General features: G+C 64.5%; 120 protein-coding genes and 2 tRNA genes (2 of these 122 only partly in view). 89 read left to right on the forward strand and 33 right to left on the reverse strand.

Annotated features, from left to right (window positions below; genetic code table 11):
• The 4 genes from ACTIEZ_RS04575 to ACTIEZ_RS04590 form a co-directional block, all read right to left on the reverse strand.
• A protein-coding gene (locus tag ACTIEZ_RS04575) for a TadE/TadG family type IV pilus assembly protein (RefSeq protein WP_439545473.1) crosses the window boundary here: on the reverse strand, positions 1-65 show its start. Its footprint begins 343 nt before the window's first position; only the first 65 of its 408 coding nucleotides appear in the window; the start codon lies at positions 63-65; its stop codon lies off the left edge, out of view.
• Positions 62-517 (reverse strand): TadE/TadG family type IV pilus assembly protein, encoded by a 456-nt coding sequence (locus ACTIEZ_RS04580; protein ID WP_439545474.1) that lies wholly within the window; start codon positions 515-517, stop codon positions 62-64. Before ACTIEZ_RS04580 ends, ACTIEZ_RS04575 begins: the two co-directional genes overlap by 4 nt.
• On the reverse strand, positions 517-1,809 hold the full coding sequence (locus tag ACTIEZ_RS04585) for a pilus assembly protein TadG-related protein (RefSeq protein WP_439545475.1): 1,293 nt from the start codon (positions 1,807-1,809) through the stop codon (positions 517-519). Before ACTIEZ_RS04585 ends, ACTIEZ_RS04580 begins: the two co-directional genes overlap by 1 nt.
• A 96-nt stretch (positions 1,810-1,905) precedes the next feature.
• Complete coding sequence (locus ACTIEZ_RS04590) at positions 1,906-3,294, reverse strand: M20/M25/M40 family metallo-hydrolase (RefSeq protein ID WP_439545476.1); 1,389 nt, start codon at positions 3,292-3,294, stop codon at positions 1,906-1,908.
• Positions 3,295-3,375: 81 nt separating this feature from the next.
• Between ACTIEZ_RS04590 and ACTIEZ_RS04595 the strand changes: the two genes are divergently transcribed.
• From ACTIEZ_RS04595 to ACTIEZ_RS04605, 3 genes are read left to right on the forward strand one after another with little or no spacing between them, the layout of a single operon-like run.
• Positions 3,376-4,650 (forward strand): dicarboxylate/amino acid:cation symporter, encoded by a 1,275-nt coding sequence (locus tag ACTIEZ_RS04595; protein WP_439545477.1) that lies wholly within the window; start codon positions 3,376-3,378, stop codon positions 4,648-4,650.
• 33 nt (positions 4,651-4,683) lie between these two features.
• Positions 4,684-4,971 carry a type II toxin-antitoxin system Phd/YefM family antitoxin gene (locus ACTIEZ_RS04600; protein ID WP_439545478.1) on the forward strand — a complete coding sequence of 96 codons (288 nt, stop codon included), beginning with the start codon at positions 4,684-4,686 and terminating at the stop codon, positions 4,969-4,971.
• The gene (locus ACTIEZ_RS04605; protein ID WP_439545479.1) at positions 4,968-5,375 is read left to right on the forward strand and encodes a type II toxin-antitoxin system VapC family toxin; all 408 of its coding nucleotides are present in this window, start codon (positions 4,968-4,970) and stop codon (positions 5,373-5,375) included. The genes ACTIEZ_RS04600 and ACTIEZ_RS04605 overlap by 4 nt, the downstream gene beginning before the upstream one ends.
• Before the next feature lie 111 nt (positions 5,376-5,486).
• Here the strand turns inward: ACTIEZ_RS04605 and ACTIEZ_RS04610 are convergent, their stop codons facing one another.
• Positions 5,487-6,995, reverse strand: coding sequence for a YifB family Mg chelatase-like AAA ATPase (locus ACTIEZ_RS04610; RefSeq protein ID WP_439545595.1), 1,509 nt, complete (start codon positions 6,993-6,995; stop codon positions 5,487-5,489).
• Positions 6,996-7,122: 127 nt separating this feature from the next.
• On the opposite strand from ACTIEZ_RS04610, the gene ACTIEZ_RS04615 reads away from it, so the two are divergent.
• From ACTIEZ_RS04615 to ACTIEZ_RS04625, 3 genes are all read left to right on the forward strand, one after another.
• Positions 7,123-7,503, forward strand: coding sequence for a hypothetical protein (locus tag ACTIEZ_RS04615; RefSeq protein WP_439545480.1), 381 nt, complete (start codon positions 7,123-7,125; stop codon positions 7,501-7,503).
• A gap of 41 nt (positions 7,504-7,544) precedes the next feature.
• Positions 7,545-10,274, forward strand: coding sequence for a preprotein translocase subunit SecA (gene secA, locus ACTIEZ_RS04620; protein ID WP_439545481.1), 2,730 nt, complete (start codon positions 7,545-7,547; stop codon positions 10,272-10,274).
• 88 nt (positions 10,275-10,362) lie between these two features.
• Positions 10,363-12,303 (forward strand): hypothetical protein, encoded by a 1,941-nt coding sequence (locus ACTIEZ_RS04625; protein ID WP_439545482.1) that lies wholly within the window; start codon positions 10,363-10,365, stop codon positions 12,301-12,303.
• Here ACTIEZ_RS04625 and ACTIEZ_RS04630 read toward each other — a convergent pair.
• A complete protein-coding gene (locus ACTIEZ_RS04630) occupies positions 12,278-13,111 on the reverse strand; it encodes an enoyl-CoA hydratase/isomerase family protein (RefSeq protein WP_439545483.1) in 834 nt (277 codons plus the stop codon). The two genes, ACTIEZ_RS04625 and ACTIEZ_RS04630, sit on opposite strands and share 26 nt — an antisense overlap.
• A 123-nt stretch (positions 13,112-13,234) precedes the next feature.
• Here ACTIEZ_RS04630 and ACTIEZ_RS04635 point away from each other — a divergent pair, with 123 nt between their 5' ends.
• The 39 genes from ACTIEZ_RS04635 to ACTIEZ_RS04825 all read left to right on the forward strand — a co-directional run bounded on the left by ACTIEZ_RS04635 (position 13,235) and on the right by ACTIEZ_RS04825 (position 39,341).
• A complete protein-coding gene (locus tag ACTIEZ_RS04635; RefSeq protein ID WP_439545484.1) occupies positions 13,235-14,086 on the forward strand; it encodes a TauD/TfdA dioxygenase family protein in 852 nt (283 codons plus the stop codon).
• A gap of 218 nt (positions 14,087-14,304) precedes the next feature.
• Positions 14,305-14,946 (forward strand): hypothetical protein, encoded by a 642-nt coding sequence (locus ACTIEZ_RS04640; protein ID WP_439545485.1) that lies wholly within the window; start codon positions 14,305-14,307, stop codon positions 14,944-14,946.
• Positions 14,947-14,949: 3 nt separating this feature from the next.
• The gene (locus ACTIEZ_RS04645; RefSeq protein WP_439545486.1) at positions 14,950-15,333 is read left to right on the forward strand and encodes a hypothetical protein; all 384 of its coding nucleotides are present in this window, start codon (positions 14,950-14,952) and stop codon (positions 15,331-15,333) included.
• 42 nt (positions 15,334-15,375) lie between these two features.
• A complete protein-coding gene (locus ACTIEZ_RS04650; RefSeq protein ID WP_439545487.1) occupies positions 15,376-15,831 on the forward strand; it encodes a hypothetical protein in 456 nt (151 codons plus the stop codon).
• Positions 15,832-16,199: 368 nt separating this feature from the next.
• Entirely contained in the window at positions 16,200-16,571 is a 372-nt protein-coding gene (gene rpsL / locus ACTIEZ_RS04655; RefSeq protein ID WP_017666954.1) for a 30S ribosomal protein S12, read from the forward strand.
• A 14-nt stretch (positions 16,572-16,585) separates the two neighbouring features.
• On the forward strand, positions 16,586-17,056 hold the full coding sequence (gene rpsG, locus ACTIEZ_RS04660) for a 30S ribosomal protein S7 (protein WP_353199445.1): 471 nt from the start codon (positions 16,586-16,588) through the stop codon (positions 17,054-17,056).
• A 66-nt stretch (positions 17,057-17,122) separates the two neighbouring features.
• Positions 17,123-19,216: an elongation factor G gene (gene fusA, locus ACTIEZ_RS04665; RefSeq protein WP_439545488.1), complete on the forward strand. Its 2,094-nt coding sequence runs from the start codon at positions 17,123-17,125 to the stop codon at positions 19,214-19,216.
• A 149-nt stretch (positions 19,217-19,365) separates the two neighbouring features.
• On the forward strand, positions 19,366-20,556 hold the full coding sequence (gene tuf, locus ACTIEZ_RS04670; RefSeq protein WP_439545489.1) for an elongation factor Tu: 1,191 nt from the start codon (positions 19,366-19,368) through the stop codon (positions 20,554-20,556).
• 216 nt (positions 20,557-20,772) lie between these two features.
• On the forward strand, positions 20,773-21,087 hold the full coding sequence (gene rpsJ, locus ACTIEZ_RS04675) for a 30S ribosomal protein S10 (RefSeq protein WP_017666958.1): 315 nt from the start codon (positions 20,773-20,775) through the stop codon (positions 21,085-21,087).
• A gap of 107 nt (positions 21,088-21,194) precedes the next feature.
• On the forward strand, positions 21,195-21,950 hold the full coding sequence (gene rplC, locus ACTIEZ_RS04680) for a 50S ribosomal protein L3 (RefSeq protein ID WP_439545490.1): 756 nt from the start codon (positions 21,195-21,197) through the stop codon (positions 21,948-21,950).
• A 2-nt stretch (positions 21,951-21,952) separates the two neighbouring features.
• Positions 21,953-22,576 (forward strand): 50S ribosomal protein L4, encoded by a 624-nt coding sequence (rplD, locus tag ACTIEZ_RS04685; protein WP_439545491.1) that lies wholly within the window; start codon positions 21,953-21,955, stop codon positions 22,574-22,576.
• The gene (locus ACTIEZ_RS04690) at positions 22,569-22,868 is read left to right on the forward strand and encodes a 50S ribosomal protein L23 (protein WP_439545492.1); all 300 of its coding nucleotides are present in this window, start codon (positions 22,569-22,571) and stop codon (positions 22,866-22,868) included. Before rplD ends, ACTIEZ_RS04690 begins: the two co-directional genes overlap by 8 nt.
• A 16-nt stretch (positions 22,869-22,884) precedes the next feature.
• Positions 22,885-23,727 (forward strand): 50S ribosomal protein L2, encoded by an 843-nt coding sequence (rplB, locus tag ACTIEZ_RS04695; protein WP_439545493.1) that lies wholly within the window; start codon positions 22,885-22,887, stop codon positions 23,725-23,727.
• A gap of 6 nt (positions 23,728-23,733) precedes the next feature.
• The gene (gene rpsS, locus ACTIEZ_RS04700) at positions 23,734-24,009 is read left to right on the forward strand and encodes a 30S ribosomal protein S19 (protein WP_439545494.1); all 276 of its coding nucleotides are present in this window, start codon (positions 23,734-23,736) and stop codon (positions 24,007-24,009) included.
• Positions 24,009-24,398, forward strand: a complete 390-nt coding sequence (rplV, locus tag ACTIEZ_RS04705; protein ID WP_439545495.1) for a 50S ribosomal protein L22 — start codon at positions 24,009-24,011, stop codon at positions 24,396-24,398. The genes rpsS and rplV overlap by 1 nt, the downstream gene beginning before the upstream one ends.
• Positions 24,398-25,093, forward strand: a complete 696-nt coding sequence (gene rpsC / locus ACTIEZ_RS04710) for a 30S ribosomal protein S3 (protein ID WP_439545496.1) — start codon at positions 24,398-24,400, stop codon at positions 25,091-25,093. Before rplV ends, rpsC begins: the two co-directional genes overlap by 1 nt.
• Before the next feature lie 13 nt (positions 25,094-25,106).
• Positions 25,107-25,535 (forward strand): 50S ribosomal protein L16, encoded by a 429-nt coding sequence (gene rplP / locus ACTIEZ_RS04715; RefSeq protein ID WP_439545497.1) that lies wholly within the window; start codon positions 25,107-25,109, stop codon positions 25,533-25,535.
• A gap of 5 nt (positions 25,536-25,540) precedes the next feature.
• Complete coding sequence (gene rpmC, locus ACTIEZ_RS04720; protein WP_439545498.1) at positions 25,541-25,753, forward strand: 50S ribosomal protein L29; 213 nt, start codon at positions 25,541-25,543, stop codon at positions 25,751-25,753.
• A 3-nt stretch (positions 25,754-25,756) separates the two neighbouring features.
• Positions 25,757-25,993 (forward strand): 30S ribosomal protein S17, encoded by a 237-nt coding sequence (rpsQ, locus tag ACTIEZ_RS04725; protein ID WP_439545499.1) that lies wholly within the window; start codon positions 25,757-25,759, stop codon positions 25,991-25,993.
• A 114-nt stretch (positions 25,994-26,107) separates the two neighbouring features.
• Positions 26,108-26,476, forward strand: coding sequence for a 50S ribosomal protein L14 (rplN, locus tag ACTIEZ_RS04730; protein WP_353199432.1), 369 nt, complete (start codon positions 26,108-26,110; stop codon positions 26,474-26,476).
• Complete coding sequence (gene rplX, locus ACTIEZ_RS04735; protein WP_439545500.1) at positions 26,476-26,796, forward strand: 50S ribosomal protein L24; 321 nt, start codon at positions 26,476-26,478, stop codon at positions 26,794-26,796. Before rplN ends, rplX begins: the two co-directional genes overlap by 1 nt.
• Entirely contained in the window at positions 26,789-27,373 is a 585-nt protein-coding gene (gene rplE, locus ACTIEZ_RS04740; RefSeq protein WP_439545501.1) for a 50S ribosomal protein L5, read from the forward strand. Before rplX ends, rplE begins: the two co-directional genes overlap by 8 nt.
• A 3-nt stretch (positions 27,374-27,376) precedes the next feature.
• Entirely contained in the window at positions 27,377-27,682 is a 306-nt protein-coding gene (rpsN, locus tag ACTIEZ_RS04745) for a 30S ribosomal protein S14 (protein ID WP_439545502.1), read from the forward strand.
• Positions 27,683-27,692: 10 nt separating this feature from the next.
• On the forward strand, positions 27,693-28,088 hold the full coding sequence (gene rpsH, locus ACTIEZ_RS04750; protein ID WP_439545503.1) for a 30S ribosomal protein S8: 396 nt from the start codon (positions 27,693-27,695) through the stop codon (positions 28,086-28,088).
• A gap of 1 nt (position 28,089) precedes the next feature.
• Positions 28,090-28,623: a 50S ribosomal protein L6 gene (gene rplF / locus ACTIEZ_RS04755; RefSeq protein ID WP_439545504.1), complete on the forward strand. Its 534-nt coding sequence runs from the start codon at positions 28,090-28,092 to the stop codon at positions 28,621-28,623.
• Positions 28,620-28,973, forward strand: a complete 354-nt coding sequence (gene rplR / locus ACTIEZ_RS04760; RefSeq protein ID WP_439545505.1) for a 50S ribosomal protein L18 — start codon at positions 28,620-28,622, stop codon at positions 28,971-28,973. The genes rplF and rplR overlap by 4 nt, the downstream gene beginning before the upstream one ends.
• 1 nt (position 28,974) lies before the next feature.
• On the forward strand, positions 28,975-29,697 hold the full coding sequence (gene rpsE, locus ACTIEZ_RS04765; RefSeq protein ID WP_439545506.1) for a 30S ribosomal protein S5: 723 nt from the start codon (positions 28,975-28,977) through the stop codon (positions 29,695-29,697).
• Between the two features lie 11 nt (positions 29,698-29,708).
• Positions 29,709-29,891 (forward strand): 50S ribosomal protein L30, encoded by a 183-nt coding sequence (gene rpmD / locus ACTIEZ_RS04770; protein WP_439545507.1) that lies wholly within the window; start codon positions 29,709-29,711, stop codon positions 29,889-29,891.
• Positions 29,892-29,943: 52 nt separating this feature from the next.
• On the forward strand, positions 29,944-30,483 hold the full coding sequence (gene rplO, locus ACTIEZ_RS04775) for a 50S ribosomal protein L15 (RefSeq protein ID WP_439545508.1): 540 nt from the start codon (positions 29,944-29,946) through the stop codon (positions 30,481-30,483).
• Between the two features lie 109 nt (positions 30,484-30,592).
• Positions 30,593-31,945 carry a preprotein translocase subunit SecY gene (secY, locus tag ACTIEZ_RS04780; RefSeq protein WP_439545509.1) on the forward strand — a complete coding sequence of 451 codons (1,353 nt, stop codon included), beginning with the start codon at positions 30,593-30,595 and terminating at the stop codon, positions 31,943-31,945.
• Positions 31,942-32,601, forward strand: coding sequence for an adenylate kinase (locus tag ACTIEZ_RS04785; protein WP_439545510.1), 660 nt, complete (start codon positions 31,942-31,944; stop codon positions 32,599-32,601). The genes secY and ACTIEZ_RS04785 overlap by 4 nt, the downstream gene beginning before the upstream one ends.
• Positions 32,602-32,765: 164 nt before the next feature.
• Complete coding sequence (gene rpsM / locus ACTIEZ_RS04790; protein ID WP_439545511.1) at positions 32,766-33,134, forward strand: 30S ribosomal protein S13; 369 nt, start codon at positions 32,766-32,768, stop codon at positions 33,132-33,134.
• A 49-nt stretch (positions 33,135-33,183) separates the two neighbouring features.
• Positions 33,184-33,573, forward strand: a complete 390-nt coding sequence (gene rpsK / locus ACTIEZ_RS04795; protein ID WP_156254317.1) for a 30S ribosomal protein S11 — start codon at positions 33,184-33,186, stop codon at positions 33,571-33,573.
• Positions 33,574-33,680: 107 nt separating this feature from the next.
• Positions 33,681-34,730 (forward strand): DNA-directed RNA polymerase subunit alpha, encoded by a 1,050-nt coding sequence (locus ACTIEZ_RS04800; protein ID WP_439545512.1) that lies wholly within the window; start codon positions 33,681-33,683, stop codon positions 34,728-34,730.
• Between the two features lie 113 nt (positions 34,731-34,843).
• Positions 34,844-35,257: a 50S ribosomal protein L17 gene (gene rplQ / locus ACTIEZ_RS04805; protein ID WP_439545513.1), complete on the forward strand. Its 414-nt coding sequence runs from the start codon at positions 34,844-34,846 to the stop codon at positions 35,255-35,257.
• Between the two features lie 53 nt (positions 35,258-35,310).
• Positions 35,311-35,814, forward strand: a complete 504-nt coding sequence (secB, locus tag ACTIEZ_RS04810; RefSeq protein ID WP_439545514.1) for a protein-export chaperone SecB — start codon at positions 35,311-35,313, stop codon at positions 35,812-35,814.
• 157 nt (positions 35,815-35,971) lie between these two features.
• On the forward strand, positions 35,972-37,543 hold the full coding sequence (gene murJ / locus ACTIEZ_RS04815; RefSeq protein WP_439545515.1) for a murein biosynthesis integral membrane protein MurJ: 1,572 nt from the start codon (positions 35,972-35,974) through the stop codon (positions 37,541-37,543).
• Positions 37,540-38,535, forward strand: coding sequence for a tryptophan--tRNA ligase (trpS, locus tag ACTIEZ_RS04820; RefSeq protein WP_439545516.1), 996 nt, complete (start codon positions 37,540-37,542; stop codon positions 38,533-38,535). Before murJ ends, trpS begins: the two co-directional genes overlap by 4 nt.
• 98 nt (positions 38,536-38,633) lie before the next feature.
• A complete protein-coding gene (locus ACTIEZ_RS04825) occupies positions 38,634-39,341 on the forward strand; it encodes a DUF4136 domain-containing protein (RefSeq protein ID WP_439545517.1) in 708 nt (235 codons plus the stop codon).
• Between the two features lie 64 nt (positions 39,342-39,405).
• Here ACTIEZ_RS04825 and ACTIEZ_RS04830 read toward each other — a convergent pair whose 3' ends face one another.
• The 6 genes from ACTIEZ_RS04830 to ACTIEZ_RS04855 form a co-directional block, all read right to left on the reverse strand.
• Positions 39,406-39,909 (reverse strand): hypothetical protein, encoded by a 504-nt coding sequence (locus ACTIEZ_RS04830; RefSeq protein ID WP_439545518.1) that lies wholly within the window; start codon positions 39,907-39,909, stop codon positions 39,406-39,408.
• Between the two features lie 88 nt (positions 39,910-39,997).
• Positions 39,998-40,267, reverse strand: coding sequence for an ATP synthase F1 subunit epsilon (locus ACTIEZ_RS04835; RefSeq protein ID WP_439545519.1), 270 nt, complete (start codon positions 40,265-40,267; stop codon positions 39,998-40,000).
• Between the two features lie 124 nt (positions 40,268-40,391).
• Entirely contained in the window at positions 40,392-41,840 is a 1,449-nt protein-coding gene (gene atpD, locus ACTIEZ_RS04840) for a F0F1 ATP synthase subunit beta (RefSeq protein ID WP_439545520.1), read from the reverse strand.
• Between the two features lie 12 nt (positions 41,841-41,852).
• The gene (locus ACTIEZ_RS04845) at positions 41,853-42,734 is read right to left on the reverse strand and encodes a F0F1 ATP synthase subunit gamma (RefSeq protein ID WP_439545521.1); all 882 of its coding nucleotides are present in this window, start codon (positions 42,732-42,734) and stop codon (positions 41,853-41,855) included.
• Between the two features lie 108 nt (positions 42,735-42,842).
• On the reverse strand, positions 42,843-44,372 hold the full coding sequence (gene atpA / locus ACTIEZ_RS04850) for a F0F1 ATP synthase subunit alpha (protein ID WP_439545522.1): 1,530 nt from the start codon (positions 44,370-44,372) through the stop codon (positions 42,843-42,845).
• Between the two features lie 29 nt (positions 44,373-44,401).
• Entirely contained in the window at positions 44,402-44,962 is a 561-nt protein-coding gene (locus ACTIEZ_RS04855) for a F0F1 ATP synthase subunit delta (RefSeq protein WP_439545523.1), read from the reverse strand.
• A gap of 189 nt (positions 44,963-45,151) precedes the next feature.
• Here ACTIEZ_RS04855 and ACTIEZ_RS04860 point away from each other — a divergent pair, with 189 nt between their 5' ends.
• On the forward strand, positions 45,152-45,892 hold the full coding sequence (locus tag ACTIEZ_RS04860; protein WP_439545524.1) for a hypothetical protein: 741 nt from the start codon (positions 45,152-45,154) through the stop codon (positions 45,890-45,892).
• Here the strand turns inward: ACTIEZ_RS04860 and ACTIEZ_RS04865 are convergent, their stop codons facing one another.
• A complete protein-coding gene (locus tag ACTIEZ_RS04865) occupies positions 45,893-48,190 on the reverse strand; it encodes a patatin-like protein (protein WP_439545525.1) in 2,298 nt (765 codons plus the stop codon).
• Positions 48,191-48,307: 117 nt separating this feature from the next.
• Complete coding sequence (locus tag ACTIEZ_RS04870) at positions 48,308-49,546, reverse strand: M20/M25/M40 family metallo-hydrolase (RefSeq protein ID WP_439545526.1); 1,239 nt, start codon at positions 49,544-49,546, stop codon at positions 48,308-48,310.
• 104 nt (positions 49,547-49,650) lie between these two features.
• Between ACTIEZ_RS04870 and radA the strand changes: the two genes are divergently transcribed.
• From radA to ACTIEZ_RS04915, 9 genes are all read left to right on the forward strand, one after another.
• Positions 49,651-51,030, forward strand: a complete 1,380-nt coding sequence (radA, locus tag ACTIEZ_RS04875) for a DNA repair protein RadA (protein WP_439545527.1) — start codon at positions 49,651-49,653, stop codon at positions 51,028-51,030.
• 39 nt (positions 51,031-51,069) lie between these two features.
• On the forward strand, positions 51,070-51,750 hold the full coding sequence (locus ACTIEZ_RS04880) for a CvpA family protein (protein ID WP_439545528.1): 681 nt from the start codon (positions 51,070-51,072) through the stop codon (positions 51,748-51,750).
• Positions 51,747-53,093, forward strand: a complete 1,347-nt coding sequence (gene cysS, locus ACTIEZ_RS04885) for a cysteine--tRNA ligase (RefSeq protein ID WP_439545529.1) — start codon at positions 51,747-51,749, stop codon at positions 53,091-53,093. Before ACTIEZ_RS04880 ends, cysS begins: the two co-directional genes overlap by 4 nt.
• Positions 53,094-53,140: 47 nt before the next feature.
• The gene (locus ACTIEZ_RS04890) at positions 53,141-53,374 is read left to right on the forward strand and encodes a DUF433 domain-containing protein (protein WP_439545530.1); all 234 of its coding nucleotides are present in this window, start codon (positions 53,141-53,143) and stop codon (positions 53,372-53,374) included.
• Positions 53,375-53,385: 11 nt separating this feature from the next.
• Positions 53,386-53,757: a DUF5615 family PIN-like protein gene (locus ACTIEZ_RS04895; protein ID WP_439545596.1), complete on the forward strand. Its 372-nt coding sequence runs from the start codon at positions 53,386-53,388 to the stop codon at positions 53,755-53,757.
• 10 nt (positions 53,758-53,767) lie between these two features.
• Positions 53,768-54,199: an iron-sulfur cluster assembly scaffold protein gene (locus tag ACTIEZ_RS04900; RefSeq protein ID WP_439545597.1), complete on the forward strand. Its 432-nt coding sequence runs from the start codon at positions 53,768-53,770 to the stop codon at positions 54,197-54,199.
• A complete protein-coding gene (locus ACTIEZ_RS04905; RefSeq protein ID WP_439545531.1) occupies positions 54,196-55,983 on the forward strand; it encodes a monovalent cation:proton antiporter-2 (CPA2) family protein in 1,788 nt (595 codons plus the stop codon). The genes ACTIEZ_RS04900 and ACTIEZ_RS04905 overlap by 4 nt, the downstream gene beginning before the upstream one ends.
• 482 nt (positions 55,984-56,465) lie before the next feature.
• Positions 56,466-57,518, forward strand: a complete 1,053-nt coding sequence (locus ACTIEZ_RS04910) for a phosphotransferase family protein (protein ID WP_439545532.1) — start codon at positions 56,466-56,468, stop codon at positions 57,516-57,518.
• Position 57,519: 1 nt separating this feature from the next.
• Entirely contained in the window at positions 57,520-58,590 is a 1,071-nt protein-coding gene (locus tag ACTIEZ_RS04915) for a hypothetical protein (RefSeq protein WP_439545533.1), read from the forward strand.
• A gap of 9 nt (positions 58,591-58,599) precedes the next feature.
• On the opposite strand, the gene ACTIEZ_RS04920 is transcribed toward ACTIEZ_RS04915, so the two are convergent.
• Positions 58,600-59,370, reverse strand: coding sequence for a molybdopterin-dependent oxidoreductase (locus tag ACTIEZ_RS04920; RefSeq protein ID WP_439545534.1), 771 nt, complete (start codon positions 59,368-59,370; stop codon positions 58,600-58,602).
• The gene (locus ACTIEZ_RS04925; RefSeq protein ID WP_439545535.1) at positions 59,367-60,170 is read right to left on the reverse strand and encodes a cytochrome b/b6 domain-containing protein; all 804 of its coding nucleotides are present in this window, start codon (positions 60,168-60,170) and stop codon (positions 59,367-59,369) included. Before ACTIEZ_RS04925 ends, ACTIEZ_RS04920 begins: the two co-directional genes overlap by 4 nt.
• A 155-nt stretch (positions 60,171-60,325) precedes the next feature.
• On the opposite strand from ACTIEZ_RS04925, the gene ACTIEZ_RS04930 reads away from it, so the two are divergent.
• Positions 60,326-61,300 carry a magnesium transporter CorA family protein gene (locus ACTIEZ_RS04930; RefSeq protein WP_439545536.1) on the forward strand — a complete coding sequence of 325 codons (975 nt, stop codon included), beginning with the start codon at positions 60,326-60,328 and terminating at the stop codon, positions 61,298-61,300.
• A gap of 3 nt (positions 61,301-61,303) precedes the next feature.
• On the opposite strand, the gene ACTIEZ_RS04935 is transcribed toward ACTIEZ_RS04930, so the two are convergent.
• The gene (locus tag ACTIEZ_RS04935) at positions 61,304-61,681 is read right to left on the reverse strand and encodes a hypothetical protein (RefSeq protein WP_439545537.1); all 378 of its coding nucleotides are present in this window, start codon (positions 61,679-61,681) and stop codon (positions 61,304-61,306) included.
• Positions 61,682-61,726: 45 nt separating this feature from the next.
• Here ACTIEZ_RS04935 and ACTIEZ_RS04940 point away from each other — a divergent pair, with 45 nt between their 5' ends.
• From ACTIEZ_RS04940 to ACTIEZ_RS04980, 9 genes are all read left to right on the forward strand, one after another.
• Positions 61,727-62,809: a serine hydrolase domain-containing protein gene (locus ACTIEZ_RS04940; protein WP_439545538.1), complete on the forward strand. Its 1,083-nt coding sequence runs from the start codon at positions 61,727-61,729 to the stop codon at positions 62,807-62,809.
• A complete protein-coding gene (locus ACTIEZ_RS04945; protein WP_439545539.1) occupies positions 62,806-63,294 on the forward strand; it encodes a UPF0262 family protein in 489 nt (162 codons plus the stop codon). Before ACTIEZ_RS04940 ends, ACTIEZ_RS04945 begins: the two co-directional genes overlap by 4 nt.
• Positions 63,294-63,848 (forward strand): dCTP deaminase, encoded by a 555-nt coding sequence (gene dcd, locus ACTIEZ_RS04950; protein WP_439545540.1) that lies wholly within the window; start codon positions 63,294-63,296, stop codon positions 63,846-63,848. Before ACTIEZ_RS04945 ends, dcd begins: the two co-directional genes overlap by 1 nt.
• 34 nt (positions 63,849-63,882) lie before the next feature.
• The gene (locus ACTIEZ_RS04955; RefSeq protein ID WP_439545541.1) at positions 63,883-64,152 is read left to right on the forward strand and encodes a type II toxin-antitoxin system Phd/YefM family antitoxin; all 270 of its coding nucleotides are present in this window, start codon (positions 63,883-63,885) and stop codon (positions 64,150-64,152) included.
• Positions 64,153-64,158: 6 nt separating this feature from the next.
• A complete protein-coding gene (locus tag ACTIEZ_RS04960; protein ID WP_439545542.1) occupies positions 64,159-64,590 on the forward strand; it encodes a type II toxin-antitoxin system VapC family toxin in 432 nt (143 codons plus the stop codon).
• Between the two features lie 43 nt (positions 64,591-64,633).
• The gene (rarD, locus tag ACTIEZ_RS04965; RefSeq protein WP_439545543.1) at positions 64,634-65,524 is read left to right on the forward strand and encodes an EamA family transporter RarD; all 891 of its coding nucleotides are present in this window, start codon (positions 64,634-64,636) and stop codon (positions 65,522-65,524) included.
• Between the two features lie 68 nt (positions 65,525-65,592).
• Positions 65,593-66,408, forward strand: a complete 816-nt coding sequence (locus ACTIEZ_RS04970; protein WP_439545544.1) for an enoyl-CoA hydratase — start codon at positions 65,593-65,595, stop codon at positions 66,406-66,408.
• 40 nt (positions 66,409-66,448) lie between these two features.
• The gene (murA, locus tag ACTIEZ_RS04975) at positions 66,449-67,732 is read left to right on the forward strand and encodes a UDP-N-acetylglucosamine 1-carboxyvinyltransferase (protein ID WP_439545545.1); all 1,284 of its coding nucleotides are present in this window, start codon (positions 66,449-66,451) and stop codon (positions 67,730-67,732) included.
• Complete coding sequence (locus ACTIEZ_RS04980; RefSeq protein ID WP_439545546.1) at positions 67,725-68,147, forward strand: DUF2948 family protein; 423 nt, start codon at positions 67,725-67,727, stop codon at positions 68,145-68,147. Before murA ends, ACTIEZ_RS04980 begins: the two co-directional genes overlap by 8 nt.
• Here the strand turns inward: ACTIEZ_RS04980 and ACTIEZ_RS04985 are convergent, their stop codons facing one another.
• The 8 genes from ACTIEZ_RS04985 to ACTIEZ_RS05020 all read right to left on the reverse strand — a co-directional run bounded on the left by ACTIEZ_RS04985 (position 68,148) and on the right by ACTIEZ_RS05020 (position 75,253).
• The gene (locus ACTIEZ_RS04985; protein WP_439545547.1) at positions 68,148-68,651 is read right to left on the reverse strand and encodes a biotin transporter BioY; all 504 of its coding nucleotides are present in this window, start codon (positions 68,649-68,651) and stop codon (positions 68,148-68,150) included. It lies immediately after the preceding gene.
• Positions 68,651-69,085, reverse strand: coding sequence for a cytochrome c maturation protein CcmE (gene ccmE / locus ACTIEZ_RS04990; RefSeq protein ID WP_439545548.1), 435 nt, complete (start codon positions 69,083-69,085; stop codon positions 68,651-68,653). Before ccmE ends, ACTIEZ_RS04985 begins: the two co-directional genes overlap by 1 nt.
• Positions 69,082-69,234, reverse strand: a complete 153-nt coding sequence (locus tag ACTIEZ_RS04995; RefSeq protein ID WP_439545549.1) for a heme exporter protein CcmD — start codon at positions 69,232-69,234, stop codon at positions 69,082-69,084. Before ACTIEZ_RS04995 ends, ccmE begins: the two co-directional genes overlap by 4 nt.
• Positions 69,234-69,962, reverse strand: a complete 729-nt coding sequence (locus tag ACTIEZ_RS05000) for a heme ABC transporter permease (RefSeq protein ID WP_439545550.1) — start codon at positions 69,960-69,962, stop codon at positions 69,234-69,236. The genes ACTIEZ_RS04995 and ACTIEZ_RS05000 overlap by 1 nt, the downstream gene beginning before the upstream one ends.
• A 53-nt stretch (positions 69,963-70,015) precedes the next feature.
• Positions 70,016-71,458 carry a serine hydrolase domain-containing protein gene (locus ACTIEZ_RS05005; RefSeq protein WP_439545551.1) on the reverse strand — a complete coding sequence of 481 codons (1,443 nt, stop codon included), beginning with the start codon at positions 71,456-71,458 and terminating at the stop codon, positions 70,016-70,018.
• 152 nt (positions 71,459-71,610) lie between these two features.
• Positions 71,611-74,232, reverse strand: a complete 2,622-nt coding sequence (locus tag ACTIEZ_RS05010) for a valine--tRNA ligase (RefSeq protein WP_439545552.1) — start codon at positions 74,230-74,232, stop codon at positions 71,611-71,613.
• Between the two features lie 42 nt (positions 74,233-74,274).
• A complete protein-coding gene (locus ACTIEZ_RS05015) occupies positions 74,275-74,568 on the reverse strand; it encodes a PopZ family protein (protein WP_439545553.1) in 294 nt (97 codons plus the stop codon).
• A 52-nt stretch (positions 74,569-74,620) separates the two neighbouring features.
• Complete coding sequence (locus ACTIEZ_RS05020; RefSeq protein WP_439545554.1) at positions 74,621-75,253, reverse strand: protein-L-isoaspartate O-methyltransferase family protein; 633 nt, start codon at positions 75,251-75,253, stop codon at positions 74,621-74,623.
• A 159-nt stretch (positions 75,254-75,412) separates the two neighbouring features.
• Here ACTIEZ_RS05020 and ACTIEZ_RS05025 point away from each other — a divergent pair.
• A tRNA-Cys gene (locus ACTIEZ_RS05025) sits at positions 75,413-75,486 on the forward strand.
• A gap of 39 nt (positions 75,487-75,525) precedes the next feature.
• Here the strand turns inward: ACTIEZ_RS05025 and ACTIEZ_RS05030 are convergent.
• Both ACTIEZ_RS05030 and ACTIEZ_RS05035 read right to left on the reverse strand, forming a co-directional pair.
• Positions 75,526-76,833, reverse strand: a complete 1,308-nt coding sequence (locus ACTIEZ_RS05030) for a M28 family peptidase (protein WP_439545555.1) — start codon at positions 76,831-76,833, stop codon at positions 75,526-75,528.
• 17 nt (positions 76,834-76,850) lie between these two features.
• Positions 76,851-77,162, reverse strand: coding sequence for a hypothetical protein (locus ACTIEZ_RS05035; RefSeq protein WP_439545556.1), 312 nt, complete (start codon positions 77,160-77,162; stop codon positions 76,851-76,853).
• A 76-nt stretch (positions 77,163-77,238) separates the two neighbouring features.
• Here ACTIEZ_RS05035 and dgcA point away from each other — a divergent pair, with 76 nt between their 5' ends.
• Positions 77,239-78,228, forward strand: a complete 990-nt coding sequence (dgcA, locus tag ACTIEZ_RS05040; protein WP_439545557.1) for an N-acetyl-D-Glu racemase DgcA — start codon at positions 77,239-77,241, stop codon at positions 78,226-78,228.
• 37 nt (positions 78,229-78,265) lie between these two features.
• The gene (locus ACTIEZ_RS05045) at positions 78,266-81,070 is read left to right on the forward strand and encodes a [protein-PII] uridylyltransferase (RefSeq protein ID WP_439545558.1); all 2,805 of its coding nucleotides are present in this window, start codon (positions 78,266-78,268) and stop codon (positions 81,068-81,070) included.
• A 1-nt stretch (position 81,071) separates the two neighbouring features.
• Here ACTIEZ_RS05045 and ACTIEZ_RS05050 read toward each other — a convergent pair whose 3' ends face one another.
• Positions 81,072-81,278, reverse strand: a complete 207-nt coding sequence (locus ACTIEZ_RS05050) for a hypothetical protein (RefSeq protein ID WP_439545559.1) — start codon at positions 81,276-81,278, stop codon at positions 81,072-81,074.
• A 169-nt stretch (positions 81,279-81,447) separates the two neighbouring features.
• Here ACTIEZ_RS05050 and scpA point away from each other — a divergent pair, with 169 nt between their 5' ends.
• From scpA to ACTIEZ_RS05070, 4 genes are read left to right on the forward strand one after another with little or no spacing between them, the layout of a single operon-like run.
• Complete coding sequence (gene scpA / locus ACTIEZ_RS05055) at positions 81,448-83,553, forward strand: methylmalonyl-CoA mutase (RefSeq protein ID WP_439545560.1); 2,106 nt, start codon at positions 81,448-81,450, stop codon at positions 83,551-83,553.
• 39 nt (positions 83,554-83,592) lie between these two features.
• Entirely contained in the window at positions 83,593-83,847 is a 255-nt protein-coding gene (locus ACTIEZ_RS05060) for a type II toxin-antitoxin system HicA family toxin (RefSeq protein ID WP_439545561.1), read from the forward strand.
• Positions 83,844-84,179, forward strand: coding sequence for a type II toxin-antitoxin system HicB family antitoxin (locus ACTIEZ_RS05065; protein WP_439545562.1), 336 nt, complete (start codon positions 83,844-83,846; stop codon positions 84,177-84,179). The genes ACTIEZ_RS05060 and ACTIEZ_RS05065 overlap by 4 nt, the downstream gene beginning before the upstream one ends.
• Before the next feature lie 4 nt (positions 84,180-84,183).
• Positions 84,184-85,017, forward strand: a complete 834-nt coding sequence (locus tag ACTIEZ_RS05070; RefSeq protein ID WP_439545563.1) for a TauD/TfdA dioxygenase family protein — start codon at positions 84,184-84,186, stop codon at positions 85,015-85,017.
• A 7-nt stretch (positions 85,018-85,024) separates the two neighbouring features.
• On the opposite strand, the gene ACTIEZ_RS05075 is transcribed toward ACTIEZ_RS05070, so the two are convergent.
• Positions 85,025-85,873 (reverse strand): SDR family NAD(P)-dependent oxidoreductase, encoded by an 849-nt coding sequence (locus tag ACTIEZ_RS05075; RefSeq protein ID WP_439545564.1) that lies wholly within the window; start codon positions 85,871-85,873, stop codon positions 85,025-85,027.
• 132 nt (positions 85,874-86,005) lie between these two features.
• Between ACTIEZ_RS05075 and ACTIEZ_RS05080 the strand changes: the two genes are divergently transcribed.
• The 8 genes from ACTIEZ_RS05080 to ACTIEZ_RS05115 all read left to right on the forward strand — a co-directional run bounded on the left by ACTIEZ_RS05080 (position 86,006) and on the right by ACTIEZ_RS05115 (position 91,816).
• Complete coding sequence (locus ACTIEZ_RS05080; RefSeq protein ID WP_439545565.1) at positions 86,006-86,233, forward strand: AbrB/MazE/SpoVT family DNA-binding domain-containing protein; 228 nt, start codon at positions 86,006-86,008, stop codon at positions 86,231-86,233.
• A 6-nt stretch (positions 86,234-86,239) separates the two neighbouring features.
• On the forward strand, positions 86,240-86,635 hold the full coding sequence (locus ACTIEZ_RS05085; protein WP_439545566.1) for a type II toxin-antitoxin system death-on-curing family toxin: 396 nt from the start codon (positions 86,240-86,242) through the stop codon (positions 86,633-86,635).
• Between the two features lie 238 nt (positions 86,636-86,873).
• Positions 86,874-87,737: an ice-binding family protein gene (locus ACTIEZ_RS05090; RefSeq protein WP_439545567.1), complete on the forward strand. Its 864-nt coding sequence runs from the start codon at positions 86,874-86,876 to the stop codon at positions 87,735-87,737.
• A 232-nt stretch (positions 87,738-87,969) separates the two neighbouring features.
• On the forward strand, positions 87,970-88,830 hold the full coding sequence (locus tag ACTIEZ_RS05095; protein WP_439545568.1) for a pirin family protein: 861 nt from the start codon (positions 87,970-87,972) through the stop codon (positions 88,828-88,830).
• Between the two features lie 31 nt (positions 88,831-88,861).
• Positions 88,862-89,287, forward strand: coding sequence for a TIGR01244 family sulfur transferase (locus tag ACTIEZ_RS05100; RefSeq protein WP_439545569.1), 426 nt, complete (start codon positions 88,862-88,864; stop codon positions 89,285-89,287).
• Positions 89,284-89,667 carry a hypothetical protein gene (locus ACTIEZ_RS05105; RefSeq protein WP_439545570.1) on the forward strand — a complete coding sequence of 128 codons (384 nt, stop codon included), beginning with the start codon at positions 89,284-89,286 and terminating at the stop codon, positions 89,665-89,667. Before ACTIEZ_RS05100 ends, ACTIEZ_RS05105 begins: the two co-directional genes overlap by 4 nt.
• 8 nt (positions 89,668-89,675) lie before the next feature.
• A complete protein-coding gene (locus tag ACTIEZ_RS05110; protein WP_439545598.1) occupies positions 89,676-90,599 on the forward strand; it encodes a sterol desaturase family protein in 924 nt (307 codons plus the stop codon).
• Positions 90,596-91,816, forward strand: coding sequence for a hypothetical protein (locus ACTIEZ_RS05115; RefSeq protein WP_439545571.1), 1,221 nt, complete (start codon positions 90,596-90,598; stop codon positions 91,814-91,816). The genes ACTIEZ_RS05110 and ACTIEZ_RS05115 overlap by 4 nt, the downstream gene beginning before the upstream one ends.
• Positions 91,817-91,825: 9 nt before the next feature.
• Here the strand turns inward: ACTIEZ_RS05115 and ACTIEZ_RS05120 are convergent, their stop codons facing one another.
• The 3 genes from ACTIEZ_RS05120 to ACTIEZ_RS05130 all read right to left on the reverse strand — a co-directional run bounded on the left by ACTIEZ_RS05120 (position 91,826) and on the right by ACTIEZ_RS05130 (position 97,284).
• Entirely contained in the window at positions 91,826-93,433 is a 1,608-nt protein-coding gene (locus ACTIEZ_RS05120; RefSeq protein WP_439545572.1) for a DEAD/DEAH box helicase, read from the reverse strand.
• Between the two features lie 160 nt (positions 93,434-93,593).
• Complete coding sequence (locus ACTIEZ_RS05125) at positions 93,594-96,515, reverse strand: TonB-dependent receptor (RefSeq protein ID WP_439545573.1); 2,922 nt, start codon at positions 96,513-96,515, stop codon at positions 93,594-93,596.
• Positions 96,516-96,738: 223 nt separating this feature from the next.
• A complete protein-coding gene (locus ACTIEZ_RS05130; RefSeq protein WP_439545574.1) occupies positions 96,739-97,284 on the reverse strand; it encodes a hypothetical protein in 546 nt (181 codons plus the stop codon).
• A 199-nt stretch (positions 97,285-97,483) separates the two neighbouring features.
• Here ACTIEZ_RS05130 and ACTIEZ_RS05135 point away from each other — a divergent pair, with 199 nt between their 5' ends.
• From ACTIEZ_RS05135 to ACTIEZ_RS05145, 3 genes are all read left to right on the forward strand, one after another.
• Entirely contained in the window at positions 97,484-98,899 is a 1,416-nt protein-coding gene (locus ACTIEZ_RS05135) for an FAD-binding oxidoreductase (protein ID WP_439545575.1), read from the forward strand.
• A 114-nt stretch (positions 98,900-99,013) separates the two neighbouring features.
• Positions 99,014-99,772 carry a SapC family protein gene (locus tag ACTIEZ_RS05140; protein WP_439545576.1) on the forward strand — a complete coding sequence of 253 codons (759 nt, stop codon included), beginning with the start codon at positions 99,014-99,016 and terminating at the stop codon, positions 99,770-99,772.
• Between the two features lie 155 nt (positions 99,773-99,927).
• The gene (locus tag ACTIEZ_RS05145; protein WP_439545577.1) at positions 99,928-102,039 is read left to right on the forward strand and encodes a TonB-dependent receptor; all 2,112 of its coding nucleotides are present in this window, start codon (positions 99,928-99,930) and stop codon (positions 102,037-102,039) included.
• 184 nt (positions 102,040-102,223) lie between these two features.
• On the opposite strand, the gene ACTIEZ_RS05150 is transcribed toward ACTIEZ_RS05145, so the two are convergent.
• Positions 102,224-103,096, reverse strand: a complete 873-nt coding sequence (locus ACTIEZ_RS05150) for an N-formylglutamate amidohydrolase (protein WP_439545578.1) — start codon at positions 103,094-103,096, stop codon at positions 102,224-102,226.
• Between the two features lie 118 nt (positions 103,097-103,214).
• Here ACTIEZ_RS05150 and ACTIEZ_RS05155 point away from each other — a divergent pair.
• From ACTIEZ_RS05155 to ACTIEZ_RS05180, 6 genes are all read left to right on the forward strand, one after another.
• A tRNA-Val gene (locus tag ACTIEZ_RS05155) sits at positions 103,215-103,289 on the forward strand.
• Positions 103,290-103,481: 192 nt separating this feature from the next.
• Positions 103,482-104,456: an alpha/beta fold hydrolase gene (locus ACTIEZ_RS05160; RefSeq protein WP_439545579.1), complete on the forward strand. Its 975-nt coding sequence runs from the start codon at positions 103,482-103,484 to the stop codon at positions 104,454-104,456.
• Between the two features lie 604 nt (positions 104,457-105,060).
• On the forward strand, positions 105,061-105,912 hold the full coding sequence (locus ACTIEZ_RS05165; RefSeq protein ID WP_439545580.1) for a phosphodiesterase: 852 nt from the start codon (positions 105,061-105,063) through the stop codon (positions 105,910-105,912).
• Positions 105,905-106,351 carry a hypothetical protein gene (locus ACTIEZ_RS05170; protein ID WP_439545581.1) on the forward strand — a complete coding sequence of 149 codons (447 nt, stop codon included), beginning with the start codon at positions 105,905-105,907 and terminating at the stop codon, positions 106,349-106,351. Before ACTIEZ_RS05165 ends, ACTIEZ_RS05170 begins: the two co-directional genes overlap by 8 nt.
• On the forward strand, positions 106,348-108,642 hold the full coding sequence (locus ACTIEZ_RS05175; RefSeq protein ID WP_439545582.1) for a GAF domain-containing protein: 2,295 nt from the start codon (positions 106,348-106,350) through the stop codon (positions 108,640-108,642). Before ACTIEZ_RS05170 ends, ACTIEZ_RS05175 begins: the two co-directional genes overlap by 4 nt.
• A 399-nt stretch (positions 108,643-109,041) precedes the next feature.
• Positions 109,042-110,057, forward strand: the beginning of a protein-coding gene (locus tag ACTIEZ_RS05180) for a CHAT domain-containing protein (RefSeq protein ID WP_439545583.1). It continues 1,894 nt past the right edge of the window; the window shows 1,016 of its 2,910 coding nt (coding positions 1-1,016); its start codon is at positions 109,042-109,044; its stop codon lies off the right edge, out of view.

Here is a 110,057-nt window from a genome sequence, read left to right on the forward strand (position 1 = left end):
AGTTCGGCCAGGGTGGCTCCCCTGCGGTCACGGCGCAGATCAGTCAGGCGGCGGCGCAGCATCATTGCACGCGCACCGTGGCATCGCCGGTGAGATTGAAGCCGCCGTTGCGATTGCCGGAGATGATCCGGCCCCAGCCAAAGGTCGGCTGGAAATCAGCGCTGATGCGCACCGAGACATAACGTGCCCGCTGTGCGCCAGCGCAATTGGCGGTCGTGCTGCTCTGCCGCGTGCCGCCGCATTCCAGCCAACTGTCCACCACGGCCGACGTGAAGGGCTTGCCCCAGGCCGCCACCGCTTCGTCGCGGATATAATCATAATTGGCGGCGACGCCCTTGCGGACGGCAGCCAATTCGACGCTGCGTTGCGCGACCTGTTCAAGTGCCAAGCGCATCGCCCAGGCGTTGGAGAAATCCATGGCAACCATGATCAGGCCGCCAATCACCGGCGCGATGATCGCCAGTTCCAGCGCAGCCGCGCCGTCGCGGGCCCGGAGAATGTCGGCAAGGCGGCGCATCAGTTCAGCAGCCTGACGATGTTGCCGCGAAAGGCGCCGGCGTTGGACATGGCCGGGCAGACATTGGTGATCCTGCTGTTGCCGGTGAAGGTGAGGCGATAGCCGATCAATTGCAGGCAGTTGGTGTTCATGCCGGTGGTGCCGTTCATCAGGATTTCGTTGCGCGGCGCATAAATGGCGCCCTGCAGCGTGGAGGCGCTGTTGCCGTTGATCTGCAGCGTGTCGCCCATCGCAGGTGCCCGGCGGTCCTGATAGATCAGCACGCCGCGATAGGTGCCAGATGTCGGCGCGGTCAGATTTATTGTGGCGCCGCCGTTGATCCTCAACCCGGCGAATGTTCCACCGACGGCGGGGTTGGACGAGGTGAGGATAATCGTAACACCGCTGCCGGTGACCGTGGCCTGCGATCCGATCGAAAGGCCGCCATTGTTCGGATTGCCACCGCCATTGCGTGCACCATCAATATAATAGATGCCGGGCTGCAGCACGGCATTGCCCTGGATGTTCATGCCGCGATAATTGCCCGGTGTCAGGGTTCGGGTCTGGTTGGATCGGACGTCGCCGTTGTTGGGTGAGCCGTTGATGCTCAGATCAGGGAGGTCGGCAAACGGGTCCCGTTGCGAGACGCTGTAGGGCTGGAACACCGTGCCGGCGCGGAAGGCACCGCTTTGGTTGTCGACATTGCCCACCGCCGAAACCGGCGAAGCGATGATGTCGGCGCTGCCCTGGCCGTTGATGGCCGGTTCACCCGAACTGTTGCTGTGCATGCCGCACGCGGCATCGACCGTGGTGTTGCCGCTGTTGGTGATGCCGAGCGAATTGCTTTCGTCGAGCGCGAGGATGCAATATTCGCCGTCCTGCTGCAGGCCGGCAGTGGCCTCCACACTGATCGCGGTGGCGCGGCCCAGGAAGGCGCCGGTGAAGGGCAGGCGCGCGTCGGCCACGATGCGCACGCGCACGGCGCCTGGGTCGCCGGCAAATGGCCCGGCGGTGGGGGCGTTTTCGATCACGGGCGCACTGGCGAGCGGGAAATTGCTGTTCTTGGCCAGATCGGCGGTCACGGTGCTGGTGACGTCGCGGTTCTGGGTGAGGGCATAGGCGCCTGAAAGCGCCGCCGAATCGGCCTGGCGCTGCAGCGATCGGCGCACCAGCGTCCATTGCATCGTGTCGCTGGCCAAGCCGGCCGCGCCGATCAGCAGCGGAATCAACATCGCTGTCATGGCGGCGATGCTCCCGCGCCGATCAAGACGCAGACGATCAAGACGCAGAAGACGGCGCGGCTTCCCGCTCATCAATTTTTAACCTCTCGTTACAAAATCCTTTTGCTTTGAATGGTTTACAGTTAATGGCGGGAAAATCAAGATATGGCATGGTAAACGCCAATTTACCTATCTTGCCAGGCGATTCAGAATGATTTCCCAGTGCTGAAGCGCTGGCGCAATTGCGCTGGTGGGGATGCGTTCATCAAGGCCATGGATGAACACATCCTCTGCCCGCATGAACAGGCCGGACACGCCGTAGGACGGGATGCCGAGCGCGCGCCAGAACACGCTGTCGGTGGCGCCGGCGTCCATGCCGGGCGTTGCCTTCAGGCCGGGCGAACGGGCGGAAACAGCGGCTTGCACGGCGGCCGTGACGTCGGCGCGCAGCGGGGAGGGCGGGGTGACCGGCCAATCGACGCCGGTGGCAAAGCTGATGCCGGGATCCTCGGCAATGCGCGCCAGTTCGGTTTGTACGGCCGCGATGCTGGTGCCCGGAAAGATGCGGCAGTTGACGGTGAGCGCGACCTTTTGCGGCAGGGCGTTCGGCGCGTGGCCGCCGGTGACCATGGTGGGGACGCAGGTGGTCGCAATCTGGCCGATCGTGCCCGGATTGGCGCGCAATATGGCCACCGCGCCGGCATCGCGCGCGTCGGCGGCAAAGCGCGTCATCGCCTGGCCCAGTTCGTCGGGGCGCTGGCGGCCGGCATCGGCCAGGGCGGCGCGGGTGATGTCGTTGATCTGGGCCGGCCAGCGGTGCGCGGCGATGCGCGCCGCCACCAGCCCGGCCCGCGCAATGGCGTTGCTGGCGCCCGGCGCGCTGCTGTGGCCGCCGGGATCGGTGATGGTCATGGTGAAATCGGCATAGGATTTCTCGGCGGCCTGCAATTTGTAGAAATAGGGCTTGCCGGCCGCATCCAGCCCGCCGCCGCCGCCATCGCTGTTCAGCATCAGCTCGATGCCCAGCGCCTGCGCCTGCTTCGCCTGGGCGGCGCTGGTGATGCCGTCGGTTTCCTCGTCGCCAGACAGGAACAGGTGGATGTCGCGCTTCGGCTGGAAACCGGCGGCCTTCAGCCTGGCGAAGGTGGCGAGCAGCGCCGCGATGTCGAACTTGTTGTCGTGCACGCCGCGGCCGAAGATGAAGCCGCCCTCCTCCACCGCCACGAACGGATCGCGGGTCCAGTCCTTGGGATCGGCCTCCACCACATCGAGATGCCCGGTGAACGCGATCGGCCTGGCGGTGGCTTTTGCAGCCCGCCACACCATGTGGAAGGTGGCGGTGTCGGCCATGTCCGCGACGGTTATGTCTGCCGCCGCGAAACCGGCCTGCACCAGCCAGTCACGATAAAACCGCGCCAGTTTCGGCGTTTCGCCGCGGCCCTTCACCGATGCGATGCCGACACTGTCCATCAACAGACGTTTGGCGTCGGCGGCGTCACCGGGGGCAGCAAGGGCGGGGGCTGCCAGCAGGGTGGCAGCGAGAAGGGCGGCCTGGACACGGGAAATTGCGTTTTTCATGCCGCAACTTTGCCGGGCACGGAACCGGCAAGCAAGCGAAACACTTGACGCCACCGCGGCACTGTCCGAACCATGCCGGCCATGAATCCCCCCAACAAGCTGACCCGCTATATCCTCATCGGCCTGTTCGCTGGCCTGGCCGTCGGCTGGTTGGTCAACACCAACACGCCGGCGGCGCAGGCCAAGGAAATCGCCAATTATCTGTCGATCGTCACCGATGTGTTCCTGCGGCTGATCAAGATGATCATCGCGCCGCTGGTGCTGGCGACGCTGACGGTGGGCATCGCCCACATGGGTTCGGGCGGCGCAGTGGGGCGCACGTTCGGGCGCACGCTGGCCTGGTTCATCACCGCCAGCATCTTCAGCCTGGGGCTGGGCATCTTGATGGTCAATCTGCTGGCGCCGGGGGTGGGGGTGGGCCTGGCCTTGCCGGCGGCAGATGCCGTGTCGGGCGTGGCCGCCAAGTCCTTCGATCTGAAGGAATTCGTCGCCCATATCTTCCCCAAGTCGATCATCGAGGCGATGGCCGTCAACGAAGTGTTGCAGATCGTGGTGTTCAGCCTGTTCGCCGGCGTCGCGCTGATCCAATTGGGGCCGGAACGCGCCGGGCCGATCAACCGCGGGCTGGATTCGCTGATGCACATGATGCTGGTCATCACTGGCTATGTGATGAAGCTGGCGCCGTTCGCGGTCTTCGCCGCCATCGCGAGTTCGATCGCCGTCGAGGGCCTGGGCATCATCATCACCTTCGGCAAGTTCGTCGGCGGTTTCTATCTCGGGCTGGCGGTGTTGTGGCTGTTCCTGCTCGGCGCCGGCGCGGTGGTGCTGGGCGTGGGTGAGGTCAAGCGGCTGATCCCGGCCATCCGCGAGCCGTTCCTGATCACCTTTGCCACCGCCTCCTCCGAAGCCGCCTACCCGAAATTGCTGGATGCGCTGGAACGTTATGGCGTGCCGACCCGCATCGCGTCGTTCGTGCTGCCGCTGGGCTACAGCTTCAATCTTGATGGCTCGATGATGTACTGTGCCTTCGCCAGCATCTTCATCGCGCAGGCGTACGGCATCGATCTGACGATCTGGCAGGAACTGGCGATGCTCGGCCTGCTGATGATCACCTCCAAAGGCATCGCCGGCGTGCCGCGCGCGTCGCTGGTGGTGATCGCGGCCACCCTGCCCTATTTCAACATCCCCGAAGCCGGCCTGCTGCTCATCCTGGCGGTCGATCATTTCCTCGACATGGGCCGCAGCGCGACCAACGTGATCGGTAATGCGGTGGCCACGGCGGTGATCGCGAAATGGGATGCGGCAGAGGCGCCGGCCCCGGTTGCGGCCACGGTGGACGGACGGGCAAAATTATGACCATATGTTGGTCAGATTTTGCGGAGTCGGGTGATGGGCGAGTGGCCGGTGCATGATGCCAAGGCGCGGTTCAGCGCACTGATCGACTGCGCCGCAAACGAAGGTCCGCAGCGGGTTACGCGGCACGGCAAGCCAGTGGCGGTGGTGATGGCCGAGGATGAATATCGTCGGTTGCTGGCCGGCGGACCGGAACGGCGCAATGGCATGACCTTTGGCGAGTTTCTGTTGAGCGCGCCCAAGACCGACCTGGATTTCGATGAACTCTTTGGGCGCGAAGGGTTGGAATTGCGTGACGTCGATTTTGGTCTTGATGCTGAGTGAGTTGGCTGCTTGATACCAATGTCGTTTCGGCCAGTTTCCAGCCAGGCCGGCACCCCGACGTATTGCGCTGGTTGCACCTGCACGCAGAGAAATCGTTCTTGAGTGTCGTGACGCTGGGTGAACTTGAACGGGGCGTTGCAAGCGTGTCCGGCAAGGACCCAATGTTCGGGAGCCGCTTGCGAACCTGGCAAAACAGTTTGGAGTCCGAGTGGGCTGATCGTGTTCTGCCCTGCACGCTGGAAATTGCGCGCCTATGGGGCAGACTGTCTGCGAAATTGGCGCGCAAGGATGTCGACCTGCTCATCGCCGCCACTGCGATCGCTGGCAATCTGACGGTCGTCACCCGCAACGTCCAGCATTTTGCTCCGACGGGTGTAGCGTTGTTTAACCCATGGGGTGATTGACGGACTGGCTTTTGCGTTGAAGGCCGCTGCAGCACCCCTCGCCCTGGGCCGCGTGCGGCGTATTTCGCCCTCTTCCCGGATCAAGTCGGGGGCAGGCCTGGGGAGAGGGGTTCAGTTCACCGGTGGCCGTCTCCGGTAGCTGAGCGCCTCGGCGATATGCACCCGTGTCACGTGCTGCGCGCCGGCCAGGTCGGCGATGGTGCGCGCGACACGCAAGACGCGGGCGTAGCCGCGGGCGGAGAGGCGCAGCGTGTCGGCGGCCTGGGTGAGGAGGCGGGCGCCTTCTGCATCGGGGGCGGCGTGCGTGTTGAGCAGTTCGCCGTCGGCTTCGGCATTGGTGCGGGTGGGGGTGCCGGCGTAGCGGGCGGTTTGGCGGGCACGGGCGGTGGCGACGCGGGCCGCTACGGCGGCGCTGTTTTCGGCTGGCGGCGGCAAGGAGAGATCGGCGGCTGAGAGTGCCGGCACATCGACGTGCAGGTCGATGCGATCGAGCAGTGGCCCGGAGAGTTTGCTCTGATAATCGGCGGCACAGCGCGGTGCGCGGGAACAGGCCTGGGCGGGATCGGAGAGGTAGCCGCAGCGGCAGGGGTTCATCGCGGCGATCAATTGCACGCGCGCCGGGTAGGTGACGTGGGCGGCAGCGCGGGCGACCTGGACCTGGCCGGTTTCCAGCGGCTGTCGCAAGCTGTCGAGCACGCCGCGCTGATACTCGGGCAGCTCATCCAGAAACAGCACACCAAGATGGGCGAGGGACACTTCGCCGGGCTTCGCCTTGGTGCCGCCGCCGACCAGCGCCGCCATCGAAGCGCTGTGGTGCGGGCTGCGGAACGGCCGGCTGCGTTTCAATTTGCCGCCTTCCAGTTGGCCGGCGATGGAGGCGACCATCGAGACTTCCAGCGCCTCGGCGGGCGTCAGGTCGGGCAATATGCCGGCCAGTGCGGCGGCGAGCAGGGATTTGCCTGACCCCGGCGGGCCACTCATCAGCAGATTATGGCCACCGGCCGCAGCGATCTCCACGGCGCGTTTCGGGGTTTCTTGGCCCTTGATGCCGGCCATGTCGGGGCCGCGCCGCGAAATTTCGGCTTCGGCGCGCAACGGCGGGGGCAGGATGATCGTTCCTTTCAGATGATTGATCAGGGACAAGAGATCGGGGGCGGCGAGCACCGCCACTTCGCCGGCCCAGGCGGCTTCGGGCCCTTGCGCGGCGGGGCAGATCAGGCCCTGTTCGTTGGCACCGGCATGCAGCGCGGCGAGCAGCACACCGGGCACGGGCAGGATCGCGCCATCCAGACCGAGCTCACCGACCGCGACATATTCATCGAGCGCATCCTGGGGCAGCACGCCAAGCGCCGCCAGCAGCCCGAGCGCAATCGGCAAATCATAATGCGAACCTTCCTTGGGCAGATCGGCGGGCGACAGATTGACGATCACCCGGCGCGGCGGCAGCGACAGGCCAATGGCGTGCAAGGCGGCGGCGACACGTTCGCGGCTTTCCTTCACTGCCTTGTCGGGCAGGCCCACCGTGACGAAGCTGACCTGGCCGGACGAAATCTGCACCTGCACATCGACGCTGCGCGCTTCGAGCCCCAGAAATGCCACCGTGCCGACATGGGCCACCATCTCCCGCTGCTCCTGCATCTGGGAATAAATCGTGACCCTAATGCAACGCTTAGGAAACTTCGTGAGGCCGTGCAATTGCCGCCTTATCATCGCCACAGCCGGGCCGTAGCGCGATGTATGAGGTGACATGAGTCGGACTGCTTTCCTTGACACGCTGGTGCGTTCGGAACCCTTTCGGGTGTTCCAGATCCTGCTCGGGCTGCTGCTGCTGCCGGTGGCGCTGCTGATTGGCGTCGTGTCGCCGGCGCCGATCGGGATTTTCGTGGCCGGGGCGGGGTTGACGCTGGTGCTGCGCAACTCGCGCTGGGCGCGGCGGCGTTATCTGCTGCACACGCGGCGCCACCCGCGGGTGAGGAAGGCGATGGACCTGGGTCTGATGCGCGGGCGGGCGCGCAAGCGGCGGCGGCTGGCGGCGGCGGCAGCAGCGGCGACGGTTGCTGCTGGGGCGGCCAGTTCATTGACGAAGGCGGCGACTGACCCTACATCCCCGGCAATTCCTCAGGCGTGAGGGGACCCATCTTCGCGCGCACATGACAGGTCAGGATTTCCATGCTCGCTCTGGGCAATATCGCCAAAACCATCTTCGGTTCCAGCAACGAGCGCTATCTGAAATCGCTGCGGCCGTTGGTGAAGCGCATCAATGATCTGGAACCGCAGATCGCCGCGCTGTCCGATGAAGCCCTGGTTGCGCAGACGCCCAAGCTGAAGGCCGAACTGGCCGCCGGCAAGACGCTGGACGACATATTGGTCGAAGCCTTTGCCACGGTGCGCGAAGCATCGAAGCGGGTGCTGGGCATGCGGCATTTCGATGTGCAGATGATCGGCGGCATCGTGCTGCATCGCGGTGAAATCGCCGAAATGCGCACCGGTGAAGGCAAGACGCTGGTGGCGACGCTGGCGGTGTATCTGAACGCGCTGGCCGGCAAGGGCGTGCACGTGATCACCGTGAATGATTATCTCGCCAGCCGCGATGCGCAGTGGATGGGCCAGGTCTATCGCTTTCTGGGCCTGACGGTGGGCGTGATCGTGCCCAATCTGGATGATGCGACCCGGCGCGCGGCCTATGCGGCCGACATCACCTATGGCACCAACAATGAATTCGGTTTCGATTATCTGCGCGACAACATGAAATACAGCCGTGAGCAGATGGTGCAGCGGCCATTCAATTTTGCGGTGGTCGATGAGGTCGACTCCGTGCTGATCGACGAAGCGCGCACCCCGCTGATCATCTCCGGGCCGACCGACGACAAGAGCGCGCTCTACACGTCGGTGAATGCCGTGGTGAAGGAGCTGGAGCGCGAGGATGTCGAGGTTGATGAGAAGCAGAAATCGGTGATCCTGACCGAGGCCGGCACCGAGAAGGTGGAGCGGATGCTGTCCGCCGCCGGGTTGCTGGAAGGCGAAAATCTCTATGATTTCGAAAACACGCAGGTGGTGCATCACCTGAACCAGGCGCTGCGCGCCATCGTGATCTTCCGCCGCGATACCGATTATATCGTGCGCGACGACAAGGTGGTGATCATCGATGAATTCACCGGCCGCATGATGGACGGGCGGCGTTGGTCCGAAGGGCTGCACCAGGCGGTGGAGGCCAAGGAAGGCGTCAAGATCCTGCCGGAAAACCAGACGCTGGCCAGCATCACCTTCCAGAATTATTTCCGCATGTATCCCAAGCTTGGCGGCATGACCGGCACCGCCGCGACCGAAGCAGCGGAATTTTTCGATATCTACAAATTGAACGTGGTGGAAATCCCGACCAACGTGCCCGTGCAGCGCCGCGACGTGGACGATGAATTCTACAAGAGCGGGGAAGACAAGTACAAGGCGATCGTGAAATCGGTGCGCGAGGCGCAATCACGCGGGCAGCCGGTGCTGGTCGGCACCGTGTCGATCGAAAAGAGCGAGATGCTCTCCGATTACCTCAAGAAGGAAGGTGTCGAGCATGTCGTGCTCAACGCCCGCTATCACGAGCAGGAAGCCGTCATCGTCGAACAGGCCGGCCGCATCGGCGCGGTGACCATTGCCACCAACATGGCCGGCCGCGGCACCGACATCAAACTGGGCGGCAACGAAGAAGCCCGCATCGCGCGCGAGCTGGGCGCCATGCCGGCCGGGCCGGAACGCGAAGCAGCCGAAGCGCGTATCAAGACCGAAGTCGCCGAGGAGCGGCTGAAGGTGCTGGCCGCCGGCGGGCTATTCGTGCTGGGCACCGAACGCCACGAAAGCCGCCGCATCGACAACCAGTTGCGCGGCCGTTCCGGGCGGCAGGGCGATCCCGGCCTGTCGCGTTTCTATCTCAGCCTCGATGATGATCTGCTGCGCATCTTCGGCCAGCAGAACATGCTGTCCCGCCTGATGAACTCCGGCCTGGAGGAAGGCGAGGCGATCATCCACCCGTGGATTTCCAAGGCGATCGAAACCGCCCAGAAAAAGGTGGAAGCCCGCAATTACGATATCCGCAAGCAGTTGCTGCAATACGACGACGTGATGAACGACCAGCGCAAGGTGGTTTATGAACAGCGCGCCGACATCATGGATTCGGAAACGGTCGGCGATGTCGTCGTCGATATGCGTCACGAGACGGTGAACGCCATCGTGGCGGCGCGCTGCCCGCTGGGCTCCTACCCCGAACAATGGGATGTGGCGGGGCTGCAGGAAGATGTGGTCGGCACGCTGGGCCTGTCGATCGATGTCGAAGGCTGGGCACGCGAAGAGGGCATCGATCCCGAAACCATCGTCGATCGCCTGATCGAACAAAGCGATGCGATGGTCGCCGCCAAGGCCGCCGAACTGCCCAGCGAAACCTGGGTGAGCATCGAGAAGAGCTTCCTGCTGCAGGCGCTCGATCACCATTGGAAGGAGCATCTGGCAACGCTGGATTCGCTGCGGTCGGTGATCCACCTGCGGGCCTATGCCCAAAAAACGCCGATCAACGAATATAAGCGCGAGGCGTTTGCGCTGTTCGAACGCATGCTCGGCCAGGTGCGCCAGGATGTGACGCGGATGCTGGCGGGCGCGCAGTTCAGCCTGCAGGCGGATGAACCTGCAGAGGCGCTGCCGTCGTTCGTGACAACGGCGGCACCGTCGGCGCCATCGGTGGGCTTCGATGCGTTCGGATCGGCGCTGCCGGCCGGCATGCTGGCCGCGGCGCAAAGTGCCACCGAGATGCTGGATATCGATCCCGAGGATATCGAGGAATGGCACCGATCGGTCAGCCGCAACGCGGAATGCCCGTGCGGGTCTGGCCGCAAGTTCAAGCATTGCCACGGGGCGCTGTAGGCCAGGGTTAGCCTTGCCGGCCTGCCGGCGGACTTGCACTTTTCACTGAACCGCCTTTAGTTCCTTACAGCAATGTAATGGAGCCATCATGCGCCTGGTGTATCTGCTGGCATGTCTGGGGCTGATACTGTCGGTGCCGGTCGCTGCGCAGGTGCAGACCGATGAGCACCTGACCCTCCCCGCCGATGAGCCGTTCGGTGCCTGGGTCAACGGCCTGCCGGTGGCACTGGCCATCACCACTGCGACGATCGATCATGTCATCCTGAACGACCCGGTGGTGCAGCAGGTGCAGTTGGTGGCTGCACCGCGCGACCGGATTGCCAATCTGGTGATCGGCGGTGTGGTGGCGCGCCCCGGCCGTCACGGCAAGGCGCTGGTGGTGCTGGCCGACCGGCTGGCGCGGCAGGAGATATTCTGGTTTCCGGACGCTTCGCCCACGCCGGCCGATGGCAGCATCGGGCCATTTGCCTTGCCGGCAGCAACCGTGACGGTGCGCTGGGGACATGCCGAAACGACGCAATATGCGTGGCCGCTGATGGGCAGCATCGATCGCGCCGCCTATGGCGTTGCGGCTTTGGGTGAGCGCCTGTTCGTGCTGGGCGCCGATGTGCGGATGCGGCGGCCGTTGCCGGTGGTGAGCGCCTCCACCGGCGCCGATCTCGTTGATGTGCTGGGCGGCAGGCTGGTGGGCCCGGTCTGGCAGGAAGAGATCATGCTGGGCATCCGCCGTCCGGTGCGCCGGCTCCAGCTCGATCGGCCGCTGGTGATCGGGCCGCTGTCGTTCGATGCGGTCGCGGTGCGGGTTGGCGGGCCGCGCGACGGCACGATGTGGCTCTCCCCCAGGCAGCAGCCGTTGCCCGATGCGGATGCCGATCCCGCCGAAACCCTGGTGCGCGGGCGCACGGCCGCGCGGCGCGGCGTCGCGCGCATGATCGTACTGTCGCGCAACCATCTCGAAGCGGGCGGATGCGTGGCGCTGACCGTGGCCAAGCGCGCGCAGCGCTTCATCCTGCAATGCAAGGAGCCCGGGCCGGCGGTGGCGGCTGAAGCGAACACAGCGCCGGTGCCGCTGCTGCCGCCGGCGGTGCCGATCAATCGCGCGGTGCCGGGGCCGGTGATGACGGCGGACGGCTGGCTGAACATTGCCGCCGATACCCCGCTTGCGGCCCGCATCTTCGATCAACCATTGACCCTGCTGCCCGACAGCGGCCTGCCGCCGGCCGTGTTCCTGAACGAGGCGACGGTGGCCCGATTGCCCATCGTGCAGGCCGATCTGGCCGGCGAGATCAGGCGGGGTGTGGGCGCCGTGCCGATGATGGCCGTGACCGGCATCGGCACCCATGTCGCCGGACGCACCACCCCGCAAATGCTGGCCTGGGCACCGGGGCCCGGTGCAACCGGTGACAATCTGTTCGATGGCATCATCGATCTGGCGGCGCTGCCCCACCGCCGGGTGCGGGTGCGGTTGCCGTTCTCCGCACAGGCGCCGGTACAGGCGCCAATGCCGTTGGGCCTGCCGATGGTCCTGCCACTCACCCGCCCGGAGCGCTTCAAGGCGGCGGGCGGTGATGTGCGCCTGCCCGATGTCGGCCGCTTCGTGCTGCACGCCCGCCTGCGCGAGGAATTGCCGCTGCCTGTGGCGACGCCGGCACTGGCAGAAAGGCTGGCGGCGCGGCTGGGCGGCCAGTTCGACGGCATGGCCGAGCCGGCGGTGCTGCCGTTCGGCATCCGCACCTGGCTGCGGACGCTGCGGTTGGCGCAGCCGCTGGTGATCGGGCCGCTGCGCTTCGATGCGGTGGCGGTGGAAACGGATGCCATGGGCATGATCCCGAAACCGCCGCGCGGCGCCGATGTGCAGCGGCCTTATCGGGCGCTGGAGCTGTCGCGCCGACAACTGGCCGAGCAGGGCTGCACCAGCCTCGCCATCGACCGGGAGGCGTGGCAGTGGCAGATCGACTGCGCCGGCCCGGCGCCGCCGGCTGCCACAGACCGGCAGCCCGATATCAGTGCTGCGCCACCGCCCCGCTGATTTCGGCCACCTGCAACTCGCCTTCCCGCGTCTGCCCGCCCAGTTCCAGAAAGCGGCGCATGGCGTGGCGGGCAGGGTCGCTGAACAACAGGGTCTGGAACAGCGCGGCTTCGCGTGCGCAGCCCTCGGCGACAGGCGCTTCGGCGCCATCGATGGCCTGCTTGGCCAGGCGCACGGCCTCGGGCGGGAAGCTGGCGATGCGGCGGGCCAGCGTGGCGACATGGGCGTCGATCGCGTCGGCCGGCAGCGCGCGGTTGAGCCAGCCCCAGCGTTCCGCCGTTTCGGCGTCGATATCGATGCCGCCCAGGATGATCTCCATGGCACGGGCGCGGCCAACCAGGCGGGGCAGATTCTGGGTGCCGGTGCCGCCGGGCAAGATGCCGATCGGCACCTCCATCTGGTTGATGATGGTCTTGCCCAGCACGCCGAAACGCATGTCGAAATTCATCGCCAGTTCGGCGCCGCCGCCGCCGACGCGGCCTTCGATCTGGGCAATCGTCACCTTGTCCATGGTGCGAAAGGCGTGGCACATGGCGTGATAGGCGTTGGCTTCTTCCGATGGCGGCTGCGGCGCGTCGGCCATGGCGATCAACGCCGCGACATCGAAATGCGCCAGGAAGAAATCCGGGTCGGCGCTTTTCAGCACGAACACCAGCGCGGCCGGATCGGCCTGCAGTTCGGTGGCCAACTGTGCCAGCTCGCCAAACAGCGTCATGGTGATCAGATTGATCGGCGGGTTGCTGATGGTGGCGGTAACGATCGGGCCATCCTGCTGCACCGCCAGCAGCGTGTAACGGTCATAGGCCATGGTGGTCTCTCCCCTTTTGGCGGCAGGATAGGGCCGGCGCTGCAACAAGGCCAGACCGGGGCTTGCATGCTGCGCCTTCACCATCGATAGTTTCCGATACGTCACGCCGTTGGGGAGGACAGGATGGCCAGCATTGCCACGCGCACCACGCTCGAGATCAGGTCGCTGACACCGGCGATCGGTGCGGAAATCTTTGGCGTCGATCTGGGCGCGCCCGATATTGCCGATCATGTGCCGGCGATCCGGTCGGCGCTGCTGGCGCACAAGGTGATCTTCTTCCGCGATCAACACATCAGCGCCGCCCAGCATATCGCGTTTGCCCGCCATTTCGGCGATCTGGAAATCCACCCGGCCACGCCCAAGGACCAGCCCAATCCCGAAATCCTGCGCATCGCGCACGGGCCGGACAGCCGCGGCAGCGAAAACAACTGGCACAGCGACGTGACCTGGCGGGAACGGCCGTCGCTGGGCTCCATCCTGCGCGCTATCGAGGTGCCGGACGTGGGCGGCGACACGCTGTTTGCCGACATGCATCTGGCCTTCCTGTCCCTCAGCCCGGAAATGCAGCGCATCGCGCGCAGCCTGACCGCGGTGCACGATATCGCCCGGGTGTTTGCCAAGCGGCTGGGCAAGATGCCGGAGGAGCTGCACGCCAAATATCCGCCGCAGCGCCATCCCGTGGTGCGCACCCACCCGGAAACCGGCGCACCGACCCTGTTCGTCAACAACGGCTTCACCAGCCATATCGAGGGCCTGAGCCCGCTGGAAAGCGAGCGGTTGCTGGCGCATTTCTATGCCACCGCGTCCAACCCCGAAATCCAGTGCCGTTTCCGCTGGCGCCCGGGCAGCGTCGCCTTCTGGGACAATCGCGCCACCCAGCATTTCGCCGCCAGCGACTATTACCCCGCTCGCCGCGTGATGGAGCGGGTGACCATTTCGGGCTGCAACCCGTATCACGATCCGGCGCGCGGGTGAACGGGCCCCGCGCCCTGGCACGGATGCAATTGCGCAGATTGCCCCCCAGTTCCGAAATACAGTCGCGGCGCGCTGTATCCCGCATGCAGCAATAATCCGTGTCTTTGGTCGTCCAAAAGGGGCGGGTCGTCACGCCGCAAACATTGTCTGTGCCTAGCTTTCGTTGACTCGGGGTGTAATTCGGGAGACCATATCGGTCCGTCTAGCAGGGGCATGCCATGGCGCCACTTCCAAAACCGATCGGCATCGATGCGACCTTGGTGGATATTGCCGCTGGTATCGGCGAGGCGGCAAGGCTGTTGCCGACATTGTCTCGATCGGAGATCGGCGCGGTCGCGGTGAAGACCGCCAAGGTGCGCATCGAATTCGAAATGGCGCGGGCGTCGGCCAGAACCGGCAGCGATGTCGAATTGGGGCTGCGCACCTTTGGTGTGGGCGCCAGCCAGAGCCGCACGGCATCCACATCCACGAGCCGCAACATCGGCAGCATCGAGCTGGAAATCGTGGCGATTGCCGATGCCGATCCGCCGCCGCCGCCCAAGCCGGTGAAACCGGTAAAGCCGAAGCCTGTTGTGGAGGGGCCGGCGCTCGACACCCCGACCCCAACACCATCCCCGGTCGCGCCGGTGCCGGATTCGCCCGATCCACGGCGCGTGGCGCTGGATCGCGCGCTGGCCATGCTGAAGATGCCGCAAGCGACGGCCGGGCTGACGGCGCGGGTCAAGCGGCTGGTGGCGACCGCGGTCGGCAAGGTGGAGGCAGCGGTGCGGGCCGGTGATCTGGACAAGGCCGCCGAATTGCTGGCGGCGATCCCGGCGCTGCTGCCGGCGAACCATTTTCTGAACAGGCCGGAGCGCTGATCGATGGCCAAGGTGAAGATCAACCTGAAGGATCTGCTCGACGAGCATGTGAAGCCCGTGGCGAGGTCGCTGCCGGGCGGCGAGTTTGCCTACAACGGCCTGATGGGCATTATTGGCGGCGCGCTCGACCGGGATTTCGAGATCACCGTCCCCGATTTGCCGGGGCTGCCGTCGGCGCCCGTCGCTCCTTCAATCACGCCAATCGATCCGGCCCGCGCGCTGAACGATATCGCCAAGGCCATCAAGCAGGCGGAAACGACGCTGCTCGGCGAAAATCTGTCGATCCGCAATGCATCGGTGGATGTGGAATTGACTGTTGCCGTGGCAGGCGCCGCCGGTGCCACGGCCAAATTCAACCTGGAGATTGGACCGGCGCCGAGCGATTGATCGGCATGACCAGCAGCACGACAAACCCAAAGGAGTGGTGACATGGCAGTTTCAGCAGCGGTATCGGTGGGATCCTTTTCGGTGGTGTTGGCGCAGAGCTTTGCCGCTGTCGCTGCATCAAGCCTGGTGCCTGCCACCTTCCTGACCCTGGTGCGCGCCGCCAAGGGCGTCACCACGGGCGGCGGCAGCGCACTGGCCAGCACCGAAACCACCAGCAGCATCAACGACATGCTCGGCTCCGACAAATTGAGCAAGGCCTTGAACGAAGCGGCGAAGGCGGTGACCGACATCGATCTGCTGGTGCCCAAGACGGCCAAGATCACCGCCGATTTCGAATTCGAAGCAACAGACGCCGTCAGTGCGTCCGCCTCGGTGGGTGGGCTCGTGAAGGTCGTTTCGGTCAGCGCCGGCTTTTCGGCGCTCTACACCTCCACGTCGAAAAACAAGATTCACCTCGAAGTCGACTTTGTCTCGGTCAACTATGTGATCGATCCGTGATCTGCGGACCAGGCCTGCCCTGGCATGCTGTGCAACCCGTGCTGCAGCGCCGGCGTTCGCCCGCACAATTGCCCTGTGCGCGCCGCACGGCGAGGCCGAACATGGCGCCGGCGGGCCTCATGATCTTCCAGCAGGGAACGCCAGCATTGCGCCCCCGATGGTTGACCGCAAGGGCGGTAGTCGCTAAAGGCGCGCATCTCTGATTGGCGGCAACGTCGGCCGGGGGATACGACAGACGGCACCGTGCGTGGGTGGCCTTCCGGGTTCGGAAGGCCTTTCGTGCTTATGTGATGGAAACATCAACGGGGCAGGGCTGGAGTAAGCGGACGGCCATGGTGGCGGCCCGCTGAAGCGATAGAAGAGAGACGATGCCAACGATCAACCAGTTGATCCGCAAGGGTCGCACGCCGCAAAAGGCGCGCAACAAGGTGCCGGCCATGGAGGCCAACCCGCAGAAGCGCGGCGTTTGCACCCGCGTTTACACCACCACCCCCAAGAAGCCGAACTCGGCGCTCCGCAAGGTGGCCAAGATCCGTCTGACCAATGGCTTTGAAGTCATCGGCTATATTCCGGGTGAAGGCCACAATCTGCAGGAGCACTCGGTTGTGCTGATTCGCGGCGGCCGCGTGAAGGATCTTCCCGGCGTGCGCTACCACATCGTGCGCGGTGTGCTGGACACGCAAGGCGTGAAGAACCGCAAGCAGAGCCGTTCGAAGTACGGCGCCAAGCGTCCGAAGTAAGGGGGATATAAGATATGTCACGTCGTCGTCGCCCCGAGAAGCGCGTCATCCTGCCGGATCCCAAGTTCGGCGATCAGGTGCTGTCGAAATTCATGAACCTCGTCATGCTGCAGGGCAAGAAATCGGTGGCCGAATCCATCGTCTATTCCGCCCTGGAAGTGATCGAGACCAAGAGCCGCCGCGAGCCGCTGGGTGTGTTCCACGATGCGCTGGCCAATGTGCGCCCGGGCATCGAAGTGCGCAGCCGCCGCGTTGGTGGTGCCACCTATCAGGTGCCGGTTGAAGTCCGTCCGGAACGTGGCCAGGCCCTGGCCATCCGCTGGATCATCTCGGCCGCGCGCAAGCGCAGCGAGCATACGATGGCCGCCCGGCTGTCGTCGGAATTGATGGACGCTGCCGCCAACCGCGGTTCGGCCGTCAAGAAGCGTGAAGACACGCACCGGATGGCGGAAGCCAACCGCGCGTTCAGCCACTACCGCTGGTAATCCAGTTTCGGCCCGGCGCATCCCGCCGGGCCGACCCTATTTTTTCCTAACCCGAGGCCCAGTCCCATGCCCCGCAGTCATCCGCTCGAGCGTTATCGCAATATCGGCATCATGGCCCACATCGATGCCGGCAAGACGACCACGACGGAGCGTATCCTCTATTACACCGGCAAGTCCTACAAGATCGGCGAAGTGCATGAAGGCACCGCGACGATGGATTGGATGGAGCAGGAGCAGGAGCGCGGCATCACCATCACGTCGGCAGCCACCACCTGCCAATGGCGTGCGGATGACGGCAAGGGCGAAGAGCATCGCATCAACATCATCGATACCCCCGGCCACGTCGATTTCACCATCGAAGTGGAACGCAGCTTGCGTGTGCTCGATGGCGCCGTGGCCTGTTTCGATGGCGTCGCCGGCGTGGAGCCGCAATCCGAAACCGTGTGGCGCCAGGCGGACAAGTATCGCGTGCCGCGCATGTGCTTCGTCAACAAGCTGGATCGCACCGGCGCGAACTTCAATCGCTGCGTGGAGATGATCAAGGATCGTCTGGGCGCGCGCCCGGCGGTGCTGTATCTGCCGATCGGGCTGGAAAGCGATTTCATCGGACTCGTCGATCTGGTGCAGAATCGCGCCATCGTCTGGCTGGAAGAATCGCTCGGCGCCAAGTTCGAGTACAAGGAAATTCCGGCTGAAATGGCCGAAGCCGCTGCAGTCGCGCGGTCCGAGCTGATCGAAATGGCCGTCGAGCAGGACGACGACGTGATGACGGCGTATCTGGAAGGCAATGAGCCCGATACGGCGACGCTGAAGCGCCTGATCCGCAAGGGCACGCTGAATTTCGATTTCGTGCCGGTGCTGTGCGGTTCGGCGTTCAAGAACAAGGGCGTGCAGCCGCTGCTCGATGCCGTGGTCGATTATCTGCCGAGCCCGCTCGACATTCCGCCGGTGGAAGGCATCAATCTGAAGGACGTGGCCGAAACCCGCGCTGCTTCGGATGACGAGCCGTTCTCGGCACTGGCGTTCAAGATCATGACCGATCCGTTCGTTGGCACGCTGACCTTTGCGCGCATCTATTCCGGCAAGCTGGAAGCCGCAACGACCGTGCTGAACAGCGTGAAGGACAAGCGCGAGAAGATCGGCCGCATGTTGCTGATGCACGCCAACAACCGCGAAGACATCAAGGAAGCCATGGCCGGCGACATCATCGCGCTGGTCGGCCTGAAGGATGTGACCACCGGTGATACGTTGTGCGCGCCGCTGAAGCCGATCATCCTTGAGCGCATGGAATTCCCTGAGCCGGTGATCGAAGTCGCCGTGGAACCCAAGACCAAGGCCGACCAGGAAAAGATGGGCATCGCGCTCAATCGTCTGGCCCAGGAAGATCCGTCGTTCCGCGTGTCTTCGGACAATGAAAGCGGCCAGACGATCATCAAGGGCATGGGCGAACTGCACCTGGAAATCCTGGTTGATCGCATGAAGCGCGAATTCAAGGTGGAAGCCAATGTCGGCGCGCCGCAGGTGGCGTATCGTGAAAGCCTCGCCCGCAAGGTCGATGTGGACTATACCCACAAGAAGCAGTCGGGTGGTTCGGGCCAGTTCGGGCGCATCAAGTTTACCGTCGAACCCGGTGAGCGTGGTTCGGGCGTATTGTTCGTCGATGAAGTGAAGGGCGGCAACGTTCCGCGTGAATATATTCCGGCCGTGGAAAAGGGCATTCGCGAAGTCGCTTCGTCGGGCCATCTGATCGGTTTCCCGCTGATCGATTTCAAGGCGACGCTGTATGACGGCGCCTATCATGATGTCGATTCGTCGGCGCTGGCGTTCGAAATCACCGGTCGTGGCGGCATGCGTGAAGCTGCCGACAAGGCCGGGATCAAGATCCTGGAGCCAGTGATGAAGGTCGAAGTGGTGACGCCGGAAGATTATCTGGGCGACGTCATCGGCGATCTGAACAGCCGTCGTGGCCAGATCCAGGGCACCGACACCCGCGGCAACGCACAGGTGATCGAGGCCATGGTGCCGCTGGCCAACATGTTCGGTTATGTGAACAACCTGCGGTCCATGTCGCAGGGCCGGGCACAATATTCGATGCAATTCAGCCACTATGACGAGGTGCCGTCGAACGTGGCCGAGGAAATCAAGCTCAAGCTGGCTTGATTTTTCGGGAAAGCCGGCTAGTCACCGCGCCTCTAGGGCGCGCTGATTCGGTCGGTATCCCACGGACACCACCGCCAAGGCGCTTCTCACAGAAACGTCCCGGTATCATTGAACGCCTCACGATGTGAGCAAGGAAGAAGGTTACGGCCATGGGCAAAGCAAAGTTCGAGCGGAACAAGCCGCACTGCAACATCGGGACCATCGGTCACGTCGACCATGGCAAGACCTCGCTGACCGCTGCCATCACCAAGGTGCTGGCTGAAACCGGTGGCGCCACCTTCACGGCCTATGACCAGATCGACAAGGCCCCGGAAGAGCGTGAGCGCGGCATCACCATCTCGACCGCGCACGTCGAGTATGAGACGCTGAACCGCCACTATGCGCACGTCGATTGCCCCGGCCACGCCGATTATGTGAAAAACATGATCACCGGTGCCGCGCAGATGGACGGCGCCATCCTGGTTGTGTCGGCCACCGATGGCCCGATGCCGCAGACCAAGGAGCACATCCTGCTCGCCAAGCAGGTCGGCGTGCCGCAGATGGTCGTGTTCATGAACAAGGTCGATCTGGTGGACGATCCGGAAATCCTGGAACTCGTCGAGCTGGAAATCCGCGAACTTCTGTCCAAGTATGATTTCGACGGCGACAATATTCCGATCATTGCCGGTTCGGCCGTGAAGGCGCTGGATGGCACCAACGAAGAGATCGGCCGCGCTGCCGTGCTCAAGCTGATGGCCGCGGTTGACGAGTGGATCCCGCAGCCGGAGCGTCCGCTGGACAAGCCGTTCCTGATGCCGATCGAAGACGTGTTCTCGATCTCGGGCCGCGGCACCGTGGTGACCGGCCGTGTCGAAACCGGCATCGTCAAGGTTGGCGAAGAACTGGAAATCGTCGGCATCAACGACACCCGCAAGACGGTGTGCACCGGCGTCGAAATGTTCCGCAAGCTGCTCGATCAGGGCCAGGCTGGCGACAACATCGGTGCGCTGCTGCGCGGCGTGGGCCGTGAAGAAGTCGAGCGCGGCCAAGTGCTTTGCAAGCCCGGCTCGATCAAGCCGCACACCGAGTTCACCGCCGAAGTCTATGTGCTGTCGAAGGATGAAGGTGGCCGTCACACGCCGTTCTTCGCCAACTATCGCCCGCAGTTCTACTTCCGCACCACCGATGTCACCGGCACCGTCGAGTTGCCGGAAGGCACCGAAATGGTGATGCCGGGTGACAACGTGCAGCTGAAGGTCAAGCTGATCGCGCCGATCGCCATGGAACAGGGCCTGCGTTTCGCCATTCGCGAAGGCGGCCGTACTGTTGGCGCCGGCGTGGTTGCATCCATCATCAAGTGAGTGTAAAGGCCCGGTTCCCTTGGGAGCCGGGCCTGATTCGTTGACGCACTTACAGAGCGTCAAGCCGGCGAAGGGCCGCAATGGAGTGATCCGGCGCAGCCAGACCTGGGGCAGAGTTTCAAGCGGCCGGTGCAACCCCGACCTTGTGTTCGGGGTTGCACCGGTCCGCTTTTTTTCCATGCCGCAAGGCATGGGCTGACAGACAAGATTGGTAACATGGACGCTCAGAACATCCGCATCCGCCTGAAGGCTTTTGACCACCGTGTGCTCGATTTGGCCACCGGTGAGATTGCCGACACCGCAAAGCGGACCGGTGCTGCCATCCGTGGCCCGATTCCGCTGCCGACGCGTTTCGAGAAGTTCACTGTGAACCGCTCGCCGCACGTCGACAAGAAGAGCCGTGAACAGTTCGAGGTGCGCACCTACAAGCGTCTCCTCGATATTGTTGACCCGACCCCGCAGACGGTGGACGCGCTGATGAAGCTCGATCTTGCCGCAGGTGTGGACGTGGAAATCAAACTCGGCAAGTAACCACCCGACCAAATACGCGGAGCGACTTTGGAAGGGTCACGCCCCTTTCCCGGTGCAAGCCGGGGACCTGGAGACAGGAGTTGGGCCTCTGATGAAAGGAATGGATCATGCGCACTGGCGTGATCGCGAAGAAAATGGGGATGACGCGGATCTTCCGCGATGACGGTCGGCATGTGCCGGTGACTGTCCTCGCCCTCGAGAATAACCAGGTCATCGCGGTGAAGACCGACGAGACCGATGGCTACACCGCCGTGCAGCTTGGCGCCGGCGTGAAGAAGGCCAAGAACACCAGCAAGCCGGAACGCGGCCATTTCGGCAAGGCCGAAGTGGAGCCCAAGGCTAAGGTTGCCGAATTCCGCGTGGCGGATGACGCCGTGCTGGAAACCGGTGCCACCATCAGCGCTGATCACTTCATCCCGGGCCAGCTCGTTGATGTCACCGGCATCACCCAGGGCAAGGGCTTTGCCGGCGTCATGAAGCGCTGGAACTTCGGCGGCTTGCGCGCCACCCACGGTGTGTCGGTGTCCCACCGCTCGCACGGCTCGACTGGCCAACGCCAGGATCCGGGCAAGGTGTTCAAGGGCAAGAAGATGGCCGGCCACATGGGCGCCAAGCAGCGCACCCAGCAAAACTTGGAGATCGTGTCGACCGACGTCGAGCGCGGCCTGCTGTTCGTGATGGGCTCGGTGCCCGGCTCGAAGGGCGGCTGGCTGCTCATCAAGGATGCCGTGAAGGTGCCGCGCAAGGCGGAGGTGCCTTATCCGGCCTCGCTGCGTGTGGTCGCCAACGATGTCGCCAATGATGCCGCTCCGGTCGAGGCTGATGCCGCACCGGTTGCCGCTGACGAAACCACGGAGTCCTGATCATGAAGGTTCAGGTAATGACCCTGACCGCAGCGGAAGCTGGCGAGTTGGAACTGTCGGACGCCGTGTTCGGCAAGGAGCCGCGGCTCGACATCCTGCACCGCGTGGTGACTTGGCAGCTCGAAAAGCGCCGGGGCACTGCCCGCAAGGCGCGTGAGCGCAGCGAAGTGTCGCGCACCGGCAAGAAGCTGGGCAACCAGAAGGGTGGCGGTCGTGCCCGTCACGGCAACCGTGCCGCGCCGCAGTTCATCGGCGGCGGCAAGGCTCATGGCCCGCGCGTGCGTGATTTTGATCCGTCGCTGAACAAGAAGATCCGCCGTCTCGGCCTGGCGACTGCGCTTTCGGTGAAGGCCCAGGAAGGCAAGCTGATCGTCGTTGAAGACCTGAACCTTGGCGAAGCCAAGACCAAGGCCTTCATCGCATCGATGACGGCGCTGGGCATCACGTCCGGCCTGTTCATCGACGGTGCGGCTGTGGACACCGGGTTCGCGCGGGCTTCGGCCAACGTGCCCCACATCGACGTGCTGCCGGCGATCGGCGCCAACGTCTATGACATCCTCAATCACGACACGCTGGTGCTGACCCGCGCTGCCGTTTCGGCACTGGAGGCCCGGGTCAATGGCTAACATCGACATCAAGCATTACGACGTGGTCGTGAAGCCGGTGATCACCGAAAAGTCGACCCTGGTGTCCGAGTATAACCAGGTCGTCTTCCAGGTCGCTCGCGATGCCACCAAGCCGCAAATCAAGGCCGCGATCGAAGCGCTGTATGGCGTGAAGGTGCTGGCCGTGAACACCATGGTTGCCAAGGGCAAGACCAAGCGGTGGCGCGGCCAGGAATATCGCCGGTCGGACGTGAAGAAGGCCGTCGTGACGGTCGCCGATGGCGATCGCATCGATGTGACCACCAGCATCTGAGGGCGGGAACAGAAACATGGCACTCAAGAGCTATAATCCGACCAGCCCGGGCCAACGCGGCCTGATCCTGGTTGACCGTTCGGCACTGTTCAAGGGCCGTCCGCTCAAGACTCTCACCGAAGGTCTGAAGAAGACCGGCGGCCGCAACAACAAGGGCCACGCCACCGCGCGCGGCATTGGTGGCGGTCACAAGCGCCTGTATCGCGTCGTCGATTTCAAGCGCCGCCTGTGGGATGTCGCCGCGACCGTGGAACGGCTGGAGTATGATCCCAATCGTTCGGCCTTCATCGCGCTGGTGAAATATGCCGACAAGGACGGCACTCAGGCCTATATCATCGCGCCGCAGCGCCTGAGCGTTGGCGACAGCGTGATCGCTGGCAAGAAGGTCGACGTGAAGCCGGGCAACGCCATGGAAATCGGCCAGATGCCGGTTGGCACCATCGTCCACAATGTCGAGCTGAAGCCCGGCAAGGGTGGCCAGATGGCCCGCGCCGCTGGCACCTTCGTGCAGGTCGTCGGCCGCGACAAGGGCATGGTGATCATCCGCCTGAACAGCGGTGAGCAGCGTTATGTCCGGTCCGAGTGCATGGCCACGGTTGGCGCGGTGTCGAACCCCGACAACAGCAACACCAATCTCGGCAAGGCTGGCCGCAACCGCTGGCTGGGCTATCGTCCGCTGACCCGCGGTGTGGCCAAGAACCCGGTCGATCACCCGCACGGCGGTGGTGAAGGCCGGACCTCGGGCGGTCGCCATCCGGTGACGCCATGGGGCAAGCCGACCAAGGGCATGAAGACGCGTTCGAACAAGGCGACGGATCACATGATCATCCGCTCGCGCCACGCCAAGAAGAAGAGGTAAGCGCGCATGAGCCGCTCCGTCTGGAAGGGTCCGTTCGTGGACCTGTCATTGCTGAAGAAAGCCGAAACCGCCCAGGCTTCGGGTGTGCGTTCGCCGATCAAGACCTGGTCGCGCCGCTCCACCATCCTGCCGCAGTTCGTCGGACTGACCTTCAGTGTCTATAACGGCCGCAAGCATATTCCGGTCATGGTCAATGAAGACATGGTCGGCATGAAGCTTGGTGAATTCGCGCCGACGCGCTTCTTCCCCGGCCACGCTGCTGACAAGAAGGGCAAGCGCTGATGTCCAAGCCCAAGTCCCCCCGCAAGGTTGGCGACCGCGAGGCGCTGGCCATTGCCACCACCATCCGCGGCTCGGCCTACAAGCTGAACCTGGTTGCCGGCCTGATCCGTGGCCGCAAGGCTGCCGACGCGCTCAACATCCTCACCTTCTCCAGCAAGGCGATGGCAGTTGATGTGCGCAAGGTGCTGGCTTCGGCCGTTGCCAACGCCGAGAACAACCATAATCTCGATGTCGATGCGCTTTATGTAAAAGAAGCCAGCGTCGGCAAGGCGATCACCATGAAGCGTTTCACGCCGCGTGCGCGTGGTCGTGCCGCTTCCATCACCAAGCCGTTCAGCCGTCTGCGCGTTGTCGTGCGCGAGATGGACGAAAGCGGGAGCGCCGAATAATGGGTCACAAGACTTCCCCCATCGGTCTGCGCCTGCAGATCAACCGCACCTGGGACAGCCGCTGGTTCGCCAAGGGCGACGAATATGGCAATCTGCTGCTGGAAGATCTGCGCATCCGCGAGTTCATCCTGAAGCATCACGGCCAGGCCGCCATCTCCAAGGTGGTGATCGAGCGTCCGGCCAAGCTGTGCCGCGTGTCGATCTTTGCTGCACGCCCCGGCGTGATCATCGGCAAGAAGGGCGCTGACATCGAGAAGCTGAAGAAGCAGATCGGCCAGATGACCCGCAGCGACGTCAGCTTGAACATCGTCGAAATCCGCAAGCCGGAAATCGATGCCAAGCTGGTGGCCGCCGGTGTCGCCGATCAGTTGGAGCGCCGCATCGCGTTCCGCCGCGCCATGAAGCGGGCCGTGCAATCGGCGCTGCGTCTGGGCGCCGAGGGCATCCGCATCACCTGCTCGGGTCGTCTTGGCGGCGCCGAAATCGCCCGCACCGAATGGTATCGCGAAGGCCGGGTGCCGTTGCACACGCTGCGCGGCAACGTTGATTATGCCGAGCACCAGGCTCACACCGCCTATGGCGTGTGCGGCGTGAAGGTGTGGATTTTCAAGGGTGAAATCCTTGGCCACGATCCGATGGCCCAGGACCGCCTGATGATGGAAGCCCAGACCTCTGGCGTCCGTCCGGCGCGCTGAGGAGTAGATAGACATGCTGTCACCAAAGCGCACAAAGTTCCGCAAGGCCTTCAAGGGCCGCATCCATGGCACCGCCAAGGGTGGCACGGCGCTGAATTTCGGTGCCTTCGGCCTGAAGGCCATGGAACCGGAACGTATCACTGCCCGCCAGATTGAAGCGGCCCGCCGCGCGATCTCGCGTCACATCAAGCGTCAGGGCCGGTTGTGGATCCGCATTTTCCCCGATCTGCCGGTGTCGTCCAAGCCTGCCGAAGTCCGCATGGGCTCGGGCAAGGGTTCGCCGGAATATTGGGTGGCGCGCGTCAAGCCGGGCCGCATCATGTTCGAACTTGATGGCGTTCCGCACGATGTGGCCGCCGGTGCGTTCGAACGCGCCGCTGCCAAGCTGCCGATCAAGACCAAGATGGTGGTCCGCCTCGGCGAACCCACCACCCAGGATTAAGTGTCATGGCCAACAAGATGTTCAGCGACATGAAGGTCGCTTCCGATGATCAGCTCGCCACCCAGCTCGCCGAGCTGAAGCGCGAGCAGTTCAACCTGCGGTTCCAGGCGGCCACCGGCCAGCTGGAGCGGCCGGGCCGTGTGCGGGAGGTGCGTCGGAGCATCGCTCGTATCAAGACCCTGCAATCGGGCCGCAAGGCCGTGCAGGCAGGAGCATAAGCGATGCCGAAACGTGTACTCCAGGGCACCGTGGTGTCCGACAAGGGCGACAAGACGGTCGTCGTGCTGGTGGAGCGCAAGGTCGCGCACCCCGTGTATGGCAAGATCATCCGCCGTTCGAAGAAGTATCACGCCCATGACGAGGGCAATGTGATCAAGGCTGGTGACACGGTGCGCATCGAAGAATGTGCGCCCATGTCCAAGCTGAAGACGTGGTTGGTTCTTGAAAAGGTCGTCTGAGGCGACCTTTTCGGGGACTGTGCTCGAAAAGGTCGGTTGATCCGAACTTTACGGGATTTTCTAGAGGCGTCTGCCGGTCGGAATCGGCAGACTTTTGAGTGAAGGATCGAAAACATGATCCAGATGCAGACGAACCTCGATGTGGCGGACAATAGTGGCGCCAAGCGGGTGATGTGCATCAAGGTCCTGGGCGGCTCCAAGCGTCGCTTTGCCGGCGTGGGCGACATCATTGTCGTGTCGGTGAAGGAAGCGCAGCCCAAGGGCAAGGTGAAGAAGGGTGATGTGCACCGCGCTGTCGTGGTGCGCACCGCCAAGGACATCCGCCGCGCCGATGGCTCGGTGATCCGTTTCGACAGCAATGCTGCCGTGTTGATCAACAAGAACGAGGAGCCGATCGGCACCCGCATCTTTGGGCCGGTGGTGCGTGAACTGCGCGCGTCGGGCCACATGAAGATCATCAGCCTGGCGCCGGAGGTGCTGTAATGAGTGCTTTGAAGATCAAGAAGGGTGACACGGTCATCGTCCTGTCCGGCAAGGACAAGGGCAAGGAAGGCACCGTGACCCGCAACCTGCCGCGTGATGGCAAGCTGGTGGTGTCGGGTGTCAACCTGATCACCAAGCACAACAAGCCGTCGCAGTCGAACCCCAACGGCGGCATCGAGCGTATCGAAGCGCCGATGGCGGCCAGCAAGGTGGCGATCAAGGACCCGACCACGGGTCAGCCGACCCGCGTCGGTTTCGAGATGGTGGACGGCAAGAAAGTGCGCGTCGCCAAGAAGTCGGGAGCCCGGATCGATGGCTGAGAACCCAACCACGCTGCCGCGCATGCAGACGCTGTATGCCGACACCATCCGTGCGAAGATGACGGAGCTGTTCGGCTACAAGAACGTCATGGAAGTGCCGCGCGTCGACAAGATCGTGCTCAACATGGGTGTCGGTGAAGCCACCCAGGACAAGAAGAAGGTCGAGCAGGCCGCCGGTGAAATGGCGCTGATCGCAGGGCAGCGCCCGGTGATCTGCCGCGCCAAGAAGTCGGTCGCGCAGTTCAAGCTGCGTGAAGGCATGCCGATCGGCTGCAAGGTCACGCTGCGCCGTGAGCGCATGTATGAATTCCTGGACCGGTTCGTCACGATCGCGCTGCCGCGCGTGAAGGATTTCCGTGGCCTGTCGGCCAAGTCGTTCGATGGCCGCGGCAACTATGCCTGCGGGATCAAGGAACAGCTGATTTTCCCGGAAATCAACTATGACCGGATCGACACGATCCGCGGCATGGACATCATCGTGACGACCACCGCGAAGACCGACGAGGAAGCCCGCGCGCTGCTCTCGCTCTTCGGGTTCCCGTTCGTTGGCTACACTCTTGAAAAGCAGGCGGCCTGAACCATGGCAAAGCTGTCGATGATCAACAAGAATGAGCACCGCAAGGCGCTCGTGGTGAAGTACGCCGGCAAATATGCCGTGCTGAAGGCGATTGCCAATGATACCAACCGTCCCGACGAGGAGCGGTTGATGGCGCGCCTGAAGATGGCGGAACTGCCGCGCAACGCGAACCCGACCCGGGTGCGCAACCGTTGCGAACTCACCGGGCGCCCGCGCGCCTATTACCGCAAGTTCAAGCTTTCGCGCATCATGCTGCGGGAACTGGCCAACAAGGGCCTGATCCCCGGTGTGACCAAGTCGAGCTGGTAAGGATAGACCCATGTCAATGTCTGATCCGCTGGGCGACATGCTCACCCGAATCCGGAACGGCCAGCAGGCCCGCAAGGATTCCATTTTGACGCCGGCGTCCCGCCTGCGTGCCCGCGTGCTCGATGTGCTGCAGCGCGAAGGCTATATCCGCGGCTATTCCTCGGTGCTCGATGGCGTGCACCAGAATCTGCGCATCGACCTGAAATATTTCGAAGGTCGTCCCGCCATCCAGCATGTTGCCCGTGTGTCGAAGCCCGGCCGCCGCGTTTACAGCGGCGCCACCGAGCTGCCGCGCATCCGCAACGGGCTGGGCATTGTCATCGTTTCGACGCCACAGGGCGTTCTGTCGGATGCGGAAGCACGCGACCAGAATGTTGGCGGCGAAATCCTCTGCCAGGTGTTCTGATATGTCGCGCATCGGAAAAAAGGCCGTCGCCATTCCGGCCGGCGTTACCGCCACCATCAACGACCGGATCCTGTCGGTGAAGGGGCCCAAGGGCGAGATGTCGATGCCGCTGGTGGACGACATCAGCTACACCATCGATGCCGGCCTGATCGCCGTGCAGCCGGCCAGCGATACCAAGCGCGCCCGTGCCTTCTGGGGCATGCAGCGTACTTTGGTGTCCAATCTGGTGACCGGTGTTTCGGCCGGCTTCACCAAGGTGCTGCTGATCACCGGCGTTGGCTATCGTGCATCGGTACAGGGCTCCAACCTCAAGCTGCAGCTCGGCTACAGCCATGATGTCGATTTCGCGATCCCGGAAGGGATCACGATCAAGACGCCCGATCAGACCACGGTGGAAATCAGCGGGTCCGACAAGCAGCGTGTTGGTCAGGTTGCCGCCGAAATCCGCCGCTGGCGCAAGCCGGAGCCCTACAAGGGCAAGGGCATCAAGTATCGCGGCGAGTTTATCTTCCGCAAGGAAGGGAAGAAGAAATGAGCAAGCTCACCCCTTTCAACCAGCGTCGACGCCGGGTGCGCACCGCCATCCGCCTCAAGAGCGGTGGCCGTCCGCGCCTGTCCATCCATCGTTCTTCGCAGCATATCTATGCGCAGGTCATCGACGACACCAAGGGCATCACCCTGGCGGCCGCATCGAGCCTGGAGAAGGACATGCGCGATGCGTCGGGCGCCACCACCACCGCAGCAGCGGACGTTGGCAAGCGCCTGGCCGAGCGGGCCAAGGCGGCTGGCGTGTCGGCGGTCGTGTTCGATCGTGGCGGTTTCCTGTTCCATGGCCGCGTGAAGGCGCTCGCCGAGGGAGCCCGCGAAGGCGGGCTGGAGTTCTGAGATGGCTGATGAAATCGAAGTGACCGGCGCTCCGCCGGAAGCCGAAAACCGCGGACCTGGTGGTGGTCGGGGCAATCGGGGTCGTGGTCCCGGCGGCGGTGACAATCGTGGCCGTGGTGGCGGTGATCGCCGTGGTGGCCCCAATGATCGCAACAAGCGTGGCCGTGACAACAGCGGTGAACCGCCGGGCGAAGAGCTGATCGAAAAGCTGGTCCACATCAACCGCGTGTCGAAGACCGTCAAGGGCGGCAAGCGCTTCGGCTTTGCGGCACTGGTCGTGGTCGGCGACGGCAAGGGCCGGGTCGGTTTTGGTCATGGCAAGGCGCGCGAAGTGCCGGAAGCCATCGCCAAGGCGACGGCGGCCGCCAAGAAGGCGATGATCCGCGTCTCGCTGCGCGAAGGCCGCACCCTGCACCATGATGGCTATGGCCATTTCGGCGCCGGCAAGGTCTATGTGCGCTCGGCAACGCAGGGCACCGGCATCATCGCTGGTGGTCCGATGCGTGCGGTGTTCGAATCGCTGGGCGTGGCCGACGTGGTCACCAAGTCGGTGGGCACCAACAATCCCTACAACATGATCCGCGCCACTTTTGCGGCGCTGTCCGGCCAGGTCAGCCCGAAGAGCGTGGCCCAGCGCCGCGGCAAGAAGGTGGTGGATCTGCTGGCTCGGCGCGGCGATGTTTCGGCCAAGGCGGCCGAAGCTGAAGCCGAAGCTGTGGCTTGAGGAGCGATATCATGGCCAAGCTGAAAGTCACCCAGATCGGTTCGCCGATCCGCCGCACGCCCATTCAGGAAAAGAACCTGATCGGGCTGGGCCTCAACAAGATGCATCGTTCACGCGAGCACACCGACACGCCGGAAATTCGCGGCATGATCGCACGCGTGGCGCATCTGTTGAAGGTTGAAGAAGTCGCCTGACTCTTCACCCCATTATTGAAATCAAGCGCGTAAGCGAAAGCGAGTGCATCACATGACGACGAAACTCAGCGACCTTCACGACAATCCCGGCGCCCGCAAGAAGCGCGTGCGCGTTGGCCGCGGCATCGGCTCGGGCGTCGGCAAGACCTCGGGGCGCGGCCAGAAGGGCCAGACCAGCCGGTCCGGCGTTGCCATCAAGGGCTTCGAAGGCGGCCAGATGCCGCTGCACATGCGTATCCCGAAGCGTGGCTTCAACAATATCTTCCGCAAGGATTATGCGGTGCTCAACCTGGGCACGCTGCAGTCGGCGATCGATGCCGAGCGCATTGATCCTGGCCAGGTGATCGACGCGCAGGCGCTGGTCGATGGCGGCATCATCACCCACGCCCGCGACGGCGTGCGCCTGCTGGGCGTCGGCACGCTGACCGCCAAGGTCAATCTCAAGCTGGCCGGTGCTTCGGCCACGGCCAAGGCGGCGGTCGAAGCGGCTGGCGGCTCGATCGAGTTGCCGGCACCGGCACCGGCGCCGCTGACCAAGGACGAAGCCAGGGCCGCGCGCGCTGCCGCTCGTGCCGCAAAGACCGCGAAGTAAGAACAAGTCCGGGTCAACAGACCCCATGGCAATTGCGCCGCGTGTCGCCTACATGGAATGGCACGCGGCGCTTCGCCGTTTACGGACCAGCATGATCGGGTAAGGTGCCATGGCGTCAGCCGCCGAACAAATGTCCGCGAACCTGTCGTTCGCCAACTTCTCCAAGGCCACCGAGCTGAAGAACCGGATCTGGTTCACGCTCGGCGCGCTGGTGGTGTTCCGCCTGATCAGCTTCGTGCCCTTGCCCGGTATCGATCCGCTGGCGCTGTCGACCCTGTTCGATCAGACGCGCGGCGGCGTGCTCGATTTCTTCAACATGTTTTCCGGTGGCGCACTTGAGCGCATGAGCCTGATTGCATTGGGCGTTACCCCCTACATCACCGCTTCCATCGTGGTGCAGTTGCTCGGCTCGCTGTTGCCCAGCTTCATCGCGCTGAAAAAGGAAGGTGAGGCCGGCCGCAAGACGCTGAATCAATATACGCGCTATGGCACCGTGTTCCTCACCATCGTGCAGGGCTATGGCATTGCCGTGGGCCTGGAAAGCTGGGGTGCCGGCACTGGCGCGTCGGCCGTGCTCGATCCGGGCTGGTTCTTCCGTATCTCGATCGTCATCTCGCTGCTTGGTGGCACCATGTTCCTGATGTGGCTGGGCGAACAGATCACCAGCCGCGGCATCGGCAATGGCATTTCGCTGATCATCATGGCCGGCATCGTGGCGCAATTGCCCTCGGCGCTGGGCACGATGTTTGAACAGGGCCGCACTGGCGCGATTTCGGGCGGCTTCGTGCTGCTGGTGGCGGTGCTGGCGCTGGCGACGATTGCCTTCATCTGCCTGATGGAGCGCGCGCAGCGCAAGATCCTGATCCAGTATCCCAAGCGCCAGACCGGCAACCGCACTTTCCAGGGTGACAGCAGCCACCTGCCGCTGAAAATCAACACCGCCGGCGTGATCCCGCCGATCTTTGCCAGCTCGCTGCTGCTGATGCCGCTCACCGTGGCGCAATTCTTCAGCCAGCAGGGCCAGTTGCCGGAATGGATGACCACGGTCACCACCGCCCTGCAGCACGGCGCGCCGCTCTATATGTTCCTCTATGCCGCCGGCATCATCTTCTTCAGCTTCTTCTACACCGCGGTGGTGTTCAACCCGGAAGAGACGGCGGAAAATCTGAAGAAATATGGCGGCTTTGTGCCCGGCATCCGTCCGGGTGCGCGCACGGCGGATTATCTCGATTATGTGCTCACCCGGTTGACGGTCGTGGGCGCCGCCTACCTCACCCTCATCTGCCTGTTGCCGGAATTCCTGATCAGCGAGCTGGCCGTGCCCTTCTATTTCGGCGGCACTTCGCTATTGATCGTGGTGAACGTGACGATGGACACGGTCGCGCAAATCCAGAGCCACATGCTGGCCCATCAATATGAGGGACTCATCAAGAAGTCCAAACTCAGGGGGAATCGCCGTTGAACTTGATCTTGTTGGGCCCGCCGGGAGCGGGCAAGGGGACCCAGGCCAGCCGCCTCGTCAAGGAACGCGGCCTTGTGCAGCTTTCCACGGGTGACATGCTGCGCGCGGCCGTTGTCGCCGGGACCCCGGTGGGCCTAGCCGCCAAAGCGGTGATGAACAGCGGCGGCCTGGTGTCGGATGAGATCGTCAACGGCATCTTGTCGGAACGACTGGATCAACCCGACGCACGCGCCGGTTTCATCCTCGATGGCTATCCGCGCACCGATGTGCAGGCCGATGCGCTGGACGCGATGCTGGCCGCCAAGGGCCTGCGCCTCGATCATGTCATCGAACTGGTGGTGGACGAGGATGTGCTGGTCGATCGCGTGACCGGGCGCTTCACTTGCGCCAACTGCGGCGAAGGCTATCATGATCGGTATAAATTGCCGGCCACCGAAGGCGTTTGCGATGCGTGCGGCAGCACGGAGTTCAAGCGCCGCGCCGATGATAACGAAGGCACAGTGCGCCAGCGCATGGCCGAGTATCGTGCCAAGACGGCGCCGATCATCCCGCATTATGCCGGTCGGGGCATCGTCAGCCGGGTGGATGGCATGGCCAGCATGGACGATGTTGCAGTGAGCATCGACGCGATCGTGGACGCCCAATCGGGGGTTTGACGTCCGGCCTGGTAAACAGGCTTGACAATGGCGCGACTCCTGCTTAGGCCGCTCACTTCCGCATGGACGGACGTGAACCGGCGGCCCGCCTGGGTGGTCGGCACGTTGCTTTGAGATGGTGGTTCCCTGCCCCGAACCGCCGTGGAGCATGAAAGGATCAATTTGTGGCACGTATTGCGGGTGTTAACATCCCGACCAACAAGCGCGTTGAAATCGCCTTGACCTATATTCATGGCATCGGCCGGACCACCGCCAGCCGTCTGGCCTCGGAACTCGGCTTCCCGCCGGAGCGCCGCGTTCAGGACCTGACCGACGCCGAAGTGTTGCTGATCCGCGAAAAGATCGATCGCGAACTGACCGTCGAAGGGGATCTTCGTCGTCAGAATTCGATGAACATCAAGCGGTTGATGGATCTGGCCTGCTATCGCGGTCTGCGCCATCGCAAGGGCCTGCCGGTCCGCGGCCAGCGCACCCACACCAACGCCCGCACCCGCAAGGGCAAGGCCAAGCCGATCGCCGGCAAGAAGAAGTAAGCGCGGTTTCGCTGCTCTTCTTCATCACAGGCTTTAAGGGAAATTTGAAATGGCTCGCGAAGTAGCTCGCATCAAGCGCCGGGAGCGCAAGAACATCACCAGCGGCGTGGCGCATGTCAACGCCAGCTTCAACAACACCATGATCACCATCACCGATGCGCAGGGCAATGCGATTGCCTGGTCGTCGGCCGGGACCATGGGGTTCAAGGGCAGCCGCAAATCGACGCCGTTCGCGGCGCAGATGGCGGCCGAAGATGCCGGCAAGAAGGCCGCCGAACACGGCGTCCGCACGCTGGAAGTCGAAGTGCGTGGCCCCGGGTCGGGCCGCGAATCGGCATTGCGCGCGCTGCAGGCGGTGGGTTTCACCATCACCGCGATCCGCGACGTGACGCCGATCCCGCACAATGGCGTGCGCCCGCCCAAGCGCCGCCGCGTCTGAACCGTCTGCCCTGGCGCCGGGGCCCCGACGGCGCTTGCGTTCCATACCCAACGTACAACGGGACGAGCGGGTGACGATCCGCCCCTTCCAAGACCGAGGTGAACACTGTGGCAGTCATCGCCAAGAACTGGACTGAACTCAAGAAGCCCAACCGCCTGGAGCAGCGCGCGACCGGCGACGGCAAGCACAAGGCGGCCTTCGTCGCCGAACCGCTGGAGCGTGGCTTTGGCCTGACGCTGGGCAATGCCCTGCGCCGGGTGCTGCTGTCCTCGCTGCAGGGCGCCGCCGTCACCGCGATCAAGATCGACGGCGTGTTGCACGAATTTTCCAGCCTGACCGGTGTGCGTGAAGACGTTACCGACATCGTGCTGAACATCAAGCAGGTGGCGATTCGCATGGCCGGTGATCAGGCCAAGCGCGTTTACCTGAACGCCACTGGCCCCGGCCCGGTCACCGCTGGCCAGATTGCCGTCACCGGCGACATGGAAGTGATGAACAAGGGCCTGGTGATCTGCACGCTGGACGAAGGCGCCACGCTGAACATGGAACTGACGGTGGAAACCGGCAAGGGCTATGTTCCGGCCAGCGCCAACCGCCCGGCGGATGCGCCGATCGGCCTGGTGCCGGTCGATGCGCTCTATTCGCCGGTGCGCCAGGTCAGCTACAAGGTGGACAACACCCGCGTCGGCCAGGAACTGGATTACGACAAGCTGACGATCACGGTGGAAACCGATGGCAGCCTGTCGCCGGACGATGCGCTGGCCTATGGTGCCAAGATCCTGCAGGATCAGCTGCAGTTGTTCGTGAACTTCGAAGATGCCGTAGTGGTGGCGCCAGTGGCGCATGCAACGACCGGCGGCGTGGTCGAAGTCGACGACAGTGCCAGCATCAACCGCTATCTGCTCAAGAAGGTCGATGAACTGGAATTGTCGGTGCGGTCGGCGAACTGCCTGAAGAACGACAATATCATCTACATCGGCGATCTGGTGCAGAAGACCGAGAGCGAAATGTTGCGCACCCCGAACTTCGGCCGCAAGTCGCTTAACGAGATCAAGGAAGTCCTGTCCCAGATGGGCCTGCGCCTTGGCATGGAAATCGCCGGTTGGCCGCCGGAGAATATCGAGGAAATGGCTAAGAAGCTCGAGCAAGAGTTCTGAGGTTCGGCCGTCCGGCAACGGGCGGCCGGATTTCAACAGGGGCGTCTGGCTGACCCCATCATCAGCCTGGATCAGGGTACCTGATACGGCCCGGATACGAACGGAGAAGACCAATGCGCCACGGCGTCGCCCACCGCAAACTCGGCCGTACCAGTGCGCATCGCATCGCGATGCTGCGCAACATGTCGGCCAGCCTGATCAAGCATGAGCAGATCAAGACGACTCTGCCCAAGGCCAAGGAATTGCGCCCCTACATCGAAAAGCTGGTGACGCTGGCCAAGCATGGTGGCCTCTCCAACCGCCGTCTTGCCCAGGCCCGGCTGGGCGATGAAACCCAGCTTGCGAAGCTGTTCGACGAACTGGCTGCGCGCTACGCCAGCCGGGAAGGCGGCTATATCCGCGTCGTCAAGGCCGGCGTGCGCCGGTCGGACGCGACGCCGATGGCGATCATCGAGTTCGTGGACCGCAATGTCGATGCCAAGGGCCAGGATTCGGGCCCGATCCAGGAATTTGGTGACGACGACTGAGCTGTTGGCCGCTAAAGCCAGCCCAAGCGTTTTTGCCACAAGGACCTGCCAGCATGACCGACGAAATCGATCTGGGCGCATCGCCTGAAAATGGCTTTGAAAATGAAGGATTCGGGGGGGAACCGCTGCCGCAGGTGGCGATCATCACCCAATATGTGAAGGATCTGTCGTTCGAAAATCCGAATGCGCCGGGCAGCTTGCAGATGCAGGGCCAGCCGCGCATCGACGTGAATGTCGGCGTCAACGCCCGCAAGGCCGCTGACAATGTCTTCGAAGTCGAGCTGAAGATCACTGCCAAGGCCGATGTGGATGGCACTGCCACCTTCCTCGTTGATTTGCTCTATGCCGGCCTGTTCGGCCTGCAGAATGTGCCGGAAGAAGCGCTGGAGCCGTTCTGCATCATCGAAGCCCCGCGCATCCTGTTCCCGTTTGCCCGTCGCATCATTGCCGATGCGGTGCGTGATGGTGGCTTCCCGCCGCTGATGCTCGATCCGATCGATTTCGGCGCGCTGTATCTGGCCCAACAGGGCGGCAACGGCCAAATCGGCAACGCGTAGCGCGGCGCGTGGCCAGCGCTCCGCGCTGGACACCGACTCGCGCAAGCGCGGCCGGCGAGGCGGTCAGCCCTCAGGCTGACCGAGCTCGTTCGACGTCACGACGCGGCTTTGCCGCGGCGCCTTGCACTATTGCCGGCAACACGTCATCCCCAGCGCGATGAACCTCGTCCGCGCCACTGCCACCATCGGCAGCTTCACCCTGCTGTCCCGCATCGCCGGCTTCGTCCGCGATGTTCTGCAGGCGACCTTGCTCGGTGCCGGCATGGCCGCTGACGCTTTCCTGATCGCCCAGCGCCTGCCCAATTTGTTCCGTGCGCTGTTTGCCGAGGGCGCATTGGCTGCGGCCTTCGTGCCGATGCTCAACCAGCGGATCGGCGCCGAAGACGGCAGGCTGGACGGCGCCCGCCGCTTCGCCGAAGCCGTACTGGCAGTGCTGCTGCCGTTCCTGCTGCTGTTCACGGTCGTGATGGTGGTGGGTGCCGCGCCGGTGGTGTGGGCGCTCACCGGCGGCTTTCCCGACGCGTCGCCGGACAAATTCGCGCTCACCGTCCACTTCACGCGGCTGACCTTCCCCTATCTGATGCTGATCAGCCTCGTGTCGCTCTTGGGCGGCCTGCTCAATGCGGTCGGGCGCTTTGCGGTGAATGCTGCCGCGCCGATCCTGCTCAACCTGGTGCTGATCACCGGCTTGTTGTTGTCGGCTGGCGACGATGCGGCGGCGGTGGCCGGCGTGCAGGCGCTGTGTGTGACGCTGGGCGGGGTGGCGCAATTGATCTGGCTGATGTGGTCGTGCAATCGCGCCGGCCTCGGCCTGCGCTTGCGCTGGCCGCGCCTGACCCCCGAGGTGAAGACCCTGCTGCAATTGATCCTGCCCGCCGCGCTGGGGGCCGGGGCCGTGCAGATCAACCTGCTGATCTCCACAGCGCTCGCCGCGCGCTTCCTGGGTGAAGGTGCGGTCAGTTGGCTCTATTATGCGGATCGCCTCAACCAGCTTCCGCTCGGCATCATCGGCATCGGCGTCGGCACGGCCTTGCTGCCGGCCATGTCACGCCTGCTCGCCGCCGGTGACGCCAGCGCCGCGCTGGCCCAGCAGAACCGCGCGATCGAATTGGTGCTGCTGCTCACATTGCCGGCCGCGGCGGGCCTGGCGCTGGTGGCCGGCCCGATCATCAGCGTGCTGTTCCAGCATGGCGCCTTCACCGCGCTCGACACGCGGCAGACCGCCGCCGCGCTGGCCGCGTTTGCGCTCGGGCTGCCGGCTTATGTGCTGATCAAGGTGCTCACCCCCGGCTTCCACGCGCGCAGCGATACCCGCACGCCGGTGCGGGTGGCGCTGGGCGCGATGTTGGTCAATCTGGTGGCGAATCTGGTGCTGGTGTGGCCGCTCGGCCATGTCGGCATCGCGCTGGGCACGGCGATCGCCGCCTGGGGCAATGCCGGCGTGCTGTGGTGGCTGCTGATGCGGCGCGGGCAGTTCGCGCTGGATGAACGCGCCCGGCGCAGCCTGCCGCGGTTGGTGCTGGCCACACTGGCGATGCTGGCGGTGCTTTGGCTGGCAGAGCAGGGCATCGGCAGGCTTACGACTGCCGATGATGGACTGGCGCTCAGGATTGCCGCACTGGCACTGTTGCTTGGGTTGGGCGGCCTCGCCTATGTGGGCGCGGCGCGCGCGCTTGGCCTGTTCACGCTGTCAGGGCTGCGGTCGCAATTGAAACGGAAACGCACATGAAACGGGTTTTTTCGGGCATTCAGCCCACCGGCAATCTGCATCTGGGCAATTATCTCGGCGCGATCCGCAATTGGGTGCGGCTGCAGGACGAGGCCGAGTGCATCTTCTGTGTCGTCGATCTGCATGCCATCACCGTGGCGCAGGATCCGGCCACGCTGCGCCGCGGCATCCAGGAAATGGTCGCCGCGCTGATTGCTGCTGGTCTCGATCCCGAACGCTGCATCCTGTTTCCGCAAAGCCGGGTGCGCGTGCATGCCGAACTGGCCTGGGTGCTGATGTGCACGGCGCGCGTCGGCTGGCTGAACCGTATGACCCAGTTCAAGGAAAAGAGCGGCAAGGACCGCGAAGGTGCTTCGGTGGGCCTCTATACCTACCCGGTGCTGCAGGCCGCCGACATTCTGGCCTATCGCGCCACCCATGTGCCGGTGGGCGAAGATCAGAAACAGCATCTGGAGCTGGCGCGCGACATCGCCATCAAGTTCAACAATGATTATGGTGTCGAGCTGTTCCCGCCGCCCGAGCCGGTGATCGAAGGCCCGGCCACCCGCGTGATGAGCTTGCGCGATGGCAGCGCCAAGATGTCGAAGAGCGATCCCAGCGACCAGAGCCGCATCAACCTGACCGACGATGCCGACACCATCGCCGCCAAGATCAAGCGTGCCAAGACCGACCCGGAAGCGCTGCCATCCGAAGCAGCCGGGCTGGTGGGGCGGCCGGAGGCGGCGAATCTGGTCAACCTGATGGCGGCCTTGACCGACAGCAATGTGGCGCAGGTGCTGGCCGAACACGGCGGCAAGGGCTTTGGTGCGTTCAAGCCGGCATTGGCCGACGTGATGGTCGCGAAACTGGCGCCGATCACCGCACGTTTCAACGCGTTGAAGGACGACGCCAGCGCCATCGAAGCCATCTGCGCCCGCGGTGCGGACCGCGCCCGCGCCATTGCCGAGCCGGTGCTGGCCGATGTGCACCGGGCCGTAGGGTTTGTGGCGTAATGCCGCAGCTCACATTACCGGTCGTTCATGTGGCAGTCAGTTGCGTTGCACGATTGTTGGCGCATAACGCTGCTATAACTTTGCCCAAGGCTGCACAGATGAAACCCGTCCGTTTTTCCACTCGCATTGTCACCCCGTTGCTCGCGGCACTGGCGCTCAGCGCCTGTGTGGCGCCGTTCGAAGCCCGCGTGGCGCGCTTCCAGCAACTGCCGGCCCCCGCCGGCAACAGCTTCGTGATCGAACCGCGCGACAAGACGCTGGAAGGCGGGCTGGAATTCGGCACCTATGCCGAACTGGTCCGGCAAAAGCTGGTGGCTGCCGGTTATCAGCAAGCGGCAAACGCTGATTCTGCGGCGCTGGTCGTTCAGTTGGATTATCACGTCACCGCACCGCGCGAGAAGGTTCGGTCAGCGCCAGGGATCGGCTGGGGCGGTGGCTGGGGCGGTGGCTGGGGCGGTTGGGGCGGCGGCTTTGGCGGCTGGGGTGGCTTTGGCGGCTGGGGTCCCTATTGGGGACCGGGCTGGGGCGGCTTTGGGGGCTTTGGTGGCGGCTTCGGCAACGAGGTCTATTCGGTCACCCAATATAATACGGTGGTGGCGATGCGCATCAACCGCGCCGCCGACAAGCGCAGTGTGTTCGAAGGCCGCGCCGAAACCGTGAGCAGCAGCAACAACCTGACGCGGCTGGTGCCAAATCTGGTGACAGCGATCTTCACCAACTTCCCCGGCAACAGCGGCGAAACGGTCAGCGTGCGCTTCAACCCGGCCAAGCCGGACGTGCCGCCGACAGTCAAATCGGTCGGCTGATCCGGTTTGCGAATGAAAAAGGGGCGCTGCGGATCACCGCAGCGCCCCTTTTTGTTGCCGCCGCTCAGTTGCGCGGCGTTGGTTCGCTGTAGCCCATGCGATTGGTGCGGTCTTGCGCCCAGGCTTCGACCTGGCGGCGATCGCAGCCGGTGAAGCCGGCCGGGCCAACGGCGCTGCAACTGCCGATGCTGTTGCCGGCGCCGCCGGTGCCATCACCCAGCAGCAGGGATCGGTTCTGGGTCAGCACGCTCTGGCGGTTCTCGGCGCGGCGCAGGGGTTCGGGAATGCGATAGATTTCCGATTCCGGCAGCCGCGCGCACACCACCACTTCATCGGCAGAGGTCGGCTGCGGGCATTCTTCATTGCCGAACACTGTCACCATGCGCTGGCGCGGCTTGGTGCCGTCGCCGGACGGGATATCGGCGGGTTTCAGCATGGTCGGCCGCGGCGGCGCCGTCGTCGGGTTGGCCGGGGCTTGCTGGGCAGCGGCAGGCAGCGACAGCGCCAGGACGACAAGGGCAAGCAAACGGCGCATCAGATCAGGCTCCAGCATCGGATAACCGCGCAAGATTAGGCGGTTTTGCCGGCCGGGGAAACCAGCAATCCAAAAGGGAATGTGCCGGGGCGGGGCTGTCTCTCGGCTGAACCGACCAGCCTCAGCCGATCTTTTCGGCCAGGATGGTCAGGCCCTGCGGCGTGACTTCGGCAAAGCCGCCTTCGATCTCATAGCGCTCGGTGGGCGCGCTGCCTTCCGTGGCATAAACCTCGATGGTGCCGGGGCGGATGGTGCTCATCATCGGCGCATGGCCGGGCAGCACGCCAAAATCGCCTTCACTGCCGGGCACGACGACCATCGCCACCTTGGCCTTGGCGATGCGGCGTTCCGGGGAGACGAGTTCGAAATCGAGAAGATCAGCCATTTTCATCCTCTTCTCCCCTCCCCTTGAGGGGAGGGGTCGGGGGTGGGGCTGTGCCATTCAGGACCAATTCCGTCCCAACATAGCCATTCCCCACCCCCAGCCCCTCCCCTAAAGGGGAGGGGAGTTGTCGTTACGCCGCGTCAGCTGCCAGACGCTTGGCCTTGGCCACCGCGTCTTCGATGGTGCCGACCATATAGAATGCCGCTTCCGGCAGATGGTCATATTCGCCGTTGACCACCGCCTTGAAGCCCTTGATCGTGTCTTCCACGCTGACGAACACGCCGGGCGAGCCGGTGAAGATTTCGGCGACGTGGAACGGCTGTGACAGGAAGCGCTGGATCTTGCGGGCGCGCGACACCGTCAGCTTGTCCTCTTCGGAAAGCTCATCCATGCCCAGAATGGCGATGATGTCCTGCAGGCTCTTGTACTTCTGCAGGATTTCCTGAACCGAGCGGGCGACGCGGTAGTGCTCCTCACCCACCACGCGCGGTTCCAGCACGCGGCTGGTCGAATCGAGCGGATCGACCGCCGGGTAGATGCCCAGTTCCGAAATCGCGCGGCTGAGCACGGTCGTGGCATCGAGGTGGGCAAACGAAGTGGCCGGCGCCGGATCGGTAAGATCGTCGGCAGGCACATAGATCGCCTGCACCGAGGTGATCGAGCCCTTGTTGGTGGAGGTGATGCGCTCCTGCAACTGGCCCATGTCGGTGGCCAGCGTCGGCTGATAGCCTACCGCCGACGGGATGCGGCCGAGCAGCGCCGACACTTCCGAACCGGCCTGGGTGAAGCGGAAGATGTTATCGACGAAGAACAGCACGTCCTGGCCTTCGACATCGCGGAAATATTCGGCGATCGTCAGGCCGGACAGCGCAACGCGGGCGCGGGCGCCGGGCGGCTCGTTCATCTGGCCATAGACCAGCGCCACCTTGGAGCCTTCGGAAATGGCATTGCCGTCTTCATCCTTGGCGATGACGCCGGCATCGAGGAATTCATAATAAAGATCATTGCCTTCGCGGGTGCGCTCACCCACGCCGGCGAACACGCTGGTGCCGCCGTGGCCCTTGGCGATGTTGTTGATCAGTTCCTGGATCAGCACGGTCTTGCCCACGCCGGCGCCGCCGAACAGGCCGATCTTGCCGCCCTTGGCATAAGGCGCCAGCAGATCGATGACCTTGATGCCGGTCACCAGAATGGCCGCTTCGGTCGACTGATCGACGAATTCTGGGGCCTTGGCGTGGATGGGGGCGGTGTTGGTCTGATCAATGGGGCCGCGCTCGTCGATCGGTTCGCCGATGACGTTCATGATGCGGCCCAGCGTGGCGGGGCCCACCGGCACGCGGATCTGGCTGCCGGTGTCGGTCACTTCCTGGCCGCGGACCAGGCCGTCGGTGGCGTCCATGGCGATGCAGCGCACGGCGTTTTCACCCAGATGCTGCGCGACTTCGAACACCAGGCGGCGATCGCCGATGCGGGTTTCCAGCGCGGACAGAATCGCCGGCAATTCGCCTTCGAAGGTCACGTCGACAACGGCGCCGATGACCTGGCTGATGCGCCCGACATTGTTGGTGGTATTTGCCATGTGGCCTGCTCCTTAAAGCGCTTCGGCGCCCGAGATGATCTCGATCAATTCCTTGGTGATCGCGGCCTGTCTCGTGCGGTTATAGGTGATGGTGAGGCGGTTGATCATGTCGCCGGCGTTGCGGGTGGCGCTGTCCATGGCGGTCATGCGGCTGCCCTGTTCGGACGCGGCATTTTCCAGCAGCGCGCGGAACACCTGCACGGCGAGATTCTTCGGCAGCAGATCTGCGAGGATCGCTTCCTCGTCGGGTTCATACTCGACCGACGCATCGGCCCCCGATTGGGCGTCGCCAGCGGCAGGCAGCGCAGCAGGGATGATCTGCAGCCGCGTCGGCGTCTGCACCAGCGCCGAGCGGAAGGTGGAAAAGAACAGATGCGCTACATCGAACTCGCCGGCTTCATAGCGGCTGACCACGGCTTCGGACACCGCCTTGGCGTCCGTGAACGCCAGCGCCTTCACATGGGTCATGTCCACCGTGTCGATGATCAGATCCTTGTGGGTGCGGGCGAACGGCGCGCGTGCCTTCTTGCCGACGAACATCAGCTTCACCGTCTTGCCCTGCGCCAGCAGCTCTTCCATCGTGCGGCGCGCCAGCCTCGCGATGTTGCTGTTGAAACCGCCAGCCAGGCCGCGCTCAGAGGAGCAGACCACGAGCAGATGCACCTGATCCTTGCCGGTGCCGGCCAGCAACTTCGGCGATTCCGGGCCCACCGTCACGCGGCTGGCCAGCGACGCCATCACGGCGGCCATACGCTCCGAATAGGGGCGCGCGGCTTCTGCGGCTTCCTGGGCACGGCGCAGCTTGGCCGCAGCGACCATCTTCATCGCCTTGGTGATCTTCTGGGTCGACTTCACCGAAGTGATGCGGACCTTGAGGGCTTTCAAGCTTGGCATTTCGCTCTTTCTTGCACCGTCACCCCGCACGTGATGCGGGGCTAGGCTTTCCTTCATCTGGCCGCAACAGCCAAGCCCCGCATCACGTGCGGGGTGACGTGGTGGCGGTTACGCAAACGTCTTGGCAAACGCGCCGATGACGTCCTTCAGCTTGGCAATGGTGTCGGCCGAAAGATCCTTCTTCTCACGGATGTCGGTCAGCAGTTCCGGATGCGCCGACTTCACATGGCTGAGCAGCGAAGCCTCGAACCGCGTCACGGCATTGGCTTCGATGCCATCCAGAAAGCCATTCACGCCGGAGAAGATCGACACGACCTGCTCTTCGAACGGCATCGGCTGGAACTGCGCCTGCTTCAGCAGCTCGGTCAGGCGCTTGCCGCGGTTCAGCAGCTTCTGGGTGGAGGCATCAAGATCGGAACCGAACTGCGCGAACGCCGCCATCTCGCGATACTGCGCCAGCTCCAGCTTGATCGAGCCGGCGACCTTCTTCATCGCCTTGGTCTGCGCAGCCGAACCCACGCGGCTCACCGACAGACCGACGTTGATGGCCGGACGCACGCCCTGGTAGAATAATTCGGTTTCGAGGAAGATCTGGCCATCGGTGATCGAAATCACGTTGGTCGGGATATAGGCCGACACGTCGCCAGCCTGCGTTTCGATGATCGGCAGCGCCGTCAACGAACCAGCGCCCAGCGCATCGTTCATCTTGGCGGCGCGCTCCAGCAGGCGGCTGTGCAGATAGAACACGTCACCCGGATAAGCTTCGCGGCCCGGCGGGCGGCGCAGCAGCAGCGACATCTGGCGATAGGCCACCGCCTGCTTGGATAGATCGTCATACACGATCACGGCGTGCATGCCGTTGTCGCGGAAATATTCGCCCATGGTGCAGCCGGTGTAGGGCGCCAGGAACTGCAGCGGCGCCGGCTCCGAAGCGGTGGCAGCGACGACGATCGAATATTCCATCGCGCCATTTTCTTCCAGGGCGCGCACGATCTGCGCCACGGTCGACCGCTTCTGGCCGACAGCGACATAGATGCAATAGAGCTTCTTGGATTCATCATCCCCGGCGTTGACGCCCTTCTGGTTGATGAAGGTGTCGATGGCCACAGCGGTCTTGCCGGTCTGGCGATCGCCAATGATCAGTTCGCGCTGGCCGCGGCCGACGGGCACCAGCGCATCCAGCGCCTTCAGGCCGGTCTGCATCGGTTCGTGCACGCTCTTGCGCGGGATGATGCCCGGCGCCTTGGTTTCCACGCGGCGGCGCTCGGCGGCCACGATCGGGCCCTTGCCGTCGATCGGATTGCCCAGGCCATCAACGACGCGGCCCAGCAGGCCCTTGCCCACCGGCACGTCGACGATGGTGCCGGTGCGCTTGACGGTGTCGCCTTCCTTGATGGCGCTGTCCGACCCGAAGATCACGACGCCGACATTGTCCGTCTCAAGGTTCAGCGCCATGCCCTGGATGCCGCCGGGAAATTCCACCATTTCACCGGCCTGGACATTGTCGAGGCCGTGGACGCGGGCGATGCCGTCACCAACGCTCAGCACCTGGCCGACTTCCGAGACTTGCGCCTCGGTGCCGAAGTTGGCGATCTGATCCTTGATGATCCGCGAGATTTCGGCGGCGTTGATGTCCATGTTGTGCCCTTCTGAAGCCCAAATTCTTTTTAAGTGCGAAGCGCCTGGCCGAGCATGTCGAGCCGGGTCTTGAGAGAGGAATCGATCATGCGGCTGCCGACGCGGACGACCAGCCCGCCCAGAATCGCCGGATCAACCGTGATGTTCAGCGCCACGTCGCGGCCGATGCCGGCCTTCAACTTGGCGGCCAGTGCCTGGCTCTGCGCGTCGGTCAGGTGGTGGGCAGCGACCACATCGGCCGTCACCTCACCCTTGCGGGCGGCATTCAGCGCCGCAAAATCGCGGATGATCGCCGGCAGCAGCGCCAGCCGGCGATTGGCCGCCAGCACGCCAAGAAAATTCTTGGTCAGGCCATCGATGTTCAGGCCATCGGCCACACCGGCAATCGCCGCACCGGCCGCGCCGCGCCCGACCACCGGGCTGCCGACCAGCGACGCCAGATCGGCCGATTCGGCCAGGGCCTGCTTCAGCGATGACAGGCTCGATTCGACCGCGCCCAAGGACTTGCCTTCGATGGCCAGCGCAAACAGCGCACGGGCATAGCGACCGGAAAGGCCGGTAGCCACGCTGGAGGAAATTGGTGCGTCCAAGGCTTGGGCCCCGCTTGCTTCGACATGTGACAAAGGGCACGGCAGGTGATCCCCGCCGATGATGCGGCGCGGTTAGCATCGGGCTTGGCATGTTGCAAGGCAGCATTGGGGTCGCTGCACGATAAGCTTGCCGACGGAAGTGGATATTGCCGCCAGCCGGTCACAACGTTACCGTACCCGAATTGTCCCATGCCCTGGCTGTTCCACATCTTCCTTGCCATCCATGTCGGCGCCGGCGTGGCGGCGCTCACCAGTTTCTGGGGGGCGGTGGTGACGCGCAAGGGCGGACCGGCGCATCGGCGCTGGGGCTTCGTGTTTTCGGCGGCGATCTACACGGCGGCGAGCCAAGCGCTGGGGATGGGGGCCTTGTCGCTGGTGTGGCCGCTGGCCATGCACCCGCAATTGACCGACGCAGTGCTCTATCGCGGCATGTTCGGCACCATGATGGTCTATCTGGGGCTGCTGGCCATGTCGATGACGCGCTATGGCCTGGTGATGGTCGCCAACCGCCGCGATCATGATGCCAATCGCCACTGGTCCATGCTGGCGGTGCAGGGCGTCACCATGGTGGCGGCCGGCCTGTGCCTGGTCCATGGCCTCTATCTGCTGAACCGCAACGGCCCGGTGATGGAGCCGATCCTGATGGTGATGGTGTCGCTGCTCGGTTTCGGCACCACCATCACCTATTTCCGCTACATCTTCGCCCCTCGGCCGTCGGCGCGCGCCTATATCCCCGAACATTTCAAGGCGATGGTCGCCACCGGCATCGCCGCCTACACGGCTTTCCTGTCGGTGGGGCTGATCGAGATGTTCCCGGCCCATGCCTTCAACCCGGCGATCTGGGCGATCCCCAGCATGGCCGGCATGGGAATCATCATCCATTATCTGCGGCAGTATAAACCGGCCACCAAGGCCCAACCGGCGGAATAGTCAGTCGGATTCCAGGGCCGCCTCCAGCGCCGCAAACGTGTCCGCGATGCCGTGCAGGTGCGGGCGCTCGGTCTTGATGATGGCGCGAAACGCCTCGCGGCGGATGCCGGCCAGCACGTCCGGCGTTGGTTTTGACGTCTCGGGCAGGCTGGAGATGACCAGATCGATCATGCGTTCGGCGCCGTGCAGCCTGCCCCACAGATAATCATGCTCACGATAGGCGCGGCTGAAGAAGGCGCCAAATGCCTTGAATTGCGCGCCTTTCAGGAAGCGCCCGCCGATGCTGGCCAGCGCCAGGCAATCGTCGGGGGACACGCGATCGACCTTTATGGCATCGAGTTCATCCACGCTGCCATCGGCGATCAGCGGCAGGATGGCGATATCGTAGAAGGCAAAGCCCAGATAGGCCGCCAGCGCTTCGCGGCGCACCCGACGCGGCAGACCCTTGCTGAGCAGATCGACAAGCGCGGTATCGCTGACATCATCGAGCGCCTTCAGATCGAGCGCGTCGGCCATCGCCGCCATCGCCGCCGCCGGATCAGCAACCGCATTGGCGCAGGCGGCGCGGGTGGCGGCATCGAGCCGACCAGCCTGCGCCCGGGTCAAATGCGGGCCCAGGATGGCGTAGAGCCCCGCCTTCACATGGCCCAGCGTGGCGGCGATACGCTCGTCGGCGCCGGCCATCGCCATGTTCACACGGCGAATCAGGAATCGCAGGCGGCGGATGCGGAATTCCAGATCATACTGGCGCAGGAACAGCACATGCGCCGATGCCGGCCCGGCCTTGCCCAGCGTCTGTTCCGGTTCGGCAATGCCGGCTTCGCGAACATGCCGCCACAAAATCTTGCGCACATCGGCTCTTTTAATGGCGCCGGCATCGGCAATCTGCTCCGCCAGCCGCTCGACCACTGTGGCAAACTTCAGCCGGCCATAGGCGCCATAGGCAAAACCGGCCTGGCGCGCCGCCTCTGCGTTCATGCGGCTGCGCCAATCGGCAAGGCGGATCGTCGTGGGCGAAAACAGCAGCAATCGCATCCCGATGGCGGCATCGATTGCCAGATCGACCTGCGGGATCATGCCGGTCACGATGTGGCGCAGGCGGCGGGCGCGGGTGGAGATCGCCTCGATCGTGGTCAGGCTGTCACGGATCGGTTGCTGGCGCGGGATATCGGCCAGGCTGCGCAGCACGGTGGCGAAGAAGCCGGGCGGCACATCGCGGTCCGGGCTCGGGCCGGGATCGTGCATGCCGGGCTTGGGATCGAGATAGACGAAGCGGCGATCGACTTCGCGATGGGCGGGCCGGCCACCGAGCGCCGCCAGCGCCGGGCCGAACGGCCGATTGTCGAGCACGGCGCCATCGATCAGATCAACGCGCGCCGGATCGCGCCGGCCGGGGAAGTTGCGCGCCAGAAACGCCGCGCGGCCCGGCCAATCCTGCCCGCGCGCCGCCAGCACCTGATCGATTTCCGTGGCCCGGGCGGGCGGGAAGGCGCCCGGGAAACTGGCCGTGGCGCGGGCAGCCAGCACCAGTTCCCCGATTTCACCCAGACGCCGCGCCTCGCCATCGCCGGGGCAGGACAGGCGGATGACCAGGCGATGCTCAGGCTCGGTCACCTCCAGCGGGCTGTGCAGGCGCAGGCGCTGCGGCGCGCCATGATAATCGGTGACGGTGACGAACAGATCGAACGGGTGCAGCCGCGGCAGCAGCGGCGGCGTCCGCTCCCCGGCGGCCATGGCAGCAAAGGCATCGGCCAGCAGTCCGGAAAACACCAGCCCGGAAAAGGGCGGCTTGAACCAGCGGCTGCGCATGAAGCGGGAGAGTTTGCGCTTCACCTCGGCGTGGGCGACGACCTCGGCCTTGTCGTCGGCTGCCAGCCCGCGCCGGCGCACCCAGGCCACCAGCGGGATGGCCCAGATCTTGGAGAAGCTGCGTGAGGCCGCCGCCGGATCGAGCAGCACATCCGAATCGGCGCCATCCAGCCACAATGCGCGGATGGCATCCAGATCATGCCCCTCCACCAGCGCGCGGGCCAGCAGCACGCCGTTGATGCCGCCGGCCGAGGCGCCGGCAATGATGTCGCAGATTACCCTGAGATCAAGGCCGGGGATTGCCGCCAGCAGCGCCTGATAGACGATCTCGCTGTCCCGCGCCGGCGGCATGTCGGCGGCATCGGGGGCATGGCGGCGCATCGAAGCCCGCGTCAGCTTCCACACTTCCTTGGTGAGGCCGTGCATGTACACCGCGAGACTGACCCCGCCGTAACACACCAACGCCAGGCGGAGTTCCTTGGTCTGCACGCGCGCTCCTGGGCTGCCCCCACCTTAGCGAGGCGGAACCAACCGGCAAGTGCAGGCGTTTCGCGCCGGAGCCGCAGACGGTTACGCGCCGCAAACCACAGCGGCGTCGGCGGCGGATCAACGCTTGATGTTGGCGGCGGCTACCACGATGTCGAACGCCGTGGTGATGCCCTTCACGAAGGCGCCGCGTTCGACATTCACATATTCATCCAGCGCATGGGCGCGAAAGCCGCCGCCGCCCGCAGACAGGGTGACCGCCGGGATGCCCATGCTGATCGGGATGTTGCTGTCGGTCGACGAAGCGCCCAGCGTCGCATCATAGCCGCCGGCTTTCAGAATGCGGGCCGCGGCGGTGACCAGCGGATCATCGGCCGGAGTCGAGCCAGCCGGGCGATCGCCGATCAGTTCCGGCACGGCGCTGACCTTGCCATATTTCGTGTCGCGTGCGGCATTTTCGGCCGCCACGCTGGTTTCAATCAGCGTCAGGAACTGGGATTCCACCGATTTCAGATTGGTCGGCGATGCGGATCGCATGTCGAATTCGGCCAGGATCAGATTGGGGATGGAGTTCACCGAGGTGCCGCCGGCCACGGTGGAGGCGGCAAAGGTGGTCTTGATGTCGGTGGGCGCCGTGATCTTGTACATGCCGCTCACCGTGTCAGCCATCGCCACCATCGGGTTGACCAGGCCGAACGCGCCATAGCTGTGGCCGCCCGGCCCCTTGAAGGCCACGCGATAGCGGCGCGATCCAACGGCGGTGTTGGTGATGCGCCCCACCGTGCTGCCATCGAAGCTGATGAAATCGCCGACGCGCGCCTTCAGCGGGCTTTCGGTAAACAGATGGCGCACGCCGCGCAGATCGCCCTGGCCTTCCTCGCCCACGTTCGCCACGAAGATGATGTCACGCTCGGTCTGCACCTTGCCGGCATCCATGGCCCGCACGAACGCCAGCAGCGCCGCCAGCGTCACCGTGGTGTCGCCGATGCCCGGTGCATGCAGCGTATCGCCTTCGCGCCGCACCTTGGTGGGGACATCGGGCGGGAACACCGTGTCGAGGTGCGCGGCCACCATCAGCGCCTTGGCGCTGCGATCCTTGCCCGGCCGGATGCCGATGACATTGCCCACTGTATCGACCTGCACATCGGACAGGCCCAGCGCCTTGAACTTTTCCGCCATGCGCGCACCGCGCAGCGTTTCCTTGAACGGCGGGGCCGGAATCTCGGTCAGCTCGATCAGCTCGGCGACGGTGGTGTCATAATCGGCGGCCAGCTTGGCATGGGCGGCGGCCAGGGCAGCGGGCTGCGCCAGGGCCGGCGTTGCGGAAGCGAGGAGCAGGGTGAGGATGAAGGTGCGCATGGCATTGATGTGACACACAGCATGTCCGATGCGCAAGCCACCCTCTTGCTCCCATATGTGGCAGGCCTTACTGTTCCATTTCTGTTCCAAAAGAAGGCATGCCCATGGCCAAGGCCAAATCCCGTTATGTCTGCCAGGCGTGCGGCGCGGTGGCGTCGCGCTGGGCTGGGCAATGCGGCGATTGCAAGGAATGGAACACCCTCGCCGAAGAAGCCGCGCCGGTGTTCACGCCGTTTGCCGCCAAGCAGTCGCTGCAGGCCGGCGGGCGGCGCATCGCGCTGGAAAGCCTGGCCGATGATGTCGCCCTGCCGGCGCGGCTGTCGACCGGCATCACCGAACTGGATCGGGCGCTCGGCGGTGGGCTGGTGGCGGGCAGCGTGACGTTGATCGGCGGCGATCCCGGCATCGGCAAATCCACCCTGCTGTTGCAGGCCGCCGGCCGCATGGCCAGGGGTGGTACAGCCGTCGCCTATGTCTCTGGCGAGGAAGCCGCCGATCAGGTGCGGCTGCGCGCCCGGCGGCTGGGGCTGGCCAAGGCCGATGTGGCGCTGGCTGCCGAAACCAATGTGCGCGATATCCTGACCACGCTCACCGCGCTGCCGCAGCCGCCGGGCATGCTGGTCATCGATTCGATCCAGACCATGCACAGCGATACGCTGGAAGGCGCGCCGGGCACCGTGTCCCAGGTGCGGGCGAGTGCGCAGGAACTGATCCGCTATGCCAAATTGTCGGGCACGGCGCTGATCCTGGTCGGGCATGTGACGAAGGACGGGCAACTCGCCGGCCCGCGCGTGCTTGAGCATATGGTCGATACCGTGCTCTATTTCGAAGGGGAGCGCAGCCACCAGTATCGCATCCTGCGTGCCGTGAAGAACCGCTTTGGCGGCACAGACGAGATCGGCGTGTTCGCCATGGGCGCCGATGGCCTGGAGGAGGTCGCCAACCCGTCGAGCCTGTTCCTGACGGCACGCGAAGGCCAGGACAGCGTGACGGGCGCGGTGGTGTTCGCCGGACTGGAAGGCACGCGGCCGGTGCTGTGCGAAATTCAGGCCCTGGTGGTCCGCGTGCCGACCGGCGCCACGCCGCGCCGCGCCGTAGTGGGCTGGGATTCGGGCCGGCTGGCGATGCTGCTGGCGGTGCTGGAGGCGCGTTGTGGTTTGGCGTTCGGCGGCCACGAAGTCTATCTGAACGTCGCTGGCGGCTTGCGCATTGCCGATCCGGCAGCCGATCTCGCCGTGGCCTGTGCGCTGGTGTCGGCGCTGACAGATCGACCGCTGCCGGTGGACGCCGTGGCCTTCGGCGAAGTGGCACTGTCCGGCGAATTGCGTGCCGCAGGGTTGGCGGCGCTGCGATTGAAAGAGGCGTCCAAACTCGGCTTCGGCCGCGCCTTCGTGCCGGCGGGCACCAGCGGCGCCGGCACCATGCGGGTGGGCGGATTCGCCACGCTCAATGCGCTGGTTGATCATCTTGGCCGACCCGAATGAGATTTGCGCTGCCGTGTCATTCGGGTAAGGCACTTGGCCATGGAAATACTCGAAACGCTTAACGGCTTTGATTGGCTGGTGGTGCTGATCGTCGGCACTGCGGCAGCCTTTGGCGTGATGCGCGGCTTCATTGCCGAAGTTGCCAGCCTGGCGGCGTGGGTGGCCGGTTTCGTCGCCGTGCGCATGCTCTATGCGCCCGCACGGGCAGTGTTTGTGGAGGCCAGCGGCAGCGAGATGATCGGCACGCTCGCTGCCGTGCTGGGGCCATTTCTGCTGGCGGTGCTGCTGGTGAAATTGCTCGGCAGTTTCCTGTCGAGCAGCACCAGGAACAGCATCATCGGGCCAGTCGATCGCCTGCTCGGCCTGGGCTTTGGTCTGGTGAAGGGCTTTCTGGTCGCCAGCCTTGGCTTTTTGTTGCTCACGCTGGCACTGAAGATCCTGCCCGGCGAGGATGATCGCCCCGATTGGCTGGTCAACGCCCGGACGGCGCCGACGCTGGCCCTGGTGGCCAGTGCCATGGTCAATTATGCCGGCGACGCGTGGCGTGAGCAGCAGACGCCGAAGACGACCGGCAAAGCCAACCCGCACGCCGGCCTGCCCGGCTTCGACCCCGATGGTGAGCCGATGTCCGATGAGGGCGGTTATGCCCCGGACGATCGCCGTTCGCTCGACAGCCTGCTTGACCAGCAGGAGAAATCCACGCCATCCACCCCGATATGAGCCTCCGCCTCTATAACAGCGCCGCGCGTGCCAAGCAGGATTTCGTGCCGATCAACCCCGATCGGCTGACCATGTATGTGTGCGGCCCCACGGTTTACGGCCGCGCCCATATCGGCAATTTCCGCCCGGCCGTGGTGTTCGACGTGCTGCAACGCCTGCTGCGCCACGTCTATGGCCCGGACAAACTGGTCTATGCCCGCAACATCACCGACATCGATGACAAGATCATGGACAAGGCCCGCGCCGAGGGCGTCAGCATCGAAGTGATCACCGAGCGTTATGAGGCGCTCTACCTCGAAGACGCCGCCACGCTGGGTATCGAGCGCCCCGATCTGCACCCGCACGCCACCACCAGCATCGCGGCGATGGTGGCGATGATCGAGACCTTGGTGGGCAAAGGCCACGCCTATGCGGCTGAGGGCCATGTGCTGTTCGATGTGGCCAGCCATGCCGATTACGGCAGCCTGTCGCGCCGCCCGCTCGACGAGATGATCGCCGGCGCACGGGTGGAAGTGGCGCCCTACAAGCGCAATGCGGCCGATTTCGTGCTGTGGAAGCCATCGACGAAGGATCAGGCCGGCTGGCCGTCCCCATGGGGTCGCGGGCGGCCCGGCTGGCATATCGAATGCTCGGCGATGATCGCCGAAAGCCTGGGCGAAACCATCGACATTCACGGCGGCGGCATCGACCTGACCTTCCCCCACCACGAAAATGAATGCGCGCAAAGCGCCTGCGCGCATGATGGGGCACCGCTGGCCAATATCTGGATGCACAACGGGTTCCTGAACTTCGGTGGGGGCGAAAAGATGTCCAAGTCGCTGGGCAATGTGCAGAGTGTCGGCGATCTGACCGATGCTGGCTGGACGGGCGACGAGCTGCGGCTGGCGCTGTTGAGTGCGCATTATCGCCAGCCTTTGCTGTGGGATGATGCGCTGCTCGGCCAGATGCGCGGCCGGCTGGACAAATGGCTGCGCCGGCTGGGCGATGTGCCGCGTGGGGTGCGGCCACCGCCGCCCCCGGCCGTGATCGAGGCCCTGTCCGATGATCTGAACACGCCGGCTGCACTCGCCGCCATCGCCGGCGTGGAGCAGGACCGCGAGGCGCTGCTGGGTGCGCTGGCGTTTCTGGGCCTGCCTGGCCTGGCGCCCGAACGCAGCCGCAGCGCCGCCGACATCAAGGGCCAGGATGCCGGCGCCGCCCGCATCGACGCGCTGGTGGCGCAGCGCACGGCGGCGCGCCAGGCGCGCGATTGGGTAGAGTCCGATCGCCTGCGCGATGCACTGGCGGCCGAAGGCATCGTGCTGGAAGACGGCCCCGGCGGGACGATCTGGCGGCGCGGCTGACCGGCCGGACAGGTGCAAAACCACCACGCACCTGCTATAGACCTGCCATGGCCACCAAGCTCTCCGCCCCACCGCCACCGCGCTTTGTCGAGGTCGTGTCCGATCCCGAAATCCTGGGCGGCTGGCCGGTGATCCACGGCACGCGCATTCCGGCAGAAACGATCGTGGCCTGTATCAAGGCTGGCGAGAGCGATTATGAAATTGTCCGCGGCTATCCTTATATGCCGCTGGGTGGCATCGACGCCGTGCGGCGCTGGGCCAAGGCACAGGGGCTGCTCTGATTCGTTTCCTCATTGATGAATGCCTGACGCCCGATCTGGCGGCAGAGGCGCATGTGCGCGGTTTCGAGGCTCACCATGTCAACTGGCTGGCCCTCAACAAATTGTCTGATCGGGCGATAATGCCGCAAATTGTTGGCGGTGATTTCACCTTTGTCACCAACAATGGCCGGGATTTCCTCCGGCTTTATCGTGGGATCGATGTCCATGCCGGCCTGCTGGTGATCCTGCCCTCGGTTGCCAACGCGGAGCAACGCCGCCTGTTCGGCGCCGCACTGGACGCCATCATCGCCGCCGGCGCCGACATCACCGGCGAACTGGTCGAGGTCGACCGCGACGGCACGGTGCGATTTCGCCGCTATCCCGATCCGTACGGCAACGACTAAAGTGGGCTACATGGCTGACACGCTCTATTCTGCGGCGATCCTGCGCCTGAAACTGGCCGGCGAGGCTGCAACGCGTCTGCCCGCCGCCGATGGCAGCGCGACGCGGGTGTCGCCGGTGTGCGGCAGCAAGATCGTGGCCGATGTGGCGCTCGATGCCCGGGGCCGGATCGCGCAGATCGGCCTCGATGCCAGCCGCGCCTGCACCTTGGGCCAGGCGTCGGCAGCGGTGCTGGCTGGCGTGGCACCGGGGGCGGATGCCCCCACGCTGGCAGCGATTCGCACCACCCTCGCTGAATTCCTCGCGTCCCGCGCCGATGAAGCCCCTGATGGCTGGCAGATGTTCGCGCCAGCCCGTGCGCATCGTGCCCGCCACCCGTCGATCCTGTTGCCCCTCGATGCCGCGCTAGCCGCCCTGGCCGACGCCGGGCAGGTTGCGGCGTGAACGGTGACGATCCCGGCCTGCTGCGTGATATCGTCGTCTATCTGGCGGCGGCCGTGCTGGTGGTGCCGCTGTTCATCCGGTTCCGGCTGGGTGCCGTGCTTGGCTATCTGGCGGCTGGCATATTGATCGGGCCATCGGTGCTCGGCCTGGTTGGCGATGCCGAAGGGACGCTGCATTTCGCCGAATTCGGCATCGTGCTGCTGCTGTTCGTGATCGGGCTGGAACTGCAACTGCCCCGATTGTGGGCGATGCGCAGCAACATCTTCGGGCTGGGTTTCCTGCAGGTCTTGCTGTGCGGCCTCGCCCTCACCGCGCTGTTGCTCGGCATGACCAGCTTCACCTGGGCGGCGGCACTGGTTGTCGGCCTGCCGCTCGGCCTGTCGTCCACGGCGCTGGTGATGCAATTGCTGAACGAACGGCAACTCACCGCCACGCCGTTTGGCGAACGCAGTTTTGCCGTGCTGCTGTTCCAGGATCTGGCGATCGTGCCCTTGCTCACCATCGTTGCCGCCCTGTCGCGCGCACCCACGGTCAAGCCTGAGCCGGGCTGGCTGATCGCCCTGGAAACGGTGATTGCCCTGGCCTTTCTGGTTGCGGTGGGCCGGTATGTGCTGCCGCGTTTGTTCCGCATCATCGGCACGTTGGGCGCCCGCGAAGCCTTTGTGGCTGCCGCGCTGCTCAGCGTGATGGGCAGCGCGCTGCTGATGGCCAGTTTCGGGCTTTCCATGGCGTTGGGCGCCTTCGTCGCTGGCGTCATGCTCGCCGAATCGCCTTATCGCCACGCGCTGGAGGCCGATATCGAGCCGTTTCGCGGGCTGATGCTCGGCCTGTTCTTCATCGCCATCGGCATGAGCCTGGATCTGGCGGTGGTGGCGGCCAACTGGGGCCTGATCCTGTCGCTGGTGGTGGGCGTGCTGGTGGTGAAGACCAGCGTGATCGCGGTGCTGGCGCGCAGCTTTGGCACCGGGTGGCGCCAGGCCATCAAGATGGGCGTGCTGCTGGCGCAAGGCGGCGAGTTCGGCTTCGTGCTGTTTGCCGAAGCCGAACGCGGCCTGCTGATCACCCATAGCGCGGCGCAATTGTTCGGCGCCGTGGTCACGCTGTCCATGGCGCTCACGCCCTTGCTGTTCCGGCTGGCCGGGCAGGTGTTTGCCGTTCCCGACGTGCCGGGCCAGCGCGACGGCCCGGAAGCAGCGGGCGAGCAGCAGGGCGGGCATGTCGTGCTGGTGGGCAGTGGCCGCATGGGCCAGGTGATTGCCCAGATGCTGCGCGCCCGCGGCGTGGCGATCACCGCCATCGATCTGGATGCCGAACTGATCGATCTTACGGCGCGGTTCGGCAACAAGGTGTTCTGGGGCGACGGCACGCGGATGGACATATTGCGCACCGCCGGCATCGGGTCCGCCAGCGCGCTGGTGTTCGCCATCGATGGCGCCTGGGACCCGAAGATCGTGCTGGCCCCGATCCGCGCCGAATGGCCGGAACTGCCGATCATCGCCCGCGCCTTCGATCGCATGCACAGCATCGCCCTGCGCCAGTCCGGGGTGGAGCATGTCACCCGCGAAACCATCGAAAGCGCCGTCGCCATGGGCCGCGACGTGCTGGCGACCATCGGCACGCCGGCCACGCTGATCGACGCCATCGAAGCCGAATATCGCCGCCGCGACGCCGAACGGCTCGATCTGCAGGTGATCAGCGGCGACATGATGTCGGGCGCGGACAATATCATCCGCGGCGAACTCGATCTCGATCCCGCCGCCCTGGGCGAAATCCCGCCAGCCTGAAGGCGCGTCCAGTTTTGACGGGTTTTCCGTATCCAGCCGGGTTTGGCATTGAATCCAGGGCCGAATTGTCCGTGCGCGTGTTTTGTGTGCAAACCCGGTTCAGTTGTCCCCCTTACCCTTCACTATCGCAGAAATGGGCCGTGTAGGACAGGCCGGCGCGCCGGCTGAGCGAGCAATGCCCCCGGCGGGCAGGGGCTGAGCCTCTGCATCCACGTTCGTTTTCAGGCGCGCCTGCCACACACGCGCCAGCGCGCCTCAAGCGGCATTGGCCATGCCACTGCCGCACCTGGCCGCGGCAGGACGGGCTCTTACCCGTTCTGTCCGGTATCTTTGCGCCGCTCCCGCCGGCTTGCCCCCTCCCAGATAGCGCGCCCGATCCGGCCGCGCTGGGCGAAATCCCGCCTGTCTAATCTGATGGCACGCCGCACCCGGCCATTGTCGCGTCTGGCGGCGCTGCCTACCCTTCCGCAGGGAGGGACAAGATGAGCGCATTTCCGGCGCATCCGGACGAGATCACATCGGATTGGTGGGGAACGGTGCTGGGCCGCGTGCCCAAGCGCTGGCGTTGGGAGAAGATCGGCACCGGCCAGGTAGGCGACAGCGTGCGCTTCACGCTGGATTTCACCGATGGCCAGGGGCCGGCCACGCTGGCCGGCAAATTTGCCGCCGCCGATCCGAACAGCCGCAGCACGGCGGGCATGCTGGGCCTTTATGCGAAGGAAGTGCATTTCTACCGCGATCTGGCGGCACAGCTGCCCATCCGGACGCCCGCCACCCTGTTCAGCGAGATGGCGTCGGACGGGACGCATTTTTTCCTGCTGTTCGAGGATCTGGGGCCGGCGCGTGGCGGCAACCAGATTGCTGGCTGCACGATCGCCGATGCCCGCGCCGTGATAGCACAGGCCGCGCTGTTGCACGCGCCAAGCTGGCACAATCCGGCCATGCTCGATCTGCCCTGGCTCCAGCCCGATCCGGCGGCTGCGGTACAGGTCAGGGCGCTTTACCCCAAGGCCCAGGCGATTTTCCGGGAACGCTATCGCGACCAGCTGGAGCCGGAATATATGCAGTTGTGCGAGGACCTGGCCGAGATCATGGCCACGAGCGAACGGCCGCCGCCAAAAACCAGCCTGGTGCACGGCGATTTCCGGCTGGATAACATGCTGTTTGATATCAGGGGCGGGGCCGAACCGGTTGCCGTGCTCGATTGGCAGACGCTGGCGATCGGCACCGGGCTGACCGATGTCGGCTATTTTCTGGGCTGCGGTATCGGCAACAGCCTGCGCCGCGCCCATGAACGCGAACTGCTGGCGCTTTACTGCGCCGAGATGACCGCGAATGGCGTGCCGTTGGGCCTTGATGCCATCTGGGATGATTATGTGCTGGGCGCCCTGCATGGGGTGTCCACCGCCGTGTTCAGCAGCGCCTTTGTCGTGCGCACGCCGCGCGGCGATACCAATTTCCTGTCGATGGCGCGCGGCGCCTGCGCGCTGTGCCTGGACCATGGCAGCATCGCAATGATGAAAAGGGAGCAATGACATGGCATTGAGTCGGGGCGACGATTATCCCATCCACCAGACGCCCGATCCGATCGCCTTTTCGGGCACGGACCGCAATTTCTATGATCGCTATTTCTTCAACGGCTATGCGCCGGATGGCAGCGGTTTCTTTGCCGCCGCCTTTGGGGTCTATCCCCATCTGGATGTTGCAGACGCGCATTTCTGCGTGGTGCGCCATGGGGTGCAGCATTGCCTGCATGCCAGCCGCAAGCTGGGGATGGAGCGGATGGACCTGGCCTGCGGGCCGATCCGGATCGAGGTGGTCGAGCCGTTGAACAGCCTGCGGGTGATCGTGGATGGCGAAGGGATTGCCGCCGATATCCTTTTCACCGGCCGGGCCTTTCCGATCGCCGAGCCGCGCTTCACCTGGCGGGTCGGGCCGCGCACGATCATGGATTACACCCGCCTCACCCAGAACGGGCATTGCGAAGGCTGGATCGCGATTGATGGCGCGCGCGCCGCGCTGGCGCCGGGCAGCATGGGCACGCGTGACCGCAGCTGGGGCATGCGCCCGATCGGTGCGCCCGATCCGCAGTTCGCCGGCGGCGTGCCGCAATTCTTCTGGCAATGGACCCCGATCAACATGCCGGGGCGCAGCCTGTTCTTCCACCTCAACGCCCATGCCGATGGCAGCCCGTGGAACACCCGCGCCGTGGTCGCCCCCAATGGCAGCGGGCCGGAAGGCTTTGTCGAACATCATGGCCCGCGCATGACAACTGGGCTGGCACCAGGCACGCGCTGGCCGGCCGTGAGCCTGCTTGAGGTGGGCGGGGAAGAATTCCGGCTGGAACCGATCAGCCGGTTCCAGATGCGCGGCCTTGGCTACACGTCCCCGCGCTGGGGTCATGGCCTCGATCATGGCGGGCTGGCAGTCGAGCGCGAGGCGATCGACCTGGCCGCAATCGATCCGGCGCGCGCCGACAATCTGCATGTGCAGATGCTGTGCCGTGTCACCGGACCGGATGGCGAATCCGGCCTGGGCGTGTTCGAGCAACTCGCGATCGGCGATTATGCGCCGCTGGGCCTCAGCGGGCTGACCGCCGCCCAATAAGCGGCATTGCTAAATCCCCGCGTACCATTCGTACCCGCGGTCGGGCCAATAGCCGCCATTGCCGCCGCCGAACGGCGCCAGGCTGTCGGCGACGATGATCTGCATCAGATATTTGGCTTGTTTATAGCCCAGTTGGCGTTCGACGCGCAGGCGCAGCGGGGCGCCGTGGCCGGCATCCAGCGCCTGGCCGTTCAGTTGGTGGGCGAGGATGGTCTGGGGGTGGAAGGCATCGACGAGGTCCACGCTTTCGTAATAGCGGCTGGACGATTGCAGGCCGCCCCCATCGGCTTTGCCGCCATAATCATCGGCGCACAGGAACAGGATATAGCGGGCGCCGTCGCGCAGGCCGGCGGTTTTCAGGATGGTGGCCAGCGGTACGCCGGTCCATTGGCCGATGGCGCTCCAGCCTTCCACGCAATCGTGGCGGGTGATCTGGGTGCGTTGCGGCAGGCGGGTGAGGTCGGCCATGCTGAGTGAGAGTTCGCGTTGCACCAGGCCGCCCACCTTCAACCGCCAATCGGCAAAGCCGCCGGCCGCCAGCGCCTGCCATTCGGGGTTGGTTGGCAGACGGGTGCCGTTCACCTTGAACACCGGCGAGATATCGGACGCGGCAAATTCGCGGGCCAGGCCGTCGCGGCCGACCAGCCGCTGCCAGCGGTAACTGGCCTGTTCGCCGGATTTCACCATGGCCTTCAGCATGTCGTTGCGCGCCAGCGCGTCGCAGCCGGACAGCAGCAGCCCGGCCGGCAGTGCGGTGAGCAATTGGCGGCGCTGGATCATTTCGAATCCCCGATGGTGATGCGGCCGGTGATCATCGCGCCGATCCCACGGATCGGCCCGGCCAGCACCACCAGCACCAGATGCACGACCAGGAACGCGGCGATGCCGCTGGACGCGATGAAGTGCACCGAACGCGCCGATTGCCGCCCGCCCCACAGCGCATCCAGGAACGGAAAGGCGGCATTCAGCCCTGGCGACATCGCCATGCCCGTAAGGATCACCACCGGGATCAGCACCAGCGCCACGCCGGCATAGGCGAGTTTCTGCAGCACTTCATAACGCAGCGCGGCCTCGCCCTTGGGGAAGTTCAGCTTCAGATGTTGCACCACGTCGTGCCACAGATGCGCGGGCGCCAGTTCGCTCAGCCGTGGGATGATGTCCCGCCGCAGCCGGCCCGACAGGATGGCGTGGCCCAGCCAGAGGAGGCCATTGAGGATCAGCAGCCAGGCGGCGAAGAAATGCCAGGTCCGCGCGGTCGCCAGATCACGCCCTGACGGGAAGGTTGCCCAATAGGGAAAGGCGACCACGGACCACTGATCCTGTGCGTTTTTCGAGACACCGAGCACAGCCGTGGTGTCGAAGCGGCGATCACCGATATCCATCCAGCCGCGCGGCGCCTGCATGGTGCCGCCGACGCCGATCTCCAGCCATTGCCGCTCCACCTGGTCCACCGAACCGACATGCCCCCAATAGAGCCGCGGGTGCGCGCCGAAGATGTTCATCCCGGTCATCAACAGGAAGACGATGGCCAGCGCATTGCCCCAGTGTGTGAGGCGCACCAGCCAGTGATGGCGCAGCACGCGGCGCGCAGGCGGGTCGCCAACAGGGGCGGCAGAAGGCGGTGCCGAGGGCGGGGCGGAGGGGGCAGGGATGCTGGCCATGATTGATCGTCACCTGTTCGCGCCGCGGCACGAACTGGTTACATCCCAAAGTGATTTGCGCCAAGGTGCGACATATGTTGCGAATTTTCTCAACCAGCGGCGCCCAGCTCGCGTTCGACAAGGGCCGGCTGCCCGATACTGCGGTGTGGATCGACCTGTGCGACCCCACCGCTGCCGAAGAAACGCTGCTCGAAGCCTTGCTCGGCATCGATCTGCCCACCGCCGACGACATGGCGGAAATCGAAACCTCCAGCCGGCTCTATACCGACAATGGCGTGATCGTGATGACGGCGACGCTGGCCATCGGCCTGATCGCCGAACAGCCGGAAACCTGCCCGGTCAGCTTCCTGCTCAGCCGCAACCATCTCGTCACCATCCGCTATCATGAGGTGCGCAGCTTCGATCGCTTCGCCCTGCAGATCGAACGCAGCCCGGAGCTGTGCGCGACGCCCAGGGCGGTGCTGATGGGGTTGATCGACACCATCGTCGATCGGCTGGCCGATGGGTTTGAATATATCGGCCGCGAAGTCGATGCGATTGCCCGCGCCGCCTTCCGCCGCGCCGTTCCAGAAGCGCGCGGTCGCCAGCAGCGCCGCACCAACCAGGCGCTGCAGGTGTTGATGACGCGGCTGGGATCGGCGCAGGATGCGCTGTCGAAAGCGCGGGAAACCGCGGTGTCGCTGACCCGCACGCTCACCTATTTGCAGTTCACGATCGGCAAGGACGCCGGCCTGACGGCGCAGATCAAGATGCAGTTGCGCGATCTGAACAGCTTTGCCGATCAGGCCAGCTATATCGGCGGCAATCTCACCTTCCTGCTCGATGCCACGCTGGGCCTGATCAGCATCGAACAGAATGCAGTGCTGCGGATCGTGTCGGTGGCCAGCCTGGTGTTCCTGCCGCCCACGCTGGTCGCCGGCGTATACGGCATGAATTTCCGGATGATGCCCGAACTGGGGTGGGACATCGGCTATCCGTTCGCGCTGGTGATGATGCTGCTGGCTGCCGTGCTGCCGTACGGGTTTTTCCGCTGGCGTGGCTGGCTGTAGGGATCAGGGCGCGTCCAGCGTGCAGCCATATTCCGGATCGAAGCGGGCCGTGCGGCTGGACAGGAAGGGCACCTTGGCGGTGATGCTGCGCGCGGCGCTGTCTTCGCTCACTTCGACGATATCGGTGCCGGGCTCGCGGTCGGTCTCGCAGCTCGCCATGTCGCGGCCGCCGACATAGCGGCAGGCGCACATGACATGGGCGATATAGCCGGTGGCGAGCTGCGCCTGCTTGCCGGTGCTGGAATATTTCAGGCCGAACCAGCCGCCGACCAGCGCGCACAGCAGCAGCACCGGCAGCCAGATCAGCCAGCGCCGGCGGCTGCGCGGGGCTGGTGAAGGCGGCGGCGGGGGTGTTGCATCAAGTGTATCACTTGCCAGCATGGGGGCAGGGCCTTTAGCGTGGTTGTCATGACACGGTGCAGCATCATGTTCGCCCTCGCAAGCCTGTTGCTGGCCAGCCCCGGCTTTGCGCAGGGCCAGGTGCAATCGGCGCCGCAAACCATTCCGGCGGCGCGGCCCGTGTCGGCCTTGCCGGCCGCCGATGCCTTCTTCACCGATCCGGCACTGGGTGAAACCCGCGCGCTGATCGTGCTGCAGGATGGCAAGCGCATCTATGAACGTTATGGCACCGGCATCGGGCCGGGCACGCGGCTGATCAGCTGGTCGATGGCCAAATCCATCACTTCGACGCTGGTGGGTTTCCTGGTCGGTGATGGCAGGCTGGAGCTGGACACGCCGGCACCGGTGCCGGAATGGAAGGGCGATGCGCGCGGCAGGACCACGCTGCGCCAGTTGCTGCACATGGGGTCGGGCGTGAAGCATCTGGAAGCCGGGCCGGCGCCGGAACTGGCCGATACCAACCGCGCGCTGTTCGCCGATCTGTCAGGCGATATCTACAAGGCCGCGGTGGCGCAGCCGGCCGAAGTGCCGCCGGGCACAAGGTTTCAGTACAATACGTTGACCACGCACATATTGGCGCGGATCGTCGCCGATGCGGTGGCGCCAGCAGCGAAATCGCCGGATGATCGCCGCCGCGCGGTGCGGGCCTTCATCGCGCAGCGGCTGTCGGCGCCGGCGGGCATGAACAGCCTGCTCTGCGAATTTGATCCCCAGGGCAATCTTTATGGTGGCTCGCTCTGCCATGCCACGGCGCGGGATTGGGCGGCATTTGGGCAACTCTATCTGGATGGCGGTGTGGTGGCGGGCACACAGGTGGTGCGGCCGGATTGGGTGCGATTCGTGCGCGAACCCTCGCCGACCAATCCGGGCTATGGCGGGCAGTTCTGGCTGAACCGCAAGCCATTCAATGGCAAGGACAATGCGCTGTTCTGGCAAAAGGGACCAGCCGATGCTTTTGCCGCCATCGGCCATCTTGGCCAATATGTGATCGTGGTGCCGTCGCGGCGGCTGGTGGTGGTGCGGCTGGGCAAGACGCAGGACGATGTGCTGCAACCGGTGCGCGATGGCCTGGCGCGGCTGGTGAATGATATGCCGGCAGCACCGCAATGACGGCTGATTACCGCTGCATCGATATCAAGCTGGATGAGCGCACGATCCTGTGGCGCAACGCCGATATCGAACAGGAACGCCGCGTTGCCATCTTCGATCTGCTGGAAGGCAATGAATTCAAGCCAGTGGCGGCAGCCGACGCCGGCCACCACGGCCCCTATAAATTGCTGCTCGGCGTCGAGGATGGCCGGCTGGACGTGACCGTGCATGATACGGGCGATGTGCAGGTGGATGCGTTTCAGGTGGCATTGAGCCCGTTCCGCCGCACCATCCGCGAATATTTCGCCATCTGCGACAGCTATTACCAGGCGATCCGCCAATCCAGCCCGCAACAGATCGAAACCATCGACATGGCGCGGCGCGGCATCCACAACGACGCGGCCGAGTTGCTGAAGGAACGGCTGGAAAGCCGCGCCATCGTCGATTTCGACACGGCGCGGCGGCTGTTCACGCTGATCTGTGTTTTGCACATAAAAGGCCACTGATGTCTGTCTTGTCCGACCGCTGGATCCGCGAAACCGCCTTGCGCGACGGCATGATCGAACCCTTCGTGGAGCGGCAGACGCGCGGCGGCTGCATCTCCTACGGCCTGTCCAGCTATGGCTATGACGCGCGGGTGGCGGACGAGTTCAAGATCTTCACCAATGTGGACAGCGCAATTGTCGATCCCAAGGATTTCCAGGCCAACAGCTTTGTCGATCGCAAGACCGATGTATGCGTGATCCCGCCCAACAGTTTCGCGTTGGCGCGCACGGTGGAATATTTCCGCATTCCGCGCGACGTGCTGGTGATCTGCCTGGGCAAGTCCACCTATGCCCGCTGCGGCATCATCGTGAACGTGACGCCGCTGGAACCGGGCTGGGAAGGCCATGTCACGCTGGAGTTCAGCAACACCACGCCGCTCCCGGCGCGCATCTATGCCAACGAGGGCGCCTGCCAGTTCCTGTTCCTGAAAGGCAATGAACCCTGCGAGATCAGCTATGCCGACCGCGCCGGCAAATATATGGGCCAGAAGGGCGTGACGTTGCCGAAGCTGTGAATTCTGGCTATATTTGGCTGGAAAGGATCAGAAAATGGCCAGATATTCCATCGTCGAAGCCAAGAATAATTTCTCGGCGCTGATCGAGGCCGCCGAAGCGGGGGAGGAAGTGGTGATCACCCGCCATGGCAGGCCCGTGATGCAGTTCGTGCCGCCCTTGGTGGTCGAACCAGACGTTGATGGGGATTGGGCTGCGCGCCGCGATGCGGCAATGGCGCGACTGGCAGAGCTTCGGGCATCCATCCCCTACAGCCCGATCAACAGCGTCGATATCATCCGCCAGATGCGTGATGAGGGTCCCTGATTCATCATGGCGGTCGTCCACTATCTTGATGCCAGTGTTCTGGTCCCGGCGTTTGTCACCGAAGATCACTCTTCTGCCGTTTCCGATTGGCTGGCCAACCTGCCAGCAACGGCCGAGATAAGCGATTTCGCTGCGGGTGAGTTTGCTTCCGCCATCGCGCGCCGCGTGCGAATGGGACAGCTGCCCGCCGTCGCCGCCAATCGGCTGCTGGCCGATTTCGATGCGTGGCGCATGGTCATCGGCACGTCGCGCAACATCGATTCCGCCGATATTGCCGCGGCCACAGCCTTGGTCCGCCGTTTCGAACTGAAGCTTCGCTTGCCTGATGCCATCCACTTGGCGCTGTGCCAGTGGCGTGGCTTCACGCTTGCAACCCTCGACGATGGCCTTGCCGAAGTCGCCCGCACGATCGGCGTCGCGCATATCTGCCCTGCGTGAATCACCATTGGCCAATCCACCTGCCGCCCGCTAACCGGCGTTCGTGAGCACCCGTCCCGCCCCTTCCGAAGCCCGCATCGGCTTTTTCGCCGGCATGGGCGCCTATCTGATCTGGGGCGTGCTGCCGTTCTATCTGCGGTTGCTGCAGGGGGTGTCGGCGCCCGATGTGCTGGCGCATCGTATCATTTGGTCGGTGCTGGTGGTGGTGCTGCTGATCGCCTGGCTGAAGGGCTGGGACAAATTGGCCGCCGCCCTGCGCCAGCCGCGCCTGCTGCTGATGCTGTTCGCCTCGGCGCTGTGCATCACGGCCAACTGGTTCATCTATACCTGGGCGGTGCTGGATGGCCATGTCATCGATACTTCGCTGGGTTATTTCATCAATCCGCTGGTGTCGGTGCTGTTCGGGGTTGTGCTGCTGGGCGAACGCCTGTTGCGGCTGCAGTGGCTGGCGGTCGGGCTGGCGGCGCTGGGTGTGGCGGTGCTGGCCATCGAGCGTGGCGCGCTGCCGCTGGTCAGCCTGGGGCTGGCGCTGTCGTTCGGTTGCTATGGCCTGATCCGCAAGCAGGCCGCCGTCGATGCCGCCACCGGGCTGTTCATCGAAACGCTGATGCTGGCGCCAGTGGCCTTGTGGTGGATTGCCAGCACGCCGCAGGGCTTTACCGGCTGGCCGCCGGTCACCATCGCCACGCTGGCGTTCGGCGGCCTCGCCACCGCCGTGCCGCTGATGCTGTTCGGGATTGCGGCACGGCGGCTGCCGCTGTCCACGCTGGGGCTGATGCAATATGTGGCGCCCACGATGGTGCTGATCGAAGCGGTGCTGATCTTTGGCGAAGTGCTGGATCCGGCGCGGCTGGCGGCCTTCTGCTGCATCTGGGCCGGCCTGGCCGTCTATACGGTGTCGCTGCGCCGGACCACACCGGCAGCAGCGGCCTAACCACAATCAGGGTGTCGCCGCGCGCCCCGGTGGCGCATCATGGCCGTCTGTCTGAAGGAAGCGAAGCCATGGCCTATACGGATGTGATTTACAGCGTCGATGCCGGTGTCGCCACGGTCACGCTCAACCGGCCGGATCGGCTGAACGCCTGGTGCGCCAGCCTCGATGCCGATGTGCGTGCAGCGATGCGCGAAGCCACGGACGATGCAGCCGTGCGGGTCATCATCCTTACCGGCGCCGGCCGCGGTTTCTGCGCCGGAGCGGACATGAATGTGCTGCAGGGTATCCAGGATGGCGATCGTGCCACGCGCCCCGGCCCGCCCGCGCCATGGGATGCAGCGGCGCGCGAAGATTTCCGCAAGCAATATAGCTGGTTCCCCGCCGTGCCCAAGCCGATCATCGGTGCCATCAACGGGCCTTGTGCGGGGCTGGGCATGGTGCTGGCGCTGTATACCGATATCCGCTTCGCGTCGGATGCGGCGGTGTTCTCCACCGCCTTCTCGCGCCGCGGCCTGATTGCGGAACATGGCATTTCCTGGCTGCTGCCGCGCCTGATCGGCATGGCTAATGCTGCCGATCTGCTGTTTTCGGCGCGCCGCGTCGAAGCAGCCGAAGCCAGGGCGCTTGGCCTCGTCAGCCGAGTCATTCCGCACGGCGATTTCATGGCCGACGTCACCGCCTATGCCCGCATGCTCGCCACCGAAGTCTCGCCGCGATCCTTGCGCGAAATGAAGCGCGAACTGTGGAATGCGCAGTTCCAGGACCTGGGTGATGCCATCGAAGCCGCCAATGCCGACATGGCCGGCAGCTTTGCCAGCGAAGATTTCAAGGAAGGCGTGGCGCATTATCTGGAGAAACGCCCCGCTGCGTTTACCGGGCAATAGCGCCCTTCCGCTCGCGCGGCCTAACGGCTAACAACATCGGATGGACCAGATTGTCATTCGCGGTGGCCGCCGCCTGCAAGGCCGCATCCAGATTTCCGGCGCCAAGAATGCCGCGCTCACGTTGATGCCGTGCGCGCTGCTCACCGATGAGCCGCTCACCCTGCGCAACTTGCCGCGTCTCGCCGATATCGACAGTTTTGGCCATCTGCTCAACAACCACGGCCTGTCCACCACCATCGAAGGCACCAGCCCGGACGAATTCGGCCGGGTGATGACGGTGCGCGCCAACCGCATCACCTCCACGGTCGCGCCCTATGATATCGTCCGCAAGATGCGCGCCTCCATCCTGGTGCTGGGGCCGCTGCTCGCCCGCGCCGGCGAAGCCACCGTGTCGCTGCCCGGTGGCTGTGCCATCGGCAACCGCCCGATCGATCTGCATCTGAAGGCGCTGGAACATCTTGGTGCCGAAATCGAACTCGCCGCCGGCTATGTGAAGGCGACCGCACCCAAGGGCGGGCTGCCCGGCGGGCGTTATGTGTTCCCGGTGGTATCGGTGGGGGCCACCGAAAATGCCGTGATGGCGGCTGTGCTGGCCAAGGGGCCGTCGATCCTGGAAAATGTCGCGCGCGAACCGGAAATTGTCGATCTGTGCAACTGCCTGGTGGCGATGGGGGCGAAGATCGCCGGCATAGGCACTGAAAAATTGACGATCACCGGCGTGAAGGAATTGCATGGCGCCACCTATGCGGTGATGCCGGACCGTATCGAGGCCGGCAGCTATGCCTGCGCCGCGGCCATCACCGGCGGCGAGATCGAGCTGGTCGGCGCATCGCGGCACGATCTGGGCGTGACGCTGGACATGCTGCACGAAGCCGGCATCGACACCGAGGAAACGCCCGACGGCATCATCGTGCGCCGCGATGGCCCGATGCGCGGCATCAATATTTCCACCGCGCCCTATCCGGGTTTCGCCACCGACATGCAGGCGCAGTTCATGGCGATGCTCGCCGTGGCCGATGGTGCGTCGTTGCTGACCGAAACCATCTTCGAAAACCGCTTCATGCACGTGCCGGAACTGGCGCGCATGGGGGCGGATATCACCGTGCGCGGCCGCAGTGCGGTGGTGCGCGGCGTGCCGCGTCTCACTGGCGCGCCGGTGATGGCCACCGATCTGCGCGCCTCCATGAGCCTGGTGCTCGCTGGCCTGGCCGCGGAAGGCGAAACGACGGTGGCGCGTGTCTATCACCTCGATCGCGGTTACGAGCGGCTGGAAGAGAAATTGCAGGCTGTGGGCGCCGATATCGAGCGCATCGGTGATGGCTGACCCCGGGTCGCTGCCCGGGGCAGGCCGTCTCGCCCTGCTGGGCCACGACCCCGGCGACATCGAAACATTCTCGGCTTTGTTGCAAGACGCAACGCTCAGGCTGGCCGACGTCGGCTATGACCGCAAGGCGCGGCGGCTGGTGTGCCTGGTCAACCGCTATCGCCGCGAGACAGGCGCGCCGAGCCGCATTCGCTGTGCCTTGCGCGTGGAAACGGTGCAGGCCGTGCAGCGCGCCGGCTGGTCCAGCGATGCGGAGGCGGTGACGGTGATCCTGTCCCTCACCCAAGATGGCGATTGGCTGGTGATCACCTGCGCCGCCGGCATCGCCCTGCGCGCCCGCATCGAAGTGCTGGACCTGGTGCTGGAGGATATGGGCGCGCCGTGGGCGACCACGCGCGTGCCGCAGCACGATTGATCAGGCAGGCTTGGCGAAACGCCGCCCCACCAACCACAATAGCAGCATCGCCACCAACGACTTCACCAGCGCCCCCGGCAGCAGCACTGCCAGCGCCGCCAGATCACCGCCGCGCAAGCCAATCACGGCGCCGCCCAGCACCAGCAACAGGCCATGGCCGGCCAGCATCAGCAGCAACGTCGGCCGCCAATGCCAGCCCGGTTGCCACCGCATCGCCAGCCGGCTGGCAAGCGGCAGCGCGATCAGAAACCCCGCGCTGAAGCCACTCATCGCGCCGATGCCGCCCTTCATGCCGGCCAGCACCGGCAGGCCCAGCGCCGCCAGCCCCAGCCAGGCAATCACCCCGGCCACGCCCGCACCGCCGGCCAGCGCGCCGGCCAGCACGACGATCAGCGATTGCAGGGTGATCGGCACCGCGCCCAACGGCAACGCCAGCGGCGCCGACGCGCACAAGGCTGCGCAGGTGCCGATGGCACCGGGGAGGGCCGAAATCGGGCGCTTCATCAGTCGCCGGCGGTAACGCTGCCGGTTTTCTTCATCGCGCCGGCCACTTCGGGCGGCATGTAATTCTCGTCATGCTTGGCCAGGATATTGTCGGCAGTGAACAGGCCCGTCTTGGGATCGATCTTGCCTTCGGCGATCACGCCTTGCCCTTCACGGAACAGATCGGGCAGGATGCCGGTGTAGGTGACGGGCACCGTCTGCTTCATGTCGGTGACGGTGAAGCGCACGGTGGCGCCATCACGCACCAGACTGCCTTCCTGCACCATCCCGCCCAGCCGGATCGCCGCGGTCGGTGCCGGCCCGCTGGCCAGATCGGCGGGGGCATAGAAATAGGTGGCCTTTTCGCCGAGCGTCGAAAACGCCAGCACGCCAGCGCCGCCCAGCGCACCCAGCGCACCGACCACCAGCCACAGGCGTTGATGTTTGGCTTTCATTTGCGCCTCGACTCCTCGGCCTTTTTCTCGGCGCCGCGCATGGACAGGAACGCCCACACCAGCAGCCCGATCAGCCCAACCAATGTCAAAGCATAGGCCGGCCAGATGAAATTCGCCCACAAATCGGGCCGTGCAACCACGCCGTCCATCACGCAATCGCCTCAGCCAGCCGCCGGCTGCGCGCATCGATGCGCTGCTGCGCCAGCATCGCCCGCATCCGCATCAGCACGATGGCGGCAAACAGGAAGGTGAACCCGCCCACCGACAGCAGCAGCGGCGTCAGCAGTTCCGGCGCGATCGAGGATTTGGCATTCACCACCGAAATCGAGCTGCCCTGGTGCAGCGTGTTCCACCATTCCACCGAATATTTGATGATCGGCAGGTTGATCACCCCCACCAGCGCCAATATGGCGGCAGCCCGGCTCTCACCGCCCTTTTCGGCCTCGCTGGCACTCAGCGCCAGATAGCCCAGATAGAGGAACAGCAGCACCAGCATCGAGGTGAGCCGGGCGTCCCACACCCAGTAAGTGCCCCACGTCGGTTTGCCCCACAGCGCGCCCGATACCAGGCAGATGGCGGTGAACGCCGCGCCGGCCGGGGCAATGGCGCGAGCGGCAATCGTCGCCAGCGGGTGGCGCCAGATCAGCGCCGTCGCCGATGCAATGGCCAGCCCCAGATAGCCGCCAGCGCCCAGCCAGGCGGCGGGCACATGCACATACATGATGCGCACGCTTTCGCCCTGCTGATAATCCGGCGGGCTGGCGAACAGGCCGATCCACAGGCCGGCCGCGGTCAGCGCCAGGCCGAGCAGCGCCACGATGGGCGTTGCAACACGGGCGATCTTCAGGAATCGCGCGGGGTTCGCATAACGGTGCACGTCGGCGTTCTAGCAGAAGGTTGCGGGCAGGGAAGGGGGCGCAGTGGCGCGCCTCACCAGCTTGTCGTGCGCAGGCTCCAGCCATCGCCCACGAACATGCGGGTCACCTTGCCGTCCTGTTCCTCGAACCGCACCACTTCGCCCACCGCACCGCCGCCGGTTGGCGCCACCAGCCTGAAACGGCCGTCGCCCAGCGGCTCCAGCACCGTCTTGGCTTCGGCCGCCGTGGTCATGGCTGGCAGCAACGCCAATTGCCCGTTCAACAATACCACCTGCGTCGTGCCATTGTCATAGGGGCTGCGATACAGGCCGGCAAAGCGCGCCCAGGCCGGGTCCCATTGCGGGGTGGTCTTGGGCTTGGCGGCCTTGGCCACCGCTTCGCCCACCGTGGCCAGCAACTGGTTGGCGATATCGCCGGGATTGCTGTCGTTGGTGTTGGTCAGCACGATCACGCCCACCTTGTCGTCGATCTGCGCCCGCGTCATCGTGGTATTGCCCGGATAGCCGCCGCCATGGCCCACATAGGTGCGGCCCTTGAAGCGGTTATGATCAAAGCCCAACCCGGAGCCGCTTTCCCAATTCTCGTCCACCGATCGCACCCGCAGCGCCTCGCGCCACGACCCGGCCGACAGCACATTGTTGCCGCCGGCCGTTGGCGCGCGCCGGAACTGGGCGGAGATGAACTTGGCCAGATCGGCCACATTGCTGGTCATGCCGGTTGCCGCCGCCATCCCCCTGGCGTCCACGAACGGCAGCACCCGCCGCGTGCCGGCCGGCGTGCGCGACGCATAGGGCGTGGCCAGGCCGGGATCGGGCTTGTCGATGCTGGTCGCGGTCATGTCGAGCGGGGTCAGGATATTGGCCTGCACATAATCGGCCCATTTTTGCCCGCTGATCTTTTCCACCACCAGGCCGGCGATGGCAAAGGCGAGGTTGCTGTATTTCCAGCGCGTCTGCGGTGGGAAAGCAGCCTGGCGCCCGGCCATCAGTTTCTGCAGTTCGGCTTCGGTCGGGAAATCGAAGCTGGCCCAATGATCGCCGGCCTCACGCTGCAACCCGCTGCTGTGCGACAATAATTGCTCGATGGTGATCGGGCCATCGTCCGGCCCGGCCGGCTGCATCGTGAACCACGGCAGATGTTTGGCCACCGGATCATCGAGCCGCAATTTGCCGGCCTCGCGTAGTTGCAGAATGGCGATGGCGGCGAACAATTTGCTGTTGGACGCGATCCTAAACCGCGTGTCGGCGGTCATCGGTTTCTTCGCGGCCACATCGGCAAAGCCGAAGCCGTGGCTCCAGATCAATTGCTGATCCTGCACCACGCCCACCGCGACGCCGGGCAGCCCGCGATAGGCCATCTGCCCTTCCAGCCAGGCACTGAACAGCCGCGTGGCGGCCTGCACATCGGCATTGGCGGCGATTTCGGCGGCCGGCGGTGCGGTCTGGGCAAGGGCAGGCGCGCTGGCGAGCAGAAGAGCGATAGCGATATATTTCATGGATGGTCCCCCGGTTGTGGGGACAGGCTAGCAGGTTGGTGCTGGCCGCCAAGCCCCACCCCCAGCCCCTCTTGGCTGCGGGAGGAGAACCGTTTGGTTCAGGCTCAACCCGCTCCCCTCCCGCAGCCAAGAGGAGTTGGGGGTGGGATTTCCTACCCCAACCGCGCCAATGCCGCCGCCAGCCGCTCCGCCTCGGCGCTGCGTGCCGCATGATCCTCGCGCGCCTTCTCCACCGCTTCGGGCTTGGCCTTTTCGGTGAAGCCGGGATTGCCGAGCCGCCCGGCCAGCGCATCGCGTTCCTTGGCCGCGGCAGCCAGCGCCTTTTCCAGCCGGGCCTTTTCAGCGGCCAGATCGATCACATCGCCGATGGGGATCAGGAACGTCGCTTCGCCATGCACCAGTTGCAGGCGGCCACCGGTCGCCACATCGCCGGCGCTCACCCGCGCCATGCGCTCCAGCGCGGCGGCATTGTTCGCCAGCCTTGTCGCGGTTTCCGGCGAAGCGCCCTCCACCGCAAACGGCAGCTTGGCCGATGGCGGCACATTCACTTCGGTGCGCGCCGAACGGATTTCACTGATCAACCCGATCAGCCAATCGATGTCGCTGCTGGCCGCCGCGTCTTCGGGCAGCGCATCGGTGGGCACCCACTGCGCCAGGATCAGATCATCGCGCGTCCCCAACTGGTGCCACAATTCCTCGGTGAGGAACGGCATCACCGGGTGCAGCATCACCAATATCTGATCGAGCGCCCAGCCGGCCACCGCGCGGGTTTCGGCCGCCACGGCTTCATCAGCCCCTTCCGCCAACAACGGCTTGATCAGTTCCAGATACCAGTCGCAAAACCGGCTCCACACCAGCCGGTAGATGGCATCGGCATAGGCATCGAAGCGGAAATCGGCGATGGCCTGTTCCAGCGCGCGGGCGGTGGCTTTCACCTCGCCGATGATCCAGCGATTGACCGGCTGGGTCGCGGCTGGCGGCAGGATATCGGGATGGCCGGCGATGCCGTTCATCTGGGCAAAGCGCGCCGCATTCCACAGCTTGGTGGCGAAGTTCCTGTACCCCTCGATGCGGCTCTCGTTCAGCTTGATGTCGCGCCCCTGGGTTTCCATCGCGGTGAGGGTGAAGCGCAGCGCATCGGCGCCATATTTGTCGATCAGGCCGAGCGGATCGACGGTGTTGCCCTTGGATTTGCTCATCTTCTGGCCCTTGGCGTCGCGCACCAGGCCGTGGCAATAAACGGTGCGGAACGGCACTTCGCCTTGGAAATGCAGCCCCTGCATCATCATGCGGGCCACCCAGAAGAAGATGATGTCAAAGCCGGTGACGAGCACATCACCGGGATAATGGCGGGCGAGATCGTTCGTCTTCTCTGGCCAGCCGAGCGTGCCGAACGGCCACAGCGCGGATGAGAACCAGGTGTCGAGCACGTCCTCGTCACGGGTCAGCACCACATTGCCAGCAAGGGCCTGCGCTTCGGCCTCGCTCTCCGCCACGAACACCCGGCCATCGGGGGCATACCACGCCGGAATCCGGTGCCCCCACCACAATTGGCGGCTCACGCACCACGGCTGGATATTCTCCATCCAGTTGAAATAGGTTTTTTCCCAGGTCTTCGGCACGAACTGCGTGCGGCCATCCTGCACCGCAGCCAGCGCATCCTTGGCCAGTTCGGCAGCGTTCACATACCATTGGTCGGTCAAGTAAGGCTCGATCACCACGCCGCTGCGATCACCATAGGGCACCTGATGGCGGTGCGGCTCCACCTTGTCGAGCAGGCCGAGTGCATCGAAATCCGCCACCACCTTCTCGCGCGCGGCTTCGCGGGTCAGGCCGCGATAATCGGGCGGGCAGGTGTCGGCCATGGTGGCATCGGGGTTCATCAGGTTGATCAGCGGAATCCCGGCGTCGGCGTGGCGCTGATACACGGCGAAATCGTTGAAATCATGCGCGGCGGTGATCTTCACGGCGCCGGAACCGAAATCGGATTCCACCATCGGATCGGCGATGATCGGGATCAGGCGATCAACCAGCGGCAACCGGCAGCGCGTGCCGACCAGATGGCGATAGCGTTCATCATCGGGGTGCACGGCCACGGCGCCATCGCCCAAAATCGTTTCAGGCCGCGTCGTGGCGACGGAGATGAAGCCGCTGCCGTCCTCCAGCGGATAGCGGATATGCCAGAGATGCCCGTTCACTTCGCGATACTCGACCTCCAGATCGGAAATCGCGGTTTTCAACTTCGGGTCCCAGTTCACCAGCCTTTTGTCGCGATAGAGCAGGCCCTGATTATACAGCTCCACGAACACCTTGATCACGGCCGTGTTGAAGCCGTCGTCCATCGTGAAGCGTTCATTGGCCCAATCGCAACTCGCCCCCAGTCGGCGCAACTGGCCGGTGATGGTGCCGCCGGATTCGGCCTTCCATTCCCACACTTTTGCTTCGAACGCGGCGCGGCCCATGGCGGTGCGGCTGGGCTGTTGTGCTTCGGCCAGGCGGCGTTCCACCACCATCTGGGTGGCGATGCCGGCATGATCGGTGCCGACAATCCAGCGCGCATCGCGGCCATTCAGCCGGTGCCAGCGGATGAGAATATCCTGCAGCGTGTTGTCGAGCGCGTGGCCGATGTGCAGACTGCCAGTGACGTTCGGCGGCGGGATCACGATGGTGAAGGGCTTTGCATCCGGCCGTTCCGGGCGGAAGCGGGCATTATGTTCCCAATGCGCATACCAGCGCTGTTCGAAACTGGCGGGGTCGAAGATGCGGTCGATCATGGGCAGGCGATAGCCGCTGGTGCGGCCGTGGGAAAGCCCGGCCTATAATTTGCCGGTCAGCCGGCGGATTTCCTCACGCGCCAGTTTCTCGACGATTTCCGGCATCTTGGCGTCCAGCCACGCCTTGATGTGCGGGGCCAGCATGTCGCGGATCAGCGCGTCCAGCGTGATGGTGGCGGTTTCCGGCGGCAGCGTCACATTGGCCAGCGGCACGATTTCGGCCGGTTCGTCCTCGGGCGGTGGTGCGGGAGTCGGTTCCGGTATTGCGTCCGGCCCGGTGACGCGCGCGCGGATCGAAGCCAGAATCGCGTCGATGGAGGCCGGTTGCTCGCTCATGGCTGCGAATCGTAAGCCAATGTCCGGCAAACGGCCAGAGGCGGGCAGCCGATCAGAAGGCGAACTCGCGGGCCTGGGCAAAGCCCGGCAGCGGCGGGGCGGCCATTTCGATGAAGGGTAGCCCGGCCGGCGCGCCCGCTGGCGTCAACGGGCCGACAAAGCCGCGACCGACCCCGCCCTGGCGCAGCACGGCGGCGATGCGGCCGCCCGGCGCCAATTGCGCGGCCAGCGCCGGCGGCACGATCTCGATGCTGCCTTCGAACAGGATCAGATCATAAGGCGCCGCCGCCGCCCAACCGCTGGCCAGCGGGCCAACAACGCTGGGCACGCCAGCGGTTTCGGCCAGCGCGGCATCACATTCCAGCGCGGTCACTGCTGCGCCGATATGGGTCAGGATCGCTGCGGAATAGCCGGTGGCGCTGCCCACCACCAGCACGCGCTGGCCCGGCTGCACGCCGGCATGCTGCAACAATAGCGCCAGCGCCAGCGGTGCCAGCAGATGGCGGCCCGGCGCCACTTCATGGGCAGCATCGGCATAGGCCAGCCCGGCAAGGGAAGGCGGCAGGAAACCCTCCCGCGGGATATCGGCAAAGGCGGCCAGCACGGCGGCATCGGTGACCGCAACGGTCTTCAACTGGGTGTCCACCATGGTCTGGCGTTGGAGTGCAGAGCCGGTCGTTGTCATGGCCGCGTCTTTGCCCTGCGGCGGCGTGCCGCGCAATGATGATGTTGGCCCAGATGTTGCGATGCGACATTCGCTCGGCGGGTGGGGGCGCAATACCCCCCCTCCGATAGACCATTGCCGTCCGCCCCCCACCTTGCTAGGGCAACCGGCCACGTCCGAGGCCCGATGGCGGAGTGGTGACGCAGCGGACTGCAAATCCGTGCACCCGAGTTCGATTCTCGGTCGGGCCTCCAGATGTTGACGTCACCAACGCCGTCGCCGCTCCCCGGCGATCAGGGCCGGCGCAGCGCCCGCCCGCCGAAGGTGACGATGCTTTGCGCGCCGCTGGCCGACAGGGCCGACACGCCAAAGAACGTGTCGTCCACAATGATGTCCTTCAACACGGTTTCGGTCGCGCCGGCTGGCACGTCGCGGCTCTGCGTCCAATCCTGGGCATCGTTGCGGCGCCAGTGCACGCGATAGCCGGCGGCACCGGGCACGGCATCCCACACTACCTTGGTATCGCTGCCCACCGCACCGTTCAGCGCGACATTGCCGGGCGCAGCCGGGGCCGATGCCAGCCGCTGGATCGCCGCCACATTGATCGCGGTCACCTTGGCCAGATAGGGGAAGTCCATCTTGTCGATGGTGTCGCCATATTCGATGCCGTTTTCGGTGCGCAGATCCTGGTGCTGCTGGTTGTAATTCTCGATCCCTACTGAAAAACGCACCGCCGGGAAGCCCAGCCGCAGGAAGGGTTCATGATCACCGCCGCGGCCGAACCGATCCGGCCGGCGATCGACAAACACATCCAGGCCGCCCTTGATGCTGCCCGCGACCTGGTCGATCGCCTTGGCCAGCGCGCGGCTGGGGCCGTCATCCTCACCACCATTGCCGCGGCGCAGCGCCTGTTCCGCCTGCGATTCGGAAATGCGGATGCCTTCGGAAAACACCCGCACCCGGTCGGCGACGCGGCTGCCATTCTGGCCCACCGTGTTGCCGACGATATCGTTGTTGAGCACCGCGCTCACCACCCAACCGCGATCCCGGGCAGTTTCGGCCAGCAAGGTGCCGCCGAGCAAGCCCTGTTCTTCGCCGGACAGCGCCGCATAGATGATGGTGGCATCGAATTTCTGCTTCGACAGCAGGCGCGCCGCCTCGATCACCAGCGCCACGCCCGACGCATCGTCGTTGGCGCCCGGCGCATCACTGGTGGCGTTCATCGGATCCGAAACGCGGCTGTCGATATGGCCCTGCACGATCACCACGCGGTTCGGGTCGCGGCCCTGCTGCACGCCGAGCACGTTGATCACCCTGGCGCCAGCCGGTGCGCGATCGTTGGTGAACACGCGTTCGATGGTCTGCACGCTGATGCAGCCGCCGCAGCCTGCCCCGATCTTCTCCATCTCGCTGGCGTACCAGCGCCGGGCAGCGCCGATGCCGCGCGTCGGGTGATCGGGATCAGACAGCGTGTGGCGGGTGCCAAAGCCGACCATCGTGGCGACATCGGCCTTCAGGCGGGCAGGGTCGGGCGCCGTCTGCGCCATTGCCGTGGCCGGCAACAGGGTGGCTGCCAACGCCAGCGTCAGAATCTTGTGCATGTCTTTTGTCTCTTCGTTCAGGGATGTTCGCGGATGTGCCGTTCCAGATCGTCGAAAAACCGCTCCAGATTGTGCAGCACCATCATCTTGAACTCGTAATTCACATCCGGCGAGGTGCTTTCGATGATCGGGCTTTCATCGACCTTCTCGGTATAGGCCTTGGCGATGGTCTGCACATAATCGCCGGTCAGGCTGATCTCGCCCATCTTGTCGAGGATGCGCAACTGCACGATCATGATCTGGCGGACCAGCATTTCCAGCGCGGTGATGCGCGACACGGTGGCGATCGCATCCAGCTCGACGTCGTCTGCGGAGTCTTCCTCGTCCATCCGCTCAACATGCCCGGATTCGGCTGACCGCGCAAAGCCTGTTGCCCGTTTGCATCGCTTCCGGCAGGGCAGTGGCATGGCTCGCACCCTTCACGCCGCAATCGAAACCTTTCCCGTCCGCGGCAGCTTCACCATCGCGCGCGGCGCCAAGACCCATGTCGATGTGGTGGTGGCCACAGTGCGCGATGGGGATATCGTCGGCTGCGGCGAAGGCACTGCCATCTATTACCTGGGTGACAGCGCCGAGGCGGCATTGGCCGCCCTCAACGCCATCGGCAACCGCATCAACGATCTGCGCCGCCCCGATCTGCTTGATCTGCTGCCTGCCGGCGCTGCCCGCAATGCCCTCGATTGCGCGTTGTGGGATCTGGAGGCCAAACAGGCCGGCACACGTGTCTGGCAGATGCTTGGCCTGCCCAAACCGCAGCCGATGCTCACCGCCTACACCATCAGCCTGGCGGACCCGGCCACCATGGCCGCCGCCGCCACCGTCGCACGCGGCCGCGAGCTGCTGAAGGTCAAGCTTGGCGGCGGCGACGGCCCCGCCGGCGATATCGAGCGGATCACCGCCGTGCGCCGTGCTGCACCCGATGCCCGGCTGATCGTCGATGCCAATGAAGCCTGGGGCGGCACCGATATCGAACGCACCTGCGCTGCGCTGGCCCGGCTGGATGTCGAGCTGGTTGAACAACCGGTCCCCGCCGGCCGCGATGCCGAACTCGATCATGTCCGCGCTGCCGTGCCGCTGGCCGCCGACGAAAGCTGCCACACCCGCGACAGCCTGGATGCAATCGTCGGCCGCTATCGCTTCATCAACATCAAGCTCGACAAGGCCGGTGGCCTCACCGAGGCGCTGGCGCTGCGCCACGCCGCCGCCACGCGTGGGCTGGGGGTGATGACAGGGTGCATGCTGAGCACATCATTGGCCATTGCGCCGGCCTTTCATGTCGCGATGCAGGGCAGCTATGCCGATCTTGATGGGCCGTTGTTGATCCACGATCGCCCGCACGGCTTGCGGTTTGATGGCAGCGACGTGTTCCCCCCCGATGCGGCACTTTGGGGCTGATGGTCAATTGCCGCGCGAACGCCTATCCTGAACGCAGATGATCCGTCCCGACGCCATTGCCAACCGCCGTGCGGTGATCGACCGCCGCGCACTCGCCGACAGCCTGGCCGACGGGCTGGCGCGCTGCAGCGATTTTGCCGCGCGCCGGGCGCTGCTGGCCGATACGCTGCGCGGCGCCTTGCTGGCCGGCCGCACCGAAATCGCCGAGCGGCTGGAGGCGCACCCCGGCCGCGGCCTTGAACTGGCGGCCGCACAAAGCTTCCTCACCGATCAGTTGCTGCGCCTGGCCTGCGACACGGTGGTGTCCAGCCTTTATCCGCTGGCCAATCCGACCCAGGCCGAACGGCTCGCGCTAGCGGCGGTCGGTGGCTATGGCCGCGGCCAGATGGCGCCATTTTCCGATGTCGATATCGTGTTCATCACGCCGTGGAAACAGACGCCATGGGGTGAACAGGTCATCGAAACCCTGCTCTATCTGCTGTGGGACCTGGGCCTGAAGGTCGGCCACGCCACCCGCAGCCTCGATGATGTCGTGCGGCTGGCCAAGGCCGACATGACCATCCGCACCGCGTTTCTGGAAACCCGCTTCGTCTGGGGCGATCAGGCGCTGTTTACCGAAGCCACCACGCGGTTTCGCCGCGAAGTCGTCGCCGGCACCGCGCGGGCGTTCGTGGCCGAGAAACTCGCCGAACGCGAAACCCGCCACAAGCGCATGGGCGACAGCCGCTATGTCGTCGAACCCAATCTGAAGGAAGGCAAGGGCGGCCTGCGCGATCTGCACGCGCTGTTCTGGATCGGGCGTTATCTGCACGAAGTCGATGGCGTGATCGAGCTGGTCGACAAGGGGCTACTGACCGCGGCCGAATTCCGCCAGTTCCGCCGCGCCGAAAGCTTCCTGTGGTCGGTGCGCTTCATGCTGCACCAGATCACCGGCCGCGCCGAGGAACGGCTGACCTTCGATGTGCAGCGCGAGCTTGCCGCCCGCCTGCGCTATGCGTCGCGCGAAAGCATGAGCGCGGTCGAACGCTTCATGCGCCATTATTTCCTGATGGCCAAAACCGTGGGGGACCTGACCGGGCTGTTCCTCGCCCACCTTGATGAATCGACCGCGCGCCTGTCCTGGCTGCCCAGCCTCACCCGCCGTCCGTCCCGGCTGAAGGGCTTCACGCTCCGTCGCGGCCAGATCGGCCTGCCGAGCGATGATTTCTTCCGCGCCGATCCGGTGCGGCTGCTGGAGATGTTCGCGCTGGCCGACAGCGAAGGCCTGACCATCCATCCGGTCGCCATGCGCACGGCGGCGCGCGATGCCGTGTTGATCGACGATCGCGTTCGCCGCGACAAGACCGCCAACGCGCTGTTCCTTGGCGTGCTGACCAGCCCGCGCGATCCCGAAGCCGTCCTCAGGTCGATGAACGAAGCCGGCGTGTTCGGGCGTTTCGTGCCGGATTTCGGGCGGGTCGTGGCCCAGATGCAGTACGACATGTATCATCACTATACCGTCGATGAGCACACGATCCGCGCCATCGGCCTGGTGGCCAAGATCGAACGTGGCGATCTGAAGGCCGAACACAGCCTGTCCAGCGCCATCATTCACCAGCTGAACGATCGCCGCCTGCTGCATGTCGCGGTGCTGCTGCACGATATCGCCAAGGGGCGCGGCGGCGATCACAGCCTGCTCGGCGCCGATATCGCACGGCGGCTGTGCCCGCGGTTCGGCCTGAAACCCGCCGAAACCGAAACCGTGGCCTGGCTGGTGGAATATCATCTGTTGATGAGCCGCACCGCCTTCAAGCGTGACCTCAGCGATTTCAAGACGATCCTGGATTTCGCCGCCGCGGTCGCCAGCCCGGAACGGCTGCGGCTGCTGCTGCTGCTGACCATCGTCGATATCCGGGCGGTCGGGCCCGGTGTGTGGAACGGCTGGAAAGCGCAATTGCTGCGCGAGCTGTACGAAGCCGCCGAGGAAGTGCTGCGCCTGGGCCACAAGCAATCCGGCCGCGCCGAACGCATCGCCGGTCGCCAGCAGGCACTGCGCGCCGCGCTGGATTGGCCGGATGATCGCTTTGCCGCCTATGTGCACCGCCTGCCCGACAGTTACTGGATCGCCGAAGCGCCCGATGTGCTGATCGCCAACGCCGCGCTGGTTGCGCAAGCCGATGACGGCGAACAAGATGATGCTGATGCCGGCTCGGCCGACGACGCCGCACCTTTGGCAATCGCCTGCACGCCTGATCCAACGCGCGGCACCACATTGGTATCCGTCTATGCCACCGATCACCCCGGCCTGTTCTATCGCATTGCCGGCGCCATCAGCCTGGCCGGCGGCAATATCTTTGATGCGCGCATCCACACCACGCGTGATGGCATGGCGATCGACAATTTCGTCGTGCTCGACCCGCTCGGGCAGCCGTTCGCGGAGGCCTCGCAACTCGCCCGGCTGAAACGCAGCATCGAAGATGTGCTCACCGGCCGCATCCGCCTCGCCGATCGGCTCGCCGCCCGCCCGCTGGCGCGCCGCAAGGCCGAATTGTTCGGCGTGGAGCCGCGCGTGCTGATCGATAACAAGGCCAGCAACCGTTACACGGTGATCGAGGTCAACGCCGCCGATCGCCCGGCGCTGCTGTTCAGCCTGACCAACGGCCTGTTCCAGAACCGCCTGACCATCCACAGCGCCCATGTCGCCACCTATGGCGAAAAGGCCACCGACACATTCTATGTCACCGACCTCACCGGTGCCAAGATCGACAATCCGGCCCGGCTGAAACAACTGGAAAAACGCCTGCTGGCGCTGGCCGGCGGTGCGCCGCCGCGGGTCGAGGCGTTGGCGGAAGCCGCCGAGTAGCCTAGCCCAGTGGCGCTTCGGCGGCGCTGTTCGGCCTATCGTCGGGCACGTCGGGATTGCCGAAATAGGCCGCCGCCATGAAGATCACCGCCAGCAGCACCGAAGCCATCAGCACATAACGCACCTTGTTGCCCGTCCGCCCGGCACGGGCATCGTCGGTAGCGATCCGTTCGGGTGGTTCGGGTGAATTGATCGGGATTCTGGTCATGAACGGTGTAACGCCGCTGGGCTGATATGGTTCCCCGGCATCTGCGCGCATGTAACCTGTTGACGCTGGCCTGTTGACGGTGGCGGCCCCGCGTGGCTTGAAGCGGCGGACGGAGGACAAGATGACAAAGGCGCCAAATAACCGACCTGGGGTAAATGATTGGGCCGCGATGGCCGCCAAGGAAGTGAAGGGCGCCGATCTCGATTGGGCGACGCCGGAGGGCTTCACCGTCAAGCCGCTCTATACGGAGGCTGATACCGAAGGCTGGGATCCCGGCCTGCCCGGCTTTGCGCCGTTCACCCGCGGCGTGCGCGCGTCGATGTATGCCGGGCGGCCGTGGACGGTGCGCCAATATGCCGGATTCTCCACGGCCGAGGAATCCAACGCCTTCTATCGCCGCAATCTGGCGGCCGGGCAGAAGGGCCTGTCGGTCGCCTTCGATCTGGCCACCCACCGCGGCTATGATTCGGATCACCCGCGCGTGTCGGGCGATGTCGGCAAGGCCGGCGTGGCGATCGATACCGTGGAGGACATGAAGATATTGTTCGACGGTATCCCGCTCGATCAGATGTCCGTCTCGATGACGATGAACGGCGCCGTGATCCCCTGCCTGGCGTTTTTCATCGTCGCGGCCGAGGAAGCCGGCGTGCCGCAGGCCAAGCTGGATGGCACCATCCAGAATGACATTCTGAAGGAGTTCATGGTCCGCAACACCTATATCTATCCGCCGGAACCCTCGATGCGCATCGTGGCGGACATCATCAGCTACACGGCGCGCAACATGCCGAAATTCAACAGCATTTCCATTTCCGGCTATCATATGCACGAGGCCGGGGCGACCGCGCTGCAGGAACTGGCCTTCACCCTGGCTGATGGCATGGAATATGTCCGCGCCGCGCAGAAACAGGGCCTGGATGTCGATGAATTTGCCGGGCGCCTGAGCTTCTTCTTCGCCATCGGCATGAATTTCTTCATGGAAGTCGCCAAATTGCGCGCCGCCCGCACCCTGTGGGCGCGCATCATGGCCAATTTCGGCGCGAAGGACCCGCGCAGCCTGATGCTGCGCACCCATTGCCAGACCAGCGGCGTGTCCCTGCAGGAGCAGGACCCATACAACAATGTGATCCGCACCACGATCGAGGCGCTGGCCGCGGCGATGGGCGGCACGCAAAGCCTGCACACCAACGCGCTGGATGAGGCCATCGCGCTGCCCACCGATTTTTCGGCACGCATCGCCCGCAACACGCAATTGGTGCTGCAGGAAGAAGCCGGCATCACCAAGGTCGTCGATCCGCTGGGCGGCAGTTACTATGTCGAGGCGCTGACCAAGCAGCTGGTGGACGAGGCGCAGGCCATCATCGACAAGATCGAGGGCCTGGGCGGCATGACCAAGGCCGTCGCCACCGGCCTGCCCAAGCTGGAAATCGAAGCCGCTGCCGCCGCCAAGCAGGCCGGCATCGACATGGGCGAGACGGTGATCGTCGGCGTCAACAAATACAAGCCGGCGACAACGGACGAATTCCCGGTGCTGGATGTGGACAATGTCGCGGTGCGTGCCAGCCAAATCACCCGTATCGAAGCCGTGAAGGCGGCGCGCGACAACGCCCGCGTCGATGCCGCGTTGCAGGCCTTGCGTGACGGTGCTGCCGCTGATGGCAATGTGCTGGCGCTGGCCATCGAATGTGCGCGCGCCCGCGCCACGCTCGGTGAGATTTCGGCGGCGATGGAGGATGTGTTCGGGCGGCACGTGGCGGTCGTGAAGATGGTCAAGGGCGTCTATGCCGATGCCTACAAGGCCGATCCTGCCTATGTGCGTGTGGCCGAAGGTGTTGAATCCTTCGAACGCCGCACCGGGCGCAAACCGCGGGTGCTGATCGTGAAAATGGGACAGGACGGCCATGATCGCGGCGCCAAGGTGGTCGGCACCGCGCTTGCCGATCTCGGCTTCGATGCCACGGTCGGGCCCTTGTTCCAGACGCCGGAAGAAGCCCGCGCGCTCGCGCTCGAACTCGATGTCGATCTGGTCGCGTCGTCCAGCCTCGCCGCCGGCCACAAGACTCTGGTGCCCGCGCTGATCAACGAACTGAAATCGGCGGGCCGCAGCGATATCAAGGTGATCGCCGGCGGCGTGATCCCGGCGCAGGATTATGATTTCCTGAAAAGCGTCGGCACCGTCGCCATCTTCGGCCCCGGCACCAACATCGTGGAGGCGGCGGCCGAACTGCTGCGCCTGCTCGGCCACAATCTGCCGCCGTTGGGGGAGGCGGCGGAGTGACAGGCTTGACAATATTGAGTGGTATCATAATCTGATATCATGAACAGTCGGCACAGCAAGACGCTTGCCGCCCTGCATCGCCAGCCGACGGCGGCGAATATCGAATGGGCGGCGATCGAGGCGCTGTTGCTGGCGGTTGGGTGCCAGTTGGTTGAAGGCAGCGGTTCGCGGGTGCGTTTCGTGAAGGATGCCATGGTGGAGACCTTCCATCGGCCCCATCCGGAGAAAGAGGCCAAGCGCTATCAGGTCCGCGCTGCCCGCGATTATCTGGCCCGCCTGGGAGTGACGCCGTGACCAACATCCTGACCTATCGCAATTACAGCGCCGCCGTGGAATTCGACGCCGACGATGCGCTGTTCTTCGGCCGCATCGCCGGCATTGCCGATGGCGTCAGTTTCCACGCCGACACGGTGCCCGAACTGGTCGCCGCCTTTCACGAAGCGGTGGATGATTATCTCGAAACCTGCGCCAAGCTGGGCAAATCGCCGGAGCGCCCCTATTCCGGCAAGCTGATGTTGCGTATTGATCCCGGGCTGCACGCCAGCACGGCCAAGGCGGCAGAATTGGCCGGCATGAGCTTGAACCAGTGGACCGAGCAAGTACTCCGCACTGCGGTAGGAGCCTGAAGCGATGCGCATAACCATGACCGGCCAGGCCTGCGGTGCGCATGTCACCGGCGTCGATCTGTCCGCCCCGCTCGACGGCAGCACCATCGCCGCCATCCGCGCCGCCTGGCTGCAGCATCATGTGCTGGTGTTTCCCGAACAGCATCTGTCCGACGACGCGCTGGAAGCCTTCACGCTGGCCATGGGCGGTTTCGGCGATGATCCGTTCATCGCGCCGATTCCGGGGCGCAAGCACATCATCGCCGTGGCGCGCGACGCTGATGAGACTGCGCCGGTCTTTGCCGAAAACTGGCATACCGACTGGAGCTTCCAGGCGCGCCCGCCGGCCGGCACCTGCCTCTATGGCATCACAATCCCGCCCATCGGCGGCGACACGCTGTTCGCCAACCAGCATCTGGCGCTGGACGAAATGCCCCCTGAATTGCGCGCCCGCATCGAAGGGCTGGTGGCGATCCACAGCGCGCAGAAAGCCTATGCCCCCGATGGCTTCTACGGCGCCGGCGATAAGGGCCGCTCCATGGACATTCGCCCGTCAGACGCAGCGCGCGCCACGCAGACGCATCCCTTTATCCGCAGCCATCCCGAAACCGGACGCCCCGGCCTCTTCGGCTGCCTGGGCTATATCATCGGTTTTGTCGGTATGAGCGATGCCGAGGCGCTGCCGTTGCTGACGGAACTATATCACTGGCAGGGGCAGGCGCAGTTCCAGTACCGCCATCGCTGGCAACCCAACATGCTGGTGATGTGGGACAATCGTTCGGTGCTGCACGCCGCCACCGGCGGTTATCAGGGCCATGCCCGCCGCCTGCACCGCACCACCATCGCGGCGGCGCCGTAACCGCGCCTCAGCGCCGCGGCACCCGCCCGCGGATCTGATCGAACCCCGCCTTGATCGCTGCAAAGCGCGCATCCACGCCGCTTTCGAAATCATTGTCGGTGAAGATATAGCCCCAGTCGTTCTGGATCGCCTCCACCACCAGTTCGCCGACATACAGCGGATCGACGCCATTGTTGATCGCATGGGCAAATATCGCCGCCATGTCGGCGGGCACGGCCGCCGGATCGGGCAGGGCCACCTTGCCGGCCAGGCGCTCGGGGATCGCGCGCGCACTTTCCATGATGCGGGTGCGCACGAAGCCGGGGCACAGCACCGACACACCGATGCCACGCGCCGCCAGCTTGGGCCGCAGCCCTTCCGACAACGCCACCACGCCATATTTCGTCACATTATATCCAGGCGCCACTGCCGCCACCAGGCCGGCCATCGATGCGGTGGAAACGATATGGCCGCCCTCGCCATGCGCCTCCAGCAGCGGGCCAAAGATTTCGAACCCCCACACCACGCTCATCAGGTTGACGCCGATCACCCAATCCCAGCCGGCATCATTCCAGCCGCCATAATCGCCGCCGCCGCCCACCCCGGCATTGTTGATCAGGATATGCACCTTGCCGAAGCGTTCGATGCAGGCATCGGCCGCGGCCGCGATCTCGGCCTTCAACGACACATCGGCGCGAAACCCGGCCACATCGGCATTGGTCGCCGCCAGCCGCGCCACTTCGCGGTCCAGCGCGTCGCCATCGATATCCGAAAGCATGACCTTCACGCCCGATTGCGCCAGCGCCTCGGCGATGCCCAGGCCAATGCCCGACGCCGCGCCCGTCACGAAGGCCACCTTGCCGGCCAATTGCTGCATGATCCTGATCTCCCGCGATGCTGCGCCACCATGCGACGCGGCAGTCGGGCTGAAAACTGTCAGAAGCAGGCGGCTTGGCGGCGCCCGCCGTTCATGTTATAACGCAGGTTATACAGAGCAGGAGCCAGCGCCATGCACCAGTTGAAGATCACCGCCATCGGCAACAGCGCCGGCATCATCCTGCCCAAGGAACTGCTGGCGCGGCTGGGGGTGGAGAAGGGTGACAGCATCGAACTGCACGATGACGGCCAGGGCGGGCTGCGCATCGTCAAATCCGGCGATGCCTATGCCGCCGCGATGGCGGCCGGGCTGGATTGCTTTGAGCGTTACCCGCAGACCATGGCCGATCTGGCGAAGTGATCGGCCATGGCCAGCATCATTTTGCCGCCGTTGCAGGCACTGCTCGATTTGCAGCGCCAGTCAATCGACCGCTTTGGCGGCAGCCATGGTGTGCGCGATCTGGCTGGCGTTGAAGCGGCGCTGGCCCGCGCCGAACAGTTGATCGCCTATGGTGGCGACGCCGTGACCCTGTTCGATGTGGCGGCCGCCATTGGCCATTCGATCTGCAAAAATCGCCACCCGTTTGTGGACGGCAACAAGCGGGCAGCATGGTTCACCATGTATGTCACTTTGCGCCTGAATGGACTTTACCTCGATGCACGCGAAGCCAATGCCACCAAAATGGTGCTGGGCGTGGCCGATGGCTCGCGCAGCGAAGCTGATCTGGCGGCATTTCTGGCTGAAAACGCGCGGGCGTTATAGGCTTTTTCGCGCCGCTGTCGCCAATCGCCTGACGCGCGATACAGTATTTTCCCGGTAAGTAATTCCACTCGTGCACATGCTGAATTCACGCCCTTGTCACGCCCAATACTCGGCGATGATATAGTTATCAATTTATTAACATAAATTGTACATGTAATTTTAATTTCCCACGACAAAAAATGCATATTACACTTGCCTCGCTTGGCCATCCGGTCTTCGCGATTGAGGGATATGTGAAATGCTGTTCACATTTGATACCACCAAACGCCGGGTTAACTTGGCCGGCTTGCTTGCTGCACTGTCCATCAGCTTTGCCGCCATGCCGGCCACTGCGGCGACCCTGCTTGGTTCGGCCACGGATTTTGCTGTGCTCGGCAGTTCCACCGTCACCAACACCAATGCCACCACCATCAACGGGGATATCGGTGTGTCGCCCGGCACCGCGCTCACCGGCTCGGCCAGCATCACCCACACCGGATCGGTCCATCTTGGCGATGCCGTCGCCCTGCAGGCCCGCACCGATGCCCGGAGCGCCTTCGATACGATCGCGGGCCTGCCGATGGGCCTCGACTTGTCCGGAGTCGATCTCGGCACGGTCGGCTTTCTGGTGCCGGGCGCCTACAGCTTCGCCAGTTCGGCGCAACTCACCGGCAACCTGCTGCTCGATTTCACCAGCAACCCCGGCGGCAGCTTCTTCTTCCAGATTGGCTCCTCGCTCACCACGGCCTCCAATTCCGCGGTGAATGTGCTGGGCGGCAACAACGGCAGCGGCATCTTCTGGAATGTCGGGTCGTCGGCCACGCTCGGCACCGGCACCAGCTTTGCCGGCAATATCATCGCCGATCAGAGCATCACGCTGGACAGCGGTGCGACCATCCTGTGCGGCCGCGCCATTGCCTTGGTCGGCGCGGTGACCATGGATGGCAACAGCATCTCCAACGACTGCAGCGGCGGCGGTGATCTCGGCAGCGGTCGCGGCGATTTCGGCAGCGGCGGCTTTGCCGGCGCCATACCCGAACCGGCAAGCTGGGCGATGATGATCATCGGTTTTGGCGCCGTGGGCACGTCACTGCGCCGTCGCCGCGAGGCTGTCGCGGCCTGAATGCCCGCTTTCGTTCGATCAAAACGACCGGCGGCTGCACACAGTCGCCGGCCGTTTTGCGTGCCTGCGATGTCTGTCCTACACGGCCCGCCGCTGCTATGCTGTGGCAAGCATCCATTATGGCCCGCGTCCGGCGGCATCAAAATCCGTTCATCGAATCGGCAAATCCGTTCATCAAATGGCGCAAAAGCCGAACCTTACTAACCTTGTAAAACGCAATTGAGAGCGCCCGATGCCCCAGATTCTGACCGGCCTGAAAAAAGATCTCGGCGGGTTCAGCGTCGCCCGCATCCTGCCGCAACCGGCGCGGCGTTCGTTGGGGCCGTTCGTGTTTCTGGATGAAATGGGCCCGGCGGATTTCGCGCCCGGCCAGGGCATCGATGTGCGCCCGCACCCCCATATCGGCCTGGCCACCATCACCTGGATGTTCGCTGGCGCCATCGGCCATCGTGACAGCCTGGGCACGGCGATCGATATCCATCCCGGTGCGGTCAACTGGATGACCGCCGGGCGCGGCATCACCCACAGCGAGCGCACGCCGGCCACAGAGCGCGCCGCCGGCCACCGCATGCACGGCCTGCAGGCCTGGGTGGCCCTGCCGGTCATCCACGCGGAGGTTGAACCCGCCTTCGATCATGTGCCGCCCGATGCGCTGCCGCGCTACAGCGCCGATGGCGTGGAGGCCGTGGTGATTGCCGGCGATCTGTGGGGCCTCGCCTCGCCGGTCAAGTTCCCGCATCCGATCCATTATGCGCAGGTGCAGATGCAGGCGGGTGCCCGGCTGACGGTGCCGGCCGGCCGGGATGGGTTTGCGGGCGAACGCGGCGTCTTGCCGATCGCTGGCGCGGTGGCGCTGGATGGCCTGGCGCTGGAACGGGGCACACTGGTCGTGCTCGATGATGGCGATGCCGAACTGCTGGCGACCGAACCCACGCTGCTGATGTTGGCCGGCGGCGCACCCTATCCGGAAAGGCGCCACCTGGAATGGAATTTCGTCAGCCACGACCCGGCGCGCATTGCACAGGCTGTGGCCGATTGGCGCGCTGGCCGTTTTGCGATAGTGCCGGGCGATCCCGAGCATATCCCCTATTGAGCACGGCCCCGTGCACGTTAAGGTCCCGCCCATGTTCATCCGCATCACCGACCGCGTGTCTGTCGCGCCGCAGATCACCCCGGACATGGTGGTTGATGCGGCCGGGCAAGGCTTTCGCACCATCGTCAACAATCGCCCGGAAGGCGAAAGCACCGATCAGCCGCCGGGGGCCAGCATCGCGGCGGCCTGTGCCGTTGCCGGCCTGAACTATGTCGCCATCCCCATCGACCATACCGGTTTCAGCCTGGACCAGGTGACCGCGATGGCCGATGCGCTCGCGGATGGCCCGGTGCTGGCCTTCTGCCGGTCCGGCACGCGCAGTTGCAATCTTTGGGCGCTGGCCGCGGCGCAGCAGGGGATGGCGCCCGCCGATATCATCGCTGCGGCCAGCGAAGGCGGTTACAATGTCGCCGGCCTGATGCCGCTGCTCAAGCAATTGGCGGGGGGTCAGGCTTGAGCCGGATGGACATGCTGCTGTTTTCGGTGATCGGCGTTGTACTGCTGATCGGGTTGGCACGGCTGCTCGGCTTTGCGCGGCGGCCGGCGCTGGTCGATGCCGGGCAGGCGGCGCGGGTGGCCGCCGATGCGCTGCCGGGGTTTCAGCCCGGCGATGTAGCGGTCAGCCGCGATGGCGCCGGCGCGCTGGTGGCCGGGCACGATGGCCGGGTCGCCCTGGTGCGCATGTTGGGTGATCGCTTCGTGGTGCGGCCGTTGGTGAAGCCGCTGGTGGCGCGCGCCGGTGCCGTGCTGCGCGTGCGGCCAGATGAGGCGATGTTTCCCGAAACCACGCTCGATCTGGGCGAGGCCGCCGCGAGCGCGTGGGCTGCGCGGCTGTGATCGATCAGATGATCAACATCGATCCGGTGGCCATCGCCATCCCGGTATTCGTGGCGCTGATCATCATCGAATTGCTGGCGGTGCGCTTCGGCGCGCGCGGCGATTATGATTGGCGTGATACCGGCACCAGCCTGGCCATGGGGCTGGGCAGCACATTGGCCGGTGCCGCGCTCGGCGGCAGCCTGGCCGGTCTGGCGGTGTGGGTGTGGCAAAACCGCTTGTTCGACGTGCCCATCGCCTGGTGGAGTTTCGCCCTCTGCTTCGTGCTCGATGATCTGGCCTATTATGTTTTCCACCGGTCCGCACATCGGGTGCGCTGGTTTTGGGCCAGCCATGTCATCCATCATTCGTCGCAGCATTATAATCTGTCGACGGCGCTGCGGCAGACCTGGACCGGGGTGTTCAGCCTGGGCTTCATCTTCCGGATGCCGCTGTTCCTGATCGGCTTTCCGCCCGCGCTGGTGTTTTTCTGCGCCGGGCTGAATCTCATCTATCAATTCTGGATACACACCGAAATCGTCGGGCAGATGCCGCGCTGGTTCGAAGCGGTGATGAACACGCCGTCGCACCACCGGGTCCACCACGGCACCAACCCGCGCTATCTCGATCGCAACTATGCCGGGGTGTTCATCATCTGGGATCGCATGTTCGGCACCTTCGAAGCCGAGCGCGCCGACGATCCGCCGCGCTATGGCATCATCCGCAATCTGGCGACCTTCAACCCGCTGTGGGTGGCGGTGCATGAATGGGCGGGGTTAGCCCGCGATGTGATGACGGCGCGCAGCCTGAAAACCGCCTGGCTGGCGGTGGCGGCGCCGCCGGGCACATTGTCGGGCGAAACGGCCGATATGCTGCGGGCGCGCTGGCAGGCTGGGGCTGGTCTGCCCGCCACACCTGATGGCCCGGCCGGATCGCCCGTCCCGGCCGAATGATCAACCGCCGCCAACTGTTCGCCGGTGCTGGTGCGCTGGGCGCTGCCGGTGTGCTCGGCATCGGGGCCCGCGCCTGGCAGCAGGGCCTGCTGGGCGGCGATAATCCGGCATTGGCGGCTTGGGGCGATTGGACCAGCCAGCGCCAGGTCGGCGCGCTGCGGCTGATTGGCGCCGGGGTGCTGGCCGCCAGCCCGCACAACACCCAGCCCTGGGCGTTCGCGGTCGGCCGGCTGGGCGTCGATCTGTTCGAAGTGCCGGGGCGGTCCTTGGGCACCATGGACCCGTTCGGCCGGGAACGGCTGGCTGGGCTGGGCGGCGCCATCCACAACATGGCCCTGGGTTCGACGGCATTGGGCCGGGCGGCGCGGGTGCGGCTGCTGCCCGATCCCCAAAATCCGCTGCATGTGGCCCGCGTGCTGCTGGGGCCCGACAACAGCGGCCCGGCGCCGCACCGGTTGGTGCCGATCATCGGCCGCCGCCACACCCACCGCGGCGCCTGGCGCGGCGGCGCGCTGCCGACGGCCAAGGTCGAGGCGCTGATGGATTTTCCGGCCTTTCCCGATGTGCGGGTGCTATTGTTCGAAGCCGCGTCCCCGCGCGGCGAGCGTTTTGCCAAGCTGACCAGCGATGCCACCGCCGCGATTGCCGGCGATACCGCGATGATGGCAGACAGCCACCGCTGGTTCCGCCACGAACGCAGCGATGCGGTGACCCGAATGGACGGGCTGACGCTGGCGACATCGGGCATCTCGCCCTGGCTGGCCACCGGCGCTGCGCTGCTGCCGGCACAAAGCGCCCAGAGTGAGGGGCGGTTCTGGTTGGCAGCGACGCGCGACACGCATCTGCCGACAGCGTCGATTTTCGGGATGATCCTCACCCCCAACCCGCATGACCGGCGCGCGGCGCTGCTGGTGGGCAGTGCCTGGCAGCGCCTGCATCTGAATGCGGTGGCGGCAGGGCTGGTGGCACAGCCGCTCAATCAATTGCCGGAAATGATCGACCGCCAGACACAGTTGCGCCAGCCGCCGGCCTTTGCCCGCGCCGTGGATGCGCTGCTCGATGATCCGGCCTGGCGGCCGAGTTTCGCGTTTCGGATCGGGGTGGCCGATGAACCGGCAGCACCGGCGTTGCGGCGGCCGGTCAGCGATGTGCTCGGCCCGCCGGCGCGGCTGGCCTGGGAAATCGATCAGTGGCGCAATGCCGGCGGCGCGTTCTGACCGCGCGGATCAGTTGGTCGGCTTGATCGGGCGGGACAGGAAATCGGGCACGCCTTCCGGGCCGAAACCGATGAACCGCTCACCGCCATCATCGTCGCGATGGCGGGTCTGGCCGGATGTGGCGATGGCGCGATAATTGGCCAACGGATCGCGCGCCGTCGGCCGCGGTGCATGGCGGGCAGGGGCCTCGGCACGCGGCGGCTGGGGTGGGCGTGGCGCTGGCGCCTCCCGGATCGGCGCCGGCTCGGGACGGCTGGCAACCGGCGGCCGTTCGGGCCGACGTTCGCGCTCGCCGCGCTGCTTGCCGCCCGCCCGGCGGCGATCGCCACGGCCGGTTTCGGCCTTGGTTTGGCTCGGGACGGCTTCGCTCGGCGCAACCTCTACGGGCTTGCGGTCATCGCTCTTGCGGCCCCGGCCGCGGCGCTCGCGGGACCGCGGCGGCGCATCATCGTCGGCCGGTGCAGCAACGGCAACGGCGGGTGGCGCTGCCGCAGCAGCCGGGCCATCGCCCTGCCAACGCGGGATCTTGACCTGGGTCAGCTTCTCGATCTCGGTCAGATGCTCGGCATCATCGGGCGTCGCCAGCGAAAAGGCGATGCCGCTGCGGCCAGCGCGCCCGGTACGCCCGATGCGGTGCACATAATCATCGGGATGCCAGGGCACATCATAATTGATGACATGGCTGACGCCCGGAATATCCAACCCGCGTGCCGCGACATCGCTGGCGACCAATATGGTGACGGCGCCCGATTTGAAGCGGTCCAGCTCACGGATGCGATCGGATTGTTCCATGTCGCCATGGATCTGCCCCACCGGCAACCGCGCCCGCTTGAGGGTCTCTGCGAGTTCGCGCACCATCGTCTTCTTGTTGCAGAAGATGATCGCGGTCTTCAGGGCCTCGCTGTCGATGATGCCCATCAACACGTCGCGCTTGGCCCGCGATGTGGTTTCCACCACCCACTGGGTGATGTTGGTGTTGGCACTGGCGGCGCGCGCCACCGAAATGCTTTTGGGATCGGTGAGGAACTGATCCGACAATTTCTTGATCGGCGGCGGCATGGTCGCCGAAAACAACAGGGTCTGCCGGCCCTTGGGCAGCTTGGAACAGATTTCCTCGATGTCCGGGATGAAGCCCATGTCGAGCATGCGGTCGGCTTCATCGATGACCAGCAGCGCACAGCCCGACAGCAATATCTTGCCGCGCGCAAACAGGTCCATCAACCGGCCCGGCGTGGCGATCAGCACATCGACGCCCTTTTCCAGCGCGCTGAGTTGATCGCCCATCGACACGCCGCCGATCAGCAACGCCATCGAAAGCTTGTGATATTTCCCGTACTTGTCGAAATTCTCGGCGACCTGCTGCGCCAGTTCCCGCGTCGGCTCCAGGATCAGGCTGCGCGGCATCAGCGCACGGCTGCGGCCTTCGGCCAGGATATCGATCATCGGCAGCACGAAGCTGGCGGTCTTGCCGGTGCCGGTCTGGGCGATCCCGATGATATCCTTGCCCATCAACACGGATGGGATGGCTTGTTTCTGGATGGGCGTGGGCGTGTCGTACCCACTGTCGGCAATGGCGCGCAACAGGGCATCGGACAGGCCGAGATCGGCAAAACTCATTCAGGCAGGCTCATCAGATCAGGGAATGGACCGCAAGCCGGCCCATAAGGGGCCATGGGCGGCAGGGCTGCAAAAGTCAATGCAGGGGCTTTGGACGATGTGCCAACAACGAAGGGGCGGCCGTTGCCAGCCGCCCCCTCAATTGCCGGATAGATACTGATCAGAAACGGAAGCCAGCCGCCATACCATAACGCCGGGGTTCCAGCGTGAAGACGTTGGTGAACAGGCCCGACGATTGATCGGTGACATACAGGCCAGTGACGGCGCTGTTGTTGGTCAGGTTCTGCACAAAGGCGCGCAGATACCATTTGTCGTCCTTGCCGTTGAACTGCACCTGGCTGTTGATCACGGTGTAGGCCGGCACCCGGTTGATGAAGCCGTTGAAGATATTGCCAAAGCTGGCACCGGTGTGCGCGAGGTCGATACGCGGCACCAGGCTGGCGCTGTCGCCGATCTCGAACGTGTACTGCGCACCGGCCGAGAATTTATACTGCGGCGCCTGCGGCAGTTCGTTGCCGCGCAGGTTGGACAGCACGCCTTCGGGCAGCATCTGGAACGGGGTGCCGGCACCCACCGCCTGCAGAACGCCGCAGATCCCGAACGCACCGCCAACGCCGGCCGCCAGGCCGCTGTCGCTCGGGAAGTCGGTTGGACCCCGCAAGCCAGCACCGGCCTGCAGGCCCGGAATGACGCCGGCGTTGATGGCGTTGTTGGCGCCCGTCACGAAGGCCCGCGTGGCGGCTTGGCCACCAGGGCCGTTGTTGACGACGGCGCAGTTCGAACCGTTGGTGATGTCTTTCACGATCACGGCATCGCTGCGGCCGCCCGAGGGATCACGCGGGTTGGCCAGGAACTTGTCGGCCGACACCCGCGTCTTCAGGTAGGACGCATTCATGTTGACGACAAGGTTGCGCGTCGGCTGGATGATGAATTCGCCTTCCAGGCCGTAGACTTCGGCATCGACATTGTCGTTGACCGAGGTGCGGGCGGTGATGCGCGAAAGCTGCAGGCCCTTGTACTTGTAATAGAAGGCCGTGATGTTGGCGCGCAGCGTGCCATCGAGGAAGCTGTTCTTCGAACCGATTTCGAACGCGTCGACGAATTCCGGTGTGAAGTTTTCCGGGACCGCGAAGATGGGCTGCAGCGGCGGATTGATGCCGCCCGATTTGTAGCCACGCGAATAGGAGGCGTAGAGCAAACTATTTTCGCTGACCTTCCAGTCCAGCACGGCGCGCCCGGTGACTTCCGAGAAACTGACGTCGCGAACCTGGAACTGCTGCGGGCCAGGGCGACCGGGGTCACCATCGAATCCCGCCGCGGCCGGCGAATTGAAGGCGTTGCCCGTGGTGCCGAACGGCACAAAGAAGCTGGCCAGCGTGGAACGCGCGCGGACATATTTGTTGTCGTTATTGTAGCGCAGGCCCGCCGTCAGCTTGAGGGTGTCGGTGAAGTTGAAATAGGCTTCGCCGAACAGGCCATAGCTGCGCAGCGTGTAGCGCGCGGTGTTGTTGCGGAAGAACGGCGTGCCGAGATAGCCGCCATTGGCCGCGCCCAACACCCCGACCAGGTAATCGATGCCCCAGCTGTTCACATAATAGCTGTTTTCCGGCAGCACGGTGTCAACATAGATACCGCCGACCAGGAAGTTGAAGCGGCCTTCGAACTCCGAGTTGATGATGGCTTCCACCGTCTTGGCGCGGACGATCTGGTTGGACCGGTCAAAATCCTGCGGCGTCCCCGAACACAGGCGGTTGCCGCCATAAGCACCCAGGCCAGTTTCTTCCGAAAGCGACGTGCAGAACTGGTTGCCCGAGCTGATGGCGTTGACGACATTGGCCAGGCCCGGAATGGCTGCCGAGAATGCCTGCGCAGTGTTCAGTGCATTGCGTGCCACGGCCGGGTTGAAAACGCTCAGGTTGTAATCGACCTGGCTGTCCACCGCGTTGCGCTGGTACATGCCGGTGACCTGGGCCTTGATGCTGCCGAAATCATGGGCGATGCGCAGCATATACTGCTCTTCTTCGGCGAAATAATTCGGCGTGAAATCGGTGCGGACTTCGCGCACGCTGTTCGGATTTGTGTTGCCGGGGAAATTATACGGATCGGTGCCATACAGGCTGCCCAAGCCCAGTGCACCGAAGGCGGGGCCGCCCTGGGTGATCAGGAATTCATTGCTGGCCAGCGTGCCGACGAAGGTCGAATTCGCATTGATGAAACCATTGTCCCTGCGGCCGGGCAAGCAGCCCAGCACCCCGGTGGGATCGGTCTGGCACAGCTGCTTCTGCAGACGGGCGCGATTGCTCTCTTCCCGGAAATAATAGGCCATCGCGTCAACCGTGGTGTCCGGCGTCGGCTGCCAGCGGATGCTGCCGCGGATTGCATAGAGATCGCGGCCATCGACCCGGCTGTTGTCGAAGACGTTGGTGGTGAAACCATCACGCCGCAGGTAGGTACCCGCCACACGCATTGCCAGATTGTCGGTGATCGGCAGGTTGAACATGCCCTTCACGCGCAGCGAATCGAAATTGCCATATTCCACTTCGCCAGCGGCATGGATTGCGTCCATCCGCGGCTTGGCGTTGACGAAGTTGACGACGCCGCCGGTGGCGTTGCGGCCGAACAGCGTACCCTGCGGGCCGCGCAGCACTTCGACGCGCTCCAGATCGAAGAATTCAGCTTCGAACAGGCGGGTGGCGAACAGCGGCATGCCTTCGCTGTGGATGGCGGTGGCGCTGTCGCAGGTCACGCCGACGCACAGATCGCCGATGCCGCGGATGGTGAAGCTGGCGCCGGTGAAATTGCCCTTGGTGAAGGTCACGTTCGGCAGGGTGAGCTGGATGTCGAGCGGGTTGTTGATCTGCTGGCGTTGCAGCGCTTCGGCCGAAAATGCCGTCACCGCGATCGGCACGTCCTGCAGGCTTTGCGCCGTGCGCTGCGCGGTGACGACGATTTCCTCGATCCCGCTGTCCTGGTCCTGCGCGGTCTGCTGCGCCATCTGTTGCGCGGTGGCGGGCATGGCCCACAGGCCGAGTAGCGACGCGCTGCCGACCAGCGCCAAACGGAATCCTGACGTCTTCTTCATATGCTCTCTCCCCAATAACCCAGGCGGTGAGGTCTTTGTGATCGGCTCTGATGGCCGAACCCCTACCTTTGCATCAGGCCGTCTGGTGGCCCGTTGCTTCAACAGTCACTTTGGACAGGCCAGCAGGCCTTTGTCCAGCCGAGCAACGTCAACAGCCGGCGTGATGGCAATGTCACGCCTGTCCTGTTGCCATGCTGCAACAGTATCGCCCTGGGAACCGGCCTCAGCGCCGCCGCCGACGGCCTTTGCGCGCGGGTGTCACCGGCACAATCGCGGCAATGCCGCATTCCCCGCCAGACCGGGCGCCGATGGCATCGCGGCCGGCACACAGCAGGCCAGCCTGTTTCTGCTGATAATAAAACCCCTGATAAAAGGACAGCGCCGGACATTCCTGCGCCAGGTGCATGCGCCAGTGCTGGCCGCCCTTCATCGTCAGTTCGATGGCGCGATCCCCGAAAAGCTGGGCGCCAGCCACATTGCCGATGTCGATGCAGCGCTGCTGCCCGGCCTTTGGCGGCGCCGGGCGGGCTGGCGGGGCCGATTCGAGCGTACCGCCCGGCCGCACCGGCACCCGGCGCCAGGCTTCGCCGTCAAAGCTTTGCGGTGCCGGAGGCTCACGCGGTGCGCGCGATTGGGCTGCCAGCGGCGCGGCCTGCAAGGCAATGGCCATCATCAGCCCAGCCAGCGCAGCGCGCCTCCGCTCCAGCGCAGCGCGCATTCGCTCCAGCGCAGCGCGCCCCTGCTTCAGCGCAGCGCGCTTTCGCCGCATCGAATTCGTCACATCTGTCACCTGTGTCAGTTCAATATCATTTCCACACACCATGATGTGTCGCGCAACCACCAGCCCGGCTGCCGTGCCGCTGACGCATTGAACCCTTGCTGAATGATCCATGCAAGCCAGTGCAGCGCAGAATCGCCACTGCGCTTATGGGGTTTTGCCTGGCCGGCAATGGCGATAAGGGAACGACATGACTGGTCCGACGATGCATCCGCCTTCGGGCGACGCGCTATCTGCAATCAAGGCGGCGGCCGGTGCCGACTGGACCGACGATGCCGCATTGATCGCGCCCAGCCTCACCGACTGGCGGGGCAGCTATACCGGCGCGACGCCGCTGCTGCTGCTGCCGCGTGATACCGCCACTGTCGTTGCCATCGTGCGGGCCGCGGCGGCGCACCGCGTCGCGCTGGTGCCGCAGGGCGGCAACACCGGCCTTGTCGGCGGCGGTATCCCGCCCGCCGATGGCTCGGCCGTGCTGCTGTCCACGCGGCGGATGAACAATATTCGCCGCGTCGATGCTGCTGGCCAGTTGCTGGTGGCCGATGCGGGCGTCGTGCTGGCCGATGTTCATGCAGCGGCGGCGGCGCACGGACTGGCGTTTCCGTTATCGCTCGGCGCCAAGGGCTCGGCCACGATCGGTGGGCTGGCGGCGACCAACGCTGGCGGCGTGCAGGTGCTGCGGCACGGCACCATGCGCGCGCTGGTCGGCGGGCTGGAGGCGGTGCTGCCCGATGGCAGTGTGCTCAATCAACTGCATGGCCTGGTGAAGGACAACAGCGGCCTCGATCTGAAGCAGTTGCTGATCGGGTCCGAAGGCACGCTCGGCATCATCACCGCGCTGGCGCTGAAACTGGTGCCGGCGCCGCGCCATCGCGCCATCGGCTGGGCCGGGGTCGACCGGCCGCAGCGCGCCCTGGCGCTGTTGGCCCGGTTGCGCCTGCTGAGCGGCGGCCAGGTCGAAAGTTTCGAATTGATGCCTGCTGATGGCCTGGCGCTGGTCGAACAGCATCTTGGCCTGCGCCCGCCGCTGGCGGCTGCCCATCGTTGGCAGTGCCTGGTGGAACTGGCCGGCCCGATGCCGCTCGATGATCTGCTGGCGGAAGGACTTGCCGATGCCGATGACGCGGTGATTGCGCAAAGCGAGGCGCAAGGCCAGGCGCTGTGGCGGCTGCGCGAGGAATTGCCGCTGGCCGAACGTCGGGATGGCCCGGCCGTCCACCACGACATCGCCGTGCCGGTCGCCGACATGCCGGACTTTGCCGAAGCTGCGACCGTCCGGGTCGAAACCTTGTTTCCCGGCGCCCGCGTGCTGGCCTTCGGGCATCTGGGCGACGGCAATCTGCACTTCAATGTGCGGGCACCGGCCGATGGCGCTGCCGAATGGATCGCGGCCCATCGGGAAGCGGTCTCTGCGCTTGTGCATGAACTGGTGGTTGCGGCTGGCGGGTCGATCTCGGCCGAACATGGCATCGGCGTGCTGAAACGCGCCGATCTGGCCCGGCTTGGCGATCCGGCCCGGCTGGCGGCGATGCACACGATCAAGGCTGCGCTCGATCCGCAGGACATCATGAATCCCGGCAAACTTTATCAGGCGGTCACAGTCTAGCCGGCATTACTTCGCGACAGCAGGTCGCACCATGGTCTTGCACTGGTTTGCCCACCGCTCTAGGAAGGCGGCCCGAGTTTTATCCACTCCAGTCACGAAAGAACCCGTGTCACCATGGCCAGTCAGCCTCCTGCCAATCAGCTTCCGCTTTTCTACAACGGCCTGGCGCCGCTGTCGTCGCAGCTGCATCCCAACCATGGCCTGAAGCCGCTGGGCAACCTGGCCTTCACCCGTGGCACCCATGCCATCCCGGTGACCGTGGACGAATTTCCGCTGGTGCAGCGCAACTATCCGATCGTGTTCGGTGTGGGCGAAAACCCCGCGCCGCTGGCGCTGGTCGGTCTGCAGGAAGGCCAGAATCTGTACGTCGGCGCCGATGATCAGTGGGAACCCAACAATTACATCCCGGCCTTCGTCCGCCGCTATCCGTTCATGCTGGCGCGGCTGACGCCGGATGCGCAGGAATTGTCGCTGTGCTTTGACGATGCGTCGGGTGTGGTCGTTGAAAACGAAGGCGAGAAGCTGTTCAACGGCACCGAGCCGAGCGACACCACCAAGAATATCCTGCAGTTCTGCGAACAGTTCGAACAGGCCGTGGGCCGCACCCGCAGCTTCATGGAAGAGCTGACCAAGCTCGACCTGCTGATGGACGGTGAAGTCACCATCCAGCGCGAAGGCCTGGCCCAGCCGGCCGTGTACCGCGGTTTCCGGATGGTCGATGAACAGAAGCTGCAGAATCTGCGCGGCGATCAGACACGCAAGATGGTGCAGTCCGGTCTGCTCGGCCTTGTCTATGCCCATCTGTTTAGCCTGTCGCTGATCAGCCCGCTGTTCGAGCGCCAATATGCTGCCGTGACGGCCAAGGCTGCCTGACAGCCTTCATCGTTCTGAAATCAGGGGCGGTGGCGCGAGCCACCGCCCCTTTTTCGTGGCGGCCACCCCTTGACGTGATATGTCGTATCATCTTATCGGCAGAGCGAGCGACCTGAGGGTCGCGGGGGTCTTCAAAAAACAAAAAGGCTTGATTCATGGCTTGTCGCGCGTCTCTGCTTGCATTGCTGTTGTTGTCCACCACCGCGCCGGCCTGGGCTCAGGATGCTGCGCAGGCCGATACCCAGCATGGCACCACCGACCCGGAAATCCTGGTGTCCGCGCCCTATGCGCGTGATCGCCGCCTGGTGGCGACCGCAATTTCGGTTTTGCAGGGCGATGATCTGCAGCGCGAGACGCGCTCGACGATCGGTGAGACGCTGGCCCGCCAGCCAGGTGTGTCGGCCAGCTTTTTCGGCCCCAATGCCTCGCGGCCGATCCTGCGCGGCCTGGATGCCGAACGGGTGCGGGTGCTGACCGATGGCATCGGCAGTTTCGATGTGTCCAACACGTCGGTCGATCACGCGGTGGCGGTGAACCCGCTGCTGGTCGACCGTATCGAAGTGCTGCGCGGCCCGGCCGCGCTGCTGTTCGGTTCGGGCGCCATCGGCGGCGTCGTCAACATGCGCGACCTGCGCATCCCCCGCGAAGTGCCGGACGGCCCGCACATCGATGCCGCCGCTGGCGTTGGATCGGCGGCGCGTGAACGCAGCATCGCCGGCGCCCTGAACGTGCCGCTGGGCGGCGGCTTCGTGGCCCACGCCGATGGCAGCTTCTTCCAGTCGGGCGATTATCGCAGCGGCGGCTTCGTCTTCAGCCGCGAACTGCGCGCCGAAGCTGCGGAAGAAGGCGGCGAAGTCGCCGAGGAGGCCCAGGCGCGCGGCCGCGTGCCCAACACGTCGGCACGCACCTGGGACATTGCCGGCGGTATTGCCTGGGTCGGCCAGAGCGGTGCCAGTTTCGGTGTGGCGGTCAGCCATCTTGCCAACCGCTATGGCGTGCCGAACGGGCTGGAGATCGAGCACCACGATGATCATGACGACGACCATCATGATGACCATGACGATGATCACGATGATCATGAGGAGCACAGCCACGAGGATATCACCCTCGACATGCGGCAGACGCGCGTCGATATCCGCGGTGCCGTGCCGATTGGCGGTGCCTTCAAGGAAGTGAAGCTGCGCGGCGGCTGGGCCGATTACCGCCACGACGAGATCGAAGGCGACGGCGAGATCGGCACCAGCTTCTTCAACCGCAGTTGGGAAGCCCGCGTGGAACTGGTGCAGGAACGCCAGGGCAGTTGGCAGGGGGCCAGCGGCGTCCAGTATTTCAGCCGCAATTTCCGCGCTGTCGGCGAGGAAGCCTATATCCCCGCCAACGAAACCCGCCAGATCGGGGTCTTCACGCTGCAGGAGATTGATCTGGGTCAGGTCCGCCTGGAAGGCGGCGCGCGTTACGAACATACCAATGTGAAATCCGCCGAGGTCGGCCGCGAGCGTCGCTTTGATGCTTTCTCGCTGTCGGCGGGCGGCTCGGTCGACGTGGGCGGCGGCTTTCGCCTGGCCGCCAGCGTGTCACGCGCCGAACGCGCGCCGGCAGCCGAAGAAATGTTCGCCAACGGGGCCCACCTGGCCACGCGTGCATTCGAGATCGGCAACCCCAATTTCAGCACCGAACGCCAGATCGGCGCCGAAGCCGTGCTGCGTGGCCGCGGCGAGGGCTGGCGTTTCGAAGTGTCGGGCTTCGTCACCCGCTTCGATAATTTCATCTATCTGAACCCCACCGGCGCGGAAGAAGATGAACTGCCGGTCTTTGCCTACACCCAGACCGATGCCCGGTTCTGGGGCCTGGAAGTGGAAGGCACCGTGCGATTGGCGCGGCTGGGCCAGACCCGCATCGATGCCACTGGTCTGCTCGATTTTACCCGCGCCACCCTGTTGAATGGCGGCGGTGCAGTGCCCCGCATCCCGCCGCTGCGCCTGCTGGGCGGCATCGAGGCGAGCGGCGGCGTTGTCGGCGGTCGGCTGGAGGTTGAGCATGTGACCGCGCAAACGCGCGTGGCGGCGATCGAAACCACCACGCCGGCATGGACCATGGTCAACGCCAGCCTGAGCTGGAAACCCTTCGGCGTCGACGCGCCAACCACCGTGATCGTGCAGGCCAACAACATCTTCGACGTCGAGGCCCGCCGCCACAGCAGCTTCCTGAAAGATGTTGCGCCGCTGCTGGGGCGGGACATTCGCGTGTCGCTGCGCGTGGCATTCTGATGCCGAAAATGGGGTCGGTGCGCGGCACTTGAAATCCGCGCGCCGCATCCCAAATCGGGATCATGGCGGCGCCGCTTTCCCCCTCGCGGCCGCGCCTGTGGCACATGCCTGCCACCCTCCCCGGGCGCTGAACAGCCCCGATCCTGGCCGCGCCGGCCTTCCCCCAGCCGGCGCGGCCTTTTGATTACTCGGCGGCTTGGACGAACGGCGCCGGCCCGACCAGCCGCGGCCAGTCGGCCAGCAAGCGCTGCACCAGCCCGGTAAAGGCTGCGCGCACGCGGCCGGCACCACTGTGCAGTGTCAGGCGATGCGGATCCAGATACAGCGCCCGGTCGATCTCGATCTGCACGGCATGGATGCCGCTGGTCGGCTGGCCGTGGCGGCGCGTGGTATGGCCGCCGGCATAGGGGCTGTTGCGCGCCACCCGCCAGCCCAGCCGGCGGAAATGGTCCTCGATCGCAGTCATGATGGCCGGATGGCTGCTGCGGCCGTGGCAGTCCCCCAGCACGATCTGCGGCGGCCGAACGCCGGTGGGGGAGGGCATGCTGTGGCAATCGATCAGCAAGGCACTGCCATGCCGGGCCCGCGCCAGCGCCAATATGCCAGCCAGCCGATCATGCCACGGCCGATGCAGCGCCGCCAGCCGGTCGCCGGCCTCCTGCACCGCCAGGCGGCGGGCATTGATCTCCAGACCATAGCCAGCCAGGCGCGGAATGACACCCAGCCCCGCCTGCACCCGTTCACTGATCACGGCAGGCACGTCCAACACCCCATCGAACATTGCCGGATCAAGCTCGTCTGCCGCGCGGTTCAGGTCCAGCCAGCAGCGGGCATAAGTCGCGCTGATTACCGGCACGCCGGAAATGCCATCCAGCAATGCATCGACAAACGCATCCTCGGCCCGGCGCAACTGCATCAGGCTGAGCCGCGATCCCGCCAGCAAGGCAGCCGGATAATGGCGCCCGCTGTGCGGGGACGCCAGCAACAACGGCCATCGGCCATCGGCATCACCGGTCTGCCGCCAGGGCGGCAACATGGATGGGGACGCTTGCGCCATGTCCTCCCTGCTAGGCCAGCCACGGCTTTGCGCAAAGCTGGTAATTGACGCGCCCACCCGCACGGTTGCACAGGGGCTTGCCAAGGGGGGGCGTTGCCACTAACAGCCTCCCACCCGTGGACGCGTAGCTCAGTGGTAGAGCACTGTGTTGACATCGCAGGGGTCGCAGGTTCAATCCCTGCCGCGTCCACCATTTTCCCCCACTGAAAACTCTTGATAATCAGTCGATTACGCGGGCCAGCCGAGCCGGCTGGTCCCTTGGTTTGAGCCGCGCCGGGTTTGCCGGGGGCGCCAACGCCTGACAATTTGGAGACGGACGTGATTGAGGCTTTGTCCTGACGTCAAGGGACCGCTAGATGCTGGCGGATTGCAAGGAGGTCCCTGCGTGGACGCAAGTGATGACATCGACCCGCTCTGGGCACCGCAGCCAGATGCTCTGCCCGACTGGTTTCACGAAGCACTCGCCGTGCCGCGCGAGGAAGGCTTCATCGAAGTAGACGGAACACGCATCCATTATTTTCGATGGGGCGACGCCAAGCATCCCCCGGTCCTGATGACGCATGGCTTTCTGGCGCATGCGCGGTGCTTTGCGTTCATCGCTCCGTTTCTGGCGGGGGACCATCACGTCATCGCCTATGACCTGTCGGGAATGGGCGACAGCGCCAACCGGCCTGGGTGCAATGCGCATGCGCGCGGCGCGGAGATGGTCGGGGTTGCCGAGGCGCTTGGGCTGTTCGATGGACCGGCCAAGCCGGTCATCATTGCGCACAGCTTTGGTGCTTCCGTCGGCTTGACCGCGATGGCGTTGGCGGCGGAACGATTTTCCGGCTTGATCCTGTGCGACATGATGGTGCTGCGGCCCGAGGTGCTGGAGGCGCGGAACCGGCAAGGAAATGGGCGTCCGGGCTCGGGCGATCCCGACAAGCCACAACGCCGCTATCCGGACTATCCCACCGCGCGCAGCCGATACGTGCTTTCGCCGCCGCAGCCTGTCGGTGAGCCATTTCTGATGGATTACATGGCCTTTCACTCGCTGCGTCGGGCCGGCGAGGAATGGACCTGGAAGTTTGATCCCGAAGTTTTCCGTCAGGACAGCGCGGAGCAGGGATGGCATGAGATCGGCAAGCGCCTGGTTGCAGTTCCCGGCCGCAAGGCCATCGTGTATGGCGCGGAAAGCCTGTTGTTCACCCCTGACTCGGCTGAATATGTGCGGGAATTGGGCGGCACCGATATTCCGATCATCGCTGTTCCAAAGGCTCGCCACCACCTCATGCTCGATCAGCCGCTGGCGTTTGTCACCGCACTCCGTACGATATTGGAGGTTTGGCAGTCGAACGACAATATTCACCCGACTTTATAGGGCGCATCCTCGGTTCGATTGCGGAGCATGCAAGAAAAGCGAAGCAGGATCGTCTTGACCTTATGCGCTGATTTCGCTCGAAAACCTGATAGTGCCATCGGCAAGGCCATCGAGCACGACTTGCATGCCTCCGGATCTCAGCATCCATTCCAGACGATGATTGTGGATAGGCGCTGAAGCGGCCCCCTGACATTGGCGCTAAACATCGAAAATTGTTGAGGAGTCGCAAGTCATGCGGGGTCCCGATTTATGTCGGTCGGAACTCGATCAAACATGATTTTTCGAACAACTTCAGGCATCTGTGCTGAACAAGAGCGGGGCCCAGTTTCGATACCGATCCTCACGCCGGATGCTCACCTTCAGCTTGGAGGAGAACCCGGGGGACCCTCAACTCGGAACGGTCCCGGAAACGTGCAGTGGGTCAGGGTAATCATGACCGCTTACGGTTCAATCTTGGGGTGCGTTTGGAGATCCTTGGTGCGACAATATGCCGATTGGGCGTTACCTAAAATGCGCGCGCAACAAAGCAGAAATACAAGTTTTTACAACAATTTAGAATGGCAGCGGGCTTCCACATTGGGGAACGGTTAATAGCGGGGAAGCTATGCTGATTGCTCAGATTACTGACCTGCATATTGGTTTCGAGCCAGATCGGCCAGACGAGCCAAACCGTCATCGCCTTGATGCTGCGTTGGCCCGGGTAACACGGGGTGTGAACCGCCCGGATCTATTGGTGTTGACCGGTGACCTGGTTGATCGCGGCGATATTGCCAGTTACCAGCGCCTTAGGGATGCGCTGTCCGCGGCACCGATGCCCATTTTTCCGATCATCGGTAATCATGATGATCGCGCCAATTTTTCAGCCGTTTTTCCGGATGTCCCCGTTGTCGATGGCTTCGTTCAGTATTGCGTTGCGCTCGATGGACTCCGCCTGATCATGATCGATACTCTAGAACCCGGGCGCCACGGCGGCGGGTACTGCGAAGTTCGCGCTGACTGGTTGGCCGCGCGTCTCGCCGAGGACACCGACACGCCGAGTGTAATCGTCATGCACCATCCACCATTCGCGGCAGGTATTGCCTGGATGGACACCGATCAGGCCGAACCCTGGGTCCAGCGCTTTGGGAGAACAATTGCCGGGCACAGGCAACTGCGTGGGATCTGGTGCGGGCATCTTCATCGCCCGATTGCTTCTTGCTGGCAGGGTGTGCCTGTAATTGTCTGCGGATCGACATCGGCAGAATTGACCCTCGACGTCAATACCATTGATCCTGAAGAGCCCGATGGACGATCGATGGTTGTCAATGGTCCACCGGCGCTCGCCCTTCACCGCTGGCAAGCAGGCGCGTTGGTCACGCTGTTTGATGTGGTTGAGGAATTCCCGGTACTGGCCCGCTTCGACGCCAAAATGCAGGGCCTGGTCCGCCAATCGCTGAACGAACGTTGCCATGACTAAGGATCCCGCCGTGGTCGCTGGCGTCGCCAGCGATCTGACCGAGATGCGGGCGAAAGGTCAACAAATGCGCGCGACGATAGAAGCGCTGCGCACCCGGCTCGAGGCCGAGCGTCAAGCGGCCGATGCGCGCGTTGTGCAGGCACAGGCAGCGCTGGCCGACGATAATCGGCAGACGATGGCCACTGTGCAGGTCATGCGAGACAAGCTTGATGCCCTGACGGCTGAGCGTGATGCCGCGGTACAGGCCGAACGCGCAGCCGCGCAGGCCGAGACGCGCCAAATGGTGGCGACAATCAATCAGATGCGCGCGCAGCTTGAAGCAATGAAAACCGACGGAAAACAGGCGTTGGAAGACCAAGCCGCAGCGTTCGCGCGCGAGCGGGCCGTCTTACAAGCGCAGGTCGTCGCCTTGCGCAGCAAACTTGAGCAAATGGCATGAATGTCCAGAAGCCCAAGGCGCGCAGCGGTTCGCCGGTGCGCCAATCGAGCGCTCAGGCGCTCCGAAGGGCGACGCTGTTGCTCGAGGTGTCGCGGCGCTGCGCCCAGAAATCGTCTCTCGACGGCATCTTCGAAGTGCTGGTGGAGATGACGTCGAATGCCCTCAACTGCGATCGCGGCAGCTTGTTTCTGAACGATCCGGTTTCGGGTGAGTTGTTTTCGCGGGTTGCGCAGGGCAAGCTCACGCGGGAAATCCGCGTGCTCAACTCATCCGGTGTTGCAGGCTCGGTATTCCAGTCCGGCGAGCCAGCGCTGGTCGATGATGCCTATGCCGACGAGCGCTTCAACTCATCTGTTGATGAGCGCACCGGCTATCGCACCCAGACGATTTTATGCGTGCCCGTGCGCACGATGTCGGATGAGATCATTGGTGTCATGCAAAGTCTCAACAAGCGGGATAGCACGTTCACCGCCGAGGATCTGTTGCTGCTCGTCGACATGACCCGTCAGGCGGCGATCGCACTCCAGAGCCTGCAATTTATCGAACAGATCCAGCGTAACCGCGCCAAGGAGATGTCATTCTTGGAATTGGTGTCCGACATCAATTCGGAATTTGATCTCTCGGCACTGCTGAAGCGCGTCGTGGCCGAAACGTGCAACATGCTCCAGTCTGAGCGCGCAACCATATTCCTTCATGATTCAGCCACGCAGACATTGTTTTCCCGCGTCGTCAGCGGCGGCGAGATCGCCGAGATTCGCCTGCCCAGCCACGCTGGCATCGCCGGCGCGGTGTTCACATCGGGCCAGTCCATGAACATACCGTATGCCTACGCCGACTTGCGGTTCAATCCGGCGTTTGATCGGCAGACGGGCTTCTTCACGCGTTCAATCCTGTGCGTACCGATCGTCAACAAGGACAATCGAACGATCGGCGTTACCCAGGTGCTGAATAAGAAGGGTGGCATATTCACGGATGAGGATGAGCAGCGGCTTAAAGCATTCACTGCACAAGTCTCGATCGCCCTCGAAAATTCAAAACTCTTCGACGACGTGCAGCGAGTCAAAAACTACAATGTTTCGATGCTGGCGAGCATGTCGAACGGAGTAATTACGCTTGATCCTGCGTTCAAGATTGTCACCGCCAACACGGCAGCCCGCCGGATTTGGGAAGGAGGGCAAAACCTCTTGGGATCCAGCCTGCCCGACTTACTCACCGAGGATGGCGCTTGGCTGCTAGACAAGATTGCGGCTGTCCAGGCCGAACAGGCGAGCGATCTGCTGCCAGATGTGACAATGACGTTGGGGGGGCAGACACGGTCGGTCAACCTTACCGTCAGTCCGCTGGTGTCCGAGGACAATGACAGTAAACTTGGCTCGATGTTGATGTTTGAGGACATCAGCACCGAGAAGCGCATGAAATCGACGATGTCCAGGTACATGGACCCGGTCATCGCAGCGCAGATGCTCGATGGTGAGGGCGGTCATGACATGCTCGGCGGGGTCAGCGCCGAGGCGACCATCATGTTCAGCGATGTGCGCGGATTTACGACGATCACCGAGCAATACGGCGCCCAAGGCACAGTGGCTTTCTTGAACGAGTATTTCAGTTTGATGGTAGACTGCATCAGCCGTGAGGGCGGCATGCTCGACAAGTTCATCGGCGATGCGATCATGGCCTGCTTTGGGCTGCCAGTAGCGCACGAAGATGACGCCGACCGTGCGCTGCGCGCAGGTGTCGCCATGATCCGGGCCTTGTGGGAATGGAATGTTGATCGCCGCGCCAAGGGGTTGAAGACCGTTGATATGGGGCTGGGCCTCAACACCGATACGGTCGTTTCGGGCAACATCGGCAGTCCAAAGCGCATGGATTACACGGTCATCGGTGACGGCGTGAACTTGGCTAGCCGGCTGGAAAGCGCATGCAAGGCTTACTCAGCGCGGATTCTTATCAGTGAATCAACAATGAGCCGGCTACGTGGAACGTATCGGATGCGAGACATCGACCTTGTCGTGGTTAAGGGAAAGACTGAACCGGTGCGCGTGTTCGAAGTGCTTGACTACCACGACACTGTGAGCTTTCCCAACCTCACGGATGTCGTGAACCAGTTCAATGACGGTATAGCTGCTTACCGGGCGAGAAATTTCAGCAAGGCAACCGAGCGTTTTGAACGTTGCATCATGCTCAATCCGGCCGACAGGCTGGCGCAGACGTACATCGACCGTTGCCATTTCCTTTGTGCGAACCCGCCCCCGGCCGACTGGGATGCAATTTGGGTCATGAAAGACAAATAACGGGGCGCGCTGTGAACCGCGCCGGGTTTGCCGGAGGCTGCAACTCCTGAGAAGGTGGAGCCGTTATGAGCAAGACGACGAACAAGTATGCGCCCGAGGTGCGCGAGCGTGCGGTGCTGATGGTGCTGGATCACGAGCTCTATAAGCTCAGATGACCGGCGCAAAACCGTTACAAGTCCAGTTCACGGCCGAGCTTAACTTCGCCGCCATACTGTCCAAACAGGCGGGACCACCTCAGTGGAGCTGACGTCTGGCGCACGATTGGAACCGCTTTAGGTTATATCTTAAAGTGCGTTCGAAAGCCTTTGATGCCAGAAATCCCGCTCAATCAGGGTGGTGGCATCAATGTTTGTTGGGCGGCACGCAGGGCCGTATCGCCATTGGCGACGGGCGACGCTGTTGTTTACCGCATTCGCGAGCACGCATGCCTGGGCGGCACCGGCGTCCGATGCGCTGAAGGGCCTTGCCGGTGAGCAATGCGCAGTCGCCGATCTGGGCACCCGCGGGCAATTTTTGCGCTGTGACGGGGCGGAGGCCGGCCGCTTGTTGCGCTTTGCTGTGCCGGCGCAGGCCGCCGGCAGCAGCAACGCCGAACAATTGGCTTTAAGCTGGGCGGCGACACGGCCACGGCTTGCGCAACTGGCGGCGCTGGCCTGCAAGCCTTCTGTCACAGTTGATGATGTGCTGATCGAACCCTGCCGCAACAGTGCTGATGGCTGGCAGCAACTGGTGGTGGTCTCCATCGTTGCCAACAAGTTGCAGGTGGCGATCGGCAGCGCGGCGGCTGCGCCTGCCCTGCTTGCGCTGGCCACCGACCGTGCCGCCCCGGCCGGGCTCGTGGCGCAGGTGGCGAAGTTGTGGCCCGAGCAGCCGGTGATCGGCAGTGTCCGTGATCAGGAACAGATCAAGCAGAATTGGTCGCAAGGCCGGCGGGAAATGGCGCGGCTGGCCGTGCAGCCGGCCGAAGCCTCATTCCGGCAGGCGCTGGCCCTGCGGCAGCAGCTGTTGCCGAATGATGCCGCCGGCAATGCCGAACTGGTGATGGATCTGGCGCTGGCCGTGGCATTGGCGGGCAGGCCCGACGAGGCCGACGCCCTGATGCGGCAGGCCGAAACCGCAACCGCGGCGCTGGCCGATCCGACGCGTGTGGCGCGGCAGGCGGCCTATCGCACGCAACTGGCGCTGCTTAAGGGCGACAGCGATCGCGCCGTCAGCGAGTCCGCGTCGGCCGTTGCGCGATGGCGGCAACTGCACGACGACAGCGACCCATCATCGCAGGCCTCTGTGCGCAATATTGCCGGCGCAGAACTGGCGATGGCGCTCAATCTGGAAGCGACGGCGCTGCTGAAGGCCGGCGACGTTACCAGCGCATCGGTGCGCGCCAGCGAAGCGCTGGTCACCATTGATGCCGCCAT

The organism is Sandarakinorhabdus sp., from assembly GCF_051860625.1.
Classification (GTDB): Bacteria; Pseudomonadota; Alphaproteobacteria; order Sphingomonadales; family Sphingomonadaceae; genus Sandarakinorhabdus.

Bases quoted from the DNA above. Each gene is read 5' to 3' on its own strand.
- ACTIEZ_RS05035 (WP_439545556.1), bottom strand. From the start codon at position 77,162: ATGGACGAGGAAGACTCCGCAGACGACGTCGAGCTGGATGCGATCGCC.
- ACTIEZ_RS05120 (WP_439545572.1), bottom strand. From the start codon at position 93,433: ATGAGTTTTGCCGATCTCGGCCTGTCCGATGCCCTGTTGCGCGCCATT.
- scpA (WP_439545560.1), top strand. From the start codon at position 81,448: ATGGCCGCCAAGGAAGTGAAGGGCGCCGATCTCGATTGGGCGACGCCG.
- ACTIEZ_RS04835 (WP_439545519.1), bottom strand. From the start codon at position 40,267: ATGAAAATGGCTGATCTTCTCGATTTCGAACTCGTCTCCCCGGAACGC.
- rpsK (WP_156254317.1), top strand. From the start codon at position 33,184: ATGGCTCGCGAAGTAGCTCGCATCAAGCGCCGGGAGCGCAAGAACATC.
- ACTIEZ_RS04955 (WP_439545541.1), top strand. From the start codon at position 63,883: ATGGCCAGATATTCCATCGTCGAAGCCAAGAATAATTTCTCGGCGCTG.
- ACTIEZ_RS04595 (WP_439545477.1), top strand. From the start codon at position 3,376: ATGAATCCCCCCAACAAGCTGACCCGCTATATCCTCATCGGCCTGTTC.
- ACTIEZ_RS04960 (WP_439545542.1), top strand. From the start codon at position 64,159: ATGGCGGTCGTCCACTATCTTGATGCCAGTGTTCTGGTCCCGGCGTTT.
- ACTIEZ_RS04940 (WP_439545538.1), top strand. From the start codon at position 61,727: ATGTTCGCCCTCGCAAGCCTGTTGCTGGCCAGCCCCGGCTTTGCGCAG.
- fusA (WP_439545488.1), top strand. From the start codon at position 17,123: ATGCCCCGCAGTCATCCGCTCGAGCGTTATCGCAATATCGGCATCATG.
- ACTIEZ_RS05075 (WP_439545564.1), bottom strand. From the start codon at position 85,873: ATGCAGCAATTGGCCGGCAAGGTGGCCTTCGTGACGGGCGCGGCGTCG.
- ACTIEZ_RS04600 (WP_439545478.1), top strand. From the start codon at position 4,684: ATGGGCGAGTGGCCGGTGCATGATGCCAAGGCGCGGTTCAGCGCACTG.
- ACTIEZ_RS04930 (WP_439545536.1), top strand. From the start codon at position 60,326: ATGTTGCGAATTTTCTCAACCAGCGGCGCCCAGCTCGCGTTCGACAAG.
- ACTIEZ_RS05130 (WP_439545574.1), bottom strand. From the start codon at position 97,284: ATGCGGCGAAAGCGCGCTGCGCTGAAGCAGGGGCGCGCTGCGCTGGAG.
- ACTIEZ_RS04615 (WP_439545480.1), top strand. From the start codon at position 7,123: ATGAGTCGGACTGCTTTCCTTGACACGCTGGTGCGTTCGGAACCCTTT.
- ACTIEZ_RS05135 (WP_439545575.1), top strand. From the start codon at position 97,484: ATGACTGGTCCGACGATGCATCCGCCTTCGGGCGACGCGCTATCTGCA.
- ACTIEZ_RS04890 (WP_439545530.1), top strand. From the start codon at position 53,141: ATGGCCACCAAGCTCTCCGCCCCACCGCCACCGCGCTTTGTCGAGGTC.
- ACTIEZ_RS04920 (WP_439545534.1), bottom strand. From the start codon at position 59,370: ATGATCCAGCGCCGCCAATTGCTCACCGCACTGCCGGCCGGGCTGCTG.
- ACTIEZ_RS05115 (WP_439545571.1), top strand. From the start codon at position 90,596: ATGATCAACCGCCGCCAACTGTTCGCCGGTGCTGGTGCGCTGGGCGCT.
- ACTIEZ_RS05090 (WP_439545567.1), top strand. From the start codon at position 86,874: ATGCTGTTCACATTTGATACCACCAAACGCCGGGTTAACTTGGCCGGC.
- ACTIEZ_RS05170 (WP_439545581.1), top strand. From the start codon at position 105,905: ATGACTAAGGATCCCGCCGTGGTCGCTGGCGTCGCCAGCGATCTGACC.
- ACTIEZ_RS05080 (WP_439545565.1), top strand. From the start codon at position 86,006: ATGCACCAGTTGAAGATCACCGCCATCGGCAACAGCGCCGGCATCATC.
- ACTIEZ_RS04650 (WP_439545487.1), top strand. From the start codon at position 15,376: ATGGCAGTTTCAGCAGCGGTATCGGTGGGATCCTTTTCGGTGGTGTTG.
- rplB (WP_439545493.1), top strand. From the start codon at position 22,885: ATGGCACTCAAGAGCTATAATCCGACCAGCCCGGGCCAACGCGGCCTG.
- rpmD (WP_439545507.1), top strand. From the start codon at position 29,709: ATGGCCAAGCTGAAAGTCACCCAGATCGGTTCGCCGATCCGCCGCACG.
- ACTIEZ_RS04870 (WP_439545526.1), bottom strand. From the start codon at position 49,546: ATGCGCACCTTCATCCTCACCCTGCTCCTCGCTTCCGCAACGCCGGCC.
- ACTIEZ_RS05110 (WP_439545598.1), top strand. From the start codon at position 89,676: ATGATCAACATCGATCCGGTGGCCATCGCCATCCCGGTATTCGTGGCG.
- ACTIEZ_RS04900 (WP_439545597.1), top strand. From the start codon at position 53,768: ATGGCTGACACGCTCTATTCTGCGGCGATCCTGCGCCTGAAACTGGCC.
- rplC (WP_439545490.1), top strand. From the start codon at position 21,195: ATGCGCACTGGCGTGATCGCGAAGAAAATGGGGATGACGCGGATCTTC.
- ACTIEZ_RS04625 (WP_439545482.1), top strand. From the start codon at position 10,363: ATGCGCCTGGTGTATCTGCTGGCATGTCTGGGGCTGATACTGTCGGTG.
- murA (WP_439545545.1), top strand. From the start codon at position 66,449: ATGGACCAGATTGTCATTCGCGGTGGCCGCCGCCTGCAAGGCCGCATC.
- ACTIEZ_RS04945 (WP_439545539.1), top strand. From the start codon at position 62,806: ATGACGGCTGATTACCGCTGCATCGATATCAAGCTGGATGAGCGCACG.
- ACTIEZ_RS05015 (WP_439545553.1), bottom strand. From the start codon at position 74,568: ATGAGCGAGCAACCGGCCTCCATCGACGCGATTCTGGCTTCGATCCGC.
- ACTIEZ_RS04645 (WP_439545486.1), top strand. From the start codon at position 14,950: ATGGCCAAGGTGAAGATCAACCTGAAGGATCTGCTCGACGAGCATGTG.
- rpsS (WP_439545494.1), top strand. From the start codon at position 23,734: ATGAGCCGCTCCGTCTGGAAGGGTCCGTTCGTGGACCTGTCATTGCTG.
- rplX (WP_439545500.1), top strand. From the start codon at position 26,476: ATGAGTGCTTTGAAGATCAAGAAGGGTGACACGGTCATCGTCCTGTCC.
- ACTIEZ_RS05060 (WP_439545561.1), top strand. From the start codon at position 83,593: ATGAACAGTCGGCACAGCAAGACGCTTGCCGCCCTGCATCGCCAGCCG.
- ACTIEZ_RS05145 (WP_439545577.1), top strand. From the start codon at position 99,928: ATGGCTTGTCGCGCGTCTCTGCTTGCATTGCTGTTGTTGTCCACCACC.
- ACTIEZ_RS04635 (WP_439545484.1), top strand. From the start codon at position 13,235: ATGGCCAGCATTGCCACGCGCACCACGCTCGAGATCAGGTCGCTGACA.
- ACTIEZ_RS04880 (WP_439545528.1), top strand. From the start codon at position 51,070: ATGGAAATACTCGAAACGCTTAACGGCTTTGATTGGCTGGTGGTGCTG.
- ACTIEZ_RS05070 (WP_439545563.1), top strand. From the start codon at position 84,184: ATGCGCATAACCATGACCGGCCAGGCCTGCGGTGCGCATGTCACCGGC.
- ccmE (WP_439545548.1), bottom strand. From the start codon at position 69,085: ATGAAAGCCAAACATCAACGCCTGTGGCTGGTGGTCGGTGCGCTGGGT.
- rplV (WP_439545495.1), top strand. From the start codon at position 24,009: ATGTCCAAGCCCAAGTCCCCCCGCAAGGTTGGCGACCGCGAGGCGCTG.
- ACTIEZ_RS05045 (WP_439545558.1), top strand. From the start codon at position 78,266: ATGATCCGTCCCGACGCCATTGCCAACCGCCGTGCGGTGATCGACCGC.
- rplE (WP_439545501.1), top strand. From the start codon at position 26,789: ATGGCTGAGAACCCAACCACGCTGCCGCGCATGCAGACGCTGTATGCC.
- atpD (WP_439545520.1), bottom strand. From the start codon at position 41,840: ATGGCAAATACCACCAACAATGTCGGGCGCATCAGCCAGGTCATCGGC.
- rplP (WP_439545497.1), top strand. From the start codon at position 25,107: ATGCTGTCACCAAAGCGCACAAAGTTCCGCAAGGCCTTCAAGGGCCGC.
- atpA (WP_439545522.1), bottom strand. From the start codon at position 44,372: ATGGACATCAACGCCGCCGAAATCTCGCGGATCATCAAGGATCAGATC.
- ACTIEZ_RS04580 (WP_439545474.1), bottom strand. From the start codon at position 517: ATGCGCCGCCTTGCCGACATTCTCCGGGCCCGCGACGGCGCGGCTGCG.
- dcd (WP_439545540.1), top strand. From the start codon at position 63,294: ATGTCTGTCTTGTCCGACCGCTGGATCCGCGAAACCGCCTTGCGCGAC.
- rplF (WP_439545504.1), top strand. From the start codon at position 28,090: ATGTCGCGCATCGGAAAAAAGGCCGTCGCCATTCCGGCCGGCGTTACC.
- ACTIEZ_RS04995 (WP_439545549.1), bottom strand. From the start codon at position 69,234: ATGGACGGCGTGGTTGCACGGCCCGATTTGTGGGCGAATTTCATCTGG.
- rpsG (WP_353199445.1), top strand. From the start codon at position 16,586: ATGTCACGTCGTCGTCGCCCCGAGAAGCGCGTCATCCTGCCGGATCCC.
- ACTIEZ_RS04915 (WP_439545533.1), top strand. From the start codon at position 57,520: ATGGCATTGAGTCGGGGCGACGATTATCCCATCCACCAGACGCCCGAT.
- rpsL (WP_017666954.1), top strand. From the start codon at position 16,200: ATGCCAACGATCAACCAGTTGATCCGCAAGGGTCGCACGCCGCAAAAG.
- ACTIEZ_RS04640 (WP_439545485.1), top strand. From the start codon at position 14,305: ATGGCGCCACTTCCAAAACCGATCGGCATCGATGCGACCTTGGTGGAT.
- ACTIEZ_RS05005 (WP_439545551.1), bottom strand. From the start codon at position 71,458: ATGAAATATATCGCTATCGCTCTTCTGCTCGCCAGCGCGCCTGCCCTT.
- rpsC (WP_439545496.1), top strand. From the start codon at position 24,398: ATGGGTCACAAGACTTCCCCCATCGGTCTGCGCCTGCAGATCAACCGC.
- ACTIEZ_RS04910 (WP_439545532.1), top strand. From the start codon at position 56,466: ATGAGCGCATTTCCGGCGCATCCGGACGAGATCACATCGGATTGGTGG.
- ACTIEZ_RS05010 (WP_439545552.1), bottom strand. From the start codon at position 74,232: ATGATCGACCGCATCTTCGACCCCGCCAGTTTCGAACAGCGCTGGTAT.
- ACTIEZ_RS05100 (WP_439545569.1), top strand. From the start codon at position 88,862: ATGTTCATCCGCATCACCGACCGCGTGTCTGTCGCGCCGCAGATCACC.
- trpS (WP_439545516.1), top strand. From the start codon at position 37,540: ATGAAACGGGTTTTTTCGGGCATTCAGCCCACCGGCAATCTGCATCTG.
- murJ (WP_439545515.1), top strand. From the start codon at position 35,972: ATGAACCTCGTCCGCGCCACTGCCACCATCGGCAGCTTCACCCTGCTG.
- ACTIEZ_RS04690 (WP_439545492.1), top strand. From the start codon at position 22,569: ATGGCTAACATCGACATCAAGCATTACGACGTGGTCGTGAAGCCGGTG.
- ACTIEZ_RS05125 (WP_439545573.1), bottom strand. From the start codon at position 96,515: ATGAAGAAGACGTCAGGATTCCGTTTGGCGCTGGTCGGCAGCGCGTCG.
- rplR (WP_439545505.1), top strand. From the start codon at position 28,620: ATGAGCAAGCTCACCCCTTTCAACCAGCGTCGACGCCGGGTGCGCACC.
- radA (WP_439545527.1), top strand. From the start codon at position 49,651: ATGGCCAAGGCCAAATCCCGTTATGTCTGCCAGGCGTGCGGCGCGGTG.
- rplQ (WP_439545513.1), top strand. From the start codon at position 34,844: ATGCGCCACGGCGTCGCCCACCGCAAACTCGGCCGTACCAGTGCGCAT.
- cysS (WP_439545529.1), top strand. From the start codon at position 51,747: ATGAGCCTCCGCCTCTATAACAGCGCCGCGCGTGCCAAGCAGGATTTC.
- ACTIEZ_RS05050 (WP_439545559.1), bottom strand. From the start codon at position 81,278: ATGACCAGAATCCCGATCAATTCACCCGAACCACCCGAACGGATCGCT.
- secA (WP_439545481.1), top strand. From the start codon at position 7,545: ATGCTCGCTCTGGGCAATATCGCCAAAACCATCTTCGGTTCCAGCAAC.
- rpsH (WP_439545503.1), top strand. From the start codon at position 27,693: ATGTCAATGTCTGATCCGCTGGGCGACATGCTCACCCGAATCCGGAAC.
- ACTIEZ_RS05175 (WP_439545582.1), top strand. From the start codon at position 106,348: ATGAATGTCCAGAAGCCCAAGGCGCGCAGCGGTTCGCCGGTGCGCCAA.
- ACTIEZ_RS05030 (WP_439545555.1), bottom strand. From the start codon at position 76,833: ATGCACAAGATTCTGACGCTGGCGTTGGCAGCCACCCTGTTGCCGGCC.
- ACTIEZ_RS04845 (WP_439545521.1), bottom strand. From the start codon at position 42,734: ATGCCAAGCTTGAAAGCCCTCAAGGTCCGCATCACTTCGGTGAAGTCG.
- secB (WP_439545514.1), top strand. From the start codon at position 35,311: ATGACCGACGAAATCGATCTGGGCGCATCGCCTGAAAATGGCTTTGAA.
- ACTIEZ_RS04585 (WP_439545475.1), bottom strand. From the start codon at position 1,809: ATGAGCGGGAAGCCGCGCCGTCTTCTGCGTCTTGATCGTCTGCGTCTT.
- ACTIEZ_RS04985 (WP_439545547.1), bottom strand. From the start codon at position 68,651: ATGAAGCGCCCGATTTCGGCCCTCCCCGGTGCCATCGGCACCTGCGCA.
- secY (WP_439545509.1), top strand. From the start codon at position 30,593: ATGGCGTCAGCCGCCGAACAAATGTCCGCGAACCTGTCGTTCGCCAAC.
- ACTIEZ_RS05085 (WP_439545566.1), top strand. From the start codon at position 86,240: ATGGCCAGCATCATTTTGCCGCCGTTGCAGGCACTGCTCGATTTGCAG.
- ACTIEZ_RS05095 (WP_439545568.1), top strand. From the start codon at position 87,970: ATGCCCCAGATTCTGACCGGCCTGAAAAAAGATCTCGGCGGGTTCAGC.
- ACTIEZ_RS04630 (WP_439545483.1), bottom strand. From the start codon at position 13,111: ATGGCCTATGACCGTTACACGCTGCTGGCGGTGCAGCAGGATGGCCCG.
- rpsE (WP_439545506.1), top strand. From the start codon at position 28,975: ATGGCTGATGAAATCGAAGTGACCGGCGCTCCGCCGGAAGCCGAAAAC.
- ACTIEZ_RS04980 (WP_439545546.1), top strand. From the start codon at position 67,725: ATGGCTGACCCCGGGTCGCTGCCCGGGGCAGGCCGTCTCGCCCTGCTG.
- rpsJ (WP_017666958.1), top strand. From the start codon at position 20,773: ATGGACGCTCAGAACATCCGCATCCGCCTGAAGGCTTTTGACCACCGT.
- rpsN (WP_439545502.1), top strand. From the start codon at position 27,377: ATGGCAAAGCTGTCGATGATCAACAAGAATGAGCACCGCAAGGCGCTC.
- ACTIEZ_RS05150 (WP_439545578.1), bottom strand. From the start codon at position 103,096: ATGGCGCAAGCGTCCCCATCCATGTTGCCGCCCTGGCGGCAGACCGGT.
- dgcA (WP_439545557.1), top strand. From the start codon at position 77,239: ATGGCTCGCACCCTTCACGCCGCAATCGAAACCTTTCCCGTCCGCGGC.
- ACTIEZ_RS05140 (WP_439545576.1), top strand. From the start codon at position 99,014: ATGGCCAGTCAGCCTCCTGCCAATCAGCTTCCGCTTTTCTACAACGGC.
- ACTIEZ_RS05020 (WP_439545554.1), bottom strand. From the start codon at position 75,253: ATGACAACGACCGGCTCTGCACTCCAACGCCAGACCATGGTGGACACC.
- ACTIEZ_RS04935 (WP_439545537.1), bottom strand. From the start codon at position 61,681: ATGCTGGCAAGTGATACACTTGATGCAACACCCCCGCCGCCGCCTTCA.
- rplD (WP_439545491.1), top strand. From the start codon at position 21,953: ATGAAGGTTCAGGTAATGACCCTGACCGCAGCGGAAGCTGGCGAGTTG.
- ACTIEZ_RS04860 (WP_439545524.1), top strand. From the start codon at position 45,152: ATGCCCTGGCTGTTCCACATCTTCCTTGCCATCCATGTCGGCGCCGGC.
- rpsQ (WP_439545499.1), top strand. From the start codon at position 25,757: ATGCCGAAACGTGTACTCCAGGGCACCGTGGTGTCCGACAAGGGCGAC.
- ACTIEZ_RS04970 (WP_439545544.1), top strand. From the start codon at position 65,593: ATGGCCTATACGGATGTGATTTACAGCGTCGATGCCGGTGTCGCCACG.
- rplN (WP_353199432.1), top strand. From the start codon at position 26,108: ATGATCCAGATGCAGACGAACCTCGATGTGGCGGACAATAGTGGCGCC.
- tuf (WP_439545489.1), top strand. From the start codon at position 19,366: ATGGGCAAAGCAAAGTTCGAGCGGAACAAGCCGCACTGCAACATCGGG.
- rplO (WP_439545508.1), top strand. From the start codon at position 29,944: ATGACGACGAAACTCAGCGACCTTCACGACAATCCCGGCGCCCGCAAG.
- ACTIEZ_RS04590 (WP_439545476.1), bottom strand. From the start codon at position 3,294: ATGAAAAACGCAATTTCCCGTGTCCAGGCCGCCCTTCTCGCTGCCACC.
- ACTIEZ_RS04610 (WP_439545595.1), bottom strand. From the start codon at position 6,995: ATGGTGGCCCATGTCGGCACGGTGGCATTTCTGGGGCTCGAAGCGCGC.
- ACTIEZ_RS05165 (WP_439545580.1), top strand. From the start codon at position 105,061: ATGCTGATTGCTCAGATTACTGACCTGCATATTGGTTTCGAGCCAGAT.
- rpmC (WP_439545498.1), top strand. From the start codon at position 25,541: ATGGCCAACAAGATGTTCAGCGACATGAAGGTCGCTTCCGATGATCAG.
- ACTIEZ_RS04825 (WP_439545517.1), top strand. From the start codon at position 38,634: ATGAAACCCGTCCGTTTTTCCACTCGCATTGTCACCCCGTTGCTCGCG.